Here is a 90,721-nt window from a genome sequence, read left to right on the forward strand (position 1 = left end):
CCTGAACCTGAACCTGAACCTGAACCTGAACCTGAACCTGAACCTGAACCTGAACCTGAGTCTAATCAGGACTTAATGGTATTTGACCCAAATCATCATGAGTTAATCGGATTTGAGTCAGCGTCTGTTCAAGAGACAAGTAATGTTCTGGAGGAAGATTTTATTCCGGTACCAGAACAAAAGTCAGTACAAATTCAGGCTGAAACCCAAGCCAAAAATATTGAACCTGAACCAGCTTTTACTGCTGAGCCTATAGGTTTATTTGAAGCGCCTAGCACTGATTTTTCACTTGCCCAAGATACGCCTGTTACTCATGATTTAGCTTTAGAACCTGTTGTCGAGCAACCGTTACTGGTGGAAACTCCAGAGGCGATTGAGAAGGTTGAAGTTGTAAAAGAAGTTAGTGCAACTGATAATGCGCAGTTGATGCCTCAAGACATCTTGAAGCTGGCTCCTCAAGTTTTAGAAGGTGAGTGGTCACTTGAAAAATGGGAATACTGGTTTAGAAACAGTCAGCTTTCTCCCGCTGTTCAAGAACTTGCACAGCATGGTGTGATGACTGGGGAAATTGGTGGTAACACGGTTTTCCATATTCCTCAGGAATATGAAAATATGCTGACCCAATTACAACAAGGCCTTATTGATGCATTAAATGAGCAATGGCCGAATACTCAATTTACAGTTGAATATGGTGCTTTGAATACATCTACACCATATACCATTCAAAGTGCGCGTAAAGAAAAAGCCTTTCACCGAGCAGCCGAGCTATTACAGCAACAGCCAGTTATTAAAAGTCTTATAGAAACTTTTGATGGCGAACTACAAAATATTCAATTAAAACCTTAAATTTAAATGAGTTTTGATCTGGTGCAGAATATGAAAATAATAGAATTTTCATATTTTTCACTGGATTGAAATATTCAGGTCATGTCACTGTCATTGTGCTTTTCTATGTTAGTCATTTTAGATTTTAAATGGACTATATATCGTCATGAAAAGGCAATGCACAGGAACAATATCCTTTAAATATTCATATTTTTTATTAATCGGCGCCATTCTGCTGAGTGGTTGTAACGATTCGACAAATGATAATTCGAATACGCCAGAAACAGGTAAAAAGCCTGTAATGCGCTGTGCTCCATAAACTTAAATAATAAAAAGAACCTGATCATGATTACACGTCGTAAATTTTTAAATTATTCTTTAAATATGGGTTTTGGTGCAGCGGCATTGGCAGCGTTCCCATCTAGTATTCAAAAAGCTTTAGCAATTCCTGCAAATAATAAAACTGGCACTATTCAGGATGTCGAACACGTTATTATTTTAATGCAGGAAAATCGATCTTTTGACCATTACTTTGGTACCTTAAAAGGCGTTCGAGGCTTCGCCGATCGTTTTACAATTCCTCTTCCTAATGGCCGCCGTGTTTGGGAGCAACTTAGACGCAATGGGCAAGTTTTAACGCCTTTTCACTTAGATGGTACAGCCAATAATGCACAGCGTGCAGATGGCACGCCACATACGTGGAACGATAGCCAGTTGGCGTGGGACAATGGGCGTATGGCGAACTGGCCAACCTATAAAACTGATATATCAATGGGTTATTTTAAAGAAAAAGAAATTCCATATCAGTTTGCACTCGCCAATGCCTTTACGATTTGTGATGCCTACCATTGCTCTATGCACACTGGAACAGATGCAAACCGTTCTTTTCATTTGACTGGTACAAATGGTGCAACACCAACCAAGCGTTCATTTGTAAACAATGAATGGGACTGGATTGATGGTAATCCAGCTACGGCAGAACGCGGTTATACATGGAAGACCTATGCTGAGCGTTTGGAAGAAGCAGGGGTAAGCTGGATTTGTTATCAAAATATGCCAGATGAATGGGGCGATAACATGCTTGGTGCATTTCGTACATTTAGAAAGGCAAATATTGCATCTGGTTATCCTGTTGCAAGCGGTGGTGAACCAAACAAACCCTACGCCGATACAGGTCAAAAGCTACCCTATAAAGCCTATGATGCGGCTACTGATAATGCCAAAAATCCACTTTATAAGGGTATTGCAAATACATTGCCGGGCAATAAACCAGAAGAATATCTCGATGCTTTTAAACGAGATATTCGTGAAGGTAAGTTACCTCAAGTCTCTTGGATTAATGCGCCATCAATTTATTGTGAACATCCAAGCCCTTCAAGCCCAGTTCAAGGGGCATGGTTTATTCAAGAAATTATTGATGCATTAACTGCTGTGCCAGAGGTTTGGAGTAAAACAGCACTTATTATCAATTTTGATGAAAATGATGGTTATTTTGACCACGTACCATCACCATCTGCGCCATCACGACTTGCAAATGGTCAATACGCTGGCAAATCGACATTAAGCAGTGCCGATATGCAGGATGAATATTTTGACCACGCAGCGCCTGAAGGAAGCCATTCTCAGCCTACACCTGATGGCCGCGTTTATGGTCCGGGTCCTCGTGTTCCGTTATATGTGATTTCCCCATGGAGTCGCGGTGGCTGGGTGAACTCGCAAGTGTTTGACCATACTTCTGTGCTTATGTTTTTAGAAAAACGTTTCGGTGTAAAAGAGCCGAATATCAGTCCATACCGCCGTGCAGTGTGTGGTGATTTAACCAGTGCATTTAACTTTAAAACACCAAATGCAGATGTTTTACCTCAGCTCAATGGTAAACAGACACGTTTGCAGGCAGATGAGCTAAGAGAAAACCAAGAAGCTTTGCCAGCTGTACCTGTACCAACGGATATTAAGTTACCGATTCAGCAAAGTGGTATACGCTTGTCACGGGCATTGCCTTACGAACTGCACACCAGCGCGCGCTGTAAAGCTGATGGTAAGGTGCAATTGATTTTCTCTAATACAGGTCAGCAAACAGCAGTTTTTCATGTATATGACAAGCTCAATCTGGACCTTATTCCAAAGCGTTATATTGTAGAGCCAAATAAAACCTTAGACGATGAATGGAATGCTTTAAAAGATAACTTAGGCCGCTATGACTTATGGGTACTTGGTCCAAATGGTTATCACCGTCACTTTAAAGGTGATACTCAACGTATTATCGATAGTGAGATTAAACCTGAAATTCGAGTGTGTTATGACATTGCCAACGGCGATGTTTACGCAGAACTCATGAATGAAGGAACCAAGGATGCAATATTGACAATTAAGCCTCGTGCATATCGCCAAGATGCTCCGTTACAACTTACCGTAAAAGCTGGCCAAGTTGTTAAGCAACACTGGGCTTTGGCTGAGGTTGGACATTGGTATGATTTTGAAATCACGAGTCAGAGTGATCCATATTATTACCGACGTTTTGCTGGTCGAGTTGAAACGGGTGAAGATTCGTTTAGTGACCCCGCAATGACCTAAGTTCGGGTGAGGCAAAAAGAACAAATCATTTTCTTTTTGCCTCGTTTTTTATAATAAAAAATTCTCTAAGACTTCACGAACTGACTCAGAAATGGGTACGGTCTTACGCGTTTCACGATCAACAAATACATGCACAAAATGTCCTTGAGCTGAGGCTTGATCTTGACTTTGTTTAAAGATCGCCAATTCATAACGTAGTGAAGTCGTGCCGATTTTACCAATCGCAACACCTACCTGAATAATTTCGGGAAAAGATAATTCCTGAAAAAAACTACAAGCTGAATCGACCACTAACCCAATTGATTTTGCTTCATGAATATCAAAACCTGTTTTTTGAATGAGCAAAGCATTGGCTGCCGTATCAAAGTAACTATAGTAAGTCACATTATTCACATGACCATAGATGTCGTTATCTGCCCAACGTGTTTGAATGTCTAAAAAGAACTTAAATTGATCGCGGGTTTTTAAAACTGGTTTAGTCATTAATGAATCGCCTGATAAATTGCCAAAGCAGCGGCTTCTGTCATGTCACGTGGGTTATTTTGTAGCAAGCGAGTTTGCAACATGGCATCTTGAGCAAGTCTAGGTAAGCTCGACTCATCAATACCCAATTCTCTAAGTTTTAGGGTCAAGCCGCTACGGTCTAAGTGGTTCTGCATATGGTCAATAAACAGATCACACAAACCATCGGTACTGCCATTACTATATGGATCTAGCCATTGCATAAGCTCTGCATAGTATTTTTTTGCATTGGGTGCATTAAATTTTAATACTTCTACTAACATTAGGGCATTGGTATGCCCATGCGACAAATGAAAATGCCCACCAAGTGGATAAGCTAAAGCATGCACAGCGGCAACGGGCGAGTTTGCAAATGCCTGACCTGCGAGCATTGAACCGAACAGCATGTTTTGACGTGCTTCTAAATCATTACCATCTTTAAGAACTTTCGGTAAGTTATGGTTCAGTAACTTCAAAGCATTCTTAGCTAAAATATCAGTATAAATATTCTTTTTATGCTTAGAGGTATATGCCTCAATGGCATGCACCATCGCATCAATACCTGTTGCAGCGGTAATATGTGCTGGAAGATTTTGAGTGAAAGTAGCATCAAGAATTGCAGTGTCGGCGTACAGTACTGGAGAGACAATCCCCATTTTTGTTGTCTCACCAGTAGTCACAATTGAAATAGGCGTTACTTCAGAACCTGTACCGGCTGTCGTTGGAATTAAAATAAGAGGTAGGCGAGCAGTGGTTACTTGGTTTACGCCGTACATCTCTTGCAAATTTTGAGTTTGATTGGGGTGGGCGAGCAAGGCAATTACTTTTGCAACATCTAAAGAACTACCACCACCAAAACCAATAATCGCGTCTACGTTTTGTTGTTTTGCGTAATTAGCTGCATCTAAAACAACTTGTTCGGGTGGATCAGCTTGCACATCTGCAAAAGTGACATATTCAATATTAAGCGTATCTAAAATTTGAAGAATGGGCAGATGTAACTGATTTTTGATCATGCCTGCATCTGTGACTAGCAATAGCTTACGGTAAGCTTTTGAAGACAAAACATTCTGTAATTCTTGTATAGAGCCTAAGCCAGAGATGATATTTGGAACGGTTTGAAATTGAAAATGGCTCATATACATTATTTCCTTATTCTTGAACATTATTGTTGAACGGTTTTATAAGATTCAATCTTCAAATAACTTAGCATAAGACACTTTAAAATAAAGTAGTTCTGAGGCGATTATGTTGAGTGTTGTATGAGATAAACGCTATTTTTATATGGTCGAAGTGGGATATTCAGGCGATACACAAGTTATTTGAAAGGCCATTGAACGGTGGGCTTTTTGTTATTTATAGGCTTGTGTAGATTTTCGAGTAGACTACTAATTTATATAATGCCTTAACAATTTATAATTTTATTCGGTTCTAAAAAATGAAAATTTCTAAAACTTTATTTAGTGTTATTGGATGCACTTGCTTCATGCTGAGCTCAGCCGCAATCGCGAAAACCAGCTCTGCCGTATATTCACCTCAAAAGGGTGTAATTTGTGACAAATATATTTGCGCTGACAAAAAAGGTGTCTCTAAAAAACTTACAGTTAAATACTTAGGCACTTATAAAGCCAATAAAGCATTCTCTCAAGGCGATTTTGATACATCAGCATTTACACTCTCAAATGGTGTGTTCTGTGATACCAAGACAAAACTATGTCATGTCGATCGATATTTTGAGAATGGACATCGCAGTAAGATTGATAGAAATATGACTGATAAACTATTTAAAAATAAGTGATTTTTGTCTTCATTTTGCTTAAAAGCCCATAATATTTGGGCTTTTTTACAGTTGAACGAAAGTGAGATGAACAGAACAAATTATTCCTTATTTCTGCGAGGAATGAGTTTTAGTTCCAGATTATTAAGATCTATGATTTGATTAGATGAATCAACAAGCTTTAATTTGAGGTGATCATCTGAATTCTTCTTAAAAACTTTAACGACATCTTTATCTTTTTCAATAAAATTACCACCAGATTCAAGCATGGCAAGCAATACAATATTTAGGCTTTTTCCTTTTGTGGTGAGTAAGTATTCTTTTCGCTCTCGAAATCCAACTTCTTTGTAAATTGATAGTTCAAATACCTCTAATTGGATAAGGTGTTTTAGACGATTAGATAAAATTTGCTTTGATATGCCTGTATTTTCTAGAAAATCATTAAATTTCGTTACACCATAAAAAGCTTCTCTCAACAATAGAATCGTCCAACTATCGTTCAATATCTCAGCAATTTTGAAGATTCCACATGCATCTACTGAAAATCTATGATTTGGAATAATTTGATTTGACATCAGAGATGGCTCCAATTAGTATGAGTCTATAATTTAGACCTAGCATTAATTCAGGTAGCATTATGCCATTTATAAATATACAAACTATAGAAGGTTTACTAGATAAAGAGAGTAAAGCTGAGCTTTTCAAACGAATAACAGATTTATTTGTAGAGATAGAAGGAAAGGGAAATCCAGCTTTTCAAGAGCATGTCTGGATACGAATTGATGAATATCCACCTGAACAGTGGCAATTAGGTAGCTTAAGGCCAACGAAGGAAATGATTGAGTTAATTAGCAACGTTAAATGATTGTTTTGGGCCTTTTACTAAAGCTGTATTAGTAAATCATAAGTTGTACATTAAGAAGTAGTTGCTATCCTGTTTTAGGATTTAAAGCTCATATAATTATTAATAATGTAAGTGTCTGCTTTGCTTTAAAAGCTCTCTTCGGAGGGCTTTATTATTTTATTCAAAATTAGAAGGTCAGCTACTTTGTCGACTGATTTATCAACTTTTAATCTATTGATAAACATTATTTTCCTTTTCAAGCCATGTGAGTTTTGACAAAATGCAACACGTCACAATGGTCAATTCGATTCTGACAATAATTTATAGCTTTGTCAGGATTTTACATGCACCATATTTATTTCTATTTAATTCAAATGCTTGGAAGTAGTTTCTAATGGAAACACAATATAAGGTGTTATGCGTCTGTTTAGGAAACATTTGCCGTTCTCCCACGGCTGAAGTGGTTTTTAGACATTATTGTGATGCGCATCAACTTAATGTCATTGTCGATTCAGCTGGAACGAGTAATTATCATCCAAATAAAGCACCAGATCAGCGTAGTCAGTTGCACGCTAAAAAAAGAGGTTATGACTTATCGTCTTTGCGTGCCAGACAGCTTTCAACTCAAGACTTTTTAGAATTTGATTTGATTTTGGCAATGGATCATCAAAACTTTGATGATATTCATGACATGGTACAAAGTGCGGTTTCTCAGTTTGGTACTCATCAAATTCGTGCAAAAATAGCTTTAATGAGTGAGCATGATCCTCAATATCTACAACAAGCCTTACCTGATCCTTATTATGGTGGTGCTGATGGCTTCGAGCGCGTACTTGACCAATGCGAGTCTAGTAGTTTGGCGTGGATTAATATTTTAAAAAAACAATTGAATGTTTAAGAATAGGTTTTTCAACACAATGCAAATTCAGAATCAGGTACAGCTTAAGCCATTCAATACATTAAGTTTAGATGCAACAGCTTCACATTACACAAAAGTCGGTAATATTCAGGATATTGAAGAAGCTTTGGATTTTGCTAAGCAGCATCATTTAAATGTACTTGTGTTATCGGGCGGTAGTAACATGTTGCTGCCGCAGCAGATTCAAGCACTAGTAATTCATCTTGATATTCAAGGAATTGAAGTTTTATCTGAAGATCAGGATTCTGTTCGAGTCAAAGTAGGTGCAGGACAAGTTTGGCATGATTTTGTTTTATATAGTACAAAACAGAATTGGTTTGGTTTACAGAATTTAGCACTTATTCCAGGCTTAGTTGGTGCTTCACCTGTACAGAATATTGGTGCTTATGGTGTTGAGGTAGGTGAGTTTATTGAGTCCGTACAAGTGTATGACCGTAAATTAAAACAAACTCAGATAATTTTAGCGGTAGACTGCCATTTCGCTTATCGTCATAGCATTTTTAAAGATGGCCCAAACCGTTACATCATTACGCATGTCACTTTTAAATTACTTAAACAGCCACAATTAAAACTTAACTATGGTGATTTAAAACAAGCAGTTGGAGACAATCAGACTGCCGAGAACTTACAAAATCAAGTCATCCATATTCGCAAAAGTAAACTCCCTGATCCAAAAGAATATCCAAATGTGGGTAGTTTCTTTAAAAATCCGATTGTTAACTCTCAAGAATTCGAACGTTTAATCACACAATTCTCAACAATTCCTCATTATCCTCAAGCCAATGGAAACGTTAAAATTGCAGCAGGATGGTTAATTGATCAGGTGGGTTGGAAAGGTAAACAACTTGATATGGTGGGGATGTTCCATAAACAGGCATTGGTTTTGGTGAATTATGCCAATGCATCTCTCACAGATGTAAAGAAAACTTATCAGACTGTACAACATGATGTTGATCAGCGTTTCCATATTATGTTAGAACCAGAGCCTGTGCTTTATAACAGTTTAGGTTTAATTGAAAATCATACGGAATAGTTTTATGCTAAAAGTACACTTAATGGTACGTTTTGTACAAGTAGTTACAATGCTATTTGTACTATTAGGCTGTTTCGTGGTTTTTTTATATTCACCGTTTTATTCAAAACTTATTGTAGCTGGGCTTAACTATTTTGTTCCAGTAGATGTGAATGAAGTGGCTGCAGAAAGTCAGCGGAAAGCCGCATTAAGTGAACATGATAATTTAGAGCCTGGATCAAATTTATGGATTGCTCATCAGGCTTATTTAAAGCTGACGGAAGATGCTTTACGTGAAAAAAAGACAGCCGATTTGAGCTATATACAAGAAAACTATAAGGCTTTGCAGCAAATTATTCTTTTAGAAGAAAAAGAAGAGGAGTTAGAGGAAGAAACGTCAGCTGTTAGTGTTCCTTTAGTCGCTAAAAATTCAGAAATTGATGCAGCTGATGAAGCAAGTGGCCCTATTGATGAAGCGTTATTTATTAATAGTTCGGAAAATAAAGCGCTTACAGAGCAATATACTGAGTTTTTAGCAAGAAAACCTGTAGTACCAGAACATCAAAAAGCGATAAGCGAGCCTGAACAGACAGTTGAATATGTACGTAAAAATCCGCTGCCGACTCAACCTAAAAAGTTGTCAGAACCCTACGCCATTGTGGTTCTAGGTGGTGGTTTAACTTTAGATAAAAATGGCAAAGATATTGTTGTTAACAGCTACACACGTCTGAGACTAGAAAAAACCTTAGAAGTTGAAAAACAGAATCAGCTTCCTATTGTACTGAGTGGTGTTGAAGCGCCATATATGCAAACTTGGTTAAAAGAGCGGGGCGTTGATGCAAAATTACTAGAAAATCGAAGTATGAACACCTGTGAAAATACACGATTTAGTTCTTTATTGCTTCAGAAAAAAGGTGGGGCACCGACGGTCATGTTGGTTACAGATGAATACCATATGCCGCGTACACGCCGACTATTTGCTTTAAATGGTATAGAAACAATTCCTGTTGTGGCTCCAATGCCAACACCACTGACACGCTGGAAACCAAGTGTGCAAAATTACGATCATAGTCGTCGTGCAAATTATGAATTACTTGCGACAATTCGCGACATGTTGTTTGGCTCAAGTGATTGTCGAGAGGTACCTTAATGTCAGACATCCCGTTTCTCAATCCTGCCGTATTAAAAAAATTAGATTTGCCGGTTCCTAATCGTGATCTTACGCCACAGGTTTTAAGTCCACTCAATTTAAATACATTAGAAGAACCATCGCGAGATTTGTTGGCCTATCGCAAATTGTATGGTTTACATTTACTTGAATGTGACCATTGGCAGGGCTATGTTCAGATGCCTTTATTTCGCTTACATGTGCAAGTTTTCAAACCTAAAGTAGAGAAAGTACAAGGTACTGTCTGTTTATTACATGGTTATCTTGAGCATAGTGGTATTTATCAGCCCATCATTCGTGAAATCCTTGAACAAGGCTTTAGTGTTATTACCTACGACTTACCCGGACATGGTTTGAGCAATGGTTCACCAGCAAGTATTCAAAATTTTGATCACTATCAACAAGTTTTGATGGCTGTTTATCAATATGTAAAACATGCAGATCAGTTGCCTAAACCATGGGTGGGAATTGGTCAAAGTACAGGTGGGGCAATCTGGATGCATCACTTGTTAGAATATGCTGAAAAACGTCAAGATCCAATTGTCGATAGAGTTTTGTTGCTTTCACCCTTAATTCGCCCTGCAAAAACAGCATGGTGGCATAATCCCGTTGGATTGGGCATTATTCGCCGTATTAAGCGCCAAGTACCAAGACACTTTAGACGTAATAATCATAATCCTGAATTTTTACGTTTTATTCGTTTAAAAGATCCGTTGCAGCCTCGAATGATGGGCATGGACTGGATTTTGGCAATGTCAAAATGGATGCAAGAAATGGAAGAGCGGCCCGCTTGCCGTATTCCTGTCTGGCTTGCACAAGGTGCTCTCGATCAGACAGTTGATTGGCGTTATAACATTGAATTTATTCGTCGTAAATTTAGGCTGCAAACGCTATTAATGCTTGAAGAAGGTTCTCATCAATTAATTAATGAACGTGCTGATATACGTGCAGCTTTAACAGGTTTGATTCCAGCATTTTTACATGCGAAGCCAAAACATTTTTATTATTAAAACATAATGCATCTATCCCATAATTCTGAATAGATGCATGACTTAATGCGTGTGCTTTATTTTGAATTTTGATAAAGCTGCATAAAGTTTTTATAAACCGAAGATTGTTTTTGTGGACTATACATATTGCGTTCGATTGTTCCTTTATCCGTTTTTATCAAAACGTTTACATTTTGAGCATTTTTAAACTCTTGTAAGAATTTGCTTGGAATAATAAAGAAAGTTGTTGAATGTTTAGGAACTAATCGACTTACATTGGTTTTCTCAGTCGCTTGAGCGGGTTGATAAGTAAATCGTTTCCCATCAATATCAAATATTAACTCGTTAATATCATAAAAGTTATAACTACTACTTAAATGAACATCTACGCGAAGCTGATCTTTTTGATTCTCGTTCCATTTAACGAGCAAGCTAGGGCATAATTCAGTTGGTAAACAGTTGAGCTGACCAACGGTCTTTACTTGTGTAGGAGCAGTTGCTTTATCTGTACCAAATAGTGTGGTGCTGCAAGCCGTTGTCAGTAGGCACGAACTCAATAAGAGTAGAGATTTCTTCATCATATAAATTCCAAGATAGTATGTTTAATATTATTTAGTTTAAAGCCAATAAATTTTGACATAAATTAACGAGTAATTGGGCTTAAAAATAAAAATGGTTTTGCAATTTTAAAGGAAGAAGTGGCATCACCCGCATAGATATGACTTTGATCAGGTCCTAAATCTAGTCTACGCGTTTTTCCATCTTTAAAATTAATGTTTTTCAAATCAACCCAAAACACATTTGGTGATAGGGCAGACTCGAAAAAATAGAGCATTTGTTTATGATCGGCCACAGTGCGCCAGCGAGTTGAAGAGATATTTGGTTCTTCTTGAGTATTGAGTCCATAGGGAACAGATGCATTTCGAATCACACTAAATACAGAAGCTTGAGCCTGTTTACTATCATCATTTTTAGGAATTGCATTAATGTAAAAAGATGCACGAGCAAAGCGATCGGATGCTCGATTTGTACCAGGGAGCATGATCGTGCCACCAATTTGTTTCCAATATTCGGCAAGTGCTAGTTGCTTATCGAAAGTAGGCGAGTTAGTCATGACCTGATAGCTTCGGCTATGGTGAATAACCTGCTTTCCACCAATATATTCAATAATTGCGCTATCACCTGTTTTATCAGAAATAGATAAATGCAGGGTAGTAAGGCGTGTTTCGCCTGGGACATTATCGGTCACAATCGTGTAAGGTTCTTTTTCTAATGCTTTAACGGCTTCATCGACAGTTGCGAAATTATCGAGTACATATTGAGCCCAAGCTGCGATACTAAGTAAGGGCTTATCTGTTTTTTTCACATCTGGATATTGAGATTCTACTAACCATAAAATATTAGCAACTAACCCAGCTTCATTCATGCCATCTGTTGTGGAAACTTCATAACCTGTGGCAATCACGCTTCCGTATTTAGAAGTCCACTTAATTGAATTAGGTCCTGCACTCCCATCACGAGCAATACCACTCGGCATAATCCATAAATTTGTGCCCGTATCAACTTTCCAGTCCATTGAGCGAGCAGTAATAATATGTTGGTTATTACCCAAATATACAGCGCGCGTACAAGCAACAGCATAGCTACTTAAACCTACAGCCAATGCAACAAAAGAAGAGATGAATGTTTTTTTGAACATGATGAGATACCTTCTTGTTATAAGCATTAAAAAAATTTTTATTAAATAAAATTAAAATGTGTACGTTATTTATACTTTTATATTAGGTGAAAAATCTATTAAAGACAAATTAAAAGGAGACGTAAGTTTAAGCAAAAATCACATATTCGTTTTAAATAGGGAAGAGCATCACACTATAAATGTAATGCTCAAATTATAGGATTAATATAAATTAAAAATGGTTGGCATCAGCCATATTCCACATCCGATAATAGAAATTATCATCATCACTATTCAGTTCAGATTGTAAAAGCTCGCCTTCTTTTAAGAAAAAATGCAATTGAGCGTAGTTCTTAATTTCACGATCGTTTACTCGCTGAGCCAAATGGTGGGCTTTAATATCCGAAGGATGACGTAAACCAGCGGCAGCAATCATTTCAGATAAAGCATGCAAGGTGTTTTTATGAAAATTAAATACACGTTCTGCTTTGGTCGGTACATCAATTGCTTTTTGTCGGTCTTTATCTTGGGTTGCAATACCTACTGGGCATTGGTTCGTGTGACAGCTTTGTGCCTGAATACATCCAACAGCAAACATGAAACCACGTGCCGAGTTAACCCAATCTGCACCTAACGCAAAAGTACTGGCAATATCAAATGCGCTAATGATTTTACCACTAGCACCAATTTTAACTTGATCTCTTAGTCCTGCACCAACAAGCGTGTTATGGACAAAGCGTAACCCTTCACGTAATGGAGTACCAATATTATCGCTAAACTCAATTGGCGCTGCGCCAGTACCACCTTCAGAACCGTCAACAACGATAAAGTCAGGAACAATTTTTGTTTCTAGCATTGCTTTAACAATACTCATAAATTGCCAAGGTTGACCAATGCACAGTTTAAAACCAACTGGTTTACCGCCAGACAATGTGCGCAATTTCTGTAAGAAATGCATCATTTCAATAGGGGTAGAAAAACTAGAATGCTTTGCAGGAGAAATACAATCGTGGTCGCGAGAAACGCCGCGGATTTGGGCAATTTCTGCGGTAATTTTATGTTTAGGTAAAATACCACCATGGCCTGGTTTTGCACCTTGTGAAAGCTTCAACTCAATCATTTTGATCTGTGGTAATTGAGATTGCTTGGCAAACTTTTGCTCGTCAAATTTCCCGTCTAAGGTACGGCAGCCAAAATAACCACTGGCAATTTGCCAAACAATATCACCGCCATTTTCCAGATGATAAGGGCTTAAACTACCTTCGCCAGTATCATGGTAGAAACCACCTAACTGCGCACCTTTATTTAACGCACGAATTGCGTTAGCACTTAAACTACCAAAGCTCATGGCAGAGATATTCATAATGGATGCGCTGTAGGGTTGAAGGCATTGTGCATTACCCACCTGAATACGAAAGCTCTTTGGATCAGCTGGTGGGCAAGGACTTATTGAGTGAACAATGAAGCGATAATTTTCTTGATAAACGTCAATGATTGAACCAAAAGGCTTATCTGCATTTTCATTTTTAGCACGTTGATAAACTAGACTTCTTTGCATACGCGAAAAAGGTAGAGCATCTTGATCCGCTTCAATAAAGTATTGGCGAATTTCTGGGCGTATATCTTCAAACAAAAAACGGAAATGCCCCATAATTGGGTAATTTCTTAAAATTGAGTGTTTATTCTGCAAAACATCATAGAGGCCTAATAAACTTAATGCACCAGTGAGCACCCATAAACCGTTAAGCAGAGTATCTGAAATAAAATAATAGATACTATGAGGGGTATATACGGTTCGAAACCATGTAATGCTGAGTGCAGTAAAAATACATAAGAACCAGAGAGAATGGCGTGAAAAGAATGTATTGAGAAATTTATGTCGAATGATTTGTGCTGGACTCGCCATATTGGAACAAATTCCTAATGTTTTACTGGTACATACCTTGCCAAGAAGCAAGTAAAACTACAAGTATGGAATTGTTAGTTTTAAGGGAAAGAAGAAGTACATTCAACGGTTCACTTGATTTGGAAATATACTTTTAAATAGAAAATACTTTAACTAAAAATAATATTTAATCTGAAGCTTTTAAGGTTGAGCTAAATTATAAAATGAATAGATTTCATAAATATTTAGCTATAATGAAAAACTAAATTTTATTAAATATTTTTCTAAAAATTTATATATAAATTAAAGATAAATTTAAATTTATTTATAAGTTAGGAAGATGTTTGAGTGTTATTTGTACATTTTTCGGGGTGGTCAATACTGTGCTATGTAATTGTTTTTTGCTAATATAGGTAAATTGAAATTATATTTTCAATAGCCATTACTACAACGATATAAGATTCTAAAAAATTATTGAAGGACTGCAATGAATTGGAAACTATTAATATGCTCTATTCTTCTAACAGGAGTCTTTTTCTTAACTTTAATGTTCTATCTAGGTTTTGATCTACATACTTTCAAAAAAGTAGCCCTAGTACAAAGTTTATTAGTTGCTGCGGCTATAATATTTGATTATATGGAACGAAAGAAGAATCCTATCTTTCCGGGATGTATCGTTTATCCCTTACTTGGTATTTTATTTGTTTTAGGGTTTACGCCTATTCTAGATTTTTTTGCTGAAAGACCCAAAGGATTTCATAGTTGGGATATTAAAAATATGCTGGTGATCAACTCTAATAGTGCTGACTATCAATTTAGGAAGCTGGCTTGGTATGGCAAAGCCTATATACAGTTAGGTTTTGCTATGGTAGGTGGATTTCTCGGCTTGTTTTTTCATTTAATTTTTAGAAATAGTTAAGCTAACATCATCTTTTTTCGTCAGTGCAAAGTTCTGCCTAATTACTGAAACTTTTAAAAAATTCTACAAATGGTATAAATTACTTAGATTTCTTCTTCATAAAATATTCTTTTCTTATTCATTTAAAATATATAGAATAATCAGGAGCTTGCTTTTTGTTCTTGTTTTTAACCAAAGGTTAAAAAATTATAAAATATTACAAGTGATGGTGAAATTTAACTAATTAAAAAATATAATTTTTTTAGTAAAACTAATAAAAACTGACTAGAAGTATCGAAAATTGATGCAAAAAGTGTGATAAGCCATAATTTTTTTTATAATTGAGAAATTCATCAGAATTTGAATTGTTAATTGATATTTAGAATGAAATTAATATTAGCGTTTTTGTTGTTTTTTTGTATTATGCACGGTAAGTAGAGTAAAAAAATAACGCTTTGAAAAAACAATCAGAAAAGCTAGTGATTGTGATGGGGAGGGCTAGTTTTTACATCTATTAATTTTATTGGCGTAATGTAAAAAGGTTTTTAACCATGAAAAAGTCTCTCATTTATTTGTCAGCAATTACTTTGGGTTTAATGTCTATCAATGCTGCAAATGCTGCAACTGCAACAGGCACCTTGACTGTTAAAGCAACAATTACAAATAGTTGTGTATTGAATACTTCAGCTACAGGTACAACTGCAAATGCAGTTTTAGATTTCGGTACTTTAAGTTCTCTTGCTAGCAATGTAGATGCAGACACCACAACGACAGGTGGTACTGCAATTAAAGTTTTATGTAACAACACTGTGCCATGGACTTTGGCTTTTGATGCGGGCAAAAATGCTCAAACTACTCAACGTCGTATGATTGGTGGTGCAACAAGCAACGAATTTATTCCTTACAACCTTTTCTCTGACACTAACCGTGCAACAGCGATTGGTATTGCAACAACTGCGTATAGCGGTACTGGTACTGGTGCACCGCAAACAGTTAACGTCTATGGTCGTATTCCTGCTGGTTCAACTTTGCCAAGCGCAGGTAGTTATGTTGACACCGTAACCGTAACAGTGACTTATTAATTTTTAATAAGTTTATTGTGTCGTTGCTAGCTCTTGATTCCGGGAGCTAGCCTAATTTGAGAAAAGTAGTTCTGGGCAAATCATGAGAAAAAATATCTTTGTTATTACAAGTTTATTGTTATTTTTGCCTAGTATGCTGAACGCTGCATCAATTCGTCTTTCGCCTGTAAGTGTTGAAATGTTAAATGATCAAGCGGCATCCTCAATTAGTCTATATAACCAGTCAAATGAAAGCACTGATTTACAGGTACGTGTGTTTGAATGGCGCCAAAATGCTGGGCAAGATCAATTAATCCCTACAGATGAGATCGCAATTAGCCCGCCATTTTTAAAATTACAACCCAATGATTCTTATAATTTGCGTGTAGTTAGAATTAATCCAGCCCCCGTTTCTGGTGAACAAACCTATCGTATTATTATTGATGAACTACCAAAACCGATTGACAACCGTAAAGCAGACCAAGGAGTTAACGTACTATTACGTTCGTCATTGCCTGTATTTGTAGTCAATAAAGATGCAATGACTAAACTGACTTGGTCAATACAACAAGAGCAAAATAATTCTTATCTTACAATTAGTAATGTGGGCAACCGACATGCACTTTTAAGTAATTTAACACTTGTTGATATAACAGCAAATAAAAGTTATGCCATTAAAGTAAATACGGTGAATGGTTATATTCTTGCTGGGAAAGCAAGAAATTTTAATATTAGCCCTGATTTTAAATTTCAATCGGATCATAAATATAATATTTCATTGAATATTAACGGCAAGCAAACATCTCTTTAAAGAGGCACATATGAAATATCTCGTAAGTGCCTTATGTGTTATGTACTTGCCGATTAATGCGTTTGCTGAATCATTGCAAGATAAAACCAATATTGCTTTACCAAGTATTCCGGAAGTTACAAACTCTTCTCATCAGGTGTTCAATTCTGATAAGGCGTACACACAGCTTTTCTTGAAGATTTCTATTAACTCGAATATTTCAACAGATTTAATATCGGTACGCCAAGATCAAAATGGAAAGCTGTATATCCGCTCTCGTGACCTAAAAAGTTTAAGGGTAAAAATGGATGAGCACACTCCTGATAACCAATGGGTGTGTATTAACGAGCTAAAAGGAATCCAGTTTAAATATTTAGAGAATGAGCAGTCTCTAAACTTACAAGTTCCTTCGAACATGTTGACGGATTATTCAGTTGACTTAAATGGTCAAAAACTTACGAGTCCTCCTTTTTTTAAAAGGAAACCCTTAAACGCGGCTATTCTGAACTATAGTCTGTATAACACCATAACCAATGACGAGAATGTTCTTTCAGGTTCGGCAGAAGGTATTTTTAACAGCGCAATTGGTAACTTTTCTTCAGGGGTTTTATATAACGGTAGTAATGAAACTAGTTATAGCCATGAAAAGTGGGTGCGTCTGGAAAGTAAATGGCAGTATGTAGACCCTGAAAAGATCCGGATATATACCTTAGGGGACTTTATTTCTAATAGTTCTGACTGGGGAAATAGTGTACGTCTGGCAGGCTTCCAATGGTCAAGTGCTTACACCCAACGAGGCGATATTGTCACCTCGGCACTCCCGCAATTTTCCGGTTCGGCTGCACTCCCTTCAACTTTAGATTTATACGTCAACCAGCAAAAGATTTATTCAGGACTGGTGCCTTCAGGCCCGTTTGATATTAAACAGCTCCCGTTTATTTCGGGAAATGAAGTTACCCTTGTAACCACAGATGCAACGGGGCAGCAGAGTGTGACCAAACAAGCTTACTATTTTTCATCTAAAATTCTGGCAAAAGGCATTAATGAATTCTCAGTAGATGTCGGGGTTCCACGCTATAACTATGGGCTGTATTCAAACGATTATGATGATGCCACTTTTGCTTCGGGTGCGATTCGATACGGTTACAGTAACTCACTGACTTTAAGCGGTGGTGCAGAGGCTTCAACAGACGGCCTAACAAACTTGGGCACTGGTTTTGCCAAGAACCTATTTGGTTTTGGGGTGATCAATGCTGACATTGCAGCGAGCCAGTATAAAGATGAAAACGGTTATTCTGCTCTAGTCGGTTTAGAAGGGCGTATCAGCAAGAATATTTCGTTTAATACCAGTTATCGCAAAGTATTCGATAACTACTTTGACCTTGCCCGTGTGTCTCAGATTCGATATTTAAAAGAGAACCAGATTACTTCTGAACCACAGAATTACTTGAGCTACAGTGCATTGGCTGATGAGATATTTAGGGCAGGGATTAACTATAATTTTTATACAGGCTATGGGATTTATTTGGGTTATAACCAGATTAAATATAGCGACAACTCTAATAAATTAGTGTCTGCCAATTTAAGCGGAAGCCTGAACAAGAACTGGGGCTTTTATACCTCCGCGTATAAAGATTATGAAAACCATAAAGACTATGGCATTTACTTTGCGCTGCGTTATACACCATCTACCCGAGTCAATGCGATTACGAGTGTATCTAATGAAAGTGGTAAAACAACGTATAGACAAGAAATAAATGGATTTAGCGACCCACAAATCGGTGCATTTGGATGGGGAGGCTATGTTGAGCATGATCAGGATGCGAATCAAAACAATGCATCGGTCTATGCCTCTTACCGTGCTCGGGCAGCCTACCTGACAGGTCGATATAACCGAATTGGAGATAATGACCAAGTTGCACTTTCAGCGACAGGATCGTTGGTTGCAGCAGCAGGACGGATTTTTGCGGCCAATGAAATTGGAGATGGTTACGCGGTCGTAACCAATGCAGGACCACAAAGTCAAATTCTAAATGGTGGAGTAAATTTAGGAGCAACAGATGGAACTGGTCGATTCTTAATTGCAAATTTAAGACCTTATCAGCTTCATCATATCTATCTAGATCCATCATATTTACCTTTAGCATGGGATGTTACATCGACTAACCAAACAGCATTCGTAGGTTACCGTCAAGGAACCTTGGTTGACTTTGGCGCGCATCAAGTTATTTCAGGTGTGGTAAAACTTGTTGACCAGAACAAATCTGCGTTATTGCCAGGTTATACGGTTCGAATTAATGGGCAACAAGATGGAGTAGTTGGCTACGATGGTGAAGTATTTATTCCAAACCTATTAAAGCAAAACAAACTTGAAGTAGATCTTCTCGATCATGGTTTATGCCAAGTTAATTTTGCATATGAAAATAAGCAATACAGTGCTAAAAAATTGGGGCCTTATGTATGTCGATAACTACTGCAAGTCATAGTTTTTGGATGAAGAGTAAAAAGTTTTCGCTGGGCATAAAGTATATTTTAGCACCTGTTTTATTTTTTATATTATATGCATTTTTTAGCTCTGCACATGCTGCTTGTACGGTAACTGGAACCACTAATAGTACGTATACTTATACGGCTGCCACCATTAATAGTGATGCGAACATCAACTTTTCCGGCACAATTAGTTGTCTAGGGGGACGTACTACTCCTGAAATTTCACCTTATATGTGTATGAAAACCGTATTTACGGGAATTACAAACACCAATAATAGCGTGTCATTACCTTATACGGTAACCGCAACTGTAGGCGGAGCAGGTTCTTCTACTGCAAATCAGACCTCAAACGTTTGGTATGGGCCCGTGAGAACGGTTGCTTCAAATAATATTATTAGTTACTCGGTCAATGTAAAAGTCCCAGCCCGCACTGGTTCGCTGATTGCATACCCTAAAGGGACATATACTGGTACGGTTCAGCTTTTTTGGGACATGCAAGCAAGCTCTAGCACTGTCTGTGAAGGCGATAGTGGCGGTGGTTGGGATTCAGGAAATGCCACTATCACTGCTAATTATGTTGTACCGAGTTTGTGCCAATTAGATTCAACATCAAATGTGGATTTTGGCAATATTAATGATATTGGTACGACGAGTCGTGATTACACTGCGCAAGGTGCGGTGAATACGACTTGTAACAATGGAACGCCATATAGCATTTACTTGGGTGATGGAAATAACCGTATTGTTGGCGGTTTTAGACGTATGACAAATGGTAGTAGTCAATACATCCCTTATCAGCTATATCAGAACTCGGCTTATAGTACGGTATGGGACACTACTGGTGGTGTAACCGCGGTTGGAGGTTCTGGAGGTGTTTCTAAAACAGGCTTAGGCAATGCTCAAAGTACAAATGTGTATGGAAAAATTCCGCAGGGTACAACTATTTCAACGACTCCTGGTAACTACTCAGATACGATAGTTGTTACAGTAACTTACTAATGATCTGTTGGAATGTGACATTGAGTATGTTTCTGGTGGTGGGTTGCCAATGTGAATAGGCGTGAGTTTTAGATTTGATATTTAAGCTAGGCTTAATTTAAAGATTCAGCTCTAAAGAGTGCTTTCTATAAATTTGATTTTTAATTGTTTTAATTTGAAGGAAATAAAAAAGCTTTTAAAGAAACAATAGATGTAAAAAGGTGATTAACGGTAGTGTTGTTTTAGAATAAGTAAAAACAGAAAAAGACAAATTAAAAAAATAATAAAAAACATTTGATGAATAAATACCTTGTGAATATTAAATGTATTTTTACACAAATTAACATATTGTACAAATTAAATTACAGTTCTCTTATCTTCATTTATTATTTCTTATCAATAAAAAAGCTTTTATAGGTAAAGTTGTTTATTCAAAAATTAGTTATTTGCATTGGAAAACAAAGTGTTAAAATTGTAGGGTTGGGATGTTTTGCTATATACAACTATCTCGAATTTTAACCTATTGAAATTACAAAGGTTTACCACTTGTTCCAACCATTTACAATCCAAACTAGACTCGGCGGATTCTATTTCTTTTATTATTCCATTGTTGGCACATTTATGCCTTATTGGAATTTATATCTTCAAGATCAAGGGTTTAATTATCAAGAAATTGGTGTTTTATCGTCAATTGCTATTGTAACGCGTTTTTTTGCACCTTTAGTTTGGGGGTGGATTGCTGACAAATCTGGTAAAAGAATGATGCTTGTCCGGTTGGCGACTTGGATGGAATCATGTATATGGTTGGCTATTTTTATAGTTCCAAATACGTTTCAATCTATTGCTTTACTCATGCTTATTTTTAGCTTCTTTCAAAATGCTATTTTAGCTCAATTTGAAGGGGTTACTTTATTTTGGTTGGGTGATCAAAAAGCTAAACTTTACGGCAAAATTCGTAAGTGGGGATCTGTTGGATTCATTGTGGGTGTCTTCGTTATTGGCGCACTTCTAGAAATAGTACCTATTTCGATGCTTCCAATTTTATTATTAATTATTGCTTCATTGGCATTTATTTGGTCTTTCACAATTCGAGAACCAGATGGTGCACCTACCTCACAAAAGAAGTTAGAGCCTTTACTTCCTGTACTTAAACGCCCGACAGTAGCTGCATTTTTTACAATTGAATTTATTTTACTTTTTTCGCATGCTCCTTTTTATAGTTTTTATAGTAATTTTCTGAAATCTTTGAATTTTAGTACGACTGAAATTGGATTTTTATGGGCTGTGGGAGTTTTTGCAGAAATTTTTATGTTTTCAATTGCCCCAAAAATTTTTCAACGTTTTTCATGGCGTAGTTTAGTCGTTGTGTGCTTGCTAGTGACGAGTATACGTTGGATGCTTGTTGGACTATTTTCGCATTACTTTGTTGGCCAACTTTTTGCGCAGTGTTTGCATGCTTTTAGTTTTGGCCTATTTCACTTAATCGCTATGCGAGTTATTTTTCAAAATTTCTCTGCTGGACAGCAAGGGCGTGGACAAGCTCTTTACAGTACCATGTGGGGGTTAGGTGTGGCTTCTGGTAGTGTTCTTGCTGGACATTTTTGGAAAACTCTTTCTGGTGAGCTCATTTTTATGTGTGCCAGTGTGGTTGTACTCTTAGGTTTATGCTTTGTAATGTGGCTTCCCAAACAAGTTGATTCTTCAACGGCATAAGCTTGAGATAATGTAAAACAAAAAAATTATATTGAAAAATGCAAGTAAATATAAAATTGTTTGATGACTTGTTGTAGCACGTTACAGTTGAAAAATATTGTTTTTATATGGTTATGGAGCAGTGATTTTGTCAAAAAATATGCTAACTTAACTTCATGCGTTTAATGATTAATAAATCTATGAAAAATATTTATATTATTGGATTATTGTGGGCTTGTTCTGGTTTAGCTGTGGCAGAAACGGCTACTCAACAGCCAGTCGAACAACCCGTTCGGACTGCAAGTAATCCTAATGCTATACGTATTGTTACGCGTCCTGAAATTATGGGATTATGGGGAATGGAAATTCCAAATAATAAGAAATGTGTGGAATATTATAACTTCCGTAGTAGTAATGATGTTGTGATCAAAAGTGGTCAAGAATGGTCATATGGTCTATATGAATATCAACCATCCGATGATCCTAAAGAGCAGTTGGCAGCTTTAGTGATGCAAATTAAATTTGATAATAATAAAGTGGATTGTTCTGGTCAGCAGCAAGATCAAACAGGGGATGTTTCTCAATATTTTGTACAATGGAAAAATGATCATACTATCAATTTCTGTTCAACTGCGAAGGGTGAGAAGTGTTTTGCGACTTTACGTAGAGTACTACCATAAAGTAATAGATATAAAAAAAGCCTCTTATTTATAAGAGGCTTTTTTTATTATGCTGTTTCAGCTTTCTTCTTTTCTTCCAATTGCTTTAACAAGTGTTTTTCAAGGTAATGGATGTCCATTGCTTGAGAGCAGAAGCTCTTATCTTGCAAAATGAGATCTTTATGAAGAGGAATATTGGTCTTAATTCCTGTGAGGATCATTTCATCTAACGCTTGACGCATACGTGCAAGTGACGTTTCACGGTCTTTACCATGAGAAATCAGTTTGGCAATCATAGAGTCATAGTAAGGTGGAATGCTATATTCTGGATAGATATGAGAGTCTAAACGAATACCAGCACCGCCTGGCGCATAGAAACTTTCAATTTTACCCGGTGAAGGTAAGAAAGTTGTTGGATCTTCTGCATTGATACGACATTCGATTGCATGTCCTTGAACTTTGATATCTTCTTGTTGAAGTTCTAGTCCTAGGCCGCCTGCAATACGTAGCTGTTGTTCAATAATGTCAACACCAGTCACCATTTCAGTAACAGGGTGCTCTACCTGAACACGAGTGTTCATTTCAATAAAGAAGAATTCACCGTCTTCAAATAAAAATTCAAATGTACCAGCACCACGATATTGCATTAGCTGACATGCATGAACACACGCTTCTAAAATATCAGCCCGAGCTTGCTCTGGTAGATTTGGGGCAGGCGCTTCTTCTAACACTTTTTGGTGACGACGTTGTAATGAACAGTCGCGGTCATATAAATGAATCGCATGACCATTACCATCACCAAGAATTTGAACTTCGACATGGCGAGGTTTTTGTAAAAAACGCTCCATGTAAACCGTATCATCACCAAACCACATTTCTGCATCGCGCTGCGCTGCTTGAACTGATTCAAGTAGTGTATCTACACGCTCAACAATACGCATACCACGTCCACCGCCACCAGATGCCGCTTTAACAATAAGCGGGAAACCGATTTCTTTAGCTTCCGCCAAGGCATTGTGGATGGTTACAGCATGGTCGCAACCAGGTACAGTAGGTACACCAGCTTTTTTCATGGCAACAATCGCCGAAACTTTATTCCCCATAAGGCGAATATGTTCTGGACGAGGGCCAATAAAAGTAAAACCTGAACTTTCTACAATTTCAGCAAATTCAGCATTTTCTGAAAGAAAACCATAACCAGGGTGAATGGCATCAGCACCGGTAATTTCTGCAGCAGTAATAATTGCCGGGATATTTAAATAGCTATCACTACTTGCACCCGGACCAATACATACTGCTTCATCAACAAAACGTAAATGCATCAAGTCCTTATCGGCATCTGAATAGATACCAACAGTCTTGATTCCTAATGTTTTGCAAGCCCGGGTAATTCGTAAAGCGATTTCACCACGGTTTGCAATTAAAACTTTTTGCAACATAGACGTCCCCGAGGTAATTACGCGCGATAACGGAATAAAGGTTGACCGAATTGGATAACATCACCATTTTTCACTAAAATTTCTTCAACCACGCCACTTTGAGTTGCTTCAATTGGGTTCATGATTTTCATTGCTTCAATAATACCCAAAGTTTCACCAGCAGATACAGTTTGACCTACTTTAACAAATGGTGCTTCGCCTGGGCTTGGAGCAGCGTAGAACACGCCAACCATTGGAGAGGTTTCAACTGCTCCACGTGGTGTTTTTGCAACCGGCGCTTCTGCAGCAGCAGCTGCCGGAAGTGCTACACCAGCCGCAGCAACGACTGGATTACGGCGAGTTAAAGCGATTGATTGATCACCTTCTTTAACTTCAATCGCTTGCAAGTCAGACTCAATCATTAAATCGATGAGTTTCTTAATTTTGCGGATATCCATGGGCGACTATTCCTAAACTAGTTTGGGTTAGATGGTTGAATTTTTTCAATAGCGTAATCGAGTGCAAAGCTATAGCCTTTTGCACCGAGACCACAAATCACGCCAATTGCTTTATCGGATAAATATGAGTGATGTCTAAATGCCTCTCTTGCATGGACATTCGACAAATGTACTTCAATAAATGGAATGGCAACGCCAAGTAGAGCATCGCGTAGGGCAACGGAAGTATGGGTGAGAGCCGCAGGATTAATAATAATAACTTTTACACCTTCGGTTTGTGCCTGATGAATACGGTCAACAATGGCACCTTCCCAATTACTTTGAAAAGTATCTAATGTAATTGATGCGTTTTGAGCTTGGATAACGAGTTGTTGGTTAATATCACCTAAGGTAAGATGACCATATACTTCTGGTTCGCGTTTTCCCAGCAAATTCAAATTCGGTCCATGAATCACCAAAATGGTCGAACTCATTCAGATTGCTCCAGCTCTAAAGTTGCAAATATTCTTTGCAAGATGTCTGCAAAGTTTGCTTATTATGGCATAAGTTTCTACAATTTTTTTATAATTTGTTTTAATCGTCGCAGAAATGGTACACCAAATTCGGCTTATATATTGTAAATTTTGCGATGATTTAGCAATGTTAAAAAATGACAAAATTTTAAGTAATTTAATGAAGCTTATTTTAAACTGAATTGACAAAAACAGTTCATGTATTTTGTGTAACGGCTGTAGAACTCTCTCCAATTACGAGCAACTCATTCCATCTGGTTAGGTAGTTTTTTGAACGATGACATTGTTTCATGTGCCAAGACGGGCTACTCGAATGATAGCCCACTTGTAAATAGTGACTACCGAATCGATTACGAACTGTACTTAGGGTTTTCATGAGTTGTTGTCTTTGCTGAATCAACTCAAGAGGTTGCCATAAATCATCAATGTGATGTTGACGGGCGTGCAAACCACAAAATAAAACTCCAATCTTAATGTATCTTTTATTTTCTTTATATAAAACATCAATTTGTTGCATTGCTGCCTTAGTTAATATACATAGATCATCTGTTGCATATGTTAAGCCAATCGCTTGAGATGACGCTTTTTTATAAGGTGGTTTATCTGTTTTTTCATAAAGCATGACTTGAATGCAGGCACATAGCTGTTCTTGTTTCATTAAACGCCGATGAGCACGATTGAGATGAAAAATAAGCGCTTGTTTAATAATCTCAATGCTGGATAAAGCTTGAGCGAAACTTCGTGATGCTAAAATTCGTTTTGTTAAGATGGCAGGATCATCAAGTTGGATACAGGATTGGCCTTTTAGCTCACGAATAGTACGTGCCATAACCACAGAGAAAGCTTTTGCGAGATGGTGTTCATTGGCAAAAGTTAAGTCTAGGCATGAATAAATTTCATAGCTTCGTAATTGTTTGACCAATTGGTAGCCAATTCCCCACACTTCTTTGACGGAAGTTTGTTGCATGAGGTCTTCAAGCAGTAGGGGATCTAAGGTAGTGAAATTACAAATTCTATTAAAGCTTTTAATTTTTTTAGCATAGTGATTGGCTAACTTGGCCTGAGTTTTTGAATATCCGATGCCAATACAGCAAGGTAAGCTTAACCATTCGTCTAGGGTATCTACCACTTTGGCGCAATAAGCATGGATCTCTAGAGATTGAAGATAAGGGGTCAGACGGATAAAGCATTCATCAATAGAATAAGCTTCTAAATCATCAGGTGAGAAAAATTCACCTAAAACTGAAAAAAAGCGACGAGACATCTCGGCATACAAAGTGTAGTTACTTGAATAGACGTGTACGCCTGCTTGGAGAGCTTCTTCTTCAATTTGGTACCATGGGATTGCCATCTTTATCCCCATGTTTTTTGCTTCTTCACTGCGTGATACAACACATCCATCATTATTAGAAAGCACGACAACTGGCACGCCAATAAGTTTGGGGTCAAATAGTCGCTCACAACTGACATAACAATTATTAATGTCTACAAGCGCGTAAATTTCGCGGTGTGAGATGTCCATTATGATTTGCCCCATTAAAAATATTGGTAAAGCTACATATTAGTGTTGGCTTTCATTAACACCATGATGTGAAGTGTTTGCTGAAAAGTTGCATTTTGAATATGTAACAAAATCAAGTTAACAAAAATTCTGTAAGAAAGCTAGGGTAGTCCCGACAGTCGGTTTCAAGTCGACAAAGAAAAGAAGATGAGGCTTAAATAATTTTTAAATAAAAAAAGGAGATCACATTGATCCCCTTTTTTGTGACACATTTTATGTCGTTTTTGATTACCACTTATGGCTGTAAGTCACTTTAAGCGTTGCACCATTTGCGACTAAGTGGCTGGTGTTATCGTTCGTTCTTAATAATTGGCTATAAAGCGGGTAGTACTTGCGGTTAAACATGTTTTCTAAACCAATCGTCATGGTGTCTTTCTTGTTAAGTGCAAAACTACTGATTAAATCTGCTGTGGTATAAGATTTTACATCATAGCGACCAAAACCGTTTACACCATTCAAGCGGTAATCTTCTGAGCCGAAGTAAGTGGTTTGTAGGCGGTTCGTCCAAGTTTCAGTTGGGCTATAAGAAACGTAAGCTGTAAGTTTTAATGGTGGAATACGGAAACCAGTCATGTCTTGTTCAGAACCGTTTTGAGGTTTTTCACGACCTTTCATCCACGTAACGCTACCACCAGTTCCCCAAACATTAGCATCGTCAAGATAATCAAGTGTTGCTTCTACACCAGTTACTTTCTCTTTGGTTCGGGCTAGTACTAAACCATTGTTGAAAGATTGTACTGCACCTAAGTCAGATGTTGAGCGGAATATTGCTAAGCTTGCAGATAAGTTATTAAAGCTTCCTTTCCAGCCCAGTTCGTAGTTATCAACTTTTACAGGCTCTAAGAATGATGACCCAAGATTAAAACCTTCGCCCGCATTACGGATAATCAAACCGACATCAGGTAACTGAAAGCCTTGGTTAAACGATGCATAAATCGAGTGTTGGTCGTTTGGTGAGAAAGTGACATTGGCATTGTACAACCATGCACTCGCTTTTACTTTTCCACCTGGAACAGTGTAAGGGTTGGTCTTACCTAATTGTGATAATGGAATAAAGCTATCGATTTGGGCGTAGCTGTCTTCATAGCGTGTGCCAGCTTCTGCTGACCATTGATCATTAAAGCGGTGTTTTAACTGTACAAAACCGCCAACACTTTGCGTGGTGAGTTCTGGTAAATAAATGAGTTTGCCAATTTTTACAAATTCTAGACCACCAGATTGATCATAAATTTTTTGATCGAAAATATCTAAAGGCATTTCGCTTTTTTCACGGCTAAAGTCACCACCCCAAACCAGTGATGTATCACCTAAAAACTCAAGTGGTGTGGTCACAGTTAAGCGGCTACCGAGTACGTTATTTTCTTGATAAATCTGGTCGACTTGTTTGCCGCGGTTCGCATTTGCACGGGCATCAAATGGTGAAAAACGGGTGAAGAAGTCACGGTAATAAATTTGTGCATCAACCTTATTGCCAAATAGGTCTTTATGGTTATAGGTCAAATTGTATATCTGGTTTTCGTTTTTATTTTGGTCTTTGAGCTTTAATCCTTTAATTGCTTTGGCTGGCACAGTTCCAACTGGAGCTTTTTTAACACTTGGGTCAGATGCATAATCTGAGTCTTGCTCTGCATTATAATAATTTGCAGCAAATTGTAGATATTGATTGTCATCAATATGGTAACCCAGCTTACCGCCTACGCTGTAGCCATCGGAATCATAAAGGTCGCCCTGACTTGGTTCAGGTGCAACACGGTCACCACTTGCATCGTATGGGCTACCAATACGTTGATAACCAAAGTCAAACGCATAATCAAAGGCGTTAAAGCTGCCTGTGAAATATTGGTGAATATCTCCGCCTAAAGCATCGGAACGAAAATTTGTTAGAGGCGTTTGTAGCCCAATGACGGTTTTAGCTGTAGGTTCACCGCCCGCAGCTTTCGTGGTAATTGAAATAATACCACCCGCAGCACCGCCACCATAAATTGCATTACTGCCACGAATCACTTCAATGTTCGCAATACTTTCAGGATCAATGGCTGAAAGTCCACGTGATGTATCGCGTGTCAGGTTCATCGGCACTCCATCGACCAAGATGAGGGCATTACGGCCACGTAAGGTTTGACCATAATCGGTAATAGTTCGGCTTGAGTCTGATAGTCCCGGTACAGCTTTCGCTAAAACAGTCGCAATACTTCCAGATGATCCATTTCTTAAAAGTTCAATTTGTTTTTCATCTAACTTGGTAACTTGCTTGGCAGAAGTAGAGAGTTCATCTGCGCGTGAAGCCGCAATTGTAATTGTAGGGAGTGCTTCAGGCTTTTTTTCAGTTTCTGTGGTTTCAGAGGGTGAAGCCGCAAAAGCTGAATTTGAAAGAAAGATGAATCCGCCAAGTGAAAGAAGTGGAATGATATTTTTAACTTCAGACTTTCTCGTAAAAAGTTTATTACTTTTTATCTTATTTCCCATTATCTCGCCCTGAGAGTGATTTTAAATTGAGCGGATTATAAATGAGAATCATTGTAATTAACAATATTATTAATTGCTTAAAAATAATATATTTGAAATTTATTCAATGAATTAGGGGAATAGATGTCTATTCCCTCAAAAAATTGAACAGTGATTAGATTTCTTTAAAAGCATTTAGGTGATTTTGATGGGCACGGCGAATAATGCTTCGGTCATCACCGAGCACAAAAAGCTGAACAAATTGTTGTTTCCAAGCCGCGATATCTTTAGGTTGTCGGGGAATAGCACAGAAATGCTTTTGACTATTTTTAGTCTTAGCATACATCTCTTGAACTTTTTCTTTGACCTTTGGATGACTAGATTGCCAAGGTAGCCCCATTGATTGGGAAAGGTCGGCAGCACCTTCAAGAATAATATCAATACCTTCAACTTTTAATATTTCATCTAGTTGCTCTAATCCTTCCAAGCTTTCAATCATCGCAACCACAACTGTCTCGTTTGCTGCGTGTTGAACAAAACTTGCTAAATCATCCATGCCGTATCGATTTAATCTGGTCGAATTCAGTCCTCTTTGCCCAAGCGGCATATAGTGACAATAGTTCACAGCCTCTTGTGCCTGCTTAACATTTTCAATCCGTGGGAAAACAATGCCCGTTACCCCTGCATCAAGCAAAGGTAAAACTAAATGATTGGCATTTAAAGGTACTCTTACAAATACATCAAGACTCATAGTTCTAGCGGCTAAAATCATGGTCTCGACTTGAGACGTACTAAATAAAGTATGTTCCAAGTCGATAATAATAAAGTCATAGCCTGCTAGTGCCAGTTGCTCGACATTAATCGGAGAAGCTACGGAACAAAATATTCCGTAGAGCATCTCACCATTTGCTATTCGTTTCTTAAGAGAAATCGAATGCTTATTCATATTCAATTTCCTTAATAAGACTGAGCGGGTTGGGCGTGGTTTGTACTCTTAAGCGAATTTCCGGAAGGAAACGACGGCTTGCGAGCTGTTCGATATCAATGGTGTCATCTGTAAAGTTAAACAATTCATATCGCTCGGCAAACTCTGGGTGAGCTTCTTTATGCTGATTAATAATGGTTCTTAACATGGTCCAGAATTTGATTTCATCAAACTCATAATGTTCATTTAAGAAAATCGCTAACTCAGCCAGATTTACAAACCAAAGCGCATCTTGCGTAAAGTCTCTGAGCTCAGTTGGAGAGTGGGTCTCTAAGAACGAGTTCGGATTAATTTTGGCATGCTCTTTTGGAGCATCTTGTAAGTTAGGTAAAAGCTCCGGCTCACGTAAAAGATGACGGCTAAAACGAATTCCATCGTGGAAATCTTTCAAGGCAGCTTTAATAGGTAAGCCATTTTTATGAATCAGAACCATGTTTTGTGCATGTGACTCTAAAGCGAGACCGTGGCACCATAAAATATGCATGATGGGTAAATAAGCATTGGTGAGTAACTTTTCTAACCAGAACTCAATACCGTACTCTTGAATCCATTCATCAATGAGAGGTTTTTGGTCCGTATCAACTTGCATTAGACCTGTTACTGGCGTTGCCGATTCACCTTCTTTTAAGTAGCTGTAAATACTTTCGCGCCAAATGCAGGCCAATGCGCCGTATTGAACAGGAAGGGCAATCTGTTGGTTCACTGAAAGACCGCCAATCTCTCTTAAAATAACAGGCTTGCGCTGTTTTTCTAAAATATGGTCTTGCTCAACAATGTTATAAAGCCAATCACTCATTTTTGCCGCATTTTGAACGGTATGTGGTGCCAATACACGAGAGGTAGAAGTATTGACTAAATTCATTGCCAATTTGAGAGAAAGCGCCGAGATATCACTAATATTCGATAAGGTCCGAATCGACTGTTGCGGTAAGTAAGTCGGACCTTCAATATCTAACGGGATGATCAGTTGGTTGCTAATCGCATCTTGATAATATAATTCAATAATTTTATCCCATTGCCACGGATGAATCGGAGTGAGGATATATTCCTGAAAATCTAGATTGTTATCTTTTAATTGATCATTAATGGCTTGTAGATCTTTTTCTGAAAAATGCTGTTTATAAAGCTGCTCTAAGTTAATGGTTTCACTTAAAACCAGTTTGCATAAACTGTTGTGAGTCGCGACCCATTGAACCGTAAAACCTTCAGAAAGCTCAGGTGCATATTTCTGGTTTTCTTTTAAATCGAAGCCGATACGAGATTTAAAACTCGGATGATATAAATGCGCATTGGTAATCCGTGCTTCTTGTTCTAAATAAGGCAAAGTTCTTAAAGGTTGGGCAGGTGCTTGGCTTAAAGTCTGCGCATGTTTAACGTAAGTTAAATTGAGTTCATCATTAAAGTTTTGCCATTTAACTGGGTCAGCTTCAATAATATTTTTTAGGTCGGCAAGTAGCGTTTTTAAGTTAGGGCGAGTTTCAGCGTCTAAAGTAATATCAGAACGGACTAAGCTTGAAGGATCTAACTTAATTCGTTTAAAACTAAAGTGTCGTTTGGCCGCGCAGGTATAAAAAATAGTGTCGGAAATATAGAACTTGATTTGGCCTTTAGAAATCTCGTATTTAAAAGTATTTTCAAAAATAAGCGCTTCTAGTAATTGGCCCATCACGCGATTTTCCGCGAGGGTTTTATAATTGGTTTGCTGGGTCGGTTGAAGAGGGCAAAGCGCTTCTGCGCCGCGATATTTATAAATAGGGTTTTCAACTTCAATCCAGATTGGATTACCACCACTGTGGTAGAGCGTATTTAACATATTTGCCTTGATTGGTAATGTGAGTGAATGAATTAATAAATCACGATACTGCTGACCTTTGCCGCTAAAGTTTTCTTGTGTGAGTGTAAGACGGGTGGCTTGCCAAAGTTCAGATTCTTCAATTACGGTAACTCGTGCAATCGCGCTGATGAGATGCGCAATGTGGTTGATCACGAGGTAATATTTTAAAAAGGTCCATGCATCTTTTTGAGAGAACCAAACGGTACTATCTTCAGAAATAGATGAGTTATCTTCTATCATTTCTGGAACAATACTAATGCCTTCCATGTCTCGAAGAATAAGACGATGTGGATAGCCATTTTTAAATTCCATTAAACTGTTTTGCATATGCGCTTCTACGCTAATGCCTTTGTTTGCAAACAATTCAATTAATGGAATGAGTGAAACTTTAACGTACTGTTTCCACCAAAAAGTAATAAAGTCTTTTGCCTCAGGCGATTGCAAATTTTGGTTGGGTGCTGCTTGTTGAATAAAGCTGAATAAAGGAATTTCATGGTTCTCATTTTCTTCAACCAAGCCACCGAGCATTCTTGTATTTTCTAATACATCAGGTGTGAGTCCAGCTCTATAAATAATACCAAATGAACTTTCAAGCTCTGGAATTTTAACTGTTTTCGCCTCTAATTCCGGCAAAATCACAAGGTCCGGATATTGTTCATTAATCTTGTGATTAATAATAATTTTGCTCGCATCAATCGCGCGTTCCATTTCATCCATTGGGTTATTACGAATGAAACTGGTAATACGTACGTCAATTGAGAGCTTTAAGAATAGGTTGGATTGAGGTAGCCAGACTGTGCGAACTGATGAGGTTGGCCATACGGTTTGGCCTAATGCACCCAGATGTATGATTTCTTGACTGTCTAAATATTTCTTTAAAGATGAATGTTGAAGTAAGAAGTTAGCTTGCCAAGGGTGGGTTGGCATGAGCTCATAGTGGGCTAGATTTTCTTGCAAGCGCTCTTTTGCAATGTTTAAAACTTCGTCTTCAATACGGCCTGAGGCTTGAGCTTCACTCACTAATTTTTCTATTAAAGAAGAATGAATTGCAAAGTAGTGGAGTTGGAAACTTGCGCCTAACTCAGGGCTATACTTTTTCATGTCTTCTTTAGAAAAACCTAAGTTGGCTTTAGAGGTCACATGAAAAGGGTGCCCATATAACATGCCTTGCTCAGTTGCCTGAAAACCGCTTAACGCTTTAGTTGCTGTTTGGGAAGGCTTATTTTCTAAAAAGAATTTTGTGTTCTCGATACTATTGGCAATATCGGAGTACAGGTTCTTATTTTGGTTTTTATCTTTAAATAAGCTATTCAACTCATCTGTAATCAGCTTCACTAACTGTTTAGGGTCGGTGAGCGAGTCAAATGTATTGTCGTTTAAATTTTGCAGTACAAAACTACGTTGATATCTATGATAACCCGTAGTTGAAAGATGCTGAACTGCGCCATAAACAGTCGTGTTAGATGCATTAAATGTATAAGCAAAATACAGGGTATCTGGTTGCTCCTCATACAGGGTGAATAAAGGAGAGTCTTGAGCTGAGATAATGCGTTCTTCAAGATTCACTTTAAGTTCACGAAAGAAAGTATTCAGGTACTGTTCGAAAAGTTTATAAGACCATGCATCTGTTGTAATAATTGAGTTCATTCTTGTGCCTCTTCTAAAATTGTATCCATTAAGAATCTGTTCAAAATCACCACTAAGCCCGCACCAATAAAAAATAGTGAGGTGCAGATTAATGCCGCGGTAATATTGAAAAATGAGTAGGTAAGCGTGATGGTGATTGGGCCAATAAGTTGTCCTAAGACAAAGGCACTATTCGAAATACCAATCACTTTTCCTTGGCTTTGAGCGCCAGCTTTTAGAGAAATGGTGTGTAAGATCGAAGGAATCAGGGCTGCAAAGCAAAAGCCTTGTATGAGTCGTAATATAAGAATGAGCCAGAGATTAGACACCCAGATCAATGCGAAAATCGTGATGCCGCAAATTAAAGATGCGTAAATGAAGTTATTAAAAGAATCTCCTTTATCATCATTTCTTTTTCCCCAATAGGTTGCAGCAATAAAGGCTGCTCCCCATGAAAGCGCATGAATTGTTCCCGTTAAACTCGCAGCAGATAACGATGAATGAGTGCTTTGGCTTATTTCACTAATGTATAAAACAAAGCAGGACACTAAACCAAAGCCGCCGGCTTGAACCAAAATGCCTGCGCTTAACCATGAAAAAATCGTTCTATCAAAGAAAGCTGGAAGTTTAGATTTCTCTTTGGTTTTTGGCGCCTCGGTTTTAACGGGCTTGGTTAGTACAAATGACGCGATCACAATGAGTGTCATCACAACAAATGCTGTTGCGTTAAGTAATACTTCAACCCGCCATTGATCCATAAATATCCCGCCGAGTACGGGACCACATAGGCAAGCGAGCGCGACACTACTTTGCAGTTGCCCAAAAGCAGCACCTCGTTGTTGTTCATTAGAAAGATATGAAACATAGGCATTTAAAATCACGGAAAGTCCGCAAAAACCGAGTAAAATTCGCGCGAAAATAAATAGGTATAAATGCTGGGCACTGGCCATAAGCAGTATTGAAATACAGAAACCAGCCAGAGAAAGTAACAAGGCTTTTTTATGACCGAATGTGTCAGATAGGTGGCCAACAATCGGTGCTGTAAATAAACTGCCAATAGCCGGAGCCGCGAGTGCCAAACCTGCCCAGATTGTGGGAGCACTCATATGCGCCGTCAGTTTTTCCATATAGAGCGGCATGATTGGAATCAGCACCATGAGCCCGAAAGTGGAAAAAAACTGGCAGAGCAAAATAATGAAATGATCTAGGCGAGATGAGCGCATGATTTAGATATCCATGGTCTCATAGCTAGAAACAGATAAGCTTTGATAAGGGTTCGGGGTGGTTCCTATTTTACTTGGCATGCCCGTCGAATCACTTTCTTGGGCTAACAGTGGAGTAAGTAACTGTTTGAATGGCCAAGTCTTATTGTCAAAAAGATAAGTTTGAATTTGTGATTTTGTTTGTTCTGAAATGGGTTGGGTTTCTACAAAATCTTGAATAATGTCTTGAACCATCTCCCAAAAATCGCTTTCTGTACGATCCGTATATTTCAAAGCAGCTAAAGCAATCGGGTAGAGGTTAATTTGAATCCCTAAGGTGATGAAGTAATTAAATAAGTCTTCATTTTTAGTAAAGATAAGATTGTTCGGCGTGCTGGTATCAATGGTATAAATTGGAGGTGTGAACCCACTTTCTTCAATTGATGGTGTACATATTCTTAAGGTATCGTGGTCACGCAAAATAAAGCATTTAAACTTATTATTTTCATAACACACCATGGTGTTTTGACCGTGGCATTCAGGCATGATTCCTTTCGACCAAAGCGTTAAGAATGTTTGAATGAAATGAACACTTAAGTCTTTTAGTAATGACCATTTGTCACCTTCAACGCCTAACGTTTCCCAAGGGTCAACATACGTACAGCTTAAAGCTGACATGGTGATTGGCGTGACGTTTTTATCTTGGCAGAAATCGGGTAAATGTCTGACTTGGCAACCGATTACACCTAAATTTTTTACAATCGGCTCTTGTTTACCGAGCACCCACCAATGTGTTTCATTACTTAAAAAGAGGCGATTTTTTATTAAAGCAGTTTCATTAATGACTTCATTTAAAAAATCATAAGCCGTATGTCCATTCATTAAATAACGACCTGGCATAGAGCGGATTGCACCTAATGTCTTGGCATTGGTTGAGAGTTTTAAATGCAGAGTAGGGGTGGCGTTGTGAATAAGTGTTCTTAAAGAAGAAGTCGGTAAACCAATTGTGGTGACATGGTTTAGGTCAATACCGCCGTACTTATTTTCATCAAACTTTAAATAGCGATGTTGCGTCTCTAGCAAAGGCAGGGCTAAGTAGTCATCTGAAAGCTCAGCGATTTTTTCAGTAATCAGACTTTCCTCAACTTCTGATAACAGAAGCTCTTTGTGAGGAATCGAATCCATATTGTTGATCACGTCATCTTTTTTAAAAGCCCACCAATACACCTCAATTTCTTTTTGAATCGTAAGTGGTGCAAGTTCACCTTTTGAGTGGGCGAACGGATGAAATGGACGATCAGCTACCAGCGATAACAATTCACTGGTCATTAAAGGCGAAGACAATGAAAGGGCTGACTGTAAAATTTGAGGAATTTTTTCAGCCGTTACTAAGTTATCTAGCCAATAATTAATCGCTTTTTGATGGTGTGGAGATGGCCACCAAGATGCTTTGGTTAAATAGTTAAAAACTTCAGAAATAGAAATTTTAGACGTCGTATTGTTTAAGAGGTTATGAAGCAAAACTTCGGGTTGGGTAACATAGAAAGGATTTACACCATCTACTTTTAAACAGCTGAAATAGAGTTCCAACTCATCATTGAGAGTAATTGCCAGATAAGGCTTTTTATAGGAAATATGATCTTTAAAATCTCCATAATTCTCCATGTAGAGTGCATCTATCGTTTTTTGTAGTTGTGCTGTGTAAATCCGATCTAACATTTTAGTTATTCCTATTCTTATAAAAGCGGTAGAACCGTGCCAACGTTTCGTTCTTGTGCGGCATTGAAGAACCATTTAGCGCAGACAATGTCATCAATCGCCATGCCCATTGGGTTGAGCAAAATGATTTCATCTTCGTGTTCGCGGCCGTTTTTATGACCAATAATGATGTCGCCAAGTTCAGCATGTAGTTTTTCACGGCTGAATAAGCCATCTTCAACCAGCACATTGATGACTTTCTTTTCTCGGTTTGATTGGTCCCAATCATCCACAATTACTTTGTCCACTTTTAAGAAGACTTCAGGTTCGATGTCCATAATTGAAATGTTTGAAACAAAGCATCCTTTTTTAAGCCACTCAAACGGAATGTAAGGCTTATCTGAAACTGTGCAGGTAATGAGGACATCTGCTTGCTGAATCGCAGACTTAGCGCTGTCATGAATTTCAATTTCTAGATGTGGATATTCCGATAAGAACAACGCTTTGAGTTTTTCAGCCGCTTCAGGGTTCACATCAAATAAATGGATTTTTTTCACTTGAGCATATTGTTCAAGCACCGTCTTAATCTGCATTTGGGCAATTGGTCCGCAGCCAATCACGGTAATGTCAGAAAAGTCTTTTTTCGCTAAATACTTAATCGAAACGCCCGTAATTGCAGCAGTTCGCATGGCACTGATTAAGCTGCCTTCCATCACTGCAACCGGATAATTTGTTACTGAGTCATTTAAAACAATTAGTGCACTAGCACGCGGAATATTGAATTTTTTAGGGTTATGTTGTCTTGAACCAATCCATTTGATGCCAGCAATCGGGTCATTGCCGCCTAAATAACAAGGCATTGCGATAATACGGTCAGCAATGTGGTCTGCACCTTGCCAGCGAAGATAAGGTTTTAAGGGTTGTACAAACTGTTTATTTGCATGCAGGGTTAAACCTTCAGTAATCGCTTCAATAAATGAATTACTATGATTTGCGCCAAGATTTAATAAATCTGATTGACTTAAATAGCGAAGGGTAGCCAAATTGCTCATGAATATTTCCTAAGGAGAAAGTTAAACAACATTTTGTAAAGTAAGGTTTTCTTGGCGTCGTACGTTTCGATTGAAGTGACGCTTCTTGATCATTTCGAACCATTCATCTTCATAAACCAGATCGAGATAACGGTCACCGCGATCGGGTAACAGCGTTAAGACGCACGATCCATCAGGAATGGTTGGAATCAGTTTTTTGATGGCTGAAATAGATGAGCCGCTCGAACCGCCTGCAAAAATTCCTTCATGTTCAAGAAGTTCTCTGCAACCGAGTGCCGATTCATAGTCATCCACATAAATGACATCATCAATTTCATCGGGGGAGAGTAGAGCTGGAACGGTACTTGCCCCAATACCGGGAATTTCACGTGGACCAGACGTACCGCCAAATAAGACAGAGCCGACAATATCGACTGCAATCACTTTTAATTCTGGGAATTTTTCTTTAAGGCGACGAGACACGCCCATAATCGTGCCGGAGGTACTTGCTCCAATCACGAGATAATCAATCTTGCGATCAATTTGATTTAGGATTTCTTCTGCTTCACCAAAGTAGTGACTTTTCCAGTTGTTTGGATTGGCATATTGATTAATCCAGACAGCATTTGGTAGTTGTTGGCAGAGACGTTTTACAGTGTCAATTCGGGTTTTTAAGTAACCGCCGTTTTGGTCTTTTTCAGAGACCATTTCGATGTTGGCTTTGTAGAGCTTCAGCATTTGTAAGTTTGCTGAGGCAATTTTCGGATCAATAACGGCAGTAAATTTTAATCCATATATTTTGCATGCCATTGCAAGCGCAATCGCTAAGTTTCCTGATGAACTTTCAACAATATGACTATCTTTATTAATTACTCCAGATTTCAGACCTTCCTGTAGCATGAATAATGCTGGACGGTCTTTAATGCTTCCTCCTGGGTTTAACAATTCCATTTTCGCAATCACAGAGATCGATTGATGCGTGAATAGCCTTGATAGTTGTAATAGTGGCGTTTTACCTATGCAGTCGAGAATATTTTCATGGATCATGGTAGATCTTCTCAGGTTTTTATGTAAGGTGAATGATAATGATTATTAATTTAATTATTATTACCAATTGTGACATGATTGTTGCGCTTTGTAACGCAAAACAGGGGGGACTTATAGGAATTTCCACTAAATTTTTTTGTGTAATTATTTGAATCGTAATATTTATATTTTATAGAGTGATAAATTAATAAATGTTTTAAATATAACTAGATAGGCAATAAATTACTTTTCATCTATAAAAAATAATTTAATGAGCATTTAGTTGTACAAATTAAAACTTGTGACTGAAATTGCTTTAAAAATTAAATTGGAATATATGTTCTGATTAACCTATTTTATGCAGCCTACTTTTTGTAGATTTTATGACCCTATTGAACGCTTACAAAAACAGCAATATGAACAACCTTGCCTAAAATGTTAAGGATGATTAACGAAATTGATGATGTGGCAGTTATTGATATGAAAATGTCTGAAAATGATATGTTTAGATAGATATGATCATTTCCATAAGCGCTATATTTTCAATGGATCAGTTGAGCCTAGAAAATATAGTAATGCGTGTTTCGCATTTTGTCTTATGGGTCTTTCAAGCTGTCTTTTTTATAAAAGACAGCTTTTTTTATGCTGATTTGACTCTTAGATTACTTATGAAGAATATCGCTGTTTGGCTTGTTCATGAGCCTCAAGATTAATGCATTGAGCTCCCAAGCTTGTAATTTGTGCTTGGTCGATTTGAAGTTCATCCCACTTTTGCATTTGCTCAAGCAGCCAATAAAAGTCTTCTACTTTTGGAAGCGCACTTTCTTTTACTAAATGACGAACAATTTCCTGAATTTTAAAATATTTATCGACATGCACTTCTTCGGAGCAATGAAAACGAACAATTTCAAACTCAACCAATAACTTTAAAATCGGAGCAAAATCTTGGAACTCACTCAATTCTTGTTGGGCTTTCATAATTGCTGCGGTGAGCGCGACTAATGTTTGTGGGTGCTGATTTGCCCATTCCTGTGTTACGGCTAAAACCTTGTCAGCCACAGGAGGAATAATGTTTTGGCTTGAGCAGATCATTTTACTTAAACCAAGAAGCTCACCTTGGGTATTCCAAGGTTCACCCACACAAAAACCATCAATCACATGTTTATCGAGTGCTTCGACCATATAAGGTGGCGGTAATGTTTTGAGCTGAATAGACTGCGCGATTTTTGGATTTGCTAAAGCTAACCATTCTCTTAAACAATAATGATGAATGGAATGCTTAAACACATGCGCTAACGAAATGGAGTGACCTTGTTCAAGATGGCTCACCACTTTTTGCGCCGTTATTTGAGCCGTATCATTTTCTTGAAGTTTAAGTTGATGAGTAAGCTTTTGACTTAAGCTAATGAAAGCACGGTTTTCACTTAAAACCAGTGATGTTTGTAGTGGCGTGCCAATTTGATCTGTGCCTACAGCCGCCGCAGGTAACATTGCAGATAAGCAGTGCGCTGCATCTAATAACCCAAAAGCCAAACGGTCTCGAAGACTTGCCCATGATGCTTCTTTAACTAAAGTGACGTCTAAACCGACTTCTTCAAAGAAACCTCTTTGTTTTGCCCAAAGCAATGCAAGACAATCAAGCAAAGGAATATAGCCGAGTTGTAATTGAGTCTTTTCTAATGTGCTCATTTATTCATCCTTTAGTTGGTTGCCAAGTAATTTTTGAGCGTCAAGTAAACGCCGTGCCATTTCTCCAATCGTAATCCGGTGACTCATCGCATTTTTTCTAAGAAGCTGGAATGCAGTTTCTTCTGGTAGTCCATGTAATTGCATCAGTAGAACTTTAGCTTTTTCAACATCCTTACGGTCAGCAAGTTTGGTTTGAGCTTCTTTTAAATCACCTTCGAGTTTTTTATGCTTTTTATATTGCTCAATTGAGATTTCTAAAATGGTATGTAAGCGGGCAGGGTCTATGCCATCTACAATATAAGCGGTCACGCCTGCATCGATGGCTTGTTTGATGGTGTCTTTATCTGAATTTTTAGTGAACAGGACAGTCGGTAGATCATAGCTACTAACACAGCTTTCAATAATGTCGCGGTGAGGATGATCCATATCGAGCAAGATTACATCGGCTTGTAAATCTTCAAGACGAAAGATATTCAAGTGATCCAAAGTAAGGCAAGCGACCACTTCAAAGTCATTTTCAAGCAGACTGTTTTTTATATAGTCCGCTCGCGCATGATCATCATCAATAAGGGCTATTTTGAGTTTTGGCATAGGTTCAGAAAATCAGGCTAAGAAAATGCGCCAATTCGACGCGTTTTTTGTTATTGGGTTTTAAGCAAGATTAGTGCCATCCAAAACTACTCAAAAATCAGGATTTAGTGATAATTTGGGATTCTAAAGAGTTGGAGTGTTCGATCTTGGTGCAAGAATACGTTTCATTTTGTGGCAAAGCTTATTTTTATTTAAACCAAATGAGTGTGCAGTGATAGAGCAAGCAAAATAAGGTTTGATTCTTTTTTTACTTATTAAAAAATTATATCTATATGAAATTAAATATAAAAATATTATTAATCCAAGTTTTTTAAAATATTGGCATGTAAAGTGCTTATTTAATTACAGGTCGAAGACGACCATGAGTTTTAAAGACGGCCAACGATGTCCGTTCTGATCGAGTTTGTGAGTGCAACCGTACACACAAAGAAATTACGTTCAGTCGGAGTGAAGGTCATGTCTTTATTTTTATTGCATAAAAAAGTTACATCTGAATTATTTAAATTTTCAGTTCCAGCGATGCGAGCCTTCTCTAAGAGGGGGCTCGCTTTTTTTATTTCTTTTTTTTATTTTGCTGTGCATTGGGTGTCGTCAACGAGTGAAAAAAATTGGTTTCAAGCAGCTACATGCCTTGTGAGCTTGATTCATTTCTCGATAGAGCACAAAGCAAAAGAACAAGGTCTATTTGAGAACGGAATAACGCAGCTTAAAAGCAACGTGATTTGAGGAGAAACACTATGAAATTGGTAATGATTGGTCATGGTATGGTGGGCCACAAATTCATCGAAGCCATTTTAGAAAAAGCAGATGATGAACTAGAAATCACGATTCTCGCGGAAGAACCTCGTATCGCCTATGACCGCGTGCATTTGACAGAATATTTCTCTGGGAAATCGGCAAAAGATTTATCTTTAGCACGTTTTGACTTTGCCGATGCACATGGCATTGACTTGCGCCTAAACACCAGAGCAACTGCAATTGATACAGCTGAGCAAACAGTCACAACCAACCATGGTGATGTGATTAGCTATGACAAATTGGTGTTGGCTACTGGTTCTTATGCATTCGTTCCACCAATTCCGGGTAATGACCGTGAAAACTGCTTTGTTTACCGTACGATCGAAGACTTAGATGCCATTCGTGCAGCGAGTCTCAATGCAAAAACAGGTGTTGTGATTGGTGGTGGTTTACTTGGACTTGAAGCTGCAAAAGCCTTATGTGATTTAGATTTAGAAACACATGTTGTTGAGTTTGCGCCACGTTTAATGGCAGTTCAAATTGATGATCTAGGCGGTAAAGTTTTACGCCGCAAAATTGAAGATCTTGGCGTAAAAGTTCATACACAAAAAGCGACTCAATCTATTGAATGCGGTGACAGCACAACTCATGTAATGAAATTTGCAGATGGTAGTGAGCTTGAAGCAGATGTCATTTTATTCTCTGCGGGAATTCGTCCACGTGATGAGCTTGCACGTAATAGTGGACTCGCGATTGGTGAGCGTGGCGGTATTGTGATTAATGATTACTGCCAAACTTCAGATCAAAACATTTATGCCATTGGTGAATGTGCGCTTTGGCAAAACAAGATTTATGGTTTGGTTGCACCAGGCTATGACATGGCGCGTATTGCAGCAAAACATATTTCCGATGAGGAATGTAACTGCTTTGCTGGCGCGGACATGAGCACCAAGTTGAAATTAATGGGTGTTGATGTTGCCTCTGTTGGTGATGCACACGCCATGACTCCGGGTGCATTAAGCTACTTCTATGCAGATGAGCATGCACTGGTTTATAAAAAGATTGTGGTAAATGCGGATAAAACCAAATTGCTTGGTGCAGTTTTGGTCGGTGACGCCAAAGAATACAACGACCTTTTACAAATGATGTTAAATGGTCTGGCTTTACCTGAAGTGCCTGAAAGTTTAATCATGCCGGGCTTTGAGCAGTTGGCAGGAAAATCTGGTGGTAGTGGTGTAGATTTGCTGCCGGACAGTGCAACGATTTGTTCATGTAACAACGTATCAAAAGCAGACATCTGCCAAGCGATTAGTGATGGTTCGACCTCTTTAGGTGCATTAAAGAAATGCACCAAAGCAGCAACTGCATGTGGTGGCTGTGCACCATTAGTGACGCAAGTTTTAAAGTCAGAGTTACAACGTCAAGGTGTGACTGTAAATAACCACATTTGCGAACACTTTCCGTACTCGCGTCAAGAGCTACATCACTTGGTACGTGTCAATGAAATCAAAACTTTTGATGACTTGATTCACCAACATGGCCATGGTTTGGGTTGTGATATCTGTAAACCGACTGCGGCAAACATCTTAGCTTCTTGCTGGAATGATTTTGTCCTTGAGCCAAGTCATGCGGGTCTACAAGACAGTAACGACTACTACTTGGGCAACATCCAAAAAGATGGTTCTTACTCAGTTGTACCACGTATGGCCGGTGGTGAAGTGACTCCGGATGGTTTGATTGCCATTGGTCAAATCGCGAAAAAATATAACTTGTACACCAAAATTACTGGCGGTCAACGCGTTGACATGTTCGGTGCGCAGGTTCACGAGCTTCCATTTATTTGGGAAGAGTTAAATGCTGCGGGCTTCGAGTCTGGTCATGCTTACGGCAAATCTTTACGTACAGTGAAATCTTGTGTGGGTAGCACATGGTGTCGTTACGGGGTAGATAACTCGGTTGGTTTAGCGATTGAGCTTGAAAACCGCTACAAAGGTTTGCGTTCACCACATAAATTAAAAATGGCAGTGTCTGGATGTACGCGTGAGTGTGCAGAAGCGCAAGGTAAAGATGTGGGTATTATCGCGACTGAAAAAGGTTGGAACCTTTATGTGTGTGGTAACGGTGGTATGAAGCCGCGTCATGCAGAATTGCTCGCATCTGACCTCGATAAAGCAACATTGATTCGTTATATCGACCGTTTCTATATGTTCTACATCCAAACAGCAGACCGTTTACAACGTACCAGTGTATGGCGCGACAACATGGAAGGTGGCTTAGATTACCTTAAATCTGTAGTTGTGGATGATTCACTTGGTTTGGCTGCCGAGCTTGAGCGCCGTATGGAACACATCATTGGCACATATCAAGACGAATGGCGTACTGCGGTAGAAAATCCTGAAGTTCGTAAACGCTTCCAGACTTATATCAATGCAGGCGCAAGTGAGCAGGCCGATCCACACATTCAATTTACGACTGAACGTGGTCAAATCCGCCCATTAACCGAAGCTGAACGTTCTGAAGACCGTATTCCAATGGTTGAAGCATAAAGGAGAGTTGCTATGAATATTGTACAAGACAAAAATATGCTTCCTGATGATCAGTGGATTGACGTTTGCGCACTCGATGACTTAACTCCCAACACTGGCGCAGGTGCGCTAGTGGATGGTCAAGCGGTAGCAATCTTCCGTGTGGGACATGAAAAACGTGTTTACGTGCTGAGCAATAAAGATCCGTTTAGCCAAGCCAATGTGATGAGCCGCGGGATTATTGGTGATTTACAAGGCGAACGTGTCATAGCATCACCAATCTATAAACAACATTTTAGTTTGGCTACGGGCCGTTGTTTAGAGGATAAAGACCAAAAGCTTTCAGTTTATCCGAGCAAAATTGTTGATGGCCGTGTTTGGGTCAATGCGGTGCCGCAAAAAACTTATATTACCAATACAGGTGTATCACAAGACAAACTTAGACTGGTGCTGATCGGGAATGGTTTAGCGGGTATGCGTTGCCTAGAAGATTTACTTGATATGGCACCAGATCGTTATGAAGTCACGGTGATTGGTGAAGAACCTTGGGGTAACTATAACCGTATTATGTTGTCTCCGGTTTTATCGGGTGAAAAAACCATTGAAGACATTATGTTGCATCCACCAAAGTGGTACGACGATAAAGGTATTAAATTTATTGCAGGCGATAAGGCGGTAAAAATTGATCGTCCGCGTAAAGTGGTTTACACCGAAAAAGGCCAAAAAGTTGATTATGACCGTTTGATTCTGGCAACAGGCTCGGCACCATTTATTCCACCAGTTCAAGGTGTTGACCTAAAAGGGGTGTTAACTTTCCGTGATATTTATGACGTTAACACCATGATTGAATACTGTGGTTCAAAAACTAATGCAGTCGTGATTGGTGGCGGTTTACTTGGTTTAGAAGCTGCGTATGGTTTAAAACAACGCGGTATGAATGTGACAGTATTGCATTTGATGGACCGCATTATGGAGCGTCAACTTGACAGCCGTGCGAGCCAGTTACTGCGTCATAGCATTGATCAAAAAGGCATTAACATCATTACCGAAGCCAATACCGAAGCGTTAATTGGTGATGAAAACGGTCATGTGAAGCAAATCCGTTTAAAAGATGGCACAGTTTTAGATGCTGACCTTGTGGTGTTTGCTGTGGGTATTCGTCCAAATATTAGCTTGGCGCAAAGTGCTGGTCTACGCTGCAACCGTGGTGTATTGGTGAATGACACCATGCAAACGTTTGACCCAAGTATTTATGCCGTGGGTGAGTGTATTGAACACCGTGGACAGACCTTTGGTTTAGTTGAGCCACTATGGGGCCAAGCTTTTATTTGCGCGACCCATTTGGCTGAACACGGCAGTTTAACTTTTAAAGCACCTACTGTGCCGACTCAGTTAAAAGTCAGTGGTGTCGATGTATTCTCTGCGGGCAATTTTGAGCCGAAAGATGATTATGAAGACATTATTTTAAACGATGAAAAACGCCAGATTTATAAACGCATTATCATTCAAAGCGATCGGGTAATCGGTGCAGTATTGTTTGGAGATACTGAAGATGGCATGTGGTATGCAGAGTTAATTGCAGACCAAACCCCAGTCTCATCATTTAGAAATAAACTGCTATTTGGTCGAGATTTTGCATTAAAAAATGCAGGCTAAATAGAGAAAGGAGCAGTTATGAATAGTATTCCAAGCGTTGAAATCGATAGCTCCGATCATGTTGCAAAAACAACTAAAACAACATGTCCATATTGTGGTGTTGGTTGTGGTGTCAGTGTACACGTTCAACAAAAACCTCAAGGGCCTGTGGTTCAAGTTGAGGGGGATGCAGAGCATCCTTCCAATTTTGGACGCTTATGCATTAAAGGTAGTCGTCTTGCGGATACTTTGGGGTTAGAAACACGTGTTTTACAGCCAATGATGGGACGTAAGTCTCATCGGACTGTAACTACATGGGACGATGCAATCGATAAGATTGCCGATAAATTTCAGTCATGTATCGATAAATATGGTCGTGACAGCATCGCCTTTTATGTTTCAGGACAATTGCTTACTGAAGACTATTATGTCGTTAACAAATTTGTAAAAGGCTATTTGGGTACTGCAAATATCGACACCAACTCACGCCTTTGTATGTCATCTGCGGTAGCAGGTCACAAACGTAGTTTCGGTGAAGATATTGTTCCTGCAAGTTATGAAGATTTTGAACATGCAGACATGGTGGTATTGGTCGGTTCTAATACCGCATGGTGCCATCCTGTGCTGTATCAGCGGATTATGCAGGCTAAAAGCCAAAATCCCGATATGTTTGTGGTGGTAATTGACCCACGTTTTACCAGTACTTGCGAGCAAGCTGATTTGCATTTACCTATTTTACCAGGCCAAGACGTGGCTTTATTTAATGGCTTATTTCAATACTTATATCAAAATGGTCATGCCGATCAAGCTTTTGTCGATACCTATACCGAAGGTTTACAGGATGTGTTGGTCAGCAGTCAGCAAGAAACTGATATGGAGTATGTGGCAAAGCGTACAGGAATTGCACTAGATAAGTTACAGCAGTTCTTTGAGAAATTTGCTCAGACAGAAAAAGTGGTAACCCTATTTTCAATGGGTGTGAATCAATCCACTCAGGGTGTGAATAAAGCCAATAGCATTATTAACTGTCATTTATTGACCGGAAAAATTGGCAAACTGGGCGCAGCACCATTTTCAATGACAGGGCAACCCAATGCGATGGGTGGCCGAGAAGTGGGTGGCTTGGCAAATATGCTAGCAGCTCACATGGACTTAGATAACCCACTGCATCAAAAAGTCGTGCAAACCTTTTGGGATAGCCCATTTATTGCTAATCAAGCGGGTTTAAAAGCAGTTGATTTGTTCCGTGCTGTTGAATCAGGAAAAATTAAAGCCATCTGGATTATGGCAACTAATCCTGTTGTGAGTTTGCCTGATGCAGACCAAGTCAAACGTGCATTAGAAAAATGCGAGCTGGTCGTGGTGTCAGATATTTGTGCAGATACCGATACGACAGCATATGCTGATATTTTACTTCCTGCCTTAGGTTGGGGAGAAAAAGACGGTACTGTAACTAACTCCGAACGCCGTATCTCTCGTCAACGTGCTTTCCTACCTGCTCCAGGTGAAGCAAAAGCAGACTGGTGGTCAGTGAGCCAAGTTGCGAAAAAATTAGGCTTTAATGGTTTTGACTTTGCGGGCCCTAGTGACATCTTTAATGAGCATGCGGCACTATCAGCACAAGATAATGTAGATATAGATGCTCGTGAAGAAAGCAGTATTTTCCGTTATTTCAACCTTAAAGGTTTGATGAACTTAAATGCTGCTGAGTACGATGCTCTGCAACCTATACAATGGCCCGTGTGGGATAAAACCCAAGATGCTAAAAAAGCCGTTCAACAACTGTTTGGCAAGGGCCAATTTAGCTATAAAAATGCGAAGGCAAAACTGATTCCAACTGTTGCCATTGATCCGGTTCATGCAGTTTCAGAAGACTATCCACTCATTTTGAATACTGGTCGTATCCGTGACCAATGGCATACCATGACTCGTACTGGTTTGTCGCCAAACTTGACTAGTCACCGTGCAGAGCCATTCTGCGAGATTCATCCGAGTGATGCCTTGAAGTTTGGTGTGCGTGATCAAGGCTTGGTAGAAGTCCGTTCGAAATGGGGCAGTTGTGTATTACGTGTGACATTTTCATCTGGTGTGCGTCGTGGGCAAATTTTTGCACCGATTCACTGGACTGAACAAGTTGCTTCCGACGCTCGTATTGGTAAAGTCGTTAACCCAGAAGTTGATGCAATTTCAGGTGAACCCGAATTTAAACATACACCTGTCACCATTCAGCCGTTCTATACCACTTGGCAAGGTGTGCTTTATGTACGTGAAGGATATGACTCGCATATTCAAGAATCACTACATCACTGTGCATGGTGGACTAAGGTCAAAATGGTGAAAACCAACCGTTATGAACTTGCAGACCGCCAAACTTTTCATGATACTCAAAAGAACCTGAAAAATTTCTTGCCATTTGCCGATGAAACTTTTGAATGGTTAAGTATTGAAGATATCTCTTCGCAACTGAGCCATAACATTATTTTGAAAGATGGCATCGTAATTGCAAGCTTATATATTGCACCGCCAGATTTATTGCCAGACCGCGATTGGGTAGCTAGTTTGTTTAAACGCGAACGTTTAAGTGCCTTGCACCGAAAAGCGTTACTGGCTGGCATGCCAATGTCTGCTACAAATAATGATGGGCCTTTAGTGTGTAGTTGTTTTAAAGTGGGTAAGAATAAAATTATTGAAGCCATTAAAACGCAGAACATTACTCATGAAAAACAGGTCACTGCTTGTTTAAAAGCAGGTGGGAACTGTGGTTCATGTTTACCTGAAATCCGTGGCCTGATTAAAGCTTGCCAACAAGAGGTGGAAGTGTGAATAAGGGATATCCGGTAACTGATTTGGTCATTCTAGCGGGTGGACAAGCCCGCCGTATGAACGGTTTAAATAAGTTGTTGCAGCAATTTGATGGTGAACCTCAACTTCTTAAAATTCATCAGAAATTAAAACCATCTGTGTCTAAAATTTGGGTCAATAGTCATCGTGACTATTCAATCTATCAAAGTATTGTGCCAGATATTCAATGTTTTCAAGATGATGCTTCTGGCTTTTTCGGCCCACTTATGGGGATGAAAAGTGCATGGTCTCATGTAGAAGCAGATTATGTTTTGTTTATTCCTTGTGATGTGACGTATGTGCCAACACAAGTTGTTGCGAAATTACACGGCGCACTTCGGAAAAATAAACAGGCTCAGGCAGCTTATGTTTCAATTAATGGAGATGCTTTGTATCCATTTTGCTTGTTAAAGCGTGAAAGTCTAATCACCGTAACAGAGCAAATTGAGAAACAACGATTAAGTTTGAAAGAGTGCTTTAAGCTTTTACATGCACAAGTCGCTATATTTCAAAAACAAAACTTATTTTTTCATAGCATTAATTCTTTAGATGAGCTTCAGCAATACAAACAAATCAATGCCTTTAAAGAGATATTTACAGCAAGTTAAAAAACTAGACTTTATTCATTTAGACATTAGATTGATGCCCTAAACAAATTTTAAATGATGTGTTCTTGACTATTTATTATATAAGTTCTATTTTGGAACTTGCTGTTTTAGTTCCATCCATATGCATAAAAATAAAGGGAGTCAATCGAAATGGTAGAAGCGCTGAAGCAAAACAAAACGGATGTTACCGCATGTATTTTATGTTCAAGAAATTGCGGTTTAAGTGTTGAAATTAAAGATAATCAGTTTGTCAAAATTAAAGGTAATCCTGAACATCCATTTTCACAAGGCTACATTTGCCAAAAAGCTGCCAGATTACAGCACTATCAGCAACACGCAGACCGTTTGACCACACCTTTAAAACGCCAGTCAGATGGTTCATTCCAAGAAGTGAGCTGGCATGTAGCCATACAAGAAATTGCTGATCGATTAGTACATATTAGAGATAATTTTGGTGGGACCGCTTTTGCTTCTGTTGGGGGCGGTGGTCAAGGCAATCATCTCGGTGCAGCCTATGGCCGACAGCTCTTGCTGGCCATGAAAAGTTATTATGCTTATAACTCACTTGCTCAAGAAAAAACGGGTGATTTTTGGCTCAATGGGCGTTTGTTTGGTAGTCAAGCCTGCCATACGACAGAAGATGTTGAATACGCCGACTATGTACTTTTCATTGGAACAAATCCTTTTCAGGCACATGGCATTCCCAATGCACGAGACACGCTAAAACATATTAAGAAAGATCCGAACCGGACCATGGTAGTGTTTGATCCACGCATTACCGAAACAGCAAAACAAGCAGATATCCATGTACAGCTAAAACCTGGCACTGATGCTTTTTTAATGTCAGCGATGATTGCGATCATTATTAAAGAAAAGCTTTATGATATGGCATTTATTGAGCAGCATACACAAGGGTTTGAAGACGTAAAAACAGCATTTAATCGTGTCCCTATCGAAGAATATATTGCTAAAGCTGATGTGCCAGTCGATTTGATTTACCAAGTCGTTCGAGATTTTACCAAGGCTAAAAGAGGCTGTGTGCGTATTGATTTAGGCATTCAGCATACTTTAAATACGACACTAAACGGATATTTAGAAAAACTACTGTATTTAGTGACTGGAAACTTTGGAAAGCAGGGTACCAATAATTTACATACCATGTTTATTCCGATCTTAAGCGATACAGATGAAAGAAAGCCGAAATATAGACGGAGTGTTTACCATAAAATGTTCCCAATTTCTGGGTTCTTCCCGCCTAATATTTTACCCGATGAAATCTTAAAAGCAGGGGAAAAGCGAATTCGTGCTGTGTTTGTAGATAGCTGTAATCCGTTATTAACTTATCCTGATACACCAGCTTATGAGGAAGCATTTAAATCATTAGATTTGTTGGTTGTGGTTGATGTTGCTATGACGGAAACCGCAAGACTTGCAGACTACATTTTGCCAGCGCATACCCAGTTTGAAAAATGGGAATTTACTGGGTTTAATTTGGAATTTCCTAAAAATGGTTTTCACCTACGTCATCCTGTATTGGCCGCTCAAGCGAATACTTTGCCAGAGGCAGAAATTTATACACGATTACTTGAAGCCATGCAGGTGATTCCAAAAAGCTTTCCGCTTTTAGGAAAAATAGCTTCAGTCGACTCGAAAAAAACAGCCTATTTGCCATATCTGTCGGCTTTAGGTTTAACTTTTGCACGACATAAAAAATATATCCCTTTTGCAGCTTCAATTCTCTATCGGACTTTAGGTAAACATTTAGAAAACTCAGCTGCTTCAACGGCATTCTTATTACCACTGTCTATTCAATATGCTGTTTTACATACTAAAGCGGTACGTCGTGCAGGTTACAAAGGTAATCCTTTAACTTTAGGCGTTCGTTTATTTGAACAAATTTTAAAGCAACGTTCAGGCGTGGTGTTATCAGAACATGAATATGACGAAATTTGGAAACTGGTTGCCTATAAAGACAAAAAAATACGTCTTGCTATTCCAGAGATGTTAGCTGAGCTGGCAAATTTAAAAAATCATCAGGTTAATGTTGAAGAATTTCCATTCATACTTTTATCAGGTGAGCGACGTAGCTATAACGCCAATCAAATTTACCGTGATCCAGCTTGGCGAAAAGTAGATGCTGAAGGGGCTTTACGAATTCATCCTGAAGATGCAAAGCACCTAAATGTAGATGCAGGAGGTCAGCTTAAATGTATTTCACAACATGGAGAAATTCAGGTTACTGTAGATTTTGATGAGGGAATGCGAAAAGGTGTAGTTTCACTTCCACATGGTTATGGCATGCGCTTTCAAGGTGGTGAACCCATTGGACCACAATTAAATCGACTGATTTCCGCTGAACATTGTGATCCATTATCTAAAACGCCGTACCATAAATATGTACCCATCCGCTTAGAAAAGTGCTAAAAATAATGTAAGACAAATAAGAGATTAATGCTGCACCAACTTTATACAGTTTTAGAATTACAGTGAAGTGGTGCAGCCAAAGGTCTATCAAAAAACCTAAGACGTTATGGATGATAAATAGAATTGGAACAAATTTTGCATAAAAATCAGAGCACTATTGAAGAGCAATTTTCTATTTTAATTGCCCAGAAAAAGTGCCAGCAATATTTGAACTGTTCTCGAGATGAGTGCAAAAGATGAAACAATACCACTCTGAAAATACGCCATCTGTTCTACAAGACCAATATGGGCGTATCAAGCGAAAGTTACGAATTTCGGTAACCGATCGCTGTAATTTTAAGTGTGTATATTGCATGCCTGAACATCCTGAATGGTTAAATAAACAAGACTTGCTTAGTTTTGAGGCGCTCTTTCAGTTTTGCCGTTTAATGGTGCAACAAGGTATTGAAAGTATCCGCATTACAGGTGGCGAACCATTAATGCGTCAAGGCATTGTTCATTTCGTTCGTGATTTACAAGCTTTAAAAGCATTAGGTTTAAAGCGTATTTCAATGACCACCAATGGACATTACCTTGCAAAATACGCTAAGCAGTTAAAAGATGCTGGTTTAGATGATTTAAATATTAGTTTAGATAGTCTTGATTCAATTCAATTTAAAGAACTCACCAAGAAAAAATTAGAACCAGTTCTTGAAGGTATTCAAGCTGCAAAAGATGCAGGACTGTCCTTTAAAATAAACTGCGTGTTAATGAAAAATAAAAATGACGATCAAATCTTACCCATGGTGAGATGGTCAATCGCCAATCATATTCCGCTACGTTTTATTGAGTTTATGCCACTTGATGGTGATGCACTCTGGTCAAATAAAGATGTGGTGAGTGAAGCTGAAATTTTACAGGTGTTGCAACCGCATTATTCAGTAGAGGTTATCGAGCAGCAGCATGAGCCAGCGCGTCAATATCTGCTTAACAATAGCTACGCTCTAGGCATCATTTCGACCATTACTCACTCATTTTGCCACCAATGTGACCGCATACGACTTACCGCAAAAGGTGAGCTATATAACTGTCTCTTTGCTCAGCAGGGTTTAAATATTAAGCCGCAGCTTCAAGCATTATTACGCGTACAGAACTCAACCGATCATGTGCTGCATAGTCAGCACTTAAAAGATCAAGTTATGCCGTATATCTGGAATAAAGCCAAAGGCTTTCATGCCTTACAACATCAACAAACCCGTAAAATCAGTATGCATATGCTTGGGGGATAAATGCAGCAATCTATCCAAATTAAAATTGAATCATTTGGTGCAATTGAAAAATTGCTTCCACAAAATCTTTCGTTAGTTTTCCCCACAGATATTTTAGTTAAAGATGTCTTATATGAAATTGTTTCATTGCATCCAGAATGTACACAGGCCATGGAAAAATGTGCATGCGCTATTGGCGATAATGTCATAACGAGGCAATCTGCCTTAAATCAGCCATGTACTTTGGTTTTATTATCACCAGTTGCAGGAGGATGAGCCATGCGAGATTTTGCACGTATACAAGAGCAGGCTTTAAGCCTTGATACCTTTGATCCTATTGAATCATTTCCTGAATGCGGTGGAATTGATATTTTTATGGGTACGGTTCGTAATCATCATGAGGGTAAAGCTGTTAAAGCGTTGAAATATACGTCATATAAACCGCTTTCTGAAAAAATGATACGTGAAATTGAACTGGAAATTGAGAAAAAGTATCAGGTATCTTATGTGCGAGTGGTTCATCGAATTGGATATTTGGATGTCGGTGAAACAGCAATCATTGCAATTGCTTATGCAGCCCATCGCCGTGAAGCTTTTCAAGCATGCGAAGAAGCAGTTGAGCGGGTAAAGCATGAAGTACCTGTCTTTAAAGAAGAGTTCTTTACAGATGGTACAAGTCACTATGTAGAAGGCTGCTGTATTCGTAAGGATGCACCGCAAGAGCACAAGCATCATGTCGGCCATGAACACTCACACTGAAATAAGCAAGACTAGGATAAATAATGAAAAACGTAGGAATGAAGCCGGAAAGTTATCGTGTTGCTGAAGCACAAGCAATTTTATATGCTCCCCCACACTGTATTGAGTTATTAAGACAAGGGAATACTGAAAAAGGCGATGCATTAAAAACCGCACGTGTGGCAGGAATTTTGGCAGCAAAACGAACTGATGAGCTGATTCCTTTGTGTCATCCACTGCCGATTTATCGTGCAGATGTTGAATATGAATTAGAACATGATTTTGTAAAGATTATTACCGTGGTCGAAACCATCGGTCCGACTGGTGTAGAAATGGAAGCCTTAACGGCTGCAAGTCTTGCAGGGTTAACCATTTACGATATGTTAAAGCCACATTGTGAACCAGAAGAGCTCTGGATGGATCAATGTAAATTGCTTAAGAAAAAAGGTGGAAAATCACACTTTAAGCGAGTTCTTCGTCAGCCTGTTTCGGCTGCTGTTATTGTGCTGTCCGATACTGTCGCAGCGGGCAGAAAGCCAGATACTGCCGGAAAATCCGTGGTTGAAACTTTAACCGAGGCAGGATTCGATCCGATTCACTACCAAATTTTGCCAGATGAAGCGGATACTTTAAAAAACTTAGTGCTTGAGCTGAGCAAATCATATGCTTGCATTATGACCGTCGGCGGTACTGGAATTGGTAAGCGTGATATTACGGTTGATACGCTAGAGCCACTTCTTGAGCGTAAGCTAGATGGCTTAATGGAAGCCGCACGTTCATTTGGACAAAAACGCACGCCATATGCTGCAATGTCGCGTGGAGTAGCTGGTTTTATTGATCGTTCTTTAGTGGTGACTTTACCGGGAAGCCGTGGTGGAGCAAGTGAATCAATGGCTGCTATTTTACCTGCCTTAGTCCATATCTTTGAAGTTTGCCGTGATTTACCACATCCGGGAGGCTATGAATAATGTCAGATTGTGGTACAGAACGTGGGTTGATTAGCGTGGATGAAGCAATTGAGCTGATTAGTAACCGACCTAAAAAATTAGGCTCAATTCAGCAAATTCTTCAAAATAGCCTAAGTAGATATCTTTCTAAAGAAATTTATTCAGAAATTAATTTGCCAAGCTTCTCTCAAAGTGCTGTAGATGGTTACGCACTTTGTAGCCACGCAGAAGATTTAAATAATCAAAAGTTTCAGGTTACTGGCGAGATTCGTGCTGGAAGCGAAAGTCATGACATTCTGAGTGAAGGACACGCAATTCGTATATTTACTGGTGGCAAAATTCCTGAAGGTACAACGCATGTTGCGAGGCAAGAAATTGTAGAGGTCGTTTCAGCACAAGAAATTTCGTTAACTGAACATATTCGCCCTCAAGCTGATATCCGTTTTACGGGCGAAGAAATCAAAAACGGACAGTTGCTTGCCCAAGTTGGACAGTTTTTAAATATTGGAAGCTTGGCGGCCTTAAGTATGGCGGGTGTACAAACGGTTGACATTTATCGTGCTCCAAGAGTCGCCGTTTTAGTGACTGGTGACGAAGTTGCAGAAAAGGCAGAAGATCTTGCAGAAGGTAAAATCTTTGATGCAAATGGTCCATTACTAAAAGCTTGGTTTGAAGATTATGGCTTAGAGGTTGAGCTCATTCATGTGGCAGATGAAGCGGAGCAAGTCACGCATTACTTTAATGAGTTAAAAGAGAGCCATGATGTCATTATAACGACAGGTGGAGTCTCTGTAGGTGATTATGACTTTGTTCGGCCATGTGCTTTTGAAGGTGGCTTTGAACAGATCTTTTGGAAAGTAAAACAAAAGCCTGGCAAGCCACTGTTCTTTGCTGAATATTCACATCCAGAAAAAGATCATCACTGTTACTTGCTTGGTTTGCCGGGGAATCCTGCTGCTGTCTACGTATCTATGCAAGTTTATGGCAAAGCATTGCTCGACACTTTACAGGGAAATCAAACAGGGCCAGAGTGGTTTAGTGCGATTTTAGATCATGATTTAAAAGAAGATGCGCGTGAACGTTTTCTAAGAATGCATGCTTATTTTGACAATGGACAACTTAAAGTTAAAAGTCTGGCAAAACAGCAATCACACATGCTCAGTAATTTAATGCAGGCCAATTGTTTGGTGCGAATTCCAGCAAGTGTGAAACTAGAAGCAGGTCATATTTTGAAGGGTGTATTCATCTCAAATTAATGATGAGTAATAATAGATATAGCTCACTATACAATTGGGTGAGTTATATTTGTTAAGCAAATTTATATAATAGCTTTCTATTTTTTGATAATAAAAATTCTTTTATAAAGTTGATAAGAAGTTATTTTTATAATGAATCTTGCATAAATCGTGTTAAGTGGTTTAGGGTATAAACATTAGGGCCGTTAGGCTAGGAAATATCGAGGAACGCATAAAGATGAAATGGGATGACATCGGTGATCAACCTTGTTCGGTTGCTCGTATGCTATCAGTGATTGGCGATCGATGGACGATGCTAATATTACGTAATGCTTTTATGGGAATACGCCGTTTTGACGATTTTCAAAAATCATTAGGTGTAACTCGTCATGTCCTTTCAGATCGTTTAAAGCGTTTGGTTGAATATGAAATTTTAGCTAAAGCTCCTTATTTTGATCGTCAAGAACGCTTTGAATATCGCCTCACTGATAAGGGTTTTGAGCTTTATCCAATTATTTTGTCTATGGCGAATTGGGCAGATAAATGGATGGACCAAGGTTTAGGTAAACCATTAGAATATCGTCATAAAACTTGTGGACATAAGTTTGAACCGGTTATGGTGTGTTCGGTCTGCCATGAACCTTTACATGCCAAACAAGTGCAAGTCTCGGCTGGGCCGGGCTATTTTGCATTTATTGAACAAAAACAGAAACAAGCTTAATTTTTCTCGCTATACATTATAGAGACTCTTGTTGAATAGCATCAGCAAGAGTCTTATAAATATGTTCATGATTTGACTGCGCTACATTAAATCGTATGAATTGACCCGCATTAGAAGTTTGGCTAAAAGCATTGCCAGGCGCAAGAATAACATTGTGATTAATACAATATTTCGCAATTTTTGAAGCTTCTAGACCTTCTGGTAAATGACACCATACAAAAATTCCCGCTTGAGGTTTAATCCATGGCTTTATACCCAGAGGTTCGAGTTTTGCAATGGTATCGTGCATTGCTTTTGCTAAACGAACTTTTAGTAATTCTAAGTGCTTGCGATAAGAACCATCCGTTAAAGCAGTAAGCAAAACTTCAGCAGACACCCCATTGTGAGAAAAATTCGTGGCAATTTTCAAGTCAGTGAGCTGATCAATCCATTCTGGCTTGGCAATAATATAACCACAGCGAATAGAGGCTGATAAGGTTTTAGAAAAACTTCCGATAAAGATGACACGTGAAAGATTATCCAAAGCAGCAAGCCGGGGAGCCGCGTTATATTCAAAATCTGAAAAAATATCATCTTCAACGACAATCAAATTAGATTGCTCAATAAGCTTTAATAATTGATGCGCCGTAGAAAGAGAAAGTACTGCACCAGTTGGATTGTGAATTCCTGAGTTGGTGATATAAAGACGTGGATTATAAGTCTCAATTGCTTCTTTAAATGCTTTTAAATCTGGGCCTGTAGATGTGTAAGGCACTCCAACCACTTTAACTTGATGAACTTTAAGTAATGCATGAAAGTTAAAATAACAAGGATCGTCAATCAGAACGACATCATCAGGCTTTAGTAAAAACCGGAAAACTAAATCAATCGCTTGAGTTCCTGAGTCTGTTAAAAGCACCTGATTAAGGTTTGCATCTATTCCTTTTGATTGGGCACGTCTTGCTAATAAATCCCGTAAAGCTGGTAATCCTAATGGGGTTGAATAACCCATTAAACAAGCGTCTGAACTTTTTGCAGCTGCCCTTAATCCTTTACGAATACTGTCTAATGGCATCCAGTCATCGGGTAACCAACCACAACCAGGCTTAAACACATCTGCTTTCGCCTCCAAAGACTGACGAGAAATCCATAGAGGGTCTACTGATCGCTCTAACTGAGGACTTAATTCACTTAAAGCTAAAGGTGCGAGAGGGCCGACAATATAAAACCCAGATCCAGTTCTTGATTCAATTTTCCCTAAAGCTATTAATCTTTCATACGCTTCTACAACTGTTGAGACTGAAAAACCCAGATTATTTGCTAATTTACGAACAGAAGGTAAACGTGCTCCAGGCATTAAAGACCGATTTTTTATTTGTTGCTCAATCTCTGAAATAACAATTTCAATTTTTGTTTTGCTCTGGTTCACGGGCTTAAAATCTCAACTGTACTGGTGGATCATACATAACAGTTCTTTTAAATTGTACTGCTTTGTATCTGGTTTTATCACCTTAGCACAGCTTAAATTCTCCGTATAGTGACGGAGAAAATTATGAATAGGTTTATGAATGGCTGGGTGAATGGTTTTATTGGCGTGGCTATTTTTGCAGGGTCACTACCAGCAACACGGGTAGCCGTAATGGGGTTTGAACCGGGCTTTCTAACCGCAGCACGTGCGGCAATTGCGGGTATTTTAGGACTTATTCTTATATTGGTTTTAAAACAAAAGAGACCAGCCAAGCAAGATTGGTGGCCTCTTGCTATTGTTGCTTTAGGAGTGGTGATTGGTTTTCCGTTGTTTACAGCACTTGCTCTACAGCACATGAATGCAGCTCATTCAATTGTCTTTGTTAGTCTTTTGCCGCTTGCAACTGCAATATTTGCTGTACTAAGAGGTGGAGAAAAACCTAATCAACTTTTCTGGATATTTGCAGTATTAGGGAGTACGGTTGTTTTCGCCTATATGTTCTTCCTTTCTGGTGATACATCACTTGGAATAGGGGACTTTTATATGTTAATGGCGATTATTTTCTGTGGCTTTGGTTACGCAGAAGGCGGCGTACTTTCAAGAAAAATAGGCGGATGGCAGGTCATTTGTTGGGCGCTTATTTTGTCTTTACCTTTTATGCTGTTGCTTACTATTTTCTATATGCCAGCTTCATTCCAGAGTGTGTCTACATCAGCTCTAGTCGGTCTTATTTATGTGTCTTTGTTTAGTATGCTCATTGGCTTTTTCTTTTGGTACAAAGGGCTGGCACAAGGCGGTATTGCTGCTATAAGCCAACTACAACTTTTACAGCCTTTAATGGGGCTCGCTATTGCAGCGGCTTTATTACATGAACATGTGAGCTGGTCAATGTTAGTGGTTACAGCAGCAACTATTTTATGTGTCGCTGCTGCCAAAAAGTTTACTTAACTTTATAAACAATTTGCTGGTTTAGGAACACCTGCCAAACGACTCAAATGACGGGCAACTAAACCAGTATTAAATTGTTGTTGTAAAACAGCATTATTAATCTCTGGACTTACCGTTTTCATTAAAAACTTAATGAGAGGGCGAGTTGCTGGAGAATGTCCAAACTGTTGATAAAACTGACGTACAGCAGTTAAAACTTCGAAATGCCACTCGGTCAATTCAATATCAAGTGACTTGGCAAGCTCTTGTGCAACTTCAGGATTCCAGATTGTATAATCAACCAAATGACCATCTTGGTCTAATTCTAAATTCATGAAACCAGCCTAAATATATTATTTAAAAGAAATACAGCGATTAAATGTTAAAACAAGATCTGCAAATTGATCATATTCCAATACATTTATCTGAGTTAAAGTATCCGGATCGATTAAATCTTTTTCGATGCTTAAGCATGAAACACTTTCAAACTGTTGAATCATTTCAGCTGAAAGTCTTGCAACAGAATCACCCATAAAAATAATCTGGTCACCTGCCTGATAAAGATGACCTAATTCATCAATAACATTCGGTGTATTGTGATAAGTAGATTGCACGAGATAAAGTGTTGATGGATTCATTAAAATTACACCTTCATCTACCAATATAAGACATGGTCAAAAGACTGAATGAACTCATTATTTAACTCAATGAATTCGAGCTCTTGTTCTGTTTGCTGAACAAAAGGATTTTGTTGATTTTTGCTTTCGATCAGAATTGGGCTTAAGTCATAAAATTCAAAGCTTTCGACCATATTTGATGCGACTTTGAAAGCATGATGAAGTTGGCTAAAGCTTAAGTCATTTTGTAAAAGGCTAAGCGCAGCATGTTTCAATAATACTTTGACTGGCGAGCCAAAGGTTGCTAAAACCATAGTAGCGGAAAGGCTTTCATTGATTTGAAGACTAGTTAAGTTGGCTTGGCTTAAAATGACGAGTACAGATTTCACACAATATACCTTTTAAAAGCAACAATCTAAGCAAACAAAGTAACTTAAAATTGAATAAGACGAGATGCTGACTGTACCGCATCAGCAAGTTCACCTAACCCGACCAGTTGAAAGTCTTTGGCAAGGTTGTAATGAGTAAGGTGATGGCGACTGGCATTTTCTGCATCGGTAATACCACGAGCGAGGGCAGCACTCACACATACAGGAAGTCGAATCGAAAGCTTTTGCCATTCATGCGTTAAATTACGCTGGTCGTCAGGAACCCATTGAAAATCATTAGCAACCTGCACGCCATCTTGGTAAAAGAATACACGAAAGTCTTCATTTTTACTTTTGAGTGCCTGAGCAAGTCCTAACGCATGCCAAGCATGGATGGAAGTAGGAGCAGAGGTAATTAGTAGTAATGTACTCATTGAGAATTCACTATGGTCATACGTCTAAATGGGCGTAGATGCATTAAGAGAAAGGTAAGTATACAATGATTTTAGTGACAGGTGGTTTAGGCTTTATCGGTTCACACATTGCGTTGAGTCTCATGGCTCAGGGTCAAGAAGTGGTAATTGTCGATAATTTGGCTAATTCAACCTTGCAAACGCTGGAACGGCTAGAGTTTATTTCTGGTATGTACGTTCCATTTGTTAAACTTGATGTACGTAATACACCCGCATTGAATAAGGTCTTCGAGCAATATTCAATTGATGCAGTTGTTCATACTGCCGGTTTTAAATCAATTGAAGAATCTAATCTTAAACCTCTTGAATATTACAATGATAATGTAAGTTGCATCATGAGTTTACTACGTGCCATGCAACGTACAGGTGTCCGTCACTTTATTCATCTGTCTAGCCTTGCAGCTTATGGAAAATCTGGTCTGCAATTAAGTGAAACAGAAGAATTTAATTATACTTATCCTAACCCCTATATTAAGTCTCAACAGATGATTGAAGAAATTATCCGTGATACTTATAAAATTGATCATGAGTGGAAGATTGCGGTCTTGCGCTTATCTAATATTGTCGGTGCATTTGAACATGGGGTGCTCGGTGAGTATGTTGCACAGCTTCCTAAAAATATTGTACCGCTTGCCATGCAAGTTGCAGCTATGCAACGTGATTTGATCGAATTACAAGATCAAGTTGAAACATCAGATCATACGACTGAACGTAGTTTTCTACACGTTTTAGATGTGTGCGAAGCTGTGACTGCAAGCTTACATTGGCTACGCGATCAAACACATTGCTGTGAAGCATTTAATATTGCCCATGACCAAGTTCACTCTGTTCGTCAATTACTAGATGAAATTTCACAAGTAACTCAAGCTGAAATTCCGACTCAACCCGCAATTTACAAACATGTTGAGTTAGGTCAAGTTGGGGCAGACATAACTAAAGCAAAAACATTATTGAATTGGGCACCTAAACGTCCGTTAAAACAAATGATTGAAGATGAATGGCGCTTTTATCAAAATACATTAAATGGAAGATAATGATTCTTATTTACAACAATGGAATGCTTGAGTACGATATTAAAAATTAACTAGCCAGAGCAAATACTTGCTTCAGCCCGTAAGTTCTTTAACCAGACAACTGAGGTTTCTATGCAAACACGAATTGAACATGACACTATGGGTGAGATTGAAGTTCCGAATGAAGCATTGTGGGGAGCACAGACTCAACGCAGCTTACAGAACTTTAAAATCGGGCAAGAACGATTACCACGTGCCATGATTCGAGCAATGGGGCTAGTAAAAAAGGCTGCTGCGATAACCAATGCTGAACTTGAACAGTTACCGCAAGATTTGAGCCAATATATTGTGGGCGCGGCTGAAGAAGTCATTGAGGGTAAGTGGGATTCACAGTTTCCTTTAGTGGTCTGGCAGACAGGTTCTGGTACGCAAAGTAACATGAACTGCAATGAAGTGATTGCCAATATTGCCAACCAAAAATTAGGTCAAGTGTTGGGTGCACAAAAACCAGTACATCCAAATGATCATGTCAACCGTGCTCAATCAACGAATGATTCATTTCCAACGGCAATTCATGTAGCAGCAAGTTTGCAAATCAATGAATTACTTATTCCTGCCGTAGAGCAGCTTAAAGCGACTTTGCAAAAAAAATCAGATGAGTTTCAGTCTATTGTTAAAATTGGCCGTACCCATTTGCAAGATGCAACTCCATTAACACTAGGTCAAGAATTTAGTGGTTATGTTTCTCAGCTTGAGCATGGATTAGTTCGGTTGCAACAGGCTTTAACAGGCTTATATGAATTACCATTGGGTGGTACTGCGGTAGGAACAGGGCTAAATGCACATCCTGACTATGCAGTGAAAGCAGCCGATCAGCTTGCTTTGCTTACAGGCTTACCATTTGTGACTGCTCCAAACAAATTTGAAGCACTTGCAGGACGTGATGCTGCTGTTTTTGCTTCTGGTGCATTGAAAACTTTAGCTGTAAGCTTAAACAAAATTGCGAATGATATTCGTTGGTTGGCGAGTGGTCCTCGCTGTGGTTTCGGTGAAATCCGTATTCCAGAAAATGAACCTGGTTCAAGCATTATGCCGGGCAAAGTAAACCCGACACAAAGTGAAGCAATGACAATGGTCGTTGCACAAGTGCTTGGAAATGATACGACCATTAATGTGGCCGGTGCTTCAGGTAACTTTGAATTAAACGTATTTATGCCTGTGATTGCTTACAACCTATTGCAGTCTATTCAATTGCTTGGCGATGCGTGTAATAGTTTTAATGATCACTGTGCGGTGGGAATTGAACCTAATCAGGATAAAATTGATCACTTCTTACATAATTCGCTCATGTTGGTAACTGCTTTAAACCCAGTGATTGGCTATGAAAATTCTGCAAAAGTTGCCAAGACTGCCTATAAGGAAGATAAAACTTTGAAGCAGGTTGCCGTTGAGCTTGGTTTAGTTACAGCAGAGCAATTTGATGAAGTGGTTAAACCTGAAAAAATGGTTTCACCAAATAGTAAATAATCTCCTCTAATGGGCTTTTTTATTCTTAAATACTTCTGTAATATCCGCGAGTTGCTAAGTACAACAAAAGTCCTGAATGATCAGCGCAAAAAATCATAAGGGGAAGGCCTACTTGAAAAAGTAGGCTTTTTTATACCTTGAAATATGGATGTCATATCTAAGCTTTATTTTTGCTACGTTATTTTATTTTAAGTTCAAATAAATGGGAAAAACTAAATCAATAGTTGCTTTAGCAATAACAAAATCATAAATCATCATACTGTTTATAATTCAGGAATGCTTATTCCAGTGAATACCAAAGCAGCCGTTTTTGAAAGTTAAGTGTAAAAATTAATTTAAATAGAAGTTAAACCATTCGAGAGTTAATTTTGTTAGACATATGGCAGTACAAGAAACACGACTAGCTATCGACTAATGGCGGGGTTTTTTATTATTAAGTATTTCTGTAATATTTGTACATTAGTTCAGCGCTAAATGATCAGTGTTAGAAAGCTAAAAAAAGGAGTAAGTCTTTTAACATACTCATGGATTCAAGTTTTATGGGTTTTAAATATTTGAATTATTTAATCTTAAATTGGTTCTCATTGTTAGGGTTTAGGTGTTAATGAATTGGAAGACGACTGATGCGTACCTTTCCAATTTAGTTTTTAAACAACTTTTTCGCTAGGTTTATTTCTGATTTCGAAGAGGGAATGAGATTTTTTATTTTTTAAGAAAAAACATAATTTTTTAGATGGAATTTAAATATTGATGTACACAATTAGATATGTTCATCGGAACAACACTTACTATATCGCTTCGAATATCGAAGGAAATTTTATTATTCTTGAGTCAATCGATTCAGAATTTCGTATGGGCCATCAAATTTCTTATGATGGTGAGAAGGTATTTAACCTTACTTTGAATGATGAAACTGATGCGGTGATTAAATTAGAGAGTAATGAAAAAACAGCATATGAATACTTACTTTCAGTTAAATAAATTAGCTTTTTATGATGAATTATATCTTTAAGAACTAGGTAAGCGTAAAAAATGCTTCCTACAATTAAAACTTAAAAAGCTTTGTTTTTTATGGAAAAGCTATGGTATGGTTGTTTACGCTTTAATTTTGGGCAGTTAAAACAAATGAACTGTTTATTAAATAAAATCACGATCACCACCACGACCTTTGAAGAAGGCTGCGTGTGATTTTTTATTAAAGTGACTTAATAAGATAACCAAACCCAGCCAATAATGGCTGGGTTAATTTTTCTCTGCTCATTATTGGTTTTACAGAGAAAGATTATGGAAAAATTCAGTAGTAACTCAAAATCGGCTTTACTCGTCATTGATATGCAAAATGGCCTATTTGGTGGCCAGTCTAAGCCACATAATGCTCAACTTGTACTTTCAAATATTCTTAGCCTTATTGAATATTGCCGCTTGAATGAGAGATCAATTATCTTTATTCGGCATGTCGGTGAGAAAGACACGCCATTAGATTCAAGTGGACCGAACACTCAGCTGATTAAAGAGTTATCCTTTAATCCAAATGCGGATACAGTCATTGAAAAAATGTACCCGAGTAGCTTTAAAAATACTGCTTTAAAAGAAGTATTAGAGAAACTTGATGTTGATGAAATCATTATTACTGGAATGAAAACTGAGTATTGTATTGATACTACTGTTAGGGCTGCTTCAGAGTATGGATATAAAGTGACACTAATTTCAGATGCACATACAACAACTGATTCAGCAGCTTTAAACGCTCAGCAAATAATTGAGCATCATAATCAAGTTTTAAGTAATGCTTTTGCTCAGTTAAAAACTACAGCAGAGTTTATTTCTTAAATTTAATTTAGATATAAAGTGAACAACTTTATTCAAAAAGTCTTATTAGCTGTATCACTAAAGTACAAAAAACCTTTTGAAGACTAGTGGTTGCTCGGTTTTTAGCGGTAGCAAGAATTGAACTTGTATCAACAAAGAGCTCTTTTCGGAGGGCTTTTTATCAACAGGGTGTAAGTTTCACTAATTAATGGCGAATTAGCGTTGAATAAGCTGTCATAATTGTTAAAATGCCCACCTTGTCCTGTTTTTATATTGTTTTTGTTTTGCATTTATTTTGCAAGATTGAAATAAAATAATTGAAAACAGAAGCTTAGCTAAGGATTTTTGAATGCTCTCTATTTATTTGACAGATACTCAACAACATGTGCAATTTAATGATTATCCCGGTGATCAGCCTGTTAAGTTTCTGTTAAATCTTAAAAAGATTTTCCCAAGTACAGGTGACCTGTTATTGCCAGTTTTACCTGATGATAATGATCTAGAAAATGTCACATGGGAATCAACTTCAGAAGATTTTGATGTTTTTAAAAAGCTATTGGCTGGATGGGGTGTTATTGAACTCCGTTTAAATGCAATTACGGCTTATAAAGATAAAAACTTTGCGAATGAGTTAGTGAAACAAGCTCAAGCGAAACGTAAGAAAACAGCACAAAAAAATCATGAACTTTCTTTGGTCGCACTTGATTATATTTTCATGCATGAAGTTCACGCATTGATTGATGCGGAATTGGTCACTATTGGTGAGAAATTTTATTTACCAACCTTGCGTGAGCAATGGAAGGGAACAGTTTCAGACCCAGTGCTCAATGGAAAATTCTAATTAAACACAAAAGGTGAATTTATAAAAATTCACCTTTTTTATTTCTATAATTAAATTAATTACTTATAACTTGATAATTACTGGTACAAAAGTTTACAAGAAAAGAATGCGTTTTTTTTAAAGTGGCAGATACATTGCTTATATAAATACAAAATTATTGCGGGAGAGAGGTTCGAAAGAACCCGCCGAAGGAGCAACAAGCCCGGAAACTCTCAGGCAGAAGGACTGTAATAATTAAAAAATCTGGAGAGAAGCTTAGATTTATAAGAATTGAAAATAATAACTTATAAATTATAAACTCACCGAAGGGGAAGATCTAAACGTTAAAAGGTAACGTTGGGGTCGAAACTCTCAGGTACCAATGACAGATGGGCTGTACTGATGAAATGTTTTGCATTTCTGAGGAGTCTGTTATGCCACATGTTATTGTGATAGGTGCGGGAATCACAGGGGTTACCTCTGCCTATGAATTGTCGCAACTGGGTTATCAAGTCACAGTGATTGATCGACATCTATATCCTGCAATGGAAACATCATTTGCCAATGGAGGGCAATTATCGGCTTGTAATGCCGAAGTATGGAACCAAAAAGCCACTGTAGTTAAGGGCTTTAAATGGATGAGACAAAAAGATGCACCGCTATTGCTGAACCCTTCATTTAGTTTGCATAAGTATAGCTGGCTAGTTGAGTTTTTATCCCATATTAAACACTATGAAGCGAATACGATCGAGACAGTCCGATTGGCATTACTTGCTCGTAAGCGCTTGTTTGAAGTTGCAGAAAAAGAGCAGCTTCAGTTTGATTTGGAAAAACGTGGCATTCTTCATATGTATCATAGTAAGGCTGACTACGAGATTGCTAAACAAGTCAATCATGTCTTGAATAAAGGCAAATTGGAGCGCTATTCAGTTTCACCTGATGAAATGAAAACCATAGAGCCATCATTAACCGGTGAATATTTTGGTGGTTATTACACACCAAGTGATGCAACGGGGGATATTCATAAATATTCAACCTCTTTGGCTGAAAAGACTAAACAATATGGCGTTGAGTATAAATTCGGTCTGGAAGTCACAGATATTAAGTGTCATCCAGACAAAGTGATCGTAAGTTGTCAGCCAAGTGCAGAGCATCCTTATCTTGTTGAATCCGATAGCATCCAAATCGAAGGTGATGTGCTTGTGGTTTGTGGTGGTGTGGGAAGTTATCAACTCGCCGATATGATTGGAGAGCGAGTAAATGTTTACCCAGTAAAAGGCTATTCAATTACTGTGCAACTAAAAGATGAGCAAAGTGTAAAAAATGCACCGTGGGTCAGCTTACTAGACGAGAGTGCTAAAATCGTGACTTCTCGTTTAGGTAAGGATCGATTGCGCGTAGCGGGAACTGCTGAATTTAATGGTTACAACCGCGATATACGGGCTGATCGTATTCAACCACTGGTGAATTGGGTAAACCGTAACTTTGATATTTCAACTGAGCATGTGGTGCCTTGGGCAGGGTTAAGACCTATGATGCCTAATATGCTGCCTGTGGTGAAGCAGTCTAAACAACCTCGTATTTTCTACAATACGGGACATGGGCACTTAGGGTGGACTTTATCTGCGGCAACCGCGGTTTTAGTTGGTGAGGATATTGCTCAAAAATATCCGATCTAGAAAGTAAAAAGCCAGTGTTCAAACACTGGCTTTTATTTAAAGCGCTAATCATATAATCGGTAGATTCCGCTAAAACGCTCACAGCCCTTTTGTTGGGTTTTCACATTGAGTAAAGCTTTTTGAAAATTAAACTGATATTTACAGTTGTGTTCATTATCTAAAATTTCACTTTTTTGTTCAGGCGAACTATAGGCCATTAAAGAAATCGTTTGAGTTTCTTTGCGGTTATTTGGATTGCGGTATGCTATCCCTTCAATCTTGATTTTATCTTTTGCGAGCTGATGGACTTGAATGTGAACAGGCTGTGCTGCTAGGCGTCCACTTTCAAACTTAAGATAATGTTGGGTAAGCGTTTGCTTAAGTGATGCATAAAAATTTAGGTCGTCAGTACGTAAATCAAACTGTTGTTGAATGCATGTATTGCTCTTGCATTGCTGAGTATGTTTAGACCATAACTTTTGTGTATCCTGTAAAAGCTGTAAGGGGGCATCAGTAACTAAATATGCAGAAAGATATTTATTATTGAGTTGCTTTCTCGATTCACTAAATGTTTTTGAGCAGATTTTAAGCTCAGCCCCAGAATTGGAGCAGTCTATTGATTCTGCAAAGACAAGAGATGAACATAAACAACTCAGTGTCACGGCAAAACTTAATCTTTTCAATTGATTCATATCAGTATTAGACAGCATGATCGCTTATACTTTCAGTCTACATTGCTAGGTGTACTATAGCGAAACAGAAAGGCTGAATACAAGATTTCTTAAGTTTTTATGGAAGGTAATAGTTATATGGTTACTCAAATTCGCATTGGACAAGGAATGGATGTGCATGCCTTTGAAGCGGGGGACTTCGTTACATTGGCTGGCATTCAAATTCCACATACACATGGCTTGAAAGCACACTCTGATGGTGATGTTGTACTACATGCCCTATGTGATGCTTTGTTGGGCACTTTGGCACTCGGAGATATTGGACAACATTTTCCTGACACTGACCCAGAATTTAAGGGTGCAGATAGCCGAGTATTGTTAAAGCATGTTTACCAACTAATATTGGATCGCGGTTATCAGTTAAATAATGCGGATATTACGGTGGCTTGTGAACGTCCAAAATTAGCTAAGCATAATTTAGAAATGCGTCAAAGCATTGCTGATGTTTTAAATGTAGATGTTAATCAAATCAGTATTAAAGCAACGACAACCGAAAAACTTGGGTTTACCGGTCGTCAAGAGGGCATTTTAGCTACAGCAACTGTTCTAGTCTCTCATTACACTAAGTGATCGGCCTGTTGCAAAGACTGTTGAAGCTCCAGAGTTGCCTTACGGCCTTGTAGCTGTAAGGTAATACTATGAATAAGCCCTGTCCAAGTTTCATTGGGTTCCCAAATCTCGTGGAGTAAATCTTGAGAAGTAGGCATGTCCATATTCATATAAAACTGTCTATAGACATACATGAGACAACTAGCACGATCATTTTTAGTACAGTGAATCCAGACGATTTCATTCTGAACTAAATGATCAATAAGATCGAGTACCAATAAACATTGCTCGGCAGATGGAGTCTCCCAGTCAATTGGAATGTGGATATAATTTAAACCGAGGTCTAAACAAATACGATCTTCATTTTCAATATGGTTTGGTGCATTACTTAAAGCGAGATTAATGACTATACTGCAACCATATTCTTTAATCAGTTTTAGTTGTTCGATTGAGGGTTGAGCCGAACTAAATAAATGTTCATGAATAATCGAAAATGCGGGAATTTGAGATAATGATTGTTCAAGGATTGTCATGATCGCACTCTACAAGAGTAGGCTTAGCTTATTGTGTAGAATGTTATACACGATTCTAGTGAATAGTTGAAATACAGCCTGCTTATATATTCGACAACGTTATCAAAAAATTAAAAATAATTAACTGGAAAAGTACAAGTCTTATAAAATAAAAAACAGCATCATAAAGATGCTGTTTTTTATTTAAATAGTTAAGCTTTTAGATTTTCATTCAATAAAAATTCCATCAAAGCTTTTTGCGCATGTAAACGGTTTTCCGCTTCATCCCAGACTACTGCATTTTTATGGTCGAGCATAGTTTCAGAAATTTCTTCGCCACGATGAGCAGGTAGACAGTGCATGAATAAACATTCAGGATGAGCAAGTCCCATTAATTTTTCATTGACTTGAAAAGGAGCAAAGGCTCTTTCACGAAGTTTTTGTTCTTCTTCTTGTCCCATGCTTGCCCATACATCTGTCACAATGAGATCGGCATTTACAGCAGCATCTTCTGCGTTATCAAAAACTTCCACACAATGACCAAACTCTGCTAAAAATTCAGGTTTAGGCTCATATCCTTTCGGTGATGCAATTTTGAGTTTAAAGCCCATCATGTGCGCAGCTTCAATATATGAGTTACACATATTATTGCCATCACCAATCCAAGCAACGGTTTTACCTTTAATGCTGCCGCGGTGTTCAATATAAGTTTGCAAATCTGCAAGTAACTGACAAGGATGATGGTCGTCTGTCAAACCGTTAATAACAGGAATTTTTGAATACGATGCAAAACGTTCAATAATGTCATGGCCAAAAGTACGAATCATCACAATATCAAGCATACTTGAAATTACACGTGCTGAGTCTTCAATTGGTTCACCGCGACCTAATTGCGTGTCGCGAGGTGATAAGAAAATCGCACTACCGCCAAATTGATTAATGCCTGCTTCAAAAGAGATTCGTGTACGCGTGCTTGATTTCTCAAAAATCATTCCCAATACTTTACCGACAAAAGGTTGGTATACCTTATTGTCATGCTGCATTTTTTTAAGCTCGATTGCGCGTTCTAAAATGCGATTAAGTTCTAGAGTGGATAAATCACGTAAAGTCAGGAAATGTCTTAGAGCCATGTAGCTACTCCATAATAATTGTTATGAAATACAACAATTATCTGTTGTTGGCTGGGTGGAGGTGGGAAAAAAGAAGTCTACTATACTATAAGCATTTTAAAATGCAAAAGAATTAGGCTCTGTGATGGCCTCTTAAGAAAATTTCAACACAATAATTAATATAATCAATTACTTCTTTCTCATTAGCTGGTAGGGGTCTCCCCATAATCATGCGCCATTCTATATCACGTAAAATTCCAAAATACATTAACGAAGAATGATTAGGAGAGGTGCAAAGAATTTCTTCAGCCTGATGGGAAATTAGAAGTGCCTGAGCAATGGTGTTTTGTACATTTTGAGCGCATTTTTCATATAGATATTTGCTCAAAGTTGCATTGCATTGTGTTTGTTCAATAACCAAACGTAAAAAAGCGATATGTTCAGGTTGAATAATATGAGTATAAAAGCGAATAAGTGTTTGAATCAGATAGTTGCGTAAACATGTTTGGGAAGGTTGAAATGGTACACAAATATCTTTAAAGAACATTTCACGGCGATAATCGCAAATTGCGGTAAACAAGCCATCTTTATTGCCAAAATATTTATAGATGGAAGCTTTTGAGCCGCCGGCATGATTAACGATGTCATCAAGAGAAACAGCATCATATCCTTTATCCAAAAACAGCTCGGTTGCGCTTAGCAATAAAGCTAAGCGTCGTTCTATACCTCGGCGTGTTTGGGGTTTTTCACATACTGAATGATGTGACTCAAGGACGGGATCATGCATAAAATTTCATAACAACGGTTAACTTTGCTTGTTTAGTATAGCAAAACTATCTTTAAGGATGGTCATCGCTATTTTTTTAGATCATCTGCTGAACAGTAAGCGCGTATTTTAAAAAATAAACTAATATGAAATATGAATTTAGGGGGCGGTTTGGAAAAAAATTAATGATGTAACCTCATGTTTAAAATTAATAAAAAATCTAACCGTAAAAATAAAGCGGCTAAGACACTCTTAGCCGCTTTATTTTAGTGGGTAAGTTTTTAGGCTTCACTTTGGGTAACTTTGTGTTCGTCTTCTTCATCATCGTCAGCAGAATCCATCCCAAGTTCTTTTAACTTGCGAGTTAAGGTGTTACGGCCCCAACCCAGTAATTCTGCTGCGTGACGTTTTCGTCCACGCGTTTGTTGTAAAGCCGCGTTAATTAATGTGCGCTCAAACATTGGTGTGGCAATATCTAAAAGCTTCATTTCACCATTCTTAAGCTTTTGAATTGCCCATTGATTGAGTAATTCATCCCAGTGGTGTAAAGAAATGCGTTCAAATGAAGGGGCCGGTTGTGCAGATTCACTATTCTTTTGTAAAGGAACTTGTTTGAGTTCAGAAGGTAAATCTTCTGGATAAACTTCACGTCCAGTGATCATGACAGTTAACCAGCGGCACGTGTTCTCAAGTTGTCGAACGTTGCCAGGCCATGGCAGCTGTTGCATATAGTCTGTTGTCTCGGTACGTAAGATTTTTGGACTTACGCCAAGTTCTTTACCTGCACGTGCAAGAAAATGCTGAGCGAGCATTGGTATATCTTCACTACGATGAGCAAGTTTAGGAATATGAATGCGAATCACGTTTAAACGGTGATACAAGTCTTCACGGAAACGACCTTCATTCACCAGTTTCTCTAAATCCTGATGCGTTGCTGCAACGATTCGAACATCAACTTTAACTGGGATATGTCCACCTACCCGATAAAATTCACCGTCGGCGAGTACACGAAGTAGGCGAGTCTGTGTTTCAAATGGCATATCACCAATTTCATCAAGGAATAGGGTTCCGCCATTTGCTTGTTCAAAGCGGCCTTGATGTTGAGTGTTTGCACCTGTAAAAGCGCCTTTTTCATGACCAAATAACTCGGTTTCAATCAAGTCTTTTGGAATTGCAGCCATATTTAAAGCAATAAAAGGTTTGGCACGACGTGGAGAATGCTTGTGTAAAGCATGCGCGACTAATTCTTTACCCGTACCCGATTCACCATTAATTAAAACGGTAATATGAGATTGAGATAAACGTCCAATGGCGCGGAAAACCTCTTGCATTGCCGGAGATTCACCAATAATTTCTGTTGATTGAAGAGGTAAAGCTGTTTTTGTAGCTTCTTGCTGTTGTAGCTTGTTGATATGCAGAATTGCACGATTGACTAAGGCTAAAGCTTCATCAATATCAAACGGCTTTGGTAAATATTCAAATGCACCTGTTTGATAGCTTGAAACGGCAGACTCTAAGTCAGAGTGTGCAGTCATAATAATGACAGGTAAATCTGGATGAGAGTTTTTGACTTTAGATAAGAAAGTTAAACCATCAATTCCAGGCATTCGAATGTCAGTTAAGATGACATCGGGAGCATCATGATGCAAACGTTCAAGCGCAGTTTGAGCTTCCTCAAAATTGGTAACGTCAAAGCCTTCTTCTTTAAAGGTCTTTTCCAATACCCATCGCATGGCGCGATCATCATCAATAACCCATATTTTATTTCGCGACACGGTCTGACTCCCAAGGTAAATATAAGCTAAAAATAGTTTTTCCAGGAACAGATTGGCATTCAATCATTCCGTTATGTTGGTGCATAATATTCTGTGCAATACTCAGGCCAAGCCCAGTACCTTTTGCTCGCCCAGTAACCAAAGGGTAAAATACGGACTCTAAAATACTCTCAGGTATACCAGGTCCATTGTCTTCAATATCGACCCGCACGGTAGATCGATTCAGCACACCATTAATTGTGACCAGTCGTTGTATGCGGGTACGTAGAATTAGCTCGGGTTCCTGATCGATAAAGAATGTTTTGTTCTCTGTTATGGCTTGAATTGCATTTACACTAATGTTGAGCATGACCTGTATTAACTGATCGCGATCGGCATTAACATCGGGTAAAGACAAATCATAGTCACGTATAATTTTAATTTTCTTCTTTGTCTGGTTTGCAATAAGAGAGCGAACTCGTTCTAAGGGTTCGTGTACGTTAACATTTTCATAGCTTGGTAGTTGTCTGGAACCTAACATGGTGTCAGCCAAATTAGTTAAACGATCTACTTCATTAATGATGACATCGGTGAATTCAGCATAAGTCTCATCATTTAAACTACGAGCGAGTAATTGGGTTGCTCCCCGAATACCTGCAAGTGGGTTTTTAATTTCGTGTGCAACGCCACGCACGAGCTGCCTAGCGACTTGATGTTGTTGAACTAGATTTTCTTCTTTTGAAATCTTTAACATGCGATCGATTGGATTGAGTTCGATTAACAATAATGGATGGTAGCTTTTGCCTGCATTTAATTGAGAAACTGTGTAATCCACATGAAGGTCTTTAAAGTTAACATTAATGACAGCTTCTCGACGCGTATAATGTTGTCCAGTTTTTATGGTATTTAATAAAGCTTCATGCGTATTAAAAGTATCATCAGGGGCATGAAGTAGGTTTAAAACAGGCTGTCCTGAAGCACGAAGCAAACTAATATCAAATAGTGCTTCGCAGGCAGAATTTAAATAAAAAATATTCAAGTTACTATCGATTAATAAAATCGCAGTAGTTAAGTTGTCTACCAATAGGCGATAGTCGATAGGGTTGTGTTGATCCATTAGCGAATCGTTCCTGTCTTAAAATAGCGCAATGGCATCTTCATTGATTATCGGATTTTCACCGTTATAGAACATGAACGATGCAAAATATACGCCAACTTTGTTTATGGGTTATTTTAAAGTTTTAAGGTACTTAAAAACGCGCTGAAATCGTTCTTTATATCTTTTGATCAAAACGGATAGCTCAATTTTAGATAATAACATGATCTAAATTGGTGCAAAGCTGAGTTTTGGTGCAAATGTTGGTTGTATTTTGGTGCATTACACAAAGAGTAGGCTTTCCACCTATGCTTGAGCCAAGAAAAGACATACAATACGCGCATTCAAGTGGAGCGCAGATTCATGAAGACCCCCAAAGTCGGTTTTGTTTCTTTAGGTTGTCCTAAGGCATTGGTAGATTCTGAACGAATTTTAACTCAGTTAAAGACTGAAGGTTATCAAGTTGCATCAGATTATGATGGTGCTGATTTAGTCGTTGTTAATACCTGTGGTTTTATTGAATCTGCGGTACAAGAGTCGCTAGATGCAATTGGCGAGGCCATGAGTGAAAATGGTCGAGTGATCGTTACTGGATGCTTAGGTAAAGATGAAGATAAAATTCGTCAAATGCATCCAAATGTTTTAAAGGTTACTGGTGCAGCAGCTTATCAAGATGTAATGGAAGCTGTACATGAATATGTACCAGCACCACCTAAACATAATCCGTTTATTGATTTGGTTCCTGAACAAGGAATTCGCTTAACACCAAAGCATTATGCCTACTTAAAAATATCTGAAGGATGTAACCATCGTTGTACCTTCTGTATTATCCCAAGTATGCGTGGTGACTTGGTTTCTCGTCCAGTTGGTAGTGTATTAGAAGAAGCTGCTGCTCTTAAAAGAGCCGGTGTTAAAGAAATCTTGGTTATTTCTCAAGATACATCAGCTTATGGTGTAGATACCAAGTACAAACTTGACTTCTGGAATGGTCAGCCTGTTAAGACAAAATTCTTCGACATGTGTGAAGCACTAGGCCAATTGGGCATCTGGGTGCGTTTACACTATGTATACCCATATCCACATGTTGATGCGGTTATCGATTTAATGGCTCAAGGTAAAATCCTGCCATATCTTGACATTCCTTTCCAACATGCAAGCCCACGCGTTCTTAAATTAATGAAGCGTCCGGCACATAGTGAAAATACGCTAGAAAAAATTAAGTTATGGCGTGAAAAATGCCCTGATCTTGTGATCCGTTCTACTTTTGTGGTCGGTTTTCCTGGCGAAACTGAAGAAGACTTCCAGATTTTGTTAGATTGGTTGGTTGAAGCTCAACTTGATCGTGTAGGCTGCTTTACCTATTCACCAGTAGAAGGCGCTACGGCAAATGATTTACCCGATCATGTGCCAGAAGAAATTAAGCAAGAGCGTTACGAGCGCTTTATGCAAGTGCAGCAGCAAATATCTGCTGCCAAATTACAAAAACGTATTGGTCAAACGATGACTGTATTAGTCGATGGTTTAGAAGATGAATATCCTGTTGCCGTTGCACGTTCTTATGCCGATGCTCCGGAAATTGACGGTAATGTGTTTGTAGAAGATATCGATAAGAACACTATTCAACCGGGCGATATGTTGGAAGTCGAAATTACCGATGCAGATGAATACGATTTATTTGCAAAGTTAATTAAAATTAAATCGGTTTAATCGAAATATATTTAAAGAGCATTCAGTTTAAGAGGTTTTGGAGCAAAGTCATGGCGGAAACAATTAGCCCTCGTTATTCACGTATTCTATTAAAATTATCTGGTGAGGCGTTGTCAGGTAATAAAGATATGGGTATTGATGCCCAAGTTTTAGATCATATGTCACTTTCAATTGCACACTTGGTTGGTTTGGGTGTGCAAGTGGGTATTGTTGTGGGTGGCGGTAATTTGTACCGTGGTAGTCAGTTGCAAAAAGATGGTCTAGTTGGCCGTGTAACAGGCGATCAAATGGGTATGCTTGCAACTGTGATGAATGGCTTAGCCATGCGTGATGCTCTAGTTCGTCGTAACATCAGAACTCGTCTTATGTCTGCATTGCCAATTGGTACAGTGGTAGAGTCTTACTCAAGTCGTGATGCGATTCGTCATTTGAGTCAAGGTGAGGTTTGTGTTTTTGTTGCGGGTACAGGAAATCCATTCTTCACAACGGATACAGCAGCATGTTTACGCGGAATTGAAATCGAAGCGAATTTGATTTTAAAAGCGACCAAGGTAGACGGCGTTTATAATAAAGATCCAAGTAAATTTGAAGATGCTGTTAAATACGATCATTTAACTTTTGATCAGGTATTAGATGAAAAACTTGGTGTTATGGATTTGACTGCTATTTGTTTGTGTCGTGACCATAATGTGCCATTGCAAGTTTTTGATATGAATAAATCAGGTGCGTTATTGTCAGTAGTCATGGGTGAAAAAGAAGGGACTCGCGTTACTAAATAATGTACGTGTTACCGAAAGCTCTTTATACTAGCGCTAAATTAAATTTGTTAAATATATCTTTGAATAAATAAGTAAGGTAGATCATATGATTAACGATCTGAAAAAAGACAGCGAACAGCGTATGTTGAAAACTCTAGAGTCTTTGGAACTCGGGTTTGCTAAAGTTCGCACCGGCCGTGCACACCCATCAATCTTAAATGGTGTAATGGTTCCTTACTACGGTTCTGATGTGCCTTTAAATCAAGTAGCAAACGTGGGTATCGAAGACTCTCGTACACTTATTGTTCAGCCATTTGAGCGTACAATGGTTTCAGCTATTGATAAGGCAATCCGTGAAAGTGATCTTGGTTTAAATCCAATTACAGCAGATGCAATTCGTGTACCTTTACCAGCATTAACTGAAGAAACACGTCGTGATATGCAAAAAGTTGCGCGTAATGAAGCAGAAAATGCAAAAGTTGCGATTCGTAATATCCGTCGTGATGTATTGGGTGATATTAAAGCATTGCTAAAAGAGAAAGAAATTTCTGAAGATGATGAGCGCCGTGCAGGTGATGATATTCAGAAAATTACTGACAAATATGTTGCAGAAGTTGACAAGCGTCTTGCAGCTAAAGAAGCAGAATTGATGAAGGTCTAATTTTTATGACCGATTCTGAAGAGTATCATCTTCCCAAGCATGTTGCCATCATTATGGATGGCAACAACCGCTTTGCAAAAAAAAATCAAATGCAAAAAGGTGATGGGCATCGGGAGGGTAAAAATGTTCTTGATCCTATCGTTGAGCATTGCAAAAAAACTGGTATCCGTGCTTTAACTGTTTTTGCATTTTCAAGTGAAAATTGGAATCGACCGCAGTATGAAGTCGATCTGCTTATGAAGCTTCTGGAAGAAAGTATTCATGAGCAAATACCTCGCATGAAGAAATTTAATATTGCTTTGCGTTTTATAGGTGATCGTTCTCGGTTGTCTTCACACTTAGTTGCCTTAATGGAAGATGCAGAGCAACAGACAGCACACCATGACACTATGACCTTCACTATTGCTATAAGCTATGGTGGGATGTGGGATATTGCAAATGCAGCCAAACAGGTTGCAGAGGCCGTTTCCCGTGGTGAATTTGGTGCTGATCAAATAAATGTTGATTTGTTCGAAAAATATGTCAGTCTAAACGATCTGCCACCTGTGGATTTGTTAATCCGTACAGGCGGAGATTACCGCATATCTAATTTCTTATTATGGCAAGCGGCTTATGCGGAACTGTATTTTACGGAAGCTTTATGGCCAGAATTTACAGTAAAAGAGTTCGATCATGCATTGAATGTTTTTTCAGGGCGTGAACGTCGTTTTGGCAAAACATCTGAACAAATTCAGCAAGAGAAAATAGAGAATTTATAATGTTAGAGCGGATTGTTACCGCATTGGTACTTGTTGCAGTTGTTTTAGGCTGTATGTTTGCTACGCAATCACATTATCCAATGTTGGTTCTTATGATTGTTGCAGCAGGGGTTGCGGGGTATGAGTGGTATAAATTAATGCCTCGCGAAACTGCAAATGCTGTAAAACCCAAAGCGTGGTGTTACGGTCTGCTTGTTGCATGTGTTTCAGGTGTCGCCCTATTTTTCCATGATATTGCATTACTTTTGTGGTCTGCTTCAATTTTAACTTGGATTGTAAGTGTATATTGGGTCAAGTCATTTCCTGAATTTGATGGCTGGTATAACGCGACCTTATACGTGATTGGTATAATTTTAGTCTGCGCTGCGGTAACGTCAATTTTTGTAGTATGGCAAAGCTCACCATGGTGGTTAATGTATCTGTTCTTGCTCGTATGGGGTGCAGATAGTGGTGCTTACTTTGTTGGTCGTAAGTTTGGAAAAAGAAAACTAGCTCCGACTGTAAGTCCGAACAAATCAGTGGAAGGTTTGTACGGTGGTATTATTACGACCGTAGTAATAATGTTAGTTGTGCAATATCATTATCTAAATTTAACTTTAATTCAGCAAACTCTGTTTCTTATATTGTCATTAATTACAGTATTTGGTTCAGTTTTGGGTGACTTATTTGAATCAATGATTAAACGTCGTGCTGGTATTAAAGACTCGGGTCGTGTTTTGCCTGGTCATGGTGGTGTTTTAGATCGTATTGATTCTTTACTTGCAGCAGCCCCGATCTTTGCAACGGGAATGTATATATTAAAACTTATTGGTGTAGATTTATAGATGACACAATCTGTTTGCATATTGGGTGTAACCGGTTCCATTGGTCAAAGTACCTTAAAAATTTTAAATCAACATCCTGATAAGTATTCAGTGTTTGCAGTTTCAGCTCATAGCCGAATTTCCGAGTTAGTTGAAATTTGCAAACAATTTCAACCAAAAGTTGTGGTTGTTCCTGAGCAAAAAGTTGCCGAATTAACAGCACTATTTACATATAATAAATTACAAAATATTGAAATTTTGGTTGATCAGCACGGTTTGGTAAGCATTGCTTCACATCCAGATGTTGATGTTGTTATGGCCGCAATTGTTGGTGCTGCTGGTTTACTACCAACTCTGGCTGCTGTGAAAGCAGGTAAGCGCGTATTATTAGCGAATAAAGAAGCTTTGGTTATGTCTGGTGAAATCATGATGCAAGCAGCACGTGATCATCAGGCATTATTATTGCCAGTAGACTCTGAACACAACGCTATTTTTCAGTCGTTACCTCATAATTATTTAGAAGCTGAAAGAAATGGACAACCACAGCAGGGCGTATCAAGAATTTTATTAACAGCCTCTGGTGGTCCTTTTTTAAACCATTCCTTAGAGCAACTAAAAGAAGTTACTCCTCAGCAAGCCTGTAAACACCCCAATTGGTCTATGGGGCAGAAAATTTCAGTTGACTCAGCTACTCTTATGAACAAAGGGTTGGAGTTGATTGAGGCATGCCATTTGTTTTCAATATCTGAACATTTTGTTACAGTTGTTGTCCACCCACAAAGTATTATTCATTCTATGGTGCAATATGTGGATGGTTCAACATTGGCGCAAATGGGTAATCCAGATATGTGTACACCAATTGCACATGCTTTAGCATGGCCTGAGCGTTTACAGACGAGTGTTCCTCCTTTAAATTTATTTGAATATTCTCAGCTTAATTTTCAAGCGCCAGATATTCAAAAATTCCCAGCACTTGATTTGGCTCGTCAAGCAATGCGTGAGGGAGGTTTGGCACCTACTATTTTAAATGCTGCAAATGAAGTTGCTGTTGCTGCATTTTTAAAGGAACAAATTGGATTTACAAATATCCCACAAGTGGTAGAACATACTTTGCAAAAATTGGAAAATTCAGTTGCTGAAAATATTGAGTGCATTTTAGCTAAAGATGAAATAGCGCGACATGTGGCACAGCAATATATATCAAGTATAGGAGGCTGAAATGAGTGCATTATTTATGATTGCAGCAGCGGCTCTTTTACTTGGTCCTCTAATTGCAATTCATGAGTTCGGTCATTATTGGGTGGCACGAAAACTCGGTGTTAAAGTTTTAGTGTATTCAATTGGTTTTGGGCCAACATTACTCAAGTGGACATCAAAAAAATCTGGAATCAAATATCAACTTTCAGCTTTACCATTGGGCGGCTATGTAAAAATGCTCGATGAGCGTGAAGGTAATGTTGCAGAACAGGATTTACCTTACGCATTTAACCGTCAAAAACCATGGAAACGTATAGCAATTGTTGCAGCTGGTCCTTTAATTAACCTGATTTTTGCTGTCTTACTTTTCTGGATCTTATTTTTACCAGCACAAGAACAACTAAACACTAGAGTCGGTAAAATCATACCAAACTCACCAGCAGCAACTGCACAAATGCAAGTCGGTGATAAGATTATTGCGGTTGACGGGAAAGAAACCCAAACTTGGGAAAAGCTTAACTTTGCTTTGATTGACCGTGTAGGTGAAACTGGTAGTGTAAATGTTGATGTGGACCGTGCAGGTACTGAGAAAAATATTGTTTTACCAATTAAAGACTTCTTAAAAAATCAGAATGAATCAGCATTAGATGTGCTAGGTTTTTTACCATACCGCCCTGTTATTCCAGCTATTGTTACTGAGTTGACTCAAGATGGTGCTGCAATTCGTCAAGGGATGAAAGTTGGTGACCGTATTGCTTCAATTAATGGTCAGGCAATGAAAGACTGGTTTGATGTTGTAGAGGTAGTACAACATTCTCCAGAAAAATTACTTAATATTGATGTGTTACGTAATGGTCAATTAGTTCATTTGCAAGTCATGCCTCAAGGAAAACGGGATAACATGGGGCAAGTGAGTGGTGTCTTGGGCGTGAAAAGTGATGCAGGAAAAATTACAATTCCTGACGAATATAAGCAAACAATTCAATATACTCCAATACAAGCTTTCGAGATGTCACTAGATAAAACTGGTCAAATCTCTAGCATGATATTGAGTTCAATAGTAAAAATGGTTAAGGGTTTAATTGGTCTAGAAAATCTTTCTGGTCCAATTACAATCGCGAAAGTAGCGGGACAAAGTGCAGAAATGGGATGGCAGACTTTTATCTCATTTATGGCTTTAATGAGTGTAAGTCTTGGAATTTTAAATTTATTACCAATTCCAATGCTAGATGGTGGCCATCTGGTTTATTACATTATTGAAGCTATTCGTGGGAAGCCTGTTTCTGAACAAATACAAATGTTTGGTCTAAAAATTGGTATGGTACTGCTCGGTAGTATGATGCTTTTGGCTTTATTTAATGATTTTATGCGTTTGTAAACGTATATGGATTTATAACTTACTGGAAAAAACTGGCATGCGGCACACACATTTTTTAATGCCTTTGGCACTTGTTAGCGCTATGGCAGCGGTACAACAAGCATATGCAGCTGATGATTTCGTTGTTCGAGATATTCGCGTAGATGGTTTGGTCCGTCTTACTCCTGCAAATGTTTATACCATGTTGCCAATCAACAGTGGCGATCGCGTTAATGAACCGATGATCGCAGAAGCAATTCGAACATTGTATGCCACTGGACTTTTTGACGATATTAAAGCATCAAGAGATAACGATACTTTAGTTTTTAATGTCGTAGAACGCCCAATTATTTCAAAACTCGAATTTAAGGGTAACAAACTTATTCCTAAAGAGGCATTGGAACAAGGCCTTAAAAAAATGGGAATTGCTGAAGGCGAAGTTTTCAAGAAATCGGCTTTACAAACAATTGAAACTGAATTAGAGCAGCAATATACCCAGCAGGGCCGTTACGATGCTGATGTATCTGTTGATACGGTCGCTCGTCCAAACAACCGTGTTGAACTTAAATTAAATTTTAATGAAGGTACAGCTGCTAAAGTTTTTAATATCAATATTATTGGTAATACTGTTTTTAAAGACAGCGAAATTAAACAAGCTTTTGCAGTTAAAGAAAGTGGCTGGGCTTCTATTGTAACTCGTAATGATCGTTATGCGAGAGAGAAAATGGCTGCGAGCCTTGAAGCTTTGCGCGCTATGTATCTTAATAAGGGTTATATTAATTTCCATATTAATAACTCACAGCTTAATATTAGTGAAGATAAAAAGAACATCTTTATTGAAGTTGCTGTAGATGAAGGCAGCCAATTTAAATTTGGACAAACCAAATTTTTGGGTGATGCACTTTATAAACCAGAAGAATTACAAGCTTTAAAAATCTATAAAGATGGTGATACTTATTCTCAAGAAAAAGTAAATGCCGTTAAGCAATTATTGTTGCGTAAATATGGTAACGCTGGTTATTACTTTGCAGATGTGAATATTGTTCCGCAAATAAATAACGATACAGGCATTGTTGACTTAAATTACTATGTAAACCCAGGTCAGCAGGTCACGGTACGTCGTATTAACTTTACAGGTAATAGTAAAACTGCCGATGAAGTATTACGCCGCGAAATGCGTCAAATGGAAGGCGCTTTAGCGAGTAATGAAAAAATTGATTTATCCAAGGTTCGTTTAGAGCGTACAGGATTTTTTAAAACTGTTGATATTAAACCAGCGCGTATTCCAAACTCACCAGATCAGGTGGATTTAAACGTAAATGTTGAAGAACAACACTCGGGAACTACAACATTAGCTGTAGGTTACTCACAAAGTGGTGGTATCACGTTCCAGGCAGGTTTAAGCCAGACTAACTTTATGGGAACGGGTAACCGCGTTGCGATCGATTTATCTCGTTCCGAAACTCAAGATTACTATAACTTAAGTGTTACAGATCCTTACTTTACAATTGATGGGGTAAGCCGCGGTTATAACGTTTATTATCGTAAGACTAAACTTAATGATAACTATAACGTTAATAACTACGTTACCGATAGTTTTGGTGGTAGTTTAAGTTTTGGTTATCCAATTGATGAGAATCAGAGTTTAAGTGCCTCTTTAGGTATTGATAATACCAAGGTAACAACAGGTGCATACGTATCTACTTATGTACGTGACTACTTGTTAAAAAATGGTGGAAAAACCACTTCAACCAGCACTTACTGTCTCGGTGACCTTGTACAAGATCCAGCAACAGGAGTTTATAAGTGCCCAGATGACAAAGTTTCTCAGCCTTATGGGAGTGCATTTGAAGGTGAGTTCTTTACTTATAACTTAAACTTAGGTTGGTCATATAACACATTAAACCGCCCAATTTTCCCAACGTCAGGGATGTCACATCGAGTAGGTTTGGAAATTGGTTTGCCAGGTAGTGATGTTGACTATCAAAAAGCGACTTATGATGCTCAGGCATTTTTCCCTATTGGTAGTAAAGGTTTTGTACTTCGTGGCTATGGTAAACTTGGCTATGGTAATGATTTGCCATTCTATAAAAACTTCTATGCGGGTGGTTATGGCTCTGTCCGTGGTTATGATAACAGTACTCTGGGTCCGAAATATTCAAGCGTAAATTTACAAGAAGAAGGCAAAGATGACTCTTCTCCAGAGGATGTGGGTGGTAACGCTCTAGTGCAGTTTGGTACTGAGTTAGCTCTACCATTACCTTTTAAAGGTGACTGGACTCGTCAAGTTAGACCAGTAATTTTTGCTGAAGGTGGTCAAGTATTTGATACTAAGTGCGACGTTCGTTCTTATTCTATGATTATGAATGGTCAGCAAATTGCAGACGCTAAAAAATACTGTGAAGATAACTATGGTTTCGACTTAGGTAATATGCGTTATAGCGTAGGTGTAGGTTTTACATGGATTACCATGATTGGACCATTATCGCTTAGCTATGCATACCCATTAAATGAAAAGTCTGGTGATAAAACCAAAGAAATCCAATTTGAAATCGGTCGTACTTTCTAAGTACGACTTGACTAAACATGAAATAAGGACACAAATTTAAATGAAAAAATTAAATATATTAATGTTAGGACTAGGTCTGACAGTTTCTGCTATGACTAATGCTGCAGGCTATGGTGTTATTGATCTGGCTAAAGTTGTTGAAAACAGTGCTTATTTGAAACAACAAAATGCAAGTTTAAATCAATCAGTTAAGCCAACAACAACTCGTCTTGAGCAGTTGGGTAAGGAATTAGAAGGTCTTCAGCGTCAAGCCCAAACTCAGGGGCAAAAAATGAAAGAAGATGATATTAAAAAGCTTCAGGCACAATATCAGACAAAACTTAATGAATTTAATTCGACTCAACAAGGTTTGCAGTCTAAAGTTCAAACTAGTTTGCAAGGAATGAATTCAACTTTCGAGAATCGCGTGAAGCAAGCAGCTGAACAATTACGAAAAGAAAATAATCTTGACTTCATTTTGAATAAAAATTCAACTGTTGCCTATGACGCTAAATATGATTTAACTGATAAAATGATTCAAAAGGTTAATTCAATGAAATAAATTAATGACAGTGCAACATTATCGTTTAGATGAACTAGCTCACCTCGTAAATGGTGAGCTAGTAGGTATGGGTAGTCTTCAATTTATAAACTTAGCAAGTTTAGAAAATGCTGAAACTCATCAAATTGCTTTCGTGAATGGCGAAAAGTATATTGCTCAAGCAAAGGCTAGCCGCGCGGGTGCGTACATTGTTACAAGCCTTATTAAAGAACAGCTTCCTGACAAACAAAATTTTATTATTGTTGATAATCCTTATTTAGCTTTTGCCATACTTACTCATGTTTTTGATAAAAAAAACACATCTGTAGGTATAGAAAGTACGGCTCAAATTCATTCTTCTGCGATTATTTCTGAAACAGCATATATCGGTCATTACGTTGTAATTGGTGAAAATTGTGTGGTAGGTGATAATACAGTTATTCAATCACATACAAAGCTTGATGATAATGTAGAGGTTGGAAAAAACTGTTTTATTGACTCTAATGTCACTATTACGGGTGGTTCTAAACTGCAAGATCGTGTTCGTGTACATTCTAGCACCGTGATTGGAGGTGAAGGTTTTGGCTTTGCTCCTTATCAAGGCAAATGGCATCGTATTGCTCAATTAGGTTCAGTTTTAATTGGAAATGATGTTCGGATTGGATCAAATTGTAGTATTGATCGAGGTGCGCTCGACAACACTATTTTGGAAGATGGGGTAATTATTGATAATCTTGTGCAAATCGCACATAACGTTCATATTGGTTCAAATACAGCTATCGCTGCTAAAAGTGGAGTTGCAGGTAGTGTTAAAATTGGCAAAAACTGCATTCTAGGTGGAGCTTGTGGAGTATCAGGGCACCTTTATATTGCTGATAATGTGACTCTAACAGCAATGTCAATGGTCACAAAAAATATTTCTGTGGCTGGAACTTATTCTTCTGGAATCGGGTTATTTGAAAATAGTCATTGGAAAAAGACAATTGTACGCTTGCGACAATTAGCAGATGTGCCATTGACCCAAATCACTAAACGACTTGATCATATACAAGCTCAAATAGAGTCTCTTGAATCAACCTTTAATTTGCGTAAATAGAATATTATGACCGAGTCAACTACACCTAAATTTGCCATCCCTGAATTACCAATGCAGATTCAAACGATTCGTCAATATTTGCCGCATCGTTATCCATTCTTATTGGTTGATCGTGTGACTGAAGTTACTGACAATAGTATTGTTGGTTATAAAAATGTTTCTATCAATGAAGAATTTCTACAAGGACATTTCCCAGAATATCCAATTATGCCTGGCGTTCTAATTGTTGAAGCACTAGCTCAAGTTTCAGGTGTTCTAGGATTTATTATGAACAATGAAACACCAAAACCAGGTTCTTTGTTCCTGTTTGCCGGTGCAGAAAGAGTTAGATTTAAAAAACAAGTAGTTGCAGGTGACCAACTTGTATTAAAATCCGAGTTGGTAATGCAGAAGCGCGGTATCTACAAATATAATTGTACAGCTAGCGTTGACGGCATTGTAGCAGCAACCGCTGAGATTATGATTTCACACCAAAAAACAGAGCAGGCATGAGCAATCACGATTTAATCCATTCTACCGCCATTATTGATCCATCTGCAGTGATTGCTTCGGATGTTCAAATAGGACCTTATTGTGTCATTGGGCCTCAAGTGACTATAGGTGCTGGTACTAAATTACATTCTCATGTGGTAGTAGGTGGTTTTACCAGAATTGGCCAAAATAATGAGATTTTTCAATTTGCAAGTGTTGGTGAGATATGCCAAGACCTGAAATACAAAGGTGAAGAAACTTGGCTTGAAATTGGTAACAATAATTTAATTCGCGAACATTGCAGCTTACATAGAGGTACTGTGCAAGATAATGCATTAACTAAAATAGGTAGTCATAACTTATTGATGGTAAATACGCATATAGCGCATGACTGTATTGTAGGTGATCACAATATCTTTGCTAATAATGTTGGTGTCGCTGGACATGTACATATTGGTGATCATGTTATTGTGGGAGGGAATTCTGGCATTCATCAATTCTGTAAAATCGATTCTTACAGTATGGTGGGTGGCGCATCGCTAATTTTAAAGGATGTACCAGCTTACGTTATGGCTTCTGGTAATCCAGCCCATGCATTTGGTATTAATATCGAAGGAATGCGTAGAAAGGGTTGGTCTAAAAATACAATTCAGGGTCTCAGAGAGGCTTATAAGTTAATTTTTAAATCAGGGCTTACCTCTGTTCAAGCTGTTGAGCAGATTAAAAATGATATACTTCCGAATGTTCCTGAAGCTCAATTATTAATTGACTCTGTTGAACAGTCTGAACGTGGTATTGTGCGTTAAGAAAATATATTAAAAAAACACCGCATATTGCGGTGTTTTTTTTTCTTAAAATTATTATTTATTAAAAAATTTAGCTTCTTCAGATTTTGGATATTGACTTAAGATTTTAGTTTTATATTGGTTTGCTGAAGCTGTATTTTTATCAACATCTTTAGCAATGCTATAGAGTTGATAAAGAGCACGAGGAGCTTTACTAGAATTTGGATATCGAGTTGCTACTACATTGTAGTTCTTTTTTGCTTCATTATAGTTAACTGGATCAGTTGCTAAATTAAATTCAGCTAACCAAAAATAGGCATTTCCCGTATAAACACTATTTGGATGATTTTTGATAAAGTTTTGCATTGGAGCAATTGCTTTTTTTGCACCACCTTGTTTGTAGGCATCTAAAGCTACAGTGTAGGCAGCCTTTTCAAGCTCTACTGGGTTTGATTGATTTTGTGAAGGTGGTTGAGACGCATCTGGTTGTGGTGGAAGCGTAGTGGAAGGGCTGCTTGTTGGAGTAGCATCAACCACTTTGTTATCTACTCTGGAGGCTTCTGTGTTTGCCGTAGCTGGAGTGTCACTTTTTGCAGGATTATCTGATGGTGCACTTTCAGGATCTACTTTCTGATTAAGGAGTTCTAAGCGTTGATCTAGGTCCGTATAGCGATTAGATAAATCTTTTTTCAATTGTTCAATATCGTTTGATTGCTCTTCTAATTGCCCACGTAAGGTACGTATATCACTCTCTAATTGTTGGTTTTTTTGCATTAATTCCCAGTTTAAATTACTAGGAACCGAAACATTATTAGAAGAAGTGTTAGTTGAACTACCACCGCTTTGGCTTAAACCGCGAGACTCAATTGGAACGTTGGCATAGAGAGAGGTAGTGCTCATTAAGGCAATAAATAATAAAGAATGCTTCATCAATCGCATGAGTATAGGTCCATAATTTTATGTAAAAGCCAACTTGAGAAAGGAATATATAAGCTATTCACTTAACTATCTAAGATTTTAATTGGTCAATGCAATTAAAACAGCTAACAATATAAATGCAAGAATAGTTTACAATCTTCAAGCATATTTTATCCAAAATAAGATACAAGAAAGAATATAGGAGAGAGAAGTATAGAAAATTATGGTTTTTTGCTGATGAATTAATCAATCGAAACATAAACTTGCTTAAAACTGTGAAGAAGGCTTGCAACTCTTTTAAAAATCTCTATACTCTGTTTTGCAATGGTAGCCCCGCTGGTGGCTTCGCAATTGTACTCTGTGAACCCCGCCAGGACCGGAAGGTAGCAACGGTAGCAGATCTATGATGTGCCGAAGTTTTGCTAGTGGGGCTGCCACCATTCTTTTAGTCCATTTTCCTTTGGACTGCTTTTATAATTACATCTAAATCAAATCCTCTATATTGTAAAAACCTAATCTGTTTCGCTTTAAGCTTCGGATCTTTTTCTACTTCTTCGCCAAACTTCTTCACTTTTAGTTGATATGCTTGTTCTATCCAGTCAATATTCTGAATATCTTCTGCAATTAAATCATTTTCGATTTGTTTTGTTTTTAAAGCTTGCTTAATACGCTTTGGTCCTTTGCCTTTACGAATTTGGCTAGCAAGCATTTGTTCAGCAACACGTTGATCACTTTGATAATTCTGTTCAGATAATTCCTCAACAAGTTGCTTAACTTCTTCAGGATTTTGTGCATAACGAGTTAATTTTTCAATAAGCTCTGCTTTGGAATAATCCCGACGAGTCAATAAAGCAAAAGCATAAGAGCGTAAACGCTGGCCAGTAAGCGGGGCTCTTTGTTGAGACTGTTCTTCAGTTCTTTTGAACATATTATGATTCCCTTGTAAAAAAACGCCCCGAAGGGCGTTTTAAGGTGCATGAATAATTAAGATTCTAATAAAAGATCAGCTTCTTCTTCATCTTCAACTTGAGCAGCACCATTAGTACCTGTTGTTAACAGTTGTTCACGGATATTACGTTCAATCTCTCCAGCCATTTGAGGGTTTTCTTCAAAGTGGCGAATAACATTGTTCTTACCTTGACCAATTTTATTACCCTGATATGAATACCAAGCACCTGCTTTTTGTACGATATCTTGCTGTACAGCTAAATCTACAAGTTCGCCTAGCTGGTTTGTGCCTTTACCATAGAGAATTTGGAAAAGAGCCTCTCTGAAAGGAGGTGCCATTTTGTTTTTAACAACTTTAACGCGAGTTTCAGAGCCGACGATTTCATCGCCTTCTTTTACTTGACCAATACGGCGGATATCTAAACGTACAGAAGCGTAGAACTTCAATGCGTTACCACCAGTTGTGGTCTCAGGGCTACCAAACATTACCCCAATCTTCATACGGATCTGGTTAATGAAAATAACCATACAGTTTGAGCGCTTAGCATTACCAGTAATTTTACGAAGTGCCTGACTCATTAGACGAGCTTGTAAGCCCATATGAGAGTCACCCATCTCACCTTCAATTTCTGCTTTAGGGGTAAGTGCCGCGACTGAATCGACAACAATCATATCAATTGCGCCAGAACGGACTAGCATATCTGCAATTTCAAGTGCTTGTTCACCGTTATCAGGTTGTGATACAAGCAGGTTATCAATGTCCACACCGAGTTTACGTGCATATTGTGGATCTAATGCATGCTCTGCATCGATAAATGCACAAGTACCGCCAGCTTTTTGACATTGTGCAATCGCTTGTAGAGTCATTGTGGTTTTACCAGAAGATTCTGGACCATAAATCTCGACAATACGACCTTTTGGTAAACCGCCAATCCCCAATGCAATATCTAAAGTCAAAGAGCCTGTAGATACAGCTTCAACAGCTTGAACAGTGTTGTCACCGAGACGCATCACCGTATTTTTGCCAAATTGTTTCTCAATTTGACTTAGCGCGGCTTGTAATGCTTTGCTTTTATTCTCATCCATCTCAAAAACCTCAATACTCTATGTTCATCACGTTTAACCCAAGTGGATGCATTGAATCTCAACTTGTTTCACTGGGCTAATAGTGACAGATTTTTTCTATAGCTTCTATGTGTTGTATGTGTGTGTGCGACACAACTCGACGTTTTTATTCATCACCATATGACCAATTTTGATCATTCTCCTGTTTAAACCGAATAATTTGTCGACGATCCTTTTTACCAGGTCTATGATCAGGTCGAGCTAGATTATGCAATTTTCGTTGGGATGCAATCAACTCTCGTCTAGCAATACTCACTTCGGTTTCTTCATAAAGTTGCTGTGCGATTGGAGCTGGACCACGTGTATTCGAAAGGGCTTTTATCACAACAGTTTTTTTATCAAACCCTTGCTGAATAATAAGTTCCATTCCAACTCGAATTTCTTTGGAAACTTTTACACGCTCATTATTGTGATGTACTTTACCTCCTTCAATCGCTGCTTTAGCAATTGAACGAGTTTTAAAAAAACGAGCAACCCATAACCATTTGTCGACCCGCATGGTCTCTACAGCATCGTTTTCACGCAATTTTGACATCATTATCCTTTCTATCAATTTCATTCAATATAGACAGCAATTCTGTAAGTCGATCTAGTGCTTTATATTCTAAATCTTGATGCTGTCTTATACCCTTTAGACTTGAGGGCTGTGAGATAGTAAACAAGTGTTTAATACCAAATTTTTCTGCCGTTTTTAATACAGGAGCCATATCGTCAATAAAAATCGTTTCATCTGGATTGAAGGGGTGTAATCGTTGAAGCTCTTGCCAAAAATTAATATCTTCTTTGGCATAACCTACTTGTTCACTTGATATGATGACATCAAAGAAATGTTCAATTGCAATATTATCGAGTTTTAAGTGTAAGCTCGCGCGGTCAGCATTAGTCACTAGCCAACACGTGTATCCTTGTTCTTTAAGTTGTTTCAAAAGCTCAATACAGCCAGAACGAACTTGGATCTTAGATTGAAATTCTTGTTGTAATTTGAGTACATCAACTTCTACAGTTTTAGTCCAATAGGTTGATGAATACCAAACAAGAGTGTGCCGATGTGATTGATAAAATTGATATAGCTTTTTTTGGCTTTCTGCGAGGGGAAGTTGATGTATTTTCGCATGTCGTTCAGGAAGACATTCATTCCAAATGAAATCATCAAAAGCGAGATCTAAGAGTGTACCATCCATATCAAACATTATGATTTTAGACATATTTTTAAATATCTCCAAAATCATTCAAAGTAAAATTTTTAAGACACATCTACCATATATCCTTTTAAAATCATAAATTAAACACTCACACTAATTTAAAGCTTCATCCATTAATTTTTCTAAAATTTGTATAAATTAATATGATGGATTGAGAAGGTAAATGGTTTGAAATTATAACGTGGAATTTTGTAA

At 38.3% G+C, this 90,721-nt stretch carries 81 protein-coding genes, 1 other RNA gene, 2 pseudogenes and 1 riboswitch; of the genes and pseudogenes, 49 read left to right on the forward strand and 35 right to left on the reverse strand.

The annotated features are described in order from the left end of the window. Positions 1-846, forward strand: a pseudogene (locus WA249_RS15860) (DNA polymerase III subunit gamma/tau); the annotation flags it as partial. 324 nt (positions 847-1,170) lie between these two features. Continuing rightward, positions 1,171-3,399: a phosphocholine-specific phospholipase C gene (locus WA249_RS15865; RefSeq protein ID WP_336170087.1), complete on the forward strand. Its 2,229-nt coding sequence runs from the start codon at positions 1,171-1,173 to the stop codon at positions 3,397-3,399. A 48-nt stretch (positions 3,400-3,447) separates the two neighbouring features. Here WA249_RS15865 and WA249_RS15870 read toward each other — a convergent pair whose 3' ends face one another. Both WA249_RS15870 and WA249_RS15875 read right to left on the reverse strand, forming a co-directional pair. Continuing rightward, positions 3,448-3,882: an acyl-CoA thioesterase gene (locus tag WA249_RS15870; RefSeq protein ID WP_336170090.1), complete on the reverse strand. Its 435-nt coding sequence runs from the start codon at positions 3,880-3,882 to the stop codon at positions 3,448-3,450. Next, on the reverse strand, positions 3,882-5,039 hold the full coding sequence (locus WA249_RS15875) for an iron-containing alcohol dehydrogenase (RefSeq protein WP_336170092.1): 1,158 nt from the start codon (positions 5,037-5,039) through the stop codon (positions 3,882-3,884). The genes WA249_RS15870 and WA249_RS15875 overlap by 1 nt, the downstream gene beginning before the upstream one ends. A gap of 299 nt (positions 5,040-5,338) precedes the next feature. Here WA249_RS15875 and WA249_RS15880 point away from each other — a divergent pair, with 299 nt between their 5' ends. Continuing rightward, a complete protein-coding gene (locus WA249_RS15880) occupies positions 5,339-5,698 on the forward strand; it encodes a YcgJ family protein (RefSeq protein ID WP_336170094.1) in 360 nt (119 codons plus the stop codon). Between the two features lie 80 nt (positions 5,699-5,778). Here the strand turns inward: WA249_RS15880 and WA249_RS15885 are convergent, their stop codons facing one another. Further along, positions 5,779-6,252 carry a winged helix-turn-helix transcriptional regulator gene (locus tag WA249_RS15885; protein WP_336170097.1) on the reverse strand — a complete coding sequence of 158 codons (474 nt, stop codon included), beginning with the start codon at positions 6,250-6,252 and terminating at the stop codon, positions 5,779-5,781. Between the two features lie 62 nt (positions 6,253-6,314). On the opposite strand from WA249_RS15885, the gene WA249_RS15890 reads away from it, so the two are divergent. The 5 genes from WA249_RS15890 to WA249_RS15910 all read left to right on the forward strand — a co-directional run bounded on the left by WA249_RS15890 (position 6,315) and on the right by WA249_RS15910 (position 10,630). Beyond that, entirely contained in the window at positions 6,315-6,542 is a 228-nt protein-coding gene (locus tag WA249_RS15890) for a tautomerase family protein (RefSeq protein ID WP_336170099.1), read from the forward strand. Positions 6,543-6,915: 373 nt separating this feature from the next. Beyond that, a complete protein-coding gene (locus WA249_RS15895) occupies positions 6,916-7,419 on the forward strand; it encodes a low molecular weight protein-tyrosine-phosphatase (protein WP_336170101.1) in 504 nt (167 codons plus the stop codon). Positions 7,420-7,438: 19 nt separating this feature from the next. Then, positions 7,439-8,473, forward strand: coding sequence for a UDP-N-acetylmuramate dehydrogenase (gene murB, locus WA249_RS15900; RefSeq protein WP_336170103.1), 1,035 nt, complete (start codon positions 7,439-7,441; stop codon positions 8,471-8,473). 4 nt (positions 8,474-8,477) lie between these two features. Then, positions 8,478-9,602 (forward strand): YdcF family protein, encoded by a 1,125-nt coding sequence (locus WA249_RS15905; protein WP_336170105.1) that lies wholly within the window; start codon positions 8,478-8,480, stop codon positions 9,600-9,602. Then, on the forward strand, positions 9,602-10,630 hold the full coding sequence (locus tag WA249_RS15910) for an alpha/beta hydrolase (protein WP_336170107.1): 1,029 nt from the start codon (positions 9,602-9,604) through the stop codon (positions 10,628-10,630). The genes WA249_RS15905 and WA249_RS15910 overlap by 1 nt, the downstream gene beginning before the upstream one ends. 56 nt (positions 10,631-10,686) lie before the next feature. Here the strand turns inward: WA249_RS15910 and WA249_RS15915 are convergent, their stop codons facing one another. From WA249_RS15915 to WA249_RS15925, 3 genes are all read right to left on the reverse strand, one after another. Further along, positions 10,687-11,190, reverse strand: a complete 504-nt coding sequence (locus WA249_RS15915) for a hypothetical protein (RefSeq protein WP_336170108.1) — start codon at positions 11,188-11,190, stop codon at positions 10,687-10,689. 62 nt (positions 11,191-11,252) lie between these two features. Then, positions 11,253-12,308 (reverse strand): linear amide C-N hydrolase, encoded by a 1,056-nt coding sequence (locus WA249_RS15920; protein WP_336170110.1) that lies wholly within the window; start codon positions 12,306-12,308, stop codon positions 11,253-11,255. Between the two features lie 211 nt (positions 12,309-12,519). After that, on the reverse strand, positions 12,520-14,193 hold the full coding sequence (locus WA249_RS15925; RefSeq protein WP_336170112.1) for an FMN-binding glutamate synthase family protein: 1,674 nt from the start codon (positions 14,191-14,193) through the stop codon (positions 12,520-12,522). Positions 14,194-14,659: 466 nt separating this feature from the next. Between WA249_RS15925 and WA249_RS15930 the strand changes: the two genes are divergently transcribed. The 7 genes from WA249_RS15930 to WA249_RS15960 all read left to right on the forward strand — a co-directional run bounded on the left by WA249_RS15930 (position 14,660) and on the right by WA249_RS15960 (position 22,761). Then, the gene (locus WA249_RS15930; protein ID WP_336170114.1) at positions 14,660-15,091 is read left to right on the forward strand and encodes a hypothetical protein; all 432 of its coding nucleotides are present in this window, start codon (positions 14,660-14,662) and stop codon (positions 15,089-15,091) included. Positions 15,092-15,621: 530 nt separating this feature from the next. Continuing rightward, a complete protein-coding gene (locus tag WA249_RS15935) occupies positions 15,622-16,152 on the forward strand; it encodes a Csu type fimbrial protein (protein ID WP_336170116.1) in 531 nt (176 codons plus the stop codon). A gap of 82 nt (positions 16,153-16,234) precedes the next feature. Next, positions 16,235-16,942, forward strand: coding sequence for a fimbrial biogenesis chaperone (locus tag WA249_RS15940; protein ID WP_336170118.1), 708 nt, complete (start codon positions 16,235-16,237; stop codon positions 16,940-16,942). Positions 16,943-16,982: 40 nt separating this feature from the next. Then, positions 16,983-19,391 carry a fimbria/pilus outer membrane usher protein gene (locus WA249_RS15945; RefSeq protein ID WP_336170235.1) on the forward strand — a complete coding sequence of 803 codons (2,409 nt, stop codon included), beginning with the start codon at positions 16,983-16,985 and terminating at the stop codon, positions 19,389-19,391. Continuing rightward, the gene (locus tag WA249_RS15950; RefSeq protein WP_442891984.1) at positions 19,382-20,410 is read left to right on the forward strand and encodes a Csu type fimbrial protein; all 1,029 of its coding nucleotides are present in this window, start codon (positions 19,382-19,384) and stop codon (positions 20,408-20,410) included. The genes WA249_RS15945 and WA249_RS15950 overlap by 10 nt, the downstream gene beginning before the upstream one ends. A gap of 525 nt (positions 20,411-20,935) precedes the next feature. Continuing rightward, on the forward strand, positions 20,936-22,102 hold the full coding sequence (locus tag WA249_RS15955) for an MFS transporter (RefSeq protein ID WP_336170119.1): 1,167 nt from the start codon (positions 20,936-20,938) through the stop codon (positions 22,100-22,102). Between the two features lie 155 nt (positions 22,103-22,257). Then, positions 22,258-22,761, forward strand: coding sequence for a hypothetical protein (locus WA249_RS15960; RefSeq protein ID WP_336170121.1), 504 nt, complete (start codon positions 22,258-22,260; stop codon positions 22,759-22,761). A 47-nt stretch (positions 22,762-22,808) separates the two neighbouring features. Here WA249_RS15960 and accC read toward each other — a convergent pair whose 3' ends face one another. The 11 genes from accC to sbnA all read right to left on the reverse strand — a co-directional run bounded on the left by accC (position 22,809) and on the right by sbnA (position 38,557). Beyond that, entirely contained in the window at positions 22,809-24,179 is a 1,371-nt protein-coding gene (gene accC, locus WA249_RS15965; protein WP_336170124.1) for an acetyl-CoA carboxylase biotin carboxylase subunit, read from the reverse strand. 17 nt (positions 24,180-24,196) lie between these two features. Continuing rightward, positions 24,197-24,616 carry an acetyl-CoA carboxylase biotin carboxyl carrier protein gene (gene accB / locus WA249_RS15970; RefSeq protein WP_336170126.1) on the reverse strand — a complete coding sequence of 140 codons (420 nt, stop codon included), beginning with the start codon at positions 24,614-24,616 and terminating at the stop codon, positions 24,197-24,199. A gap of 17 nt (positions 24,617-24,633) precedes the next feature. Next, positions 24,634-25,089, reverse strand: coding sequence for a type II 3-dehydroquinate dehydratase (gene aroQ / locus WA249_RS15975; protein WP_336170129.1), 456 nt, complete (start codon positions 25,087-25,089; stop codon positions 24,634-24,636). 235 nt (positions 25,090-25,324) lie between these two features. After that, entirely contained in the window at positions 25,325-26,650 is a 1,326-nt protein-coding gene (locus tag WA249_RS15980; protein WP_336170130.1) for a Y-family DNA polymerase, read from the reverse strand. A 267-nt stretch (positions 26,651-26,917) separates the two neighbouring features. Then, entirely contained in the window at positions 26,918-29,155 is a 2,238-nt protein-coding gene (locus tag WA249_RS15985; RefSeq protein ID WP_336170132.1) for a TonB-dependent receptor, read from the reverse strand. Between the two features lie 154 nt (positions 29,156-29,309). Continuing rightward, positions 29,310-30,080, reverse strand: coding sequence for an HpcH/HpaI aldolase family protein (locus WA249_RS15990; RefSeq protein ID WP_336170134.1), 771 nt, complete (start codon positions 30,078-30,080; stop codon positions 29,310-29,312). Next, a complete protein-coding gene (locus WA249_RS15995; RefSeq protein ID WP_336170136.1) occupies positions 30,073-33,600 on the reverse strand; it encodes an IucA/IucC family protein in 3,528 nt (1,175 codons plus the stop codon). Before WA249_RS15995 ends, WA249_RS15990 begins: the two co-directional genes overlap by 8 nt. After that, positions 33,597-34,802: an MFS transporter gene (locus WA249_RS16000; protein WP_336170138.1), complete on the reverse strand. Its 1,206-nt coding sequence runs from the start codon at positions 34,800-34,802 to the stop codon at positions 33,597-33,599. The genes WA249_RS15995 and WA249_RS16000 overlap by 4 nt, the downstream gene beginning before the upstream one ends. Positions 34,803-34,805: 3 nt before the next feature. Continuing rightward, positions 34,806-36,446, reverse strand: coding sequence for an IucA/IucC family protein (locus tag WA249_RS16005; RefSeq protein WP_336170239.1), 1,641 nt, complete (start codon positions 36,444-36,446; stop codon positions 34,806-34,808). A gap of 71 nt (positions 36,447-36,517) precedes the next feature. Then, on the reverse strand, positions 36,518-37,531 hold the full coding sequence (gene sbnB, locus WA249_RS16010; RefSeq protein ID WP_336170140.1) for a 2,3-diaminopropionate biosynthesis protein SbnB: 1,014 nt from the start codon (positions 37,529-37,531) through the stop codon (positions 36,518-36,520). Positions 37,532-37,552: 21 nt separating this feature from the next. After that, positions 37,553-38,557: a 2,3-diaminopropionate biosynthesis protein SbnA gene (gene sbnA, locus WA249_RS16015; protein ID WP_111854145.1), complete on the reverse strand. Its 1,005-nt coding sequence runs from the start codon at positions 38,555-38,557 to the stop codon at positions 37,553-37,555. A 524-nt stretch (positions 38,558-39,081) separates the two neighbouring features. Here sbnA and WA249_RS16020 point away from each other — a divergent pair. After that, positions 39,082-39,177 (forward strand): annotated as a pseudogene (locus WA249_RS16020) (hypothetical protein); the annotation flags it as partial. Between the two features lie 25 nt (positions 39,178-39,202). Here the strand turns inward: WA249_RS16020 and WA249_RS16025 are convergent. Continuing rightward, the gene (locus WA249_RS16025; protein ID WP_336170144.1) at positions 39,203-40,225 is read right to left on the reverse strand and encodes an ABC transporter substrate-binding protein; all 1,023 of its coding nucleotides are present in this window, start codon (positions 40,223-40,225) and stop codon (positions 39,203-39,205) included. Continuing rightward, complete coding sequence (locus WA249_RS16030; protein ID WP_005306352.1) at positions 40,226-40,816, reverse strand: ANTAR domain-containing response regulator; 591 nt, start codon at positions 40,814-40,816, stop codon at positions 40,226-40,228. A gap of 384 nt (positions 40,817-41,200) precedes the next feature. Here WA249_RS16030 and WA249_RS16035 point away from each other — a divergent pair, with 384 nt between their 5' ends. The 12 genes from WA249_RS16035 (at position 41,201) to WA249_RS16090 (ending at position 56,475) form a co-directional block, all read left to right on the forward strand. Next, positions 41,201-41,542, forward strand: coding sequence for a hypothetical protein (locus WA249_RS16035; protein WP_336170148.1), 342 nt, complete (start codon positions 41,201-41,203; stop codon positions 41,540-41,542). A gap of 11 nt (positions 41,543-41,553) precedes the next feature. Continuing rightward, complete coding sequence (gene nirB / locus WA249_RS16040; RefSeq protein ID WP_336170150.1) at positions 41,554-44,100, forward strand: nitrite reductase large subunit NirB; 2,547 nt, start codon at positions 41,554-41,556, stop codon at positions 44,098-44,100. A gap of 12 nt (positions 44,101-44,112) precedes the next feature. Further along, positions 44,113-45,735, forward strand: coding sequence for a nitrite reductase small subunit NirD (gene nirD, locus WA249_RS16045; protein ID WP_336170152.1), 1,623 nt, complete (start codon positions 44,113-44,115; stop codon positions 45,733-45,735). A gap of 18 nt (positions 45,736-45,753) precedes the next feature. Further along, on the forward strand, positions 45,754-48,537 hold the full coding sequence (locus WA249_RS16050; protein ID WP_336170154.1) for a molybdopterin-dependent oxidoreductase: 2,784 nt from the start codon (positions 45,754-45,756) through the stop codon (positions 48,535-48,537). Next, complete coding sequence (mobA, locus tag WA249_RS16055) at positions 48,534-49,163, forward strand: molybdenum cofactor guanylyltransferase (RefSeq protein WP_336170156.1); 630 nt, start codon at positions 48,534-48,536, stop codon at positions 49,161-49,163. Before WA249_RS16050 ends, mobA begins: the two co-directional genes overlap by 4 nt. 150 nt (positions 49,164-49,313) lie before the next feature. Beyond that, positions 49,314-51,587 carry a molybdopterin-dependent oxidoreductase gene (locus tag WA249_RS16060; protein WP_336170158.1) on the forward strand — a complete coding sequence of 758 codons (2,274 nt, stop codon included), beginning with the start codon at positions 49,314-49,316 and terminating at the stop codon, positions 51,585-51,587. A gap of 227 nt (positions 51,588-51,814) precedes the next feature. Then, positions 51,815-52,855 (forward strand): GTP 3',8-cyclase MoaA, encoded by a 1,041-nt coding sequence (gene moaA, locus WA249_RS16065; RefSeq protein WP_336170160.1) that lies wholly within the window; start codon positions 51,815-51,817, stop codon positions 52,853-52,855. Then, positions 52,856-53,110, forward strand: coding sequence for a MoaD/ThiS family protein (locus WA249_RS16070; RefSeq protein WP_336170161.1), 255 nt, complete (start codon positions 52,856-52,858; stop codon positions 53,108-53,110). A 3-nt stretch (positions 53,111-53,113) separates the two neighbouring features. Continuing rightward, a complete protein-coding gene (locus tag WA249_RS16075) occupies positions 53,114-53,593 on the forward strand; it encodes a molybdenum cofactor biosynthesis protein MoaE (protein ID WP_336170163.1) in 480 nt (159 codons plus the stop codon). Between the two features lie 23 nt (positions 53,594-53,616). Continuing rightward, positions 53,617-54,540 carry a bifunctional molybdenum cofactor biosynthesis protein MoaC/MoaB gene (gene moaCB / locus WA249_RS16080; protein WP_252059318.1) on the forward strand — a complete coding sequence of 308 codons (924 nt, stop codon included), beginning with the start codon at positions 53,617-53,619 and terminating at the stop codon, positions 54,538-54,540. Then, positions 54,540-55,775: a molybdopterin molybdotransferase MoeA gene (locus WA249_RS16085; protein ID WP_336170167.1), complete on the forward strand. Its 1,236-nt coding sequence runs from the start codon at positions 54,540-54,542 to the stop codon at positions 55,773-55,775. Before moaCB ends, WA249_RS16085 begins: the two co-directional genes overlap by 1 nt. 217 nt (positions 55,776-55,992) lie before the next feature. Beyond that, positions 55,993-56,475 carry a helix-turn-helix domain-containing protein gene (locus WA249_RS16090; RefSeq protein WP_336170168.1) on the forward strand — a complete coding sequence of 161 codons (483 nt, stop codon included), beginning with the start codon at positions 55,993-55,995 and terminating at the stop codon, positions 56,473-56,475. Between the two features lie 16 nt (positions 56,476-56,491). Here WA249_RS16090 and WA249_RS16095 read toward each other — a convergent pair whose 3' ends face one another. Then, positions 56,492-57,883 carry an aminotransferase-like domain-containing protein gene (locus WA249_RS16095; RefSeq protein WP_336170169.1) on the reverse strand — a complete coding sequence of 464 codons (1,392 nt, stop codon included), beginning with the start codon at positions 57,881-57,883 and terminating at the stop codon, positions 56,492-56,494. 123 nt (positions 57,884-58,006) lie between these two features. Between WA249_RS16095 and WA249_RS16100 the strand changes: the two genes are divergently transcribed. Beyond that, the gene (locus tag WA249_RS16100; RefSeq protein WP_336170171.1) at positions 58,007-58,870 is read left to right on the forward strand and encodes a DMT family transporter; all 864 of its coding nucleotides are present in this window, start codon (positions 58,007-58,009) and stop codon (positions 58,868-58,870) included. Positions 58,871-58,872: 2 nt separating this feature from the next. On the opposite strand, the gene WA249_RS16105 is transcribed toward WA249_RS16100, so the two are convergent. From WA249_RS16105 to tusD, 4 genes are read right to left on the reverse strand one after another with little or no spacing between them, the layout of a single operon-like run. Further along, positions 58,873-59,184: a TusE/DsrC/DsvC family sulfur relay protein gene (locus WA249_RS16105; RefSeq protein WP_009390289.1), complete on the reverse strand. Its 312-nt coding sequence runs from the start codon at positions 59,182-59,184 to the stop codon at positions 58,873-58,875. 18 nt (positions 59,185-59,202) lie between these two features. Beyond that, entirely contained in the window at positions 59,203-59,487 is a 285-nt protein-coding gene (locus tag WA249_RS16110; protein ID WP_336170173.1) for a DsrH like protein, read from the reverse strand. Between the two features lie 17 nt (positions 59,488-59,504). Then, positions 59,505-59,855, reverse strand: coding sequence for a hypothetical protein (locus WA249_RS16115; protein WP_336170175.1), 351 nt, complete (start codon positions 59,853-59,855; stop codon positions 59,505-59,507). A 44-nt stretch (positions 59,856-59,899) separates the two neighbouring features. After that, positions 59,900-60,268, reverse strand: coding sequence for a sulfurtransferase complex subunit TusD (gene tusD / locus WA249_RS16120; protein WP_003652216.1), 369 nt, complete (start codon positions 60,266-60,268; stop codon positions 59,900-59,902). A gap of 65 nt (positions 60,269-60,333) precedes the next feature. Between tusD and galE the strand changes: the two genes are divergently transcribed. The 6 genes from galE to WA249_RS16150 all read left to right on the forward strand — a co-directional run bounded on the left by galE (position 60,334) and on the right by WA249_RS16150 (position 67,155). After that, complete coding sequence (galE, locus tag WA249_RS16125) at positions 60,334-61,341, forward strand: UDP-glucose 4-epimerase GalE (RefSeq protein WP_336170179.1); 1,008 nt, start codon at positions 60,334-60,336, stop codon at positions 61,339-61,341. Positions 61,342-61,452: 111 nt separating this feature from the next. Next, the gene (fumC, locus tag WA249_RS16130) at positions 61,453-62,847 is read left to right on the forward strand and encodes a class II fumarate hydratase (protein ID WP_336170181.1); all 1,395 of its coding nucleotides are present in this window, start codon (positions 61,453-61,455) and stop codon (positions 62,845-62,847) included. 750 nt (positions 62,848-63,597) lie between these two features. Further along, positions 63,598-63,828, forward strand: a complete 231-nt coding sequence (locus WA249_RS16135) for a hypothetical protein (protein ID WP_004791826.1) — start codon at positions 63,598-63,600, stop codon at positions 63,826-63,828. Between the two features lie 303 nt (positions 63,829-64,131). Further along, a complete protein-coding gene (locus WA249_RS16140; protein WP_336170184.1) occupies positions 64,132-64,677 on the forward strand; it encodes a cysteine hydrolase family protein in 546 nt (181 codons plus the stop codon). Positions 64,678-65,005: 328 nt separating this feature from the next. Next, positions 65,006-65,497, forward strand: coding sequence for a hypothetical protein (locus tag WA249_RS16145; protein WP_016137872.1), 492 nt, complete (start codon positions 65,006-65,008; stop codon positions 65,495-65,497). A 150-nt stretch (positions 65,498-65,647) separates the two neighbouring features. Beyond that, a riboswitch (glycine riboswitch) is annotated at positions 65,648-65,735 on the forward strand. Positions 65,736-65,910: 175 nt separating this feature from the next. Continuing rightward, positions 65,911-67,155 (forward strand): D-amino acid dehydrogenase, encoded by a 1,245-nt coding sequence (locus WA249_RS16150; protein WP_336170188.1) that lies wholly within the window; start codon positions 65,911-65,913, stop codon positions 67,153-67,155. Positions 67,156-67,199: 44 nt separating this feature from the next. Here WA249_RS16150 and WA249_RS16155 read toward each other — a convergent pair whose 3' ends face one another. Further along, on the reverse strand, positions 67,200-67,844 hold the full coding sequence (locus tag WA249_RS16155; protein ID WP_336170190.1) for an A1S_1983 family putative colistin resistance protein: 645 nt from the start codon (positions 67,842-67,844) through the stop codon (positions 67,200-67,202). Between the two features lie 99 nt (positions 67,845-67,943). Between WA249_RS16155 and ispF the strand changes: the two genes are divergently transcribed. Next, a complete protein-coding gene (ispF, locus tag WA249_RS16160) occupies positions 67,944-68,435 on the forward strand; it encodes a 2-C-methyl-D-erythritol 2,4-cyclodiphosphate synthase (RefSeq protein WP_336170192.1) in 492 nt (163 codons plus the stop codon). On the opposite strand, the gene WA249_RS16165 is transcribed toward ispF, so the two are convergent. From WA249_RS16165 to glnL, 5 genes are all read right to left on the reverse strand, one after another. Beyond that, positions 68,423-68,947: a protein tyrosine phosphatase family protein gene (locus WA249_RS16165; RefSeq protein WP_336170194.1), complete on the reverse strand. Its 525-nt coding sequence runs from the start codon at positions 68,945-68,947 to the stop codon at positions 68,423-68,425. The two genes, ispF and WA249_RS16165, sit on opposite strands and share 13 nt — an antisense overlap. A 191-nt stretch (positions 68,948-69,138) precedes the next feature. Beyond that, complete coding sequence (argF, locus tag WA249_RS16170; protein WP_336170196.1) at positions 69,139-70,056, reverse strand: ornithine carbamoyltransferase; 918 nt, start codon at positions 70,054-70,056, stop codon at positions 69,139-69,141. A 112-nt stretch (positions 70,057-70,168) separates the two neighbouring features. After that, positions 70,169-70,822, reverse strand: a complete 654-nt coding sequence (locus tag WA249_RS16175) for a TetR/AcrR family transcriptional regulator (RefSeq protein ID WP_336170198.1) — start codon at positions 70,820-70,822, stop codon at positions 70,169-70,171. A gap of 260 nt (positions 70,823-71,082) precedes the next feature. Further along, on the reverse strand, positions 71,083-72,576 hold the full coding sequence (gene glnG / locus WA249_RS16180; RefSeq protein WP_336170200.1) for a nitrogen regulation protein NR(I): 1,494 nt from the start codon (positions 72,574-72,576) through the stop codon (positions 71,083-71,085). Then, the gene (gene glnL, locus WA249_RS16185; protein WP_336170202.1) at positions 72,563-73,672 is read right to left on the reverse strand and encodes a nitrogen regulation protein NR(II); all 1,110 of its coding nucleotides are present in this window, start codon (positions 73,670-73,672) and stop codon (positions 72,563-72,565) included. The genes glnG and glnL overlap by 14 nt, the downstream gene beginning before the upstream one ends. Before the next feature lie 342 nt (positions 73,673-74,014). Here glnL and rimO point away from each other — a divergent pair, with 342 nt between their 5' ends. The 12 genes from rimO to lpxA all read left to right on the forward strand — a co-directional run bounded on the left by rimO (position 74,015) and on the right by lpxA (position 86,354). Beyond that, positions 74,015-75,358, forward strand: a complete 1,344-nt coding sequence (rimO, locus tag WA249_RS16190; RefSeq protein WP_336170204.1) for a 30S ribosomal protein S12 methylthiotransferase RimO — start codon at positions 74,015-74,017, stop codon at positions 75,356-75,358. 50 nt (positions 75,359-75,408) lie between these two features. Further along, positions 75,409-76,137 (forward strand): UMP kinase, encoded by a 729-nt coding sequence (gene pyrH / locus WA249_RS16195; protein WP_003652185.1) that lies wholly within the window; start codon positions 75,409-75,411, stop codon positions 76,135-76,137. 85 nt (positions 76,138-76,222) lie between these two features. Then, positions 76,223-76,777, forward strand: coding sequence for a ribosome recycling factor (frr, locus tag WA249_RS16200; protein ID WP_004791853.1), 555 nt, complete (start codon positions 76,223-76,225; stop codon positions 76,775-76,777). Positions 76,778-76,782: 5 nt separating this feature from the next. Then, positions 76,783-77,535 carry a polyprenyl diphosphate synthase gene (gene uppS, locus WA249_RS16205; RefSeq protein ID WP_336170206.1) on the forward strand — a complete coding sequence of 251 codons (753 nt, stop codon included), beginning with the start codon at positions 76,783-76,785 and terminating at the stop codon, positions 77,533-77,535. Then, complete coding sequence (locus tag WA249_RS16210) at positions 77,535-78,359, forward strand: phosphatidate cytidylyltransferase (protein ID WP_336170207.1); 825 nt, start codon at positions 77,535-77,537, stop codon at positions 78,357-78,359. Before uppS ends, WA249_RS16210 begins: the two co-directional genes overlap by 1 nt. Further along, positions 78,360-79,556, forward strand: a complete 1,197-nt coding sequence (ispC, locus tag WA249_RS16215) for a 1-deoxy-D-xylulose-5-phosphate reductoisomerase (protein ID WP_336170209.1) — start codon at positions 78,360-78,362, stop codon at positions 79,554-79,556. It abuts the gene before it with no gap. 1 nt (position 79,557) lies between these two features. Next, entirely contained in the window at positions 79,558-80,913 is a 1,356-nt protein-coding gene (gene rseP / locus WA249_RS16220; protein WP_336170211.1) for an RIP metalloprotease RseP, read from the forward strand. A 37-nt stretch (positions 80,914-80,950) separates the two neighbouring features. Beyond that, complete coding sequence (bamA, locus tag WA249_RS16225) at positions 80,951-83,461, forward strand: outer membrane protein assembly factor BamA (protein WP_442891987.1); 2,511 nt, start codon at positions 80,951-80,953, stop codon at positions 83,459-83,461. Between the two features lie 40 nt (positions 83,462-83,501). Then, positions 83,502-84,002, forward strand: coding sequence for an OmpH family outer membrane protein (locus WA249_RS16230; protein WP_336170215.1), 501 nt, complete (start codon positions 83,502-83,504; stop codon positions 84,000-84,002). A gap of 4 nt (positions 84,003-84,006) precedes the next feature. Next, positions 84,007-85,077: a UDP-3-O-(3-hydroxymyristoyl)glucosamine N-acyltransferase gene (lpxD, locus tag WA249_RS16235; RefSeq protein WP_336170218.1), complete on the forward strand. Its 1,071-nt coding sequence runs from the start codon at positions 84,007-84,009 to the stop codon at positions 85,075-85,077. 6 nt (positions 85,078-85,083) lie between these two features. Next, entirely contained in the window at positions 85,084-85,569 is a 486-nt protein-coding gene (fabZ, locus tag WA249_RS16240; protein WP_000140523.1) for a 3-hydroxyacyl-ACP dehydratase FabZ, read from the forward strand. After that, positions 85,566-86,354, forward strand: a complete 789-nt coding sequence (gene lpxA, locus WA249_RS16245; RefSeq protein WP_336170223.1) for an acyl-ACP--UDP-N-acetylglucosamine O-acyltransferase — start codon at positions 85,566-85,568, stop codon at positions 86,352-86,354. The genes fabZ and lpxA overlap by 4 nt, the downstream gene beginning before the upstream one ends. A gap of 54 nt (positions 86,355-86,408) precedes the next feature. On the opposite strand, the gene WA249_RS16250 is transcribed toward lpxA, so the two are convergent. Beyond that, positions 86,409-87,272: a YbgF trimerization domain-containing protein gene (locus WA249_RS16250; RefSeq protein ID WP_336170225.1), complete on the reverse strand. Its 864-nt coding sequence runs from the start codon at positions 87,270-87,272 to the stop codon at positions 86,409-86,411. Between the two features lie 313 nt (positions 87,273-87,585). Between WA249_RS16250 and ffs the strand changes: the two genes are divergently transcribed. Beyond that, positions 87,586-87,682, forward strand: an RNA gene (gene ffs, locus WA249_RS16255) — signal recognition particle sRNA small type. 14 nt (positions 87,683-87,696) lie between these two features. Here ffs and WA249_RS16260 read toward each other — a convergent pair. The 4 genes from WA249_RS16260 to WA249_RS16275 form a co-directional block, all read right to left on the reverse strand. Continuing rightward, on the reverse strand, positions 87,697-88,179 hold the full coding sequence (locus WA249_RS16260) for a regulatory protein RecX (protein WP_336170227.1): 483 nt from the start codon (positions 88,177-88,179) through the stop codon (positions 87,697-87,699). A gap of 56 nt (positions 88,180-88,235) precedes the next feature. Further along, the gene (gene recA, locus WA249_RS16265; protein WP_336170229.1) at positions 88,236-89,285 is read right to left on the reverse strand and encodes a recombinase RecA; all 1,050 of its coding nucleotides are present in this window, start codon (positions 89,283-89,285) and stop codon (positions 88,236-88,238) included. A gap of 145 nt (positions 89,286-89,430) precedes the next feature. Further along, complete coding sequence (locus tag WA249_RS16270; protein ID WP_336170231.1) at positions 89,431-89,859, reverse strand: RNA-binding S4 domain-containing protein; 429 nt, start codon at positions 89,857-89,859, stop codon at positions 89,431-89,433. After that, on the reverse strand, positions 89,843-90,529 hold the full coding sequence (locus tag WA249_RS16275) for an HAD-IA family hydrolase (RefSeq protein WP_336170233.1): 687 nt from the start codon (positions 90,527-90,529) through the stop codon (positions 89,843-89,845). Before WA249_RS16275 ends, WA249_RS16270 begins: the two co-directional genes overlap by 17 nt. Between the last annotated feature and the right edge of the window lie 192 nt (positions 90,530-90,721).

This window comes from Acinetobacter sp. 161(2023) (genome assembly GCF_037027805.1).
In the GTDB taxonomy this organism is placed as follows: Bacteria; Pseudomonadota; Gammaproteobacteria; order Pseudomonadales; family Moraxellaceae; genus Acinetobacter.

Coding starts and splice junctions, on each gene's coding strand:
- WA249_RS15865 (WP_336170087.1), top strand. CDS start 1,171: ATGATTACACGTCGTAAATTTTTAAATTATTCTTTAAATATGGGTTTT.
- WA249_RS15870 (WP_336170090.1), bottom strand. CDS start 3,882: ATGACTAAACCAGTTTTAAAAACCCGCGATCAATTTAAGTTCTTTTTA.
- WA249_RS15875 (WP_336170092.1), bottom strand. CDS start 5,039: ATGAGCCATTTTCAATTTCAAACCGTTCCAAATATCATCTCTGGCTTA.
- WA249_RS15880 (WP_336170094.1), top strand. CDS start 5,339: ATGAAAATTTCTAAAACTTTATTTAGTGTTATTGGATGCACTTGCTTC.
- WA249_RS15885 (WP_336170097.1), bottom strand. CDS start 6,252: ATGTCAAATCAAATTATTCCAAATCATAGATTTTCAGTAGATGCATGT.
- WA249_RS15890 (WP_336170099.1), top strand. CDS start 6,315: ATGCCATTTATAAATATACAAACTATAGAAGGTTTACTAGATAAAGAG.
- WA249_RS15895 (WP_336170101.1), top strand. CDS start 6,916: ATGGAAACACAATATAAGGTGTTATGCGTCTGTTTAGGAAACATTTGC.
- murB (WP_336170103.1), top strand. CDS start 7,439: ATGCAAATTCAGAATCAGGTACAGCTTAAGCCATTCAATACATTAAGT.
- WA249_RS15905 (WP_336170105.1), top strand. CDS start 8,478: ATGCTAAAAGTACACTTAATGGTACGTTTTGTACAAGTAGTTACAATG.
- WA249_RS15910 (WP_336170107.1), top strand. CDS start 9,602: ATGTCAGACATCCCGTTTCTCAATCCTGCCGTATTAAAAAAATTAGAT.
- WA249_RS15915 (WP_336170108.1), bottom strand. CDS start 11,190: ATGATGAAGAAATCTCTACTCTTATTGAGTTCGTGCCTACTGACAACG.
- WA249_RS15920 (WP_336170110.1), bottom strand. CDS start 12,308: ATGTTCAAAAAAACATTCATCTCTTCTTTTGTTGCATTGGCTGTAGGT.
- WA249_RS15925 (WP_336170112.1), bottom strand. CDS start 14,193: ATGGCGAGTCCAGCACAAATCATTCGACATAAATTTCTCAATACATTC.
- WA249_RS15930 (WP_336170114.1), top strand. CDS start 14,660: ATGAATTGGAAACTATTAATATGCTCTATTCTTCTAACAGGAGTCTTT.
- WA249_RS15935 (WP_336170116.1), top strand. CDS start 15,622: ATGAAAAAGTCTCTCATTTATTTGTCAGCAATTACTTTGGGTTTAATG.
- WA249_RS15940 (WP_336170118.1), top strand. CDS start 16,235: ATGAGAAAAAATATCTTTGTTATTACAAGTTTATTGTTATTTTTGCCT.
- WA249_RS15945 (WP_336170235.1), top strand. CDS start 16,983: ATGTACTTGCCGATTAATGCGTTTGCTGAATCATTGCAAGATAAAACC.
- WA249_RS15950 (WP_442891984.1), top strand. CDS start 19,382: ATGTCGATAACTACTGCAAGTCATAGTTTTTGGATGAAGAGTAAAAAG.
- WA249_RS15960 (WP_336170121.1), top strand. CDS start 22,258: ATGCGTTTAATGATTAATAAATCTATGAAAAATATTTATATTATTGGA.
- accC (WP_336170124.1), bottom strand. CDS start 24,179: ATGTTGCAAAAAGTTTTAATTGCAAACCGTGGTGAAATCGCTTTACGA.
- accB (WP_336170126.1), bottom strand. CDS start 24,616: ATGGATATCCGCAAAATTAAGAAACTCATCGATTTAATGATTGAGTCT.
- aroQ (WP_336170129.1), bottom strand. CDS start 25,089: ATGAGTTCGACCATTTTGGTGATTCATGGACCGAATTTGAATTTGCTG.
- WA249_RS15980 (WP_336170130.1), bottom strand. CDS start 26,650: ATGGACATCTCACACCGCGAAATTTACGCGCTTGTAGACATTAATAAT.
- WA249_RS15985 (WP_336170132.1), bottom strand. CDS start 29,155: ATGGGAAATAAGATAAAAAGTAATAAACTTTTTACGAGAAAGTCTGAA.
- WA249_RS15990 (WP_336170134.1), bottom strand. CDS start 30,080: ATGAATAAGCATTCGATTTCTCTTAAGAAACGAATAGCAAATGGTGAG.
- WA249_RS15995 (WP_336170136.1), bottom strand. CDS start 33,600: ATGAACTCAATTATTACAACAGATGCATGGTCTTATAAACTTTTCGAA.
- WA249_RS16000 (WP_336170138.1), bottom strand. CDS start 34,802: ATGCGCTCATCTCGCCTAGATCATTTCATTATTTTGCTCTGCCAGTTT.
- WA249_RS16005 (WP_336170239.1), bottom strand. CDS start 36,446: ATGGAGAATTATGGAGATTTTAAAGATCATATTTCCTATAAAAAGCCT.
- sbnB (WP_336170140.1), bottom strand. CDS start 37,531: ATGAGCAATTTGGCTACCCTTCGCTATTTAAGTCAATCAGATTTATTA.
- sbnA (WP_111854145.1), bottom strand. CDS start 38,557: ATGATCCATGAAAATATTCTCGACTGCATAGGTAAAACGCCACTATTA.
- WA249_RS16025 (WP_336170144.1), bottom strand. CDS start 40,225: ATGAGCACATTAGAAAAGACTCAATTACAACTCGGCTATATTCCTTTG.
- WA249_RS16030 (WP_005306352.1), bottom strand. CDS start 40,816: ATGCCAAAACTCAAAATAGCCCTTATTGATGATGATCATGCGCGAGCG.
- WA249_RS16035 (WP_336170148.1), top strand. CDS start 41,201: ATGTCCGTTCTGATCGAGTTTGTGAGTGCAACCGTACACACAAAGAAA.
- nirB (WP_336170150.1), top strand. CDS start 41,554: ATGAAATTGGTAATGATTGGTCATGGTATGGTGGGCCACAAATTCATC.
- nirD (WP_336170152.1), top strand. CDS start 44,113: ATGAATATTGTACAAGACAAAAATATGCTTCCTGATGATCAGTGGATT.
- WA249_RS16050 (WP_336170154.1), top strand. CDS start 45,754: ATGAATAGTATTCCAAGCGTTGAAATCGATAGCTCCGATCATGTTGCA.
- WA249_RS16060 (WP_336170158.1), top strand. CDS start 49,314: ATGGTAGAAGCGCTGAAGCAAAACAAAACGGATGTTACCGCATGTATT.
- WA249_RS16070 (WP_336170161.1), top strand. CDS start 52,856: ATGCAGCAATCTATCCAAATTAAAATTGAATCATTTGGTGCAATTGAA.
- WA249_RS16075 (WP_336170163.1), top strand. CDS start 53,114: ATGCGAGATTTTGCACGTATACAAGAGCAGGCTTTAAGCCTTGATACC.
- moaCB (WP_252059318.1), top strand. CDS start 53,617: ATGAAAAACGTAGGAATGAAGCCGGAAAGTTATCGTGTTGCTGAAGCA.
- WA249_RS16085 (WP_336170167.1), top strand. CDS start 54,540: ATGTCAGATTGTGGTACAGAACGTGGGTTGATTAGCGTGGATGAAGCA.
- WA249_RS16090 (WP_336170168.1), top strand. CDS start 55,993: ATGAAATGGGATGACATCGGTGATCAACCTTGTTCGGTTGCTCGTATG.
- WA249_RS16100 (WP_336170171.1), top strand. CDS start 58,007: ATGAATAGGTTTATGAATGGCTGGGTGAATGGTTTTATTGGCGTGGCT.
- WA249_RS16105 (WP_009390289.1), bottom strand. CDS start 59,184: ATGAATTTAGAATTAGACCAAGATGGTCATTTGGTTGATTATACAATC.
- WA249_RS16110 (WP_336170173.1), bottom strand. CDS start 59,487: ATGAATCCATCAACACTTTATCTCGTGCAATCTACTTATCACAATACA.
- tusD (WP_003652216.1), bottom strand. CDS start 60,268: ATGAGTACATTACTACTAATTACCTCTGCTCCTACTTCCATCCATGCT.
- galE (WP_336170179.1), top strand. CDS start 60,334: ATGATTTTAGTGACAGGTGGTTTAGGCTTTATCGGTTCACACATTGCG.
- fumC (WP_336170181.1), top strand. CDS start 61,453: ATGCAAACACGAATTGAACATGACACTATGGGTGAGATTGAAGTTCCG.
- WA249_RS16135 (WP_004791826.1), top strand. CDS start 63,598: ATGTACACAATTAGATATGTTCATCGGAACAACACTTACTATATCGCT.
- WA249_RS16140 (WP_336170184.1), top strand. CDS start 64,132: ATGGAAAAATTCAGTAGTAACTCAAAATCGGCTTTACTCGTCATTGAT.
- WA249_RS16145 (WP_016137872.1), top strand. CDS start 65,006: ATGCTCTCTATTTATTTGACAGATACTCAACAACATGTGCAATTTAAT.
- WA249_RS16150 (WP_336170188.1), top strand. CDS start 65,911: ATGCCACATGTTATTGTGATAGGTGCGGGAATCACAGGGGTTACCTCT.
- WA249_RS16155 (WP_336170190.1), bottom strand. CDS start 67,844: ATGCTGTCTAATACTGATATGAATCAATTGAAAAGATTAAGTTTTGCC.
- ispF (WP_336170192.1), top strand. CDS start 67,944: ATGGTTACTCAAATTCGCATTGGACAAGGAATGGATGTGCATGCCTTT.
- WA249_RS16165 (WP_336170194.1), bottom strand. CDS start 68,947: ATGACAATCCTTGAACAATCATTATCTCAAATTCCCGCATTTTCGATT.
- argF (WP_336170196.1), bottom strand. CDS start 70,056: ATGGCTCTAAGACATTTCCTGACTTTACGTGATTTATCCACTCTAGAA.
- WA249_RS16175 (WP_336170198.1), bottom strand. CDS start 70,822: ATGCATGATCCCGTCCTTGAGTCACATCATTCAGTATGTGAAAAACCC.
- glnL (WP_336170202.1), bottom strand. CDS start 73,672: ATGGATCAACACAACCCTATCGACTATCGCCTATTGGTAGACAACTTA.
- rimO (WP_336170204.1), top strand. CDS start 74,015: ATGAAGACCCCCAAAGTCGGTTTTGTTTCTTTAGGTTGTCCTAAGGCA.
- pyrH (WP_003652185.1), top strand. CDS start 75,409: ATGGCGGAAACAATTAGCCCTCGTTATTCACGTATTCTATTAAAATTA.
- frr (WP_004791853.1), top strand. CDS start 76,223: ATGATTAACGATCTGAAAAAAGACAGCGAACAGCGTATGTTGAAAACT.
- uppS (WP_336170206.1), top strand. CDS start 76,783: ATGACCGATTCTGAAGAGTATCATCTTCCCAAGCATGTTGCCATCATT.
- WA249_RS16210 (WP_336170207.1), top strand. CDS start 77,535: ATGTTAGAGCGGATTGTTACCGCATTGGTACTTGTTGCAGTTGTTTTA.
- ispC (WP_336170209.1), top strand. CDS start 78,360: ATGACACAATCTGTTTGCATATTGGGTGTAACCGGTTCCATTGGTCAA.
- rseP (WP_336170211.1), top strand. CDS start 79,558: ATGAGTGCATTATTTATGATTGCAGCAGCGGCTCTTTTACTTGGTCCT.
- bamA (WP_442891987.1), top strand. CDS start 80,951: ATGCGGCACACACATTTTTTAATGCCTTTGGCACTTGTTAGCGCTATG.
- WA249_RS16230 (WP_336170215.1), top strand. CDS start 83,502: ATGAAAAAATTAAATATATTAATGTTAGGACTAGGTCTGACAGTTTCT.
- lpxD (WP_336170218.1), top strand. CDS start 84,007: ATGACAGTGCAACATTATCGTTTAGATGAACTAGCTCACCTCGTAAAT.
- fabZ (WP_000140523.1), top strand. CDS start 85,084: ATGACCGAGTCAACTACACCTAAATTTGCCATCCCTGAATTACCAATG.
- lpxA (WP_336170223.1), top strand. CDS start 85,566: ATGAGCAATCACGATTTAATCCATTCTACCGCCATTATTGATCCATCT.
- WA249_RS16250 (WP_336170225.1), bottom strand. CDS start 87,272: ATGCGATTGATGAAGCATTCTTTATTATTTATTGCCTTAATGAGCACT.
- WA249_RS16260 (WP_336170227.1), bottom strand. CDS start 88,179: ATGTTCAAAAGAACTGAAGAACAGTCTCAACAAAGAGCCCCGCTTACT.
- recA (WP_336170229.1), bottom strand. CDS start 89,285: ATGGATGAGAATAAAAGCAAAGCATTACAAGCCGCGCTAAGTCAAATT.
- WA249_RS16270 (WP_336170231.1), bottom strand. CDS start 89,859: ATGTCAAAATTGCGTGAAAACGATGCTGTAGAGACCATGCGGGTCGAC.
- WA249_RS16275 (WP_336170233.1), bottom strand. CDS start 90,529: ATGTCTAAAATCATAATGTTTGATATGGATGGTACACTCTTAGATCTC.